Origin of the sequence: Marinobacter sp. bablab_jr008 (assembly GCF_016464145.1) — a bacterium.
Lineage (GTDB): Bacteria > Pseudomonadota > Gammaproteobacteria > Pseudomonadales > Oleiphilaceae > Marinobacter > Marinobacter nauticus.
In genome coordinates, this window is record NZ_JACDWW010000051.1 from 57,672 (window position 1) to 173,014 (window position 115,343).

Genomic DNA, 115,343 nt, shown 5'->3' on the forward strand with positions numbered 1-115,343 from the left:
CGGATCCACCACCCGGAAGTACAGCACCGCATTTACCCGCACGGTAACGTTGTCTTTGGAGATCACGTCCTGGCTGGGGACATCCAGGGTGATCACCCGAAGGTCAACTCGCACAATCTGCTGGATACCGGGAATGACGATGATCAGGCCCGGGCCTTTCACACCCTGGAACCGACCCAGAAAAAAGACCACGCCACGCTCGTATTCCGGCAGGATCTTGATTGCTGACCCCAGGATCAGCAGCAGCACCACCGTCGGTGCAATATAGGGAATAATGTCACCGAGATTCATACGGCCTCCTTGATTTGCCGTTGATGTTTAATCTGTGCGCTCTGCCGGTTCGTCGGTGCCGGGCTCCACCAGCAGGGTCAGGCCGTCCATACCATTTACCCGCACTTGCGATCGGGCGGCAATGGCCTCCTGACTCCGGGCGTTCCAGCGTTCGCCGCTGACCCGTACATGGCCCGCGTAGGCATCATACGTGGGGACAAAATCATCCAGTGCCACACCGTGTTCGTGGACCAGCTGCTCACTACCCGAGACCGGGTGGCGCCGCCGAAGACCGATGAACCGGGTAACGGTCCAAAGAATAAAGCCCCCAGCCACCACCGCCGTGCCACCAATCGTGGGCAGCGAAATGTCCTGATGGCTGCCGTCCATCAGGATGACGGAGCCAGTGACAAACGCCACGATGCCACCGATGCCGAGGATGCCGAAACTGGGCACAAACGCCTCGCCGACAATGAAGGCCAGCCCCAACAGGATCAGCGCCAGGCCCGCGTAATTCACCGACAATACCTGGAAGGCGAACAGGGCCAGAATCAGACTGATTGCGCCAATCACCCCAGGCACTACGGCGCCGGGATTGGCCAGTTCGAAAAGAATGCCGTAAAAACCGATGATCATCAGGAAATAGGCCACATTCGGGTCAGTAATCACCGACAGCAGTTTGGTGCGCCAGTCCGGCTCGGCCCGCACCAATTCCAGTTGCGCGGTTTCCAGTACCCGATCACCGGCGGCCATGCGCACAGTGCGACCATCAATTTCGCTTAACAACGCCCGGAGGTTCGGCACCACCACGTCCACCACGTTACGCTCAAGGGCTTCGGTAGCCCCGAGATTGACCGCCTCCCGAACCGCCTCTTCCGCCCAGTCGGCATTACGGCCATGGCGCTCGGCCAGGCCGCGGATGTAGCTCACGGCATCTTCCAGTACCTTGCGCTCCATAGCAGTGTCGCCACGACGTTTGTCGGCCGATTCGCTCTGGTCGGTGTCCTCCGAAGATTCTTCAGGGGCGGATTCAGAAGGGGACTCAGGTTCTGTGGAGCCGGGCAGGCCACCCATTTGCACGGGTGTGGCTGAGCCAAGGTTGGTGGCCGGAGCCATGGCGGCAATGTGGCTGCCGTAGAGGATATAGGTACCAGCACTGGCCGCCCGGGCACCCTGGGGTGAAACGTAGGTCGCCACCGGCACATCGGAAGCAAGGATGGTCTTGATGATTTCCCGCATGGAATCCATCAAACCGCCCGGGGTGTCCATTTCAATCACCACCAGGCCGGCGCTTTCCCGCTCCGCCCGGCGAATACCCCGGGTCACATAATCCATGGTGGCCGGGCCAATCGCTCCTTCAACCGAAAGCACCAGGGCCTGACGGGGCGATTCCTGTTGCGCAAAGACTTTCAGGGAAAGACTGAACAGGGCCAGCAAGGCTCCGGCTACAAACACCAGCGCCCAGAGCTTTACTCTGGGGGTGAGTGTCGATGTCCTGAAGTGGCTTGCACGCATCTCAACCTCCCACGGGAGTGATCAGAACAGCTTTGCCAGAACCGACTCCGGTAACCGCCTTAGCACAAAACCGATCGGGGCCCAGGGCCAGGCGGGCACAAAATGCTCGGCTTTTCCGGCTTCTATGGCTTTCACCATAGCACGACAGCCGGTTTGTGCGTCGACGATGAACGGTGTGTTTTTCACCTTCTCATTGATTTCAGTGCGAATATAGCCCGGATACAGGGTAGTCACACGGATCGGGGACCGGCGTTTTTTCAACTCGATGCGCAGTCCTTCACAGAGTGCTGCCAACCCGGCCTTGGTGGCGGCATAGGTGGTAACGTTGCCCGGCATACCGCGCACTGCCGTTACCGATGATACGGCCACCAGGTGGCCCCGGTTCTGTTCCCTGAAAATTTCCATCGCCGCTTCAATCTGGGCGAGGGCGGCGACAAAGTTGGTTTCTGCGGTCTGCCGGTTAGCATCAAAGCTCCCGGTTCCGAGTGGCTGGCCCTTACCGATACCCGCATTCACGATAATCCGGTCCAGTGCTCCAAAGTGCGCCTGAAAAGCCCGGAACACCTCCTGCACCTGAACATGATCATTCACATCCAGTGCCATCACCTGAATCCAGATACCCGGGTACTGCTGTTCAAGCTCCGCTTTCAGCACCTCGAGCCGCTCAGTTCTTCGGGCGCAGAGCGCCAGGTTATCTCCGCGGGCGGCAAACTCTCGGGCCATGCCCTCGCCAAGGCCAGAACTGGCGCCGGTGATCAGAATGCTCCTGCTCATTGCGGTGTTCCTTTACCGGGGGGACTAGAAATACAGGGTCTGTTCCGGCTTGCCCTGTTTCTCGGATTCTGCGGGTTCAACCGAGTCCTCGGATGCCATCCGGGTCAGCTTTTCGCCGACCATGGTGGGCAGACCATCGGCCTGATCCACCGCCAGCTCAATGGAACGGCGGCGAAGATCCACATCCGGATGCTGCTGGCGGAAGCTCTCAACTTTTTCAAATACCTGAGCCCACAGGCGCTCCCGGTCGCGGGCCGAATAGTCCTCATGGGGCCGATGCACTTCCAGCCACACCTCACCACCGGACATACCGATCTTGACCGGCTCACGAATCACCTGAACCGGCGTGCCTTTCTCCACCTGATAGACAAACCGTGAAATATCTTCGTTGTACATGCGGAAACAGCCGTGACTGACCGGCATACCGACACCGAACTGTTTGTTGGTGCCGTGAATGAGGTAGCCTTTCTCGCTCAGCATGAGGGCATGGGTACCCAGGGGATTGCCCGGGCCTGGCGGGATCATTTTCGGCAGATAGTCTCCCGACGCCTCATATTCGGCACGAATGCTCGCTGGCGGGTACCAGGCCGGGGACTCCAGTGGCATGGTTACTTTGGCATTGGTCAGCGGCGACGGGTTTTCCTCAGTGCCCACACCAACCGGGTACACCTGCACCCCGCCATCAGGTGTAAAGTAATACAGCCGGTATTCAGCCAGATTAATCACGATGCCCTCGCGCTCAACATCGGGCAACACATACATGCGGGGCAGAGTGATCATGGTGCCTTCGCCCGGCAACCAGGGGTCAATGCCGGGGTTTGCCTTCACCAGTTCCAGGTACCCTAAGGCCAATTTGTTGCCAATACCGGCAAAAGTGTCTTCATACACGGTATTGAACACCTGCAGCTCTCCGGCCAGGTCACCGTCAGGCCGGAACGTAGGAACCCGCGGGGACCGGTCCGGCGCCTGTTCTGATGCTTGCGGCTCGCTTACCTCCCGGGCGGCCTGCACCGCAGAAAACGGCCACAGCAGACTGACACCGAAGACAACAAGCAACCAGCTTTTCCACTGCATAACATTAGGTTTCCGTAACAGCATTTCTCACTCTCAGTGACCGGCGCCCGGCTCAGGAGTTCATTACCGTGGCCCAGACCGTTACCCCGGCCAGGGCCACAAACAGAATACTCGCGCTGATTCGTGCCATGGCCAGAGGCAGGCGTTCCATCAGCCAGCGACCCGCCATGATAACCGGCACATTGGCCAACAGCATACCGACGGTTGTACCGATGATAACCCAGAATGTCTCGGTATACCTTGCCGCCAGAACCACCGTAGCAATCTGGGTTTTGTCGCCAATTTCCGCCAGGAAGAACATGATGGTGGTGGCCATAAAGGCACCCATACCCAGGAATTTCGAGTCCTCCGAATCATCCTTGTCTGGAATCAACAGCCACAGGGCAATGGCGACAAAGCTGACCGCCAGGATCCAGGGCAGCCAGGCTTCCGGAATCCATTGCGCAACCCAGGCGCCCAGCCAGGCAGACAGGGCATGGTTGAGTACGGTAGCAATCAGAATCCCGAGGATGATAGGGGTACGCTTGGCGTATCTGGCAACCAGAAAGAGAGACAACAGCTGGGTTTTATCGCCAATTTCAGCGATGGCAACGGCAAGCGTCGAAGCGAGAAAAGCATCCATTCAGCAGAACCTCAGGGCGGAGACAATTCAGACATGAGACAGCCCACCTTCCGCCCATTGGAGGTGATCTGCCTCAGGTCTTGCCAATTCCTGTTCAGGAACACGATGGCCATGCAGATTGAGCTGCAAGTATGTTGACCACCGTCTGCCCCGGATCACCGGTGCAGAGGCTACTCCCCCGAAGGTGCGGCCATAGTAATGAATAGCGGCAAACAAGGCAACTCCCGGCCTCAGGCCCGCATTTTCCAGATCGGCACCGCCGCCAGCGCCACGCATACCGCAACCAGCCACCAGGCCGAGGCAAAGGCTGAAACGGTTGGCAGCCCGCCTTCGTGTTCGCCGAACTCGATGGTGAGGGCAACGATATTCACTCCGAGCGCACCACCCAGCTGACGGGCGAAATTGATCGTACTGGAACCTGCACCCAGCTGTTCCGGCGCGAGCGGGTTCAGAGCTCCCGTCGACAGCGCCGGCAACATAAAGCCTATACCGATTCGGCCCACAACTGCCCACAATGCCAGCCAGACAAACCCGACCAGCGCCCCGGTAGCGGCAAACAACACCGCCGAACAGGCAAACATGGCAATGCCAAACAACACCAGCCCACGGGCACTGCGTTTGTCGGCAAGCCGGCCGGCGACGGGGAACACCATGCCCAGTACGACGCCTGCGGGTAACATCAGCAAGCCCGCTTCTGTGGCCGAGAAGCCCAGCGAAGTCTGCACAAATAACGGGATCAGATAGGTAGAGCCGAACAGCGCCAGACCCAGTGCCATGGCGCCCAGGGTTGCGTACAGAAACACCGGCTCTCGCAGTAACGCCAATCGGACAAGCGGATGGGCGGCACGACGTTCACGTACGATAAATCCAATAATCAGAATCGCAGCCAACGCGCCCTGCCAGGCAATACGCACAGAGTCTCCGGGCCAGTCCTGCAGACGGTTAAGCGTTTCCAGGGTGACAGCAACCGCGGCCCCCAGCAGAACCATACCGGACAGATCGAACATGTAGGGAGCCGGACGGGACCGTGGTGACGGCAGAAAGCGCAAGGCCATCCACACACCCAGCAGGGTGACCGGAGCCGGGGCAAACATCACCCAGCGCCAGTGGAACTGATCCACCAGAAAACCACCGAGGACCGGGCCCAGAGCCGGCGCGAGAATCACACCCATGCCATAGATGCCCATGGCGCGGCCGCGCTGGTCCGCCGGAAAAATCCGGAACACCAGATACATGCCCATGGGCTGCATCAACCCGGCCATGGCCCCTTGCCCAATCCGGGCGGCAATCAACAATTCTGGCGTGGGCGCCAAGCCACCGGCGAGGGAAATCAGCGTGAACATGGCCATGGCGGCACTGAGGGTCTTGCGGACACCGAAGCGGTCCAGCAGCCACGCCGAAGCCAGCATGGTGGTGGTCATGGCGGCAATGAAACCGGTCGCCAGCCAGTGAACCTGGCCCTGGCGGATACCGAACTCCACCATGATATCGTGCAGGGCAACGTTGACCACCGTGGCACTGAGCACCGTGGCCATGGTGCCGAGCACCACGGTAAGCACCGCCAGCCAGCGCCAGCGGTCACCATATCGGGCCCGCAGGCCCTCTACGGATTGATCAGCCAAGACTCACTTCTGCTTCTCGGCGTTTTCCATGATCTTGTGGAAAACCTTGAGCGATGCCTCAATGTCTTTGTCGGAAATGCCGTCAAGCATCTCCTCTCGGAGCGTGGCCGCGCGCTCGGACAACTCATCCATGAACTCGACACCGGCCTTGGTCAGGTGAAGGCGACGGGCGCGACGATCGTTGGGGCATGGGCGGCGCTCAATCAGCCCCTGTTGCTCAAGACTGTCCAGCAAACGTACCAGGGTCGGGTTTTCAATGGCCATCAGGCTGGCCAGTTCGCGCTGGGTCAGGCCTTCACCACCTTGCTGCAGATACACCATGGTGCTCCAACGCGCCTGGGTAACACCCAGATCTTTCAGGCGTTCATCGAGCATTTTGCGCCAGCGGCGGGTTACCCGGGCAACGGCAAACGGAAACTGATCTCTCATGGTTCATTACTCCTGATGGTGATCCGGCATGGGACAAGCAAACGCCACCCCGAAAACCGACAAAAGACTTACCTTATTGGAAATTCACCAATAGTAAGCTAACCATTGAAATAAAAACAGATGTGAAGACAAAAATATAATTGGGGAAAACCGAAAGCTGCGTCAACCGGCCTGACGCAGCTCCTCCTGCATTTCTTCCACTTCCGGTGATTCGTGAAACTCGGTGTTCCGGGGATCCATCTCGGTCAGCACCGGTGAGGTTTCCGGCATGGCCGGAACGAAATGCTCCTGCTCGTCCACCGGAACATCTTCGGTGTGGCTGATGCGGTAGCTGGTAATCACCGCCAATACCAGCAGGAAACCGGCATTGCCATAGAACAGACCGGCCGGACCCAACAGGCTGATCAGCTTGGCCATGGCAATAGGGCCGATGACACTGCCAATACCATAGCTCAGCAGCAAGGTCGCACTGGCGGAGACTATCCGGTTGCTGTCCATACGGTCGTTGGTGATCGCCACTGCGATTGGATAGATGGTGGCCGAAAGGCCGGTAAACAACCCCACCAACAAGGTCAACAACGCCAGGTTGCTCGCACCGAACACCGCGACACCGCCCGCGGAAGCCGAGGCGGCCATCGCCACCCAGAACATGACCCTGCGCCGGTCAAAGCGGTCGCACAGCCGTCCCAGCGGCCAGGCCAGAAGCATGGCCGCCACAATCGCGCTGGCCATAAAGGTAGAGGTGCGCGCCACATCCAGGCCAACCAGCGTGGCGTAAACCGGCCCAAGGGCATAGAAGCCACCGATCATCACCCCACAGATCAGCGCCCCGGCAACGCCCGAAAACGACTCCCGCGCCAGCTTGAACACCGACATGCGACTGGCCTGTTCAATAACCGGCGCCTCCATCCGGGTCAAAGACAACGGAATCAATGCCAGCGTCAACAACATGGCCGCCAGCGAGAACGGCAGGAAGTTGGCCGGGTCACCGACATTGACGATCAACTGGCCGCCGGCGGCCGAAAGATAGAAGACAATCTGATAGACCGCGAAGAGTGCGCCGCGATTAGCGTTGGTGGCCCGACTGGAAAACCAGCTCTCAATGACCACCAGCACCCCGGCAATACTGAACCCGGACAGCACCCGCAGCACGGCCCAGAACACCATGGAAATAGCCATCGGATACATCAGTGCGGTGACCGCCGCCATGGCTGCGAACACCGCAAAGGCACGGATGTGACCCACCCGGCCAATAATCTTGTGCACATACAAGGTGCCAAGCACAAAACCGATGGAGTAACACACCAGCACCCAGCCGATCACATCTGGCGAAATCTCTTCAATACTCAGGCGAATGCCCAACAGAGTCATCAGAAAGGCGTTGCCACTGACCAGAAGGACAATACTGAGTATCAGCGCTGATAAAGACGCAACCATTCGGGTCATCGGAATTCTGCCTGTCGCGATTACAGTGGGTAACAAAAAGAAAAGATAACAACATTATAGATTGTCTGCTGGCGAGCATTTAACCAACCTCTTTATAGCCGCGCCACTAGGGAGTTGCCGAGACCCCGAGCCCGCACTGGCAGGCCGTTTGACAATGTTTTACATTAATGGGTCGTAACAGACCCGATTGGCGGGAGCAGGTAACATATTTGCCATGCAATCTACTGGACCGTGAGCGCCTGGCTATGAAGAAAACGGACTGGCCCATTCGTTGGGATTTACTGCTTCGCTATCGCCTGATCGAGATTATCGCCCTGTGGGAGGGTCGACTGACCACCAACCATATCTGTCACAGCTTTGGTATCGGTCGACAGCAGGCTTCCAAGGACATCAATACTTATCTTCGTGAACTGGCTCCCGGCAATCTGGTCTACGACCGGCACCTGAAAGGCTATGTCCCCTCTGCCAATTTCAAGCCGGTGGTCACCCGGGGCGCCGTATCCGAGTATCAGGATCTTCTGGCCCGCCAGCAGAATCTGAGTGATACCTTCTCCGATCTTGAACTGGGCCTGCCCGGCAACGCCGTCATCCCGGAGGCGGCCCGGCATATAGACCCGGAAGTTATGCGGGCCGTGGTGACCGCCACCCGTTATCATCGCCAGCTGAAGGCGAGCTACGTATCACTGAGCCGCCCGGAAGCCGCCGAGAGTGTGCTGGAACCCCACGCTCTGGTCAGTGCCGGCAACAGCTGGCACATTCGGGCCTGGTGCAGCGCCAACCGGGAATTCCGGGATTTCGCCCTGAGCCGCTTCCACGGCCGTATTGAGGCCCTGCGCCAGAAAGCCCGGCACAACGCCCAGCAGGATGACGACTGGCAGCGGCAGGTGACACTGGAGATCACCCCGGACCAGCGTCTGACCGAAGCCCAGCAAAAGATCATCGCCCGCGACTACGGCATGACCAATGGCCTGCTGCACATCGAAACCCGAGCCGCCCTGGCGCCCTATGTGCTGTCCCGACTGGGCATCACCTACGAAAACAGCCATCCAGACCCATTGGTTCAGCAGCTCGAACTGGCCAACCCGGACCAGCTCGGTTTTGGCAGCAAACGCGAGCGGGCACTCAAGGCGGTGGCCGGTCTCTGCTAGACTGGCCCCGTGACCAGACCGCTCCAGACCTTTACTGCCCTTCTTTGCCTCGGGCTTGTGTTATCGGCGACGCCACTCCAGGCGCAAGCCGATAACCGCTGTGGAGCTTCCGCCACGCCCATCCATCAGGTACAGGGCACCGGCAACCAATCCCCACTGATCGGCCAAACCGTGACCGTAGAAGGCATCCTTGTACTGGATGCCCGAAAACCTGGCGGCTTTTCCGGCTTCTATCTGCAGCAGGCCGATCACCAGACCGATGACAATCCAGCCACCTCCGAAGCACTGTTTGTCTATACCCGCAAAGCCGGTGGCAGCGTGGGTCAGCGGGTGCGGGTTACCGGCACTGTCAAGGAGTTTCACGGCCTGACCGAACTGGCACCGGTGCACAACCTTTCAGTATGCGGCCAGGCATCCCTGCCAGCGCTGATCAACGTATCGCTACCCTGGTCGCAACCACCCGAAAGCCTGGAAAACATGCGGGTGCGTTTCGATGAGCCCCTGACGGTCATCGATAACTACAACCTGGCCAGGTACGGCGAGCTGGCATTGGCGGCCAGCGATCAGGTGATTGCCACAGAACAGTTAGCGCCAGGTCCGGCTGCCCGCACACTGGAACAGCAAAACCTGGCGCAACGGATAACCCTGGACGATGGCCTGGGCAAGCAAAACCCGACGCCGGTGCCCTGGCTATCAGAACGCGATACCGTTCGGGCCGGCGATATCGTGTCAGAACTGGAGGGCGTACTGGATTACCGCTTTGGCCAGTGGCGGGTTCAACCGGGCGCTGTACCACGTTTCCAGGCCCGTAACCCCAGACCACAAGCGCCGACCAAATCAACGGACAGTATCCGGATCATGACCCTGAACCTGCAGAACTACTTCAATGGCGACGGGCAGGGCAAGGGCTTTCCCACGCCACGGGGCGCATCATCGCTCGAGCAGTTTCAGACCCAGAACCGTAAACTCGCCCGAACCATCCAGGACGCGCACCCCGACATCCTTGCCGTGACCGAACTGGAAAATGACGGCTACGGCCCAGACAGTGCGGCGGCTGGCCTGGCCCGGACGCTCGGCGCTGATTGGGCAGTCGTACAGACGCCGGGCAGGGACGGCAACGATGCCATCCGCACTGCCTTGCTGTATCGGGAATCCCGGGTCCGCCCCACTAGCCCGGCTTACAGGCCCGGACCAGGCGAACTTCCAGGCGCGTCCCGCCCGCCACTCGCCCAGGCATTCCGTGCCCGGGGAAGCGAGCTGACGTTCTGGGTGGTGGTACCACATCTGAAATCAAAATCCTGCCGGCATGCAGCGGCCCGAGAACAGGATCAGGGCGACGGGCAGGGCTGCTACAACCGGCAGCGGACCCTCAGCGCCAACGCTATCGTGATCTGGCTCCAGGCACTGGCCGGAGATCCCGAAACCACACCCGTACTGATCACTGGCGATCTCAATAGCTATGCCCGCGAGGCGCCGGTCGAACAGTTCCAGGAAGCCGGTTTCACCAGCCTGGTACACCAGTATCACCCTTGCTTGCCAATGCAGTGCGAGCACTATACCTACCGGTACCAGGGCCAGAAAGGTACCCTTGATTACGCGCTTGCCAGCCCGGCACTGATGCCTTGGGTTGAGCGGGCGCAAACCTGGAACATCAACGCCGATGAGCCCCGGGCGCTGAGCTACCATCAGACCCCGGATCAGTCGGGCCCGTGGCGATCGTCTGACCACAATCCCGTGCTGACCGATCTGAACCTCAGCCCCACCCGCTGACTTGCTGCACCGCCTCCGGAGTCCGGCAGCCGGGCAATAGCGCACGGCTCGTGCCGCGTTAAACTGACAAGGCATTCACAGTAATGAGGTGTGCCCGTGGCATCGATCCCTGTACCCGATCTCTGGCCCATAGCCCGAACCGGACAACGCTGGCTACTCAGAGCCAAACGCCGGGAAGCCGGTGTGGACGGTCATCGCATGATTTTTCTGGAACGCGGCCGGCCCGGTCCGGGGCGTCCGACCCTGGTGCTTATCCATGGCTTTGCCTCCATGAAGGAGAACTGGGCGCTCTGGATGCAGAAGCTGCCTTCGGACTGGCATCTGCTGATTCCGGACCTGCCGGGGCTGGGCGAAAGCCAGTATCAGCCGGCGGCCAGCTATCGCTACGAACGCCAGGCAGAGCGGCTGAGGGATTGGCTGTCTGAATACCCGGGCGACAACCTGCATCTGGCGGGCAGTTCCATGGGCGGTGCCATTGCCGCAATCCTCGCCCATAAGCTGAACCAGCCACCCCGCTCGGTCACACTGCTCAATAGCGCCGGCATCCCGGAACACCCGGATGTGGATATCAACGCGCCCTTCAAGTCTGATCGCGATGCCATTCTTATTCCTGGCGACTGGGCCGGCGTTTACCGCATGTTCAACAGCGTCGGGAATGGCAAGCCCACGGTACCCGGACTGGCCATGACCGGTCTGCTGGGGCCTGACCTGCTCAAACGGCAAGCGTCGCTGCGGCACATTTTCAACGATATGCTGGCCGATGCCCTGGCGCCCGCGCGATTTCTTGGCCCAGACACTCCACCCCTGCAAGTGCAATGGGGTGATCGCGACGTGATCACACCAACCCGTTGCGTAGACTGGTTTCGTACCGCCACACCCAATGCTGAAGTTCACGTGTTCCCGGGTGTCGGCCACCTGCCCATGCTGGAACGCCCGGGCCAATCCGCCAGGGTGTTGCAGGAGTTTGTTCAACGACAGGCGAGATAAAGCAATTGGCCTCTCTGGCCCATTGACCCGTCAGCGAAGTCATGGGGCTCAACCGTGCAAAGCGCCATAATCGGTTCCAACGAGCTCCCTTACATAACAACAACACACGCTGACGAGGAACATCATGCGCGCCTCTGTTTCCAATTCTCAGGATCTGGGCATGCCGGCCATCTACCTGCATACCCTGGCCGAGCTGCTTCATACCATTGGTGTTGATGAGCGGGACCTGATTCTGAGAGTCGGGCTGGATCCCACCCGGCTCAATTCCACCGAACTTCGGGTCAGCCAGGCCCAGGCCAGCGAGTTTGTGACCCGGGCCATCATTGAAAGTGGTGAGCCGGGGCTTGGCATTCTGCTAGCAAGGGAACTCAAGCTGCCCCTGCACGGTGCACTGGGTACCGCTGTCATGAGCAGCCGCACGCTGGCCGAGGCTCTGGAGCTGATGACCCGTTATCTCACCTTGCGGGCACCGCATCTGAAGGTAGAGAAGCGAGTCGCAGGCAGCAATGTCTGGTACGCGGTCAAATGCGATATCGAGCTGGGCCCATTGCAGGGATTCGTTCTGGATGCTGTGCTGTTCGGCTGCGTTTCCATGGGGGCACAACTCACTGGCAGCCCGGTGCCCGGAACGCAGGTTTTGCGCCGCGGCCCGGAACCCAATCACTTTCACCGGTTCCGACGCTCCATCGGGGTGCCGGTGGACTATGGTGCCAGTGAAGATGCTCTGTTGATTCCTGCCCGCCAGCTCAATCTGCCGGTGCAGTTCAGTAACGATCAGTTGGCGGTCAGTTCGCGGGAACAATGCGAAACGGCACTGAAACAGTTAAAAGAAGATGCCGGGTTTGCCTGCCGTGTTCGACGGGTGATCGAAACCAGCCACCCGTTTCCGCCAAAACTGGCCCGGGTGGCCTCCACCCTGTATGTTTCAGAGCGCACCCTGAAACGCCGGCTGCAGGAAGAAGAAGCCAGCTTCCAGGCCCTGGTGGACCAGGTGCGCCTGGAGCGCGCGCGGGATCTGCTGGCCAGCACCACCATGAATCTGAGCCAGATTGCCGACAGCCTGGGCTATGCCGACGCCGCCAATTTTACCCGGGCGTTCAAACGCTGGACGGGGCTGAGCCCCAGCCACTTTCGCAACCGGGAACTGCAGACCGCGGAAACCGCCTGACTCAGTCGATGCCCAGAATCTTGTGCATCTGCAAGGTTAACCGCCATTGCGGATGCGCCAGGCAGTAGTCCGTGGCTTTGCGGGTATTGCTTTGCTTGATGGCATCCGGCCCACCCTCCGGCACAGACGGTGAGGCCATGGGTGACAGGAAGTAATGCCTCGCCCGGATGTGCAGAAATCGCTCCGGTGGCGCCAGCGGCTGCGGGTAGACCAGCTTCAGCTCATCACACTCGGCAATGACCACCTCGGCATCGGCTTTCGGGCTGACACACAGCCAGTCGATACCTTCGGGCGCAGGCAATGTGCCATTGGTTTCAACCCCAACCTCAAACCCGGCCCGGTGAAAGGCCCTGATCAAAGGCTCATCCAGTTGCAGCAGAGGCTCACCACCGGTACAGACCACATAGGGCCGGCCAGGAGCATCGGGCCACAGTGACCGGATATGGGCGGCCAGGGCCTCCGGGGTGTCGAAGCGGCCGCCATTCTGGCCATCGGTACCGACAAAATCTGTATCGCAGAAATTGCACACCGCATTCGCCCGGTCTTTCTCACGCCCCGTCCAGAGATTGCATTTGCTGAACCGGCAGAACACCGCCGCGCGTCCAGCCTGGGCGCCCTCACCCTGGAGAGTGTAAAAGGCTTCCTTGACGCGGTACATCAGGCAAGACGCTCGTAGGTCAGTGGATCGGTGACGCCGTTGGCGGCAAAGGCCTCCAGCCGCTCGACGCAGGAACCACAACGTCCGCACGCCTTGTCGCGGCCGTTGTAGCAGGTCCAGGTCTGGCTGTAATCGAGGCCCAGCTTGAGCCCTTCAGCCAGGATCTGGCCCTTGTCCATGGCCATAAAGGGTGCCTCAATGCCCACGGGCTCGTAGTTGGCCACCCGGCACACAGCATCCATTTTTTCAACAAACTCCGGCCGGCAATCCGGGTAAATGGCGTGGTCCCCGCCATGGGCTCCATACCAGACCGCGCCCGCCCCGGTAGTCACCGCATACCCGGTCGCCAGCGATAACAGGATCATGTTGCGATTGGGCACAACCGTGGCTTTCATGGTGTCTTCTTCATAATGGCCTTCAGGCACTTCGATGTCGGACGTCAGAGAAGAGCCGGACATCACCTCACTCATAGCACGGATATCAATCACTTTGTGGGGGATACCTTCAGCCCGGCAAACATCGGCGGCCACATCCAGTTCCCGCACGTGGCGCTGGCCATAGTTGAAGGACAGGGCATGTACCTTGAGCCCCCTGGCGCGGGCCAGGTGCAACAGTGTGAAAGAATCCATACCACCGGAATAGATAACGACAACGGAGTCAGTCATGAGGGGTCAGCACCAGTTTTTCAGAAGGGTGTGTCATCGGGCTTTTACAAAGCGTGGCCATATTGTAACAGTGACAAACCGAGTTGGGTTCGCGTCCTGGCAAGATCAGGGGTAAACTCGAAAGAAAACGACAAAGCACCAGCACCGATTCAATGAGCTCAGACTTCAGCCCGGCCTTTATTGACTTTGAGGCGTCCAGCCTCGACCTGATCGCCAGCTACCCGATTGAGGTAGGCATCTGCATGCCCGACGGGGCACTGCACAGCTGGCTGATTCAGCCCCATGTGCTCTGGCAGGACTGGTCTGAAAGCGCGGAGACCATTCACGGTATTTCACGGCAACGGCTGTTGCAGGAAGGCATGGCGGTTAGCGAGGTGGCCCGGCAATTGAACCAGCTGTTGCCGGAGCAGGTATTCTGTGACGCCTGGACCTTCGACAGCTTCTGGCTACATCGGCTGTTTCGGGCCGCCGGCGAGGTGCCGGCGTTTCAACTGGAATCCATTTCCATGCTGCTCGACCCGGGCCAGGTACGCCACTGGTCAGGCATCCGCCAGCAGGTGATTGCCGAACTCGGGCTGCCCGTGCATCGGGCAGCCAACGATGCACTCATCCTGCACAAAACCTGGGAACGGGTTATTTGCCGGGGCGAAGCCGCAGTGCAATAACTTCCAGGCCATCTCGGATGGTATGGAGTGTCCAGTAGGTGGCCAGTGCCATCAGCGCGGCACCAGTAAGCGTAAAGGACAGGTTCTCACCCACCACTTGCCCCTGCGCCATCACCAGATAAACGGCAACCGCTACAATCAGGGCAATCTCGACAATAAAATCAGAACGGAACTTGTTACGGGCAGGTCCGGGTTCTTCGGGCATTTTCTTCGGTTTCAACCTCTGGATATCAATTGGATAACTGGATGTATTGAGTGGTTGAATTATCGCCAAAGCCGCCATAAATGGCTGTACGAAGTAGTGGCTACGAACTTACCGAGATGGCAAAAAAAAACGCAGCCCATCGGGCTGCGTAGAAAGGAGAGATCCATTCGATACCTGCCAGGCAGGTACCGCGGATTGCACAACGTAAAAACACGTGACAGGGAGAAGTATGAGGATTTCCCGCCGGTGCGTCTGTACGGGTTTGCCGAATGAGCTGGGCTATTGCAAACCGTCCAATTGCCTATACACTGATGACTGAACCGAATCCACAGAGCCGATATGACCAGGATGATTTCAAAGCACACCGTATACTCAGCCGCCGGTTGCCAGATTGGGCAGGCCGTGCGTGCCATGGTGAAAGACAGCTAACGGCTTTCGGTCAGTCCCGGGAGCCGTTGCGGCAACCGGGGCAGCTTCTCCGCCAGACCCCGGTTGCCTGTGAGGCTCCGGGGTTTTCTGTTTTTGCAGCCGCAAAACGACAAGGAGAACATCATGAGAAGACATCCGACATCACGTGCAGCGAACCAGCCCATGGCCAATCGTCAGGCTCCGATCAAGCGCCCGGAGAAGCTGCCGCTGCTGGATGCAATCTGCAAGAAACTCAATCAGCGAGTCAACCTGGATGACGAGCAGCGGGTGCTGGGTCTGTACGAGCGGGGCTGGATTTTCAAAGGCGTACTCAGCAATCTGGACGGCGCCGAAGCCCGATATGTCCGGGCTCTTGCGACCCGCTACAACTCCTGGATTGCCCGCCAGGTAGCCTGATCAGGCTTGCCGTCACGACCGCAGGCTGGACCGGTCAATGATGCCGGTTCAGCCCATCCATCATCGACAGATCACCGCCATGGACCATGGCGTAGTTGTTCACCACATCGTAAATCTTTTCCTGGGAATAGGGCTTCACTACATAGCCATTGGCGCCGGCACTGATGGCACGTTGAATACTCTCAATGGAATCGTCTGCCGTGACCAGCACAATATGCTGGTTCTCCCGAACCTGTTTGAAACGGGTCATCAGTTCGTGACCGTTACCATCCGGCAGTCCCAGATCCAGCAGAATGATCTGGAACTCACTGGCCTCGAACGCCGCCCTGGCAGACGCAGCGTCCGCACATTCAGACACGCTGGTAGCACCGGCTTTGTAAAGCATGTCGACCAGACGCTCCCGCATCACCGGCTCATCTTCGACCACCAGTACTCTGAGATCACTCATTACACTCTCCTGTTCTGTGCCCTGGCTCAGTAGGTATCGTTGCCGGTTCGGCGCGGCAAGTCCAGAGGTGCGGGCCCGGGGCGGACATCAACCGGTTCATCACCGGTGGGCCCGCCATGGTCACCGACGGACGGTGGCGCGGTCACCCGGGTGAGAATATTGGCAATGCTGACTGCCGTTGTATAGAGGGAAATGGAGACAATCAGCAGTACCGGCTGCACAAAGGCCACAAAGCCCGGAATCTCCGCGTTCCCGGTCATACTCAGGATCAGGATGATGGCCGGCCCAAGGACCACGAACAGCGTCAGGGCAATAAAAAACACAATCCGCTCTTTGTAGCGCCCCAGATCGCGATTGGTCACCAACCCCAGCACAAATTTGCCGATAGCCAGGCCGGCCAGAATCGCCGCAGCAATACTCAGGTCGGGCCGCATCAGGGACTGGTACAGGTTGCCATCCCAGAGCCGCTGCATGGCAATGACAAGAAACGGAAACAGTACGAACAGTATGTCGGCGTATGTGCCATACATCATGCTCAGGGAATAATGTTCCTGTTTTTGGTTATCGCTCATTGGCCTGTTCCTTTGTGGTTTTCGACGACCTCTGGTGGCCCTCAAGGGCCCGGTCAATCATGGCGTTCAGGGTGGTCAGTTCCTGTCGAATCATCCCCCTCTCTCCGGGGCTTGAGCGTACACATCGCTCAAGTATCCCTGCCTGTTCTGTCATCAACGGATAGCCCATGGCACCGGCGGTGCCCTTGATCTGATGGCTCTCGGACTGCAATTGCTGCAACTGTCCCTGGGCCAGTGCGGCTTCCATGCGCCGCTTTCGCTCAGCCAGGCCATCCAGGAAACGGTTCACCAGCGGACCAATGTCATCGTCAACCGCCTCGCCGACCCATTGTTCCACCGGCAGATAGCGATCCAGCAGGGCCTGCAGGTGGGCATGGTCAATGGGCTTGTTCAGCACCCCGTCGCAACCGGCCTCCAGCAAGGCTTCATTCTCTGCCTGATCACCAGCGGTAAAGGCAATGATCGGCCGCCGGAAGCCCGCCTGGCGCAAAAGCAGGGTGGCCGCAACGCCGTCCATGCCGGGCATGTGGCGATCCATAAGCACCAGTTTCACGGTTTCCGACAGGGCCCGGCGAACCGCCTCTTCCCCATTGGTCACCAGCAAGGGCTCTGCGCCGGTGCGGCGGAGCATCCGCTCCACCAGCCCACGGTTATCATCGTTGTCTTCGGCCACCAGCACCTTACCGCTGTACCGGTGACCCGAACCCACCGCCGTTTCCGCCGACAACGCCAGGTAACGGGCCAATACCTCGTAAAAGCGCTGCTTGTCGATGGGTTTGGCCAGGTGATCATTGCATCCCGCCAGACGATATTCAGCGATATCCTCGGCCATGACATTGGCCGTAAGCGCAACCACCGGGGTGTTAACACCTGCTTCCCGCAACGCCAGGGTGGCATCCCGGCCATTCATCACCGGCATCTGGATGTCCATCAGAATCAGATCGAAGTGCTCGCGGGTGGCGCGCTCCAGGGCTTCCGCGCCATTACTGACATGCACCAGCTCGGCACCGGTGCGCCCCACCAGCAACGACACCAGCCGGCGGTTTACATCGTTATCCTCGGCACAGAGGATGCGGCCCGACAACCGGGGCGCCATGACCATGGCAATGGCCCGGCGCCGCTGGCTGAATTCCGAGGCATCCCGCAGGAAATGAACCTGCGCGAGTTCACCGGTGCTGATGCACACTTCAAATTCACTGCCTTCACCATAGGTGCTGGACACCCGGATATCGCCGCCCAGCAGTTCCGCCAGCCTCCGGGATATACTGAGGCCGAGCCCCGTGCCGCCATACTGGCGGGAAATTGCGGTGCTGCCCTGGGCAAAGGGGTCAAACAGACGGTCCAGCTGTTCAGGCTTCATGCCAATCCCGGTATCCACCACCCGGGCGTAAAGCTTCTCGGCGCCCCGGTCACAGCGAATAATCAGGGAGATAGACCCATTTTCCGTGAACTTCAGGGCATTTCCGCACAAATTAATGATAATTTGTCGGTAACGGGTTGGATCGGTCCGGATCTTCTCGGGCAGGGGATAATCGCAGATGATACTGAAATCCAGGCCCTTTTCCCGGGCCCGGGGGGCGAAGAAGGCGCGGATTTCATCCAGTAACTCCGGCAGATTGACCGGCACCACATCAACATCCAGCTTGTTGGCGTCGATCTTTGAGTGGTCGAGGATATCGTTCACCAGCTCCAGCAGGTGACGCCCGCTGCGAACCACCGTTTCAGCGCTGCTGCGTTTCTCGGTTTCGTTCAGATCCGGGTCCAGCAGGGTTTCGCCATAGCCGATGATAGCCGCCAGCGGGGTCCGGATTTCATGACTCATATTGGCCAGGAACTGGCTCTTGGCCTGAGCGGAATTCCGGGCCAGCTCTTTTTCCAGCCGCTCCTGCTCCCGCTCCCGCTCGATCTGCAGGCGCTGATGGCTCTCGGTGGCGTCAATACAGGTGCCTTCGAGATGCATGGGCAGGCCCTCGGCATCATACACCGTGTGCAGGGAAATGGTGGCCCAGCGTTCCTCGCCCTGACGGGTCAGGTAACGCGCTTCAATACCCTTCACCGTACCCCGGGCCTCCAGTTGCTCGACCACCAGACGCCGCAACCGCTCATCGGCAATGCAGGTTTCCAGCACATCCGGATTACGCGCCAGCAGCTCACGGCTGCTGCTGTAGCCCAGCAACTCGGCCATGGCCGGGTTGGCGGTTACAAACCGCCGTTCCGGTGACATCTGGAACACGCCCTCAATGGCGTTATCAAACAGTGACTGGTAACGCCTCAGGTTCGCCAGAGCGCGCTGGTTCCAGGCCAGGGCCTCGCCCTGAACCTGCTTGATTCGGTCAGCCAGGGCAAAGGAAAACAGGATGATCTGGGCCGTCAGGCCGAACTGTGGCGAATAGCTGGTAAAGGTATTCAGCGGCAGGTAACCCATCACCGTCAGCGCATAGATACCAAACCCGATCAGGGCCAGGGTCCAGGCAAAGAAATAAGAGCGTGCTGCCGGGTTGTAATAGCGCCAGGACAGATAGCTGACCACAATCAGAATGATACTGAGCAGAATCGAGCCGACCACAATCCATTCCATGGCCACCGAATAGGGCATGAAAAACGACAAACCAAAGGTGGTGACGACAGAGGTCAGACATAACCGGAGTACATGATCCAGATCGGGCGAGCGTTGCCGGGTTTCCAGCAGCGAACGGGCCATCAACAGGCCAAAGAACCAGGTCAGGATAATCTGGAAAGGGAGGTATTCCTTGTTGAGCAAGGCTGGCCGGCTATCCAGCAACTGAACCCCGTGCACCTGTTCGGTACCGATGAATACCGCCGCACATACCAGGTAGAGCACGTAGTAGATGTTGCTGCGCTCCCGCACCGATACCGCCACAAACAGGTTGTAAGCCAGGATAGCCAGGATGGCACCCAGCAGCAGCCCGCGCACGGCTTCGTCGATGGAGACCTTTTCTATGTAATTGTCCGGGTGCCAGAGGGTAATCGGCAGGCGGAAGGTGTTGGTGTTGGTAATGCGCAGGAAAACCGTGGTGACGGTGTCTGGCGACAATCTGAGCCGGAAGGTCGGGTTTGGCACGGCCAGATCCCGTTCGTCCCAGCTGTCCAGATACCCGGTCTGGCGTTGTTCCACCAGTTGCCCATCCCGAACCAGATACAGCCGAACGTCGTCCACCAGTGGCAGCGCCAGCTCCAGTATCCAGTCCGACCGCGAGGTTAAACGGCGGGTGCTCAGGTCGAAGCGGGTCCAGTAGGCCGAGCCGGTATAACCGAAGTTAAGCACTCCACCCTGGTGACGGGTCAGCGTGTCCTCGCCTACGGCGCGAACCTCATCAATCGTCAGTGACTGCTCAGGATCTTCCAGGTACCACAGGCACTCGCCCAGATTCGGAATGCTACCGGTGTTGTGATCCAGCATGATCTGCCCATCCCGGCAGGCATTCTGGGCCTTCGCCACAGATGGCAAAACCAGAGCGGCCAGAAACAGGAGCAGAACCACCGTCCGCACCGGGATATGGGCAAACCGTTGCTGCAAAATGTGATCTCCGCGCGGGTAGCTGCGTGCTTTATCGTTTATTGTCAGCACTCGTCACTTTAGCCGTTCACACGCTTTTTCGCACCCCGGGGTCACCTGAAATGAGACATTCCTGCCTTTTTGCCGCTGTTTCACTCACGTTACTGACACTCAGCGGTTGTCGGGTAGACAGTGGCGGCGATTCCTCATCGACGTTGAATCCGGCCAGTAATGTTGATCTCACCTTCAGAACCTTTGACCTCGCGGATACAGACCGTGCCCCGAACACCCTGAGCAAAACCCGGTTTGCTGATTTCTATCCCGGTATCGAGCCGAACGGCGCGGACCAGGCAGAGGACTACCAGGCAACGGCTGCCGAAATCCGTCGCCATATCGACCGGTTTATCGGTGGCGAGCCCACCAGCGACGAAAAAAGCTACCGCAAGGTTCGTAACCCTCTCGATCTGATGAACCAGGTGATCAGCGTAGGGCGCGTCGATAATTTTGATGAAGGGCGGGACTATATCCGCAGGCGCATTGAAGCCGGTGAGTCAGGCACCTATAACTCCCGCTCCAATCAGGCCTCCATCCGATTTACCGATCAGGCTGCGACCCTTGAAAACCGACCTCTGAATGCCCGGGAATGGCGTTATCAGACTCTGGACTGGCGCTATCAGGCTGGCAGCGAAACCGGGCATGTTTATCGCACTATCCAGTATGTTGCCCGCAGCGTCGACGCTGAAAACCGGGATCAACAACCACAATTGCTGAGCGTTCTCGCAGGCTCAAGGTTCAGTGCAGCGTCATTCAGCGCCATTGGCTACAACCAGCCGGAATACGCGACGGCAGACTACGTGTCACGGGACTACGGCGGCATCGAACTGCGCCAGGAGTTCATCGGAACGACCCAGAAAGATACCTTGTATATTAAAAGTCCGGATCAGGCGGTCATTGATTTCAGCCGACACGGCTTCAATATGGAGGACGACAGCCCGGACTGTCTCCGCATTGAACTGGATTACGGCATGAGCAAGGTCCATCTGTTCGTCTCCAACGACGAACCGGCAAGAATTCCGGATCCAGAGGAAGATCCAGCCGATTACGAGAACGCCGATGACATTCCAACCGTCAGCAATCCGGCAAACTGTGCCAATCAGCCGGAAACGGAATTCCTGATGTCCTGGAATGCAGAATCAACACCTGACCGACAGTAGCAATCGTCTCTGCAGAACTGGGCCTGTTACAGGTCCCAGTTCTGCAGAAAGCCCTTTTTTCGGCAGATCATCCGTTCGTAGGTGGAAATCATGATGGCTGCGTGGGGGGCTTTGGTCAGGCGCAGGGTTTCAATACGACGCTCCAGGCGCTGTACCTCATCGCAGATCTGCTGTTGCACGTGGGAACGCACACTGTCGTGCTGATCAAGCTTGACGCTACGCTGCTCAGGCGGGGGAAATTGCGGCTTTTCCATAGTTAACCTCGTCCAATGAGTGTGGAAAACATCCTTATTGATTGATACCAAGTGTGCCGAACTGTCAGACAAAGTGCAATTACAATGAACAAGCTTTCACTTTTTTTGACAGATTCTGGCGTCAGGCCTTGAGCGCCAAGGCCTGACGCCTTAATGAAACGCTCAGGCGGCCACCAGTCTCCGCTGGTTTTCCGGCAACACCGGGAACTGTTTGCAGACAGTGTAGACGAAACGAGCCAGGGCTGGTAAGTGATGACCCACAATCGGAAAACCGGTGTTCAACAGGCTGACGGAAATGTCCCGGGCCGGGTCCGCCCAGCACAGTTTATTGATCAGCCCGACATGGCCAAACGCATAGCGGCTTTGCTGGCCCCAAAGGCCAACAGGATTGCTGCCCAGCATCATGCCGGCACTGAATCGCATGGGCACCAGCATGGTCCTGTCCATCTGCAGTGAGCCAAATTGCTGGATGGCACGGCGAACCGTGAGTTCACTGCAGATGCGCTTGCCATCCCAACTGCCACCATTGAGCATCATCTGAAAGAAGCGCCCCATTTCTTCGGCCGTGCCGCACAGATTTCCGGCGGGGATCACCGCCTCCTGGAAGCGGGGGTCGTTGGTGACTTTCTCCACCGTCCGGATATCACCGCCCAAGGCGCGGTTCACCACCCAGGACACCGGAAACCGGGGTGTCGGCCCGGTCGCATAATTGCTGGCCAGCTCGTGCAGGTGTTCGGGAGCTATGCCATAGGTAAACCATTTCATACCCATGGGGCGGCGCAGGTAACGATCCAGGTAGCTTTCGATAGTGTCGCCGGTTACCTTTTCCAGAACCCGCTGCAACACAAAGCCACCGGTAATGGCATGGTAGGCCACCTTGGCGCCGTCCACTTCGACTGGCTTGGCGGCGCAGAGCAGCCGCCAGATTTCGTCGCGGTCCCAAAGCACGTCGATCGGGGTTTCCCGGGGTATCGCGGGGATACCGCCCCGGTGGGAGAGAATCTGGTGCACGGTAATCGTGCGCTTGCCGTTACGCGCAAATTCCGGGCAATAGTAGGACACCGGGTCCATCAGGTTGACCAGCCCCTGCTCGGACAACATATGCATCAGTAACGCGGTGACTGCTTTGGAGGCGGAAAAGAAACAGATCGGGGTGTCGGTGGTCATGGGAATGCGCGGCAACGAGGCCGGATCGTGGGGACCATTACCCCGGGCGTGCCCGATCGACCGGTGCAATACCTGCTCACCCCGATAACGCAGTGACAACTGAATACCGGGATGCACGCCCGTTCTGTAAAGGGCCTCAACACTGCGCCAGACGGCTTCGGCGGCATTGCTGTCGAGCCCGACCCGATCCGGATGTTCACCGGCGGTGTCGCGAAATGTCACCGGGTTCAGGTCCCGAGGCACATTACAGGTATGCAGGGCACGGCGGGCGAGTGAATGCATGATAAACGCCTTATCAGTCTTGTTATTGGTTGGTGCGCCAGAGGTTTTTCGACCGGGGCCGGAAAACGTGACTATCTGAAACCATTATGGACTGACTGAACCGCCTGTGCCATGGCGATACAGTTCCGACCCTGCTTTTTGGCCCGATACATCGCCTTGTCGGCAGCAGCGCAAAGTGCATCCAGGGTATCGCCATGGTCGGGAAAAACCGCCACGCCAATACTGATGGTCAATCGAATGTTGTGACCGGATTCCAGGGCAACCGGGTGATTACAGACACGCTGGCGCAACCGCTCAGCCGTTTCCTCCGCTTCGGCAACGTCCATTTCTGGCAGAATAAGGACAAACTCCTCGCCCCCGAAACGGCCCAGGGTATCAACGCTGCGAACGCTGTCCTCGAGCAGACTGCTGATGGAACAGAGCACGGAATCCCCTGCAGCGTGGCCCCAGGTATCGTTGATTTCCTTGAAGTGGTCGAAGTCGATCCACAACAACGCGAGGGGACGGTTGTACCGACGCGCCCGCTCCAGCTCTTCGATCAGCACCCGTGAGCACTCCCGGCGGTTGAGCACGCCGGTCAGTGAGTCCCGCGTCGCCAGTGCTTCGAGCTCGTTTTCCAGCTGCTTGCGGTCGGAAATATCCAGAATAATGCCCTCAAGCACCATGGTGCCGTCATCATCCAGCACGCCGCAGCCCCGCTCCCAGACCCATATCTTCCGTCCGTCCTTGCGGGTAATGGCGTACTCGACGGAAAAGGACTCATCTTTGCGGACCGCCGCTTCCACGTCCTGCGCGACCTGTCCGGCGTCTTCCTCATCCATCAGGGCCGCGTAGCTGGTGATTCGATTACGAATCAGCTCCTCAGGTTGATACCCCGTGAGATCGGCACACCCGGCCGATACGAACAACATGGTCCAGTCTTCGTCGGGCAGGCAGCGGTAGGCCATACCGGGCAGGTTATCCATCAGCACCGTCAGCTGTCGTTCACGGCGACGGAGCGCCCGGCGCTGGTCGGCTTGCAGGGACAGCAGCAGGCGATCCTTGTTGAGCTGGCGCAGAATCACCGTGAACAGCACCAGGCCGGTCACCACCACAAACAGGACCCCTTTCCAGGTCTGTACCAACGACAACATGCGGGGATCTGGAAACCAGAGCTCGACGATACGATCCGAGAAAGTAATCCAGATAAACCCGGCCACCAGATACACCAGTGTTGTCCACAGCGCCCGTCTTCGCGGACTGTGGCTTTCCTTCAGTCGGGTCAGCCCCGGATAATCCGGCCGTTCTGGCTGCATGCCAATTTCCTTGTCGCCTCAAGCTTCCTATACAAAAAATAGACAGTTACGGCTCATGAGTCGAGAAGGATTTGCAGTTTCAGTCGGGATCGATGACACTAAACGTGACACATGATCGCGTTATGGATAACAAGAATGAGATTGCACCAGCATCTGCCTCGGGCCATTGTGGCCACCATTACCATCGGCCTGGCTGCCTGTAATGGCGGTCACAGCCCATCCGCTGCCGTTCAGGCCCATGCCGCCAACAGCAGCCCGGCGAGCCCGGAACTGGCCGCGGTTTACCAGCGGTCCTGCCAGGCCTGCCACGCCCGAGGCACCTCGGATGCCCCCTTGACCGGCCACGGCGAGGCCTGGCAGCCAAGGCTGGCCAAAGGCATGGAAACCCTCGTGGATAACGTGGTCTCTGGTATCGGTGGCATGCCACCCTACGGGCTCTGTATGGACTGCAACGCCGAGCAGTTCCGCCAGCTGATTCGCTTTATGGCCACACCCGCCGAAGCGGAGGACCACTGACGATGCAACGGCGCCATTTCCTGCAGTTACTGGTCAGCACTGCCATCGCCAGCCATCTGACCGGTGCCACCGCCAGTGAGAGCGCATTGCCGGCTGCGGGCGAGCCATCACAAAGCCCTTTGCCCTGGCGAAACTGGTCCGGCTCCCAGACCTGCCTGCCCGAAAACCGGATTGCTCCGGCCAACATTGACGAGCTCCGGCATCTGCTGCAGAACTCTGACCATGCGGGGACTACCATACGGCCCGTGGGGTCCGGGCACTCATTCTCAGCCCTGGTACCCACTGACGGTATTCTGGTCTCGCTGGCGCGCATGACCGGTGTTCTCAGCCACGATGATCAGCAGTGCCGGGCTCGCATCGCTGCCGGAACCCTGCTGGGGCAGGTGGGCCGGCCGCTGGAAGACATCAACCAGGCATTGTTCAACATGCCGGACATTGATCAACAGGCCCTGGGTGGACTGTTGGCCACTGCAACCCACGGCACCGGCGCCGGGTTGATGAGCCTGTCCGGCTATGTCGAAGCCCTCACGCTGATGACCGCCGGGGGCGAGCAGCTGGAATGCAGCCGGCGCCAGCACCCGGAGGTTTTCCACGCCGCCCGGGTTGGCCTCGGCTGCCTGGGCATTGTGACCGACGTGACGCTGCAGAACACCCGACCTTACCGGTTGCGCAAGACCACCGAATGGCTACCGCTGGACGACATTCTGGATGCTGCCGATGCGCGCGCCGACCAGCATCGCAACTACGAGTTCTATTACATTCCGTTCTCCGGCATGGGTTTTACCAGCCAGCATGATCTGACCGACGAACCGGTATCGGCCACCGCCCAGCTGGACCAGAACGACGGCGCCCGGGATCTGCAGCGGGCGCGGGACTATCTGGCCTGGTCACCCCGGTTGCGCCGGCTGATCCTGGGCGGCTATATCCGCACCCTGGATAAAGAAGTGAAAGTGGCCGCGTCCTGGCAGAACTACACCAGCGACCGCAATGTCCGTTTCAATGAAATGGAATACCACTTGCCGCGGGAAAACTGGCAGCTGGCCTTCCGGGAGATCGTATCTGTGGTGGAAGCACAGTTTCCCGAGGTGTTCTTTCCCTTCGAGGTTCGCTTTGTGAAGGCAGACGATGCCTGGCTCAGTCCGTTTTACCAGCGCGATTCCGTGTCCATTGCGGTACACCGGTTCTTCGAGGAAGACTATCAACCCATGTTCGCAGCGCTGGAGCCCATTTTGCTGCGGCACGGCGGCCGGCCCCACTGGGGCAAACTCAACACCCTCAAATCCGGCGATTTCCGGGCCCTGTATCCCAGGTGGCAGGATTTTCTGGACGTGCGGCGCAGCCTGGACCCGGGCGGACGGTTTCTCAACCCTTACCTGGCCGGCCTGTTCGAGACGACCGGAGGGAGAGCGTAACCATGGCCCACAGTGATGCCTTTGTTCGACAACGCCGCCGGCTTCTGCTTGGCGCCACCGCCCTGGGTGCCGCCGGCGCCCTGGCCTGGTTGCGACCAGAAGCCCGCCGGGACGGTCATCACCCCTATTTCCGGGCTCTGGACGCCGCCCTTACTGAAGCCGGCCTGGCAACCCCCACACTGGTGCTGGATCAGGCCAGACTGGAGCACAACCTGTCGGCCCTGAACAGCCATCTGAACGGCGAATACCATTACCGCATTGTGGTCAAATCACTGCCGTCACTGCCGCTTCTGCAACGGATCATGGTGGCTACCGGCAGTAACCGGCTGATGGTATTCCACCAACCCTTTCTCAACACCGTGGCCGAGGCCCTGCCTCAGGCGGATGTGCTGATGGGCAAGCCGCTTCCGGTGGCCGCCGTTGACCGTTTCTACCAGCAGCTGACATCCAGCACCAACGGTTTCCGGCCAGAACAGCAACTGCAATGGCTGGTGGATTCCCGGCAGCGGCTTGAAGCCTATGAAGGTTTTGCCCGGTCACAGCAACGCCGGCTGCGTATCAATCTCGAGATCGATATTGGCCTGCATCGGGGCGGATTCACCGATACCGGCGAACTGGCCCGGGCCCTGACCACGATTGACCACTCGCCCTGGCTCAGTTTCAGCGGATTCATGGGCTACGAACCTCATATCATGAAGGCACCGGGGCCAGCAGCATGGCTGCGGGACCGGGCCATGGCTCGGTATCGGGACTATGTGGCCACCGCCGAGCAACATCTGGGGCGTTCCCTGGCAGGCCTCACGTTCAACAGCGGCGGCTCCACCACCTATCAGCTCTATCGCGGCCTGTCCGGAGAGCTGCCCGTGAATGAGCTCTCCGCCGGGTCCGGCCTGGTAATGCCCACGGATTTCGACCTGCCGACGCTGGCCGGTCATCTGCCCGCCGCGTTCATTGCCACACCGGTCCTCAAACTGCTGGAAACCACCCGGATTCCCGGCGCACCCGGGCTGGGCCGGCTGCAGGCGCTGTGGAACCCGAACCGGGCCCGCACGGCCTTCATCTACGGCGGCAACTGGCCGGCAACGCCGGTGTCACCGGCAGGATTAACCGATAATCCGGTCTACGGCCGATCCAGTAATCAGGAAATGCTGAATTTCGCCGATGGGCTCGATCTGGCAGAGGGCGACCGGGTGTTCCTGCGGCCGCACCAGAGCGAATCGGTCTTCCTGCAGTTTGGAGACCTGGCCGTCTTCGATCCGACCCGGGGAGCGATTACCGACCGCTGGCCGGTGTTCCGGGAAGGATGAACTCGTTGGCGGCACATGCTTTAATCGGTGCTACGTTCGATCCAACCAACAGGAACCGTCATGACCCCTGCAATCAACGCCGCCAAACAAGCCCGGGTGAACTACACCATCCACGAGTACGAGCACGATCCGGCTGCGGAAAGTTATGGGGAGGAAGCGGCGGAAAAAATCGGTGCGAACCCGGCCCAGGTGTTCAAGACCCTGGTAGTCAGCCTCGATGGTAAGAATCTGGCGGTGGGCATCGTACCGGTCACCGCCATGCTCGGTTTGAAACAGATTGCCAAGGCTGCCGGCGCCAAGAAAGCCGTCATGGCCGACAAACAGCTGGTGCAGCGCACCACCGGCTACGTCTTGGGTGGGGTCAGTCCCCTGGGCCAGAAAAAACCTCTGAAAACCTTCATCGACCAGTCTGCCGAGGGCTTCGAAACGATCTTTGTCAGTGCCGGCAAACGGGGCCTGGAAATCGAACTGGCACCCGCCGATCTGGCCCGACTGACCCAGGCCCGGTTCGCTCCGCTGCAACAGGAGTAAGGGGGTGAATCACGCCAGCGACCTGATCCTTATCGGTAGCACCCTGCTGCTGGCACTCGCTGCGCACGCCGTGGGCCAGAAGGTACACGTGCCCCGGGTGACCCTGCTGCTGTTGCTGGGCGCCCTGGCTGGACCGGATCTTCTTGACCTGCTGCCGGATAACGCAGACCAGAGCTTCAGCCTGATTACCCAGTTAACCCTGGCGATGGTGGGGTTTCTGCTGGGTGAACGGATGTCGGCACGGGATCTCAGGCAGGGAAAAGAAGCGCTGATTGTCAGCCTGGCCGTCACGTTGCTGACCGCCATGGCCGTCATCCTGGCGGTCTGGGCCGTCACCGGCAACCTGCCGGCAGCTCTGCTGCTGGGCGGCATCGCCACCGCCACGGCACCGGCAGCGACCCTGGATGTCCTGCGCGAAGCGGGCGCCAACGGTCCGCTCACCCGGCTGGTGTTTCAGGTGGTCGCCATCGACGATGCCTGGGGCGCCATACTGTTCAGTGTTCTGTTGGTGGCGGCCGGTCTGTTGCTGGGCAACGGCGACCTGAGCGGCCCCACGGCCATGTTGCACGGGCTCTGGGAAGTGGCAGGCTCGGTGCTGCTGGGTATGGTACTGGGGTTTCCCATGGCCTGGCTGACAGGGCGGCTACGGCCGGGTGAACCCATGCTGCTGGAATCCGCCGGGTTTGTCTTTGTCGCGGCGGGGCTGGCCAGCTGGTTTGGCCTGTCGTACCTGCTGACCTGCATGACTCTGGGCATTGTGGTGGCGAACCGAGCCCGACATCACGTTCGGCCGTTCCGTTCCATCGAAGGCATTTCCGAGCCCTTCCTGGCACTGTTTTTCTTCATGGCCGGCTACCAGCTCGACTGGCTGGCGCTACCCACCCTCGGTGCGCTTGGCCTGGCCTATGTACTGGCCCGCATTGGCGGCCGGCTGGCCGGTGGCTACCTGGGCGGCCTGCTCGCCGGCTCCGCTCCGGAAACCCGGCAACGTATCGGTGCCTGCCTGATGCCCCAGGCCGGCGTTGCCCTTGGCCTCGCCCTGGTGGCCACCGAACGGCTGCCGGAGCTTGGCTACATTCTGCCTCTGGTGATTGGCGCTACGGTGGTATTCGAGTTGATCGGCCCGCCAATGACGCTGCTTCAGCTACGCAAGGCCGGTGAAACCGGACAGGGCTACCAGGAAGAGCCAGACCAATAAAAAACCCGGTGAGCTTCAAGCGCACCGGGTTTCGGGGATTCATGCCGGGCCCATGGCCCGGCTGAAACACTGGCCTTACTTCACGGAATCCCGTGCCTCGGCCAGGATCTTGTTGAAAGTGGCGCTCGGCTGCATAACCTCGCACACCTTCTCCATGGGCGGATGGTAGTAACCACCGATATCGGCCGGATGGCCCTGCACCACGGTCATTTCTTCCAGGATCTTGTCCTTGTTCTCCTCCAACTGGGCAGACAGCTTGGTGAAGAATTCTTTCAATTCCTTGTCTTCATCCTGTTTGGAGAGCTCTTCCGCCCAGTAGCGGGCCAGGTGGAAGTGTGAACCACGGTTATCCAGCTCGCCGGTTACCCGCGACGGAGACTGGTTGTTTTCCAGCAGTCGCTCGGTGGCCTTGTCCATAGTCTGGCCCAGCAGGCGGGCACGCTCGTTGTTCTGCTTCTCGCCCAGCTCGTCCAGAGACACCGCGGTGGCCAGGAACTCACCCAGGGAATCCCAGCGCAGGTGGTTTTCCTGAATCAGCTGCTGTACGTGCTTGGGTGCGGAACCGCCGGCACCGGTCTCATACAGACCACCGCCGTTCAGCAGCGGCACGATGGACAGCATCTTGGCGCTGGTGCCCAGCTCCAGGATCGGGAACAGGTCGGTCAGGTAGTCACGCAGCACGTTGCCGGTGACAGAGATGGTGTCCAGGCCGCGAATCAGACGCTCCATGGTCCAGCGAATGGCGCGAACCGGAGACATGATGCGAATGTCCAGACCTTCGGTGTCCAGTTCAGCCAGGTAGGTTTTGACCTTCTTGATCAGCTGGGCATCGTGGGCACGCTCATCGTCCAGCCAGAATACAGCCGGCATGCCGCTGGAGCGGGAACGGTTAACCGCCAGCTTGACCCAGTCGCGGATCGGCAGATCCTTGGTCTGGCAGGCACGCCAGATATCGCCTTCCTCAACCTTGTGCTCGGTCAGGACAGTGCCGTCTTCGGCCACAACGCGCACGACACCGTCTTCCTTCATTTCGAAGGTCTTGTCGTGAGAGCCGTACTCTTCGGCTTTCTGCGCCATCAGGCCCACGTTCGGAACGGTACCCATGGTGGTGGGATCAAACGCGCCGTGGGTCTTACAGAAGTTGATCACTTCCTGGTAGATGGTGGCGTAGGTGGACTCCGGCATCACCGCCTTGGTGTCCTTCAGCTTGCCATCACGGGCCCACATCTTGCCGGAGTTACGGATCATCGCCGGCATGGAGGCGTCGACAATGACGTCACTCGGCACGTGCAGGTTGGTGATCCCTTTAACAGAATCGACCATGGCGATTTCCGGACGGTGCTCGTAGCACGCGTGCAGGTCTTCCTGAATCTGCTCCTGCTTGGATTCCGGCAATTGCTTGATCTTCTCGATCACGGACGACAGGCCGTTGTTCGGGTTAACACCGATTTCCTGGAACAGCTCACCGTACTTGTCGAACAGTTCCTTGTAGAAAACCTTCACCGCGTGACCGAACACGATCGGGTGGGAGATTTTCATCATGGTGGCTTTCACGTGCAGGGAGAACATCACGCCGGTGTTCTCACAGTCGGCGATGGCGTCCTCAAAGAACTTCACCAGCGCCTTCTTGCTCATGAACATGCCGTCGAGCACTTCGCCTTCCTGCAGCGGCAGGTCGGATTTCAGAACGGTCTGCTCGCCCTTTTTGTTCTCGAACACGATGCGGGCGTTGGTGGCCTTGTCCAGGGTCACGGACTGCTCGCTGGAGTAAAAGTCACCACCGCGCATGTGCGCCACGTGGGTACGCGAAGCCGGGCTCCATTCGCCCATGGTGTGCGGGTACTTACGTGCGAAGGCCTTGACCGCGGCCGGCGCGCGACGATCGGAGTTACCTTCACGCAGTACCGGGTTAACGGCACTGCCCAGCACCTTGCTGTAACGGGCGTGGATTTCTTTCTCTTCGTCGGTCTCCGGGTGCTCCTTGTACTCGGGCACCTTGTAGCCTTGCTCGTTCAGTTCTTTGATGGCGGCACGCAGCTGGGGGATGGAGGCAGAGATGTTCGGCAGTTTGATGATGTTGGCGTCCGGATCCTTGGTGTACTCACCCAATTCAGCCAGGGCATCCGGAACCCGCTGGTCTTCCTCAAGGTAGTCCGGGAAGCCTGCCAGAATACGCGCCGCGAGAGAGATGTCGCTGGTTTCGAAGTCGATGCCAGCCGGCTTGGCGAAGGTTTCCAGGATGGGAAGCAGTGACCGGGTCGCGAGGGCGGGGGCCTCGTCGGTCAACGTGTAGACAATCTTGGCTTTGGATGATGTCATTTTCGTCCTCAGGCTATTGGGTGGGTTCAGGACGGTCATGGCGCGGTCGGGCGTCTTGTGAACGTCCGGTCGGGCCAGTGACTGATTCGGAACTTTTGATAGACCTACTAAGATAGCATTTTTTACAAAATTTTGGTTACGATCTTAGTATAAGAACGGACTTAAAATGCCTGATCTTCCGTGACAGGACGATGAAATGGCGGGAATTTACGAAACTTTCTAACATTTATCAGGTATGGGGTAAGCGTGACAGGGGGAGAGCTTTCCAAAACACGCTGTGAATACCTCCCTGTACGCTCTGCTCCGCCATCCATGGCTCCGCAAGGTTTTGGAAAGCTCTCCCCCTGCCACGCCCAAACGATGTACGGGTAGTCCAATTTCATCGTCGCAGAGTTCGCAAATATGGGCTGTTTTGTCGACAAAACAGCCCATATCGGCACACTTCACATTCCCCTTTATCCAGAATCAGTCGGGCAACAACCCTGCTTGCGCCAAACGTTCCCGAATCCGGTCCAGCGCTTCCGGGTTGCCCAGTGCATCCCGGTTGTCGGCTTTCCTGGAGCCGTTGATCAGCCGGGCCACCGCGAGTTCCACTTTTTTGCCGCTACGGGTGTAGGGAATGTCCGGCACCTCGACAATGTGTTTGGGCACATGTCGGGGGCTCGCGCCTTCGCGGATTCGGGTTTTCAGGGTTTTGACCAGGTCATCGGTGACGTTCTGGCCTTCGGCCGGAACCACGAACAGCACCACTTCCACGTCGCCGTCGATCTGGCGTCCGACCACGAGGCTGTCTTTAACCGCGTCAACGGTTTCCACCTGACGGTAGATTTCGGCGGTGCCGATGCGCACGCCGCCAGGGTTGAGGGTGGCGTCGGAGCGGCCGTAGATAATGGCGCCGCCGTGTTCGGTGAATTCAATGAAGTCGCCGTGGGCCCAAACTCCGGGGAAGCTGTTGAAGTAGGCATCGCGGTAGCGTTCACCGTCCGGGTCCTGCCAGAAGCTGACGGGCATGGAGGGCAACGGCTGGCGGCAGACAAGTTCGCCCCGGCCTTCGCTGACCGGCTGGCCGTCGTCGCCGTAGGCGACCGCGTCCACGCCCAGGAAGCGGCACTGGATTTCACCTCTTCGCACCGGTAACAGTGGTGTTGATCCCACAAAGCAGCCGCAGATGTCGGTACCGCCGGCGATGGAGCCCAGCAATACGTTGGGAGCACCGTCGGTATAGATCCAGTCGTAGTCTTCCGGCAACAGCGGGGAGCCGGTAGAGAACACCACACGCAGGTGGCTCTGGTCCAGGTTTTTCGCCGGTTGCAGTTCAGCTTTGCGGCAGCCGGCGATGAAACGGGCGCTGGTGCCGTAGTGGGTGACCCGTTCTTTCGCTACGGTATCCCACAGGAAATCGAGACTCGGGTAACCCGGGGAGCCGTCGACGGTGATCACGGCGGCGCCGGTCATCAGGGCAGAGGCCTGCCAGTTCCACATCATCCAGCCGCAGGTGGTGAAATAGAGGAAGCGGTCTTCCGGGCCCACGTCGCCATGGAGCATCAACTCCTTGGCGTGGTTGACCAACAAGCCGGCGGTGCCGTGCACGATGCACTTGGGTTTGCCGGTGGTGCCGGAGGAGTAGAGGATGTACACCGGGTGATCCGGATCGACCGGGGTGAACGAGGGCGCCTGGCCTTCACCGGCCTTCAGGGCATCCTCCCAGGTGGTAACCAGTTCGCCGGGGATCGGTGCTTCATCGGGCAGTTGGGCAATGCTGACCACCACCTTCAGGGAGGGCAGGCCAGCGATCAGCTCGGCGAAGTCGGCCTGGCGCGCGAACACTTTGCCGCCATAACCGTAGCCGTTGACCACAACCAGGGCTGAGGGCTCGATCTGGCCGAAACGGTCGTTGATGGCGCCGATGCCGAAGTCCGGTGATGCGGAGCTCCAGATCGCGCCCAGGCTGGTGGCCGCCAGCATACCCACCAGGGCTTCATAGCCATTGGTGACCACACCCGCCACCCGGTCGCCCTTGGTAATGCCCTTGCTGCGCAGGAAGGCTTCCAGAGCACCGGCGTCGGCTTTCAGTTCGGCGTAGGTCTTGCGCAGTGCCGGGCGGGTTTCGCAGTAGGCCACCACCGCTTCTCTATCAGCATGGTCGCCGTCCGCCAGCCGCAGCAGGTTGGCGGCAAAATTCAGTTTCATGCCCGGGAACCATTCCGCACCCGGCATTTCCCGGTTGCCAAGCACCTGTTGGGCCGGTGTCTCGCAGACCAGGCCGCAGTAGTCCCAGACCTTCTGCCAGAAGGTGTCCAGTTCGGTGATCGACCACTGGTGCAGGGCGTGGTAATCATCAAAGGGGCCAAAGCCCTGTTGCTCCAGCCAGGCCTTGAACTGGCCCATGCGGGAACGGGTGAGGGTGTCCTGGTCCGGGGTCCAGACAACCGGTGATTGTTCTGTGTTGCTCATCCGTCTCTCCAGAAAATTACTGCATATGCCAGCCGTGGCTGACCACGATCGACTGGCCGGTCAGGGCAGCGGACGGGAAGGCTGCCAGATGCACCGCCAGTTCTGATACGTCTTCCAGGGTGGTGAACTTCCCGTCCACGGTGTTCTTGAGCATGACCTTGCTGATCACTTCTTCTTCGGAAATGCCCAGCTCTTTGGCCTGCTCCGGTATCTGCTTGTCCACCAGCGGTGTGCGTACAAAGCCGGGGCAGATAATGTTGCTGCGTACCCCATGCTCGGCACCTTCTTTCGCCACCGCCCGGCACAGGCCCAGCATGCCGTGCTTGGCGGCGACGTAGGGCGCTTTCAGGGGCGACGCTTCCACCGAGTGTACCGAGCCCATATAGAGCATAGTACCCCCACCTTGGGCGTACATCTGGCGCAGGGCCGCCCGGGTCACCAGGAAGGCACCGTCCAGGTGCACGTTCATCACCTTGCTCCAGTCGGCGTAGGCCAGCTTGTGCACCGGGTCGATGTGCTGGATACCGGCGTTGGCCAGGGCAACATCAAGCCTGCCCCATTGTTCAACAATGCTGGCCACGCCCTGGTCGACCGCCTGTTCGTCGGTGACATCCATGGCCAGGGCCAGGGCCGTGCCGCCGGCCTGTTCAATGGCAGCCACGGTGTCGGCGGCACTTTCGAGGGTCAGGTCTGCCACCGCCACCCGAGCCCCTTCACGGGCGTAATGTTCAGCAATGGCGCGGCCAATGCCCCGGCCAGCGCCGGTAATCAGGGCAACTTGATTGTGAAGACGCATGGTCACAGTCTCCTTTCAGGATTGGAATTGTTATTGGAATCCGGAGAGAGGGCCGGTCAGCCCCCTCCGTATACCTCGTTGGGCAGCCAGGTGGCCAGCGGCTCGAACCAGAACACCAGGGCCAGCGCCAGCAACTGCAGGGCAATAAACGGAAGCACGCCCAGATAGATATGCCGTGTGGTGATGCCCGGCGGGCACACGCCCTTGATATAGAACAGTGAGAAACCCACCGGTGGCGTCAGGAACGAGGTCTGCAGACAGATGGCGAACATGATGGCAAACCACACCGGCTCCACGCCCATCTTGAACAGCACCGGCGCCACCAGCGGCAGGATGATCAGGGTGATTTCCACCCAGTCCAGGAAGAAACCGAGCAGGAAGGTGATGAACAGCACCGTCAGCAGGACCCCGGTGGTACCGAAAGGCAGCCCGGTAATGGCGCTTTCAATCACCTCGTCACCACCCAGGCCACGCAGCACCGAGGCAAACACCGTGGCACCGATAAAGATGCCGAAGATGAAGGCCGAGGTGCGGCTGGTCTGGTACAGTGATTCTTTCAGGGTGGCCATGTCCAGGCGCTTGCTGACAAAGGCCATCAACATGGCGCCACCAGCACCCACGGCCGAGGCTTCTGTGGTAGTGGCAATGCCGAAGAAAATGGAGCCCAATACGGCAATGATCAGGGCCATCGGTGGCAGCACCGCCTTCAGCACATCCAGCCAGGCCCGAGCATCCAGCGGCTCCCGGTTCTTCGGCGCAGGCGCCAGGTCTTTTTTCAGGAACGACGCTATCAGAATGTACAGGATGTACATGGCCCCGAGCATGATGCCCGGAATCAGCGCCCCCATGAACAGTTTGCCAACCGAGGCATCTGAGGTACCCAGGCGATCCGCCATCAGCACCAGCATGATACTGGGTGGCACCAGGATACCCAGGGTACCCACGGAACAGGCCGTGCCCACGGCCAGGGATTTGTTGTAGTTGGCCTGCATCATCGGCCCCAGGGACAACATGCCCAGCAAGACCACGGAGGCCCCGACAATACCGGTGGAGGCGGCCAGCAGCACGCCGACAATCACCACGGTAATGGCATAACCGCCACGCAGCGGGCCAAGCACCCGCACCAGGCTGTGCATCAGTTTCTCGGCAATGCCGGAGCGGTCCAGCATGATGCCCATGAAAATGAACATCGGCAGCGCCACCATCAATTCATTGGCGACAATGCCGTAGATTCTGGCATCCAGCACCCCCATGGTGCCTTGCCAGGTAAACCAGAGCGGGGAGTCGAAATACTCCACCATCACGTGTCCGACAATGGCGAACACAAGACCAATACCCGCCAGTGACCAGGCTACCGGGAACCCCAGCAGCAGGAGCACCATGAAGCTGGCGAACATGGCGATAACAAGAATCGCTTCTACACCCATGACGTCTGCCTCGTGATTCAGGGATTGGGATGGCCGGTAGACCGGCGATCGTCTTCAGGGGGCGTTACGGCCCGGGGGAACCCGAACAGGAACGTGGCGCAACGCAGGAACCGGGAGAACAGCGCGATCATCACGAAGATCAGTCCCAGCGGCAGCATGCTTTTGAAAATGAACCGGTACGGCAGACCACTCGGGGCCTGGGAACGCTCGCTGTATGTCCAGGCTTTCCAGGCGTAGGGCACCAGCACTTCCACCATCAGGTAGATCACCGGCAGCGCAAGCAGGGCAATGCCCAGCAATTCAATGACGGCCTGGGCCCGGGGCGGGAACTTTTCTTTCAGCACGTCGACCCGCACGTGGTCGTCACGCACCACGGCGTAGCCCAGGGTCAGCATGGTGGCAGTGCCGAACAGGTGCCAGGACAGCTCTTCCAGTGCAATGGAACCCTGAGACAGCACGTATCGTGAAAACACGTTGATAAGCACCACCACCAGTACACCGATCCACAGCCAGGAAGCAAAACGGCCGACCGCCACCACCAGGCGATCCAGGCGCCAGGCCAGGGCGTTGGTGGGCAGAAAATCCTCGCCCGGTGCCGGGGACTGCTCACCCCCGGAGACATTGGTATCAGTCACAACAACCTCGAATAGTCCGGATGCAGAGAGGGAATGCAGGCGGCATCAACGCCGCCTGCCATGATCATCATCCGCTGATCAGTCGTACTGGTAGAAATCCCGGGGCAGGTAGCCCTTGGAGTGCCAGATGGAGTGATGTTCCATGAACTCACGCTGGCTGGTGAGAACGCGCTTGAACATTTCGTCCTTGGCGGCGATTTCGTCCAGCACCTCGTTGGTGACCTTCTGCAGCTCCCGCAGGACAGGCTCCGGCAGGGTCTGGGCGGTTACGCCTTCTTTCTCATAGTCACGCAGGGCGGTTGGCTGGGCCCACTCGCTCTCGGCAAACCCCTTGAGAGTGGCCGACTCACAGCCCATTTCGATGAGGGCACGGGTTTGCGGCTCCAGCTTGTCCCAGGTGTCCTTGTTGACCAGCAGGTGCGAGGTGGTCAGGGTCTGGTGCCAGCCAGGCATGATGTAGTTCTTGATGATCTGATCCAGGCCCAGCATCTTGTCGATGGCCGGCTGGGAGAACTCGGTGGCATCAATGGTCTTGCGCTCCAGGGCCTGGTAGATCTCGCCACCCGGCACCATGGTTACCGATGCGCCCAGCTTCTCCAGGACCTTGCCGCCAATGCCGGCAAAGCGGATCTTCAGGCCGTCAAAGTCGTCCATGCCCTCGATGGGCTGCGCGAACCAGCCAGCGCCTTCCGGGCCGATGATGGAACACAGCATCGGGTGGATGTTGCGCTCCGCGTAGATTTCTTCCAGCAGCTCGCGGCCATCGCCCTCGTAGTACCAGGCCAGATACGCCGGTGGCTCCATGTTGAAGGGTGCGCCGGAATACAGCGGCAACGAAGCAATGGTGCCCTGGTCATAGCCGACCCAGGTGTAACCGGCGGGGTATTTGCCACTGCCAACGGCGTCCATGATTTCGAACGGCGGCACCAGTTCGCCCGGCTCGTAATAACGCAGCTGGATATCGCCACCGGAGATATTCTTGAGATTCTCGGTAAGGTGCTTGACCGGTGTGGTCAGACCCACGAGATGGGATGGAAACGCCAGAGGAACCTGCCAGCGAACCTTCTCTGCGGCCACGGCGTCCGCACTGGCCAGACCACCGGTGATAACCGCGGCGGCGGTAATGCCATAGGTCAGTTTTGAAAGCTTATGCTTGATCGACATGAAATGGATCCTTTTTGTTGTTGTCGTACAGCCACCGGTTCTTGCCGGCGGGCTACGTCTGAAATTGATCAGACAACGCAGGAAACCATAGCTGACTTTGGGTCGGGTCCAACGAGTTTGCGCCAGCTTTGTTTTCTTACGTTGTTCTGACGTCCTGCAAACAGGCTATAGCAGACACCGTGCCACAGCCGATAATGCCTTTTATTTCATGCAGATAGATATTTTAGGCAGTTCTGGAGTCAAGGCAGCTGTCCGGCAATCCGGACACTCATCGACAATGGTCGTAGGTTATTGTACGGATAACGGGACAGCCGTCCGGAAATCAGGACAATCTGGCCAACTTCTCGTAGAGCACGGAACGGGAAATCCCCAGCAGCCGGGCGGCCTTGGTACGGTTGCCACGGCAGGTCACCAGGGCCTCTTCAATGGCCTGGGCTTCGGCCTCAGCTACAATGCGGGCCAGCGGGCGCACAGAGCGGGCGGGAACCGGAGAGACCAGACGCTGGCCAGCACGGGGTAACACTTTGAAGATAGCATCGGCATCCAGCAGTTCACCGTCTTCGCTCATGGTCAGGGCCCGCTCCAGCACGTTGCGCAATTCCCGGATGTTGCCCGGCCAGTCGTAACTACCCAGGGCCGCGACGCCGGCATCGGTAATCTCGCCACGCATGTCCTGGCCCTCGCAGATTTCACCCAGCAGGGCTTCGCACAGCACACCCAGATCTGCCAATCGGTCCCGCAGAGGCGGGATATTGATCTCCAGCACATTCAGCCGGTAGTAAAGATCCGAGCGGAAGCTGCCTTCGGCAATCATGGCCTCCAGGTTGCGACTGGTGGCCGCAATCACTCTCACATCCACCGTCGTCACCGTGTTCGAACCCAGGGCCTCGATCTCGCCCTCCTGCAATGCCCGCAACAGCTTGGCCTGCAGGGGCAGCGGCATATCCCCCACCTCATCCAGAAACAGCGTACCGCCGTTGGCCAGTTGGAACTTGCCCTCCCGGGTACGACGGTCGGCACCGGTGTAGGCACCCGGGGCGACACCGAAGAACTCCGCCTCCAGCAGGTTTTCCGGCACCGCCGCCACGTTCACACCAACAAAGGGCTTATCTGCCCTGGGAGACACCGCATGGATAGCCTGGGCCAGCACCTCTTTGCCAGTGCCGGTCTCCCCCAGCAGCAGCACCGGCATATCCCGGCCTGCCGCCAGTCGCGCCCGGCGCTTCACCTCAAGGGCCGCCGGACTGCCACCGACAAAATCGCCCAGACTGTAGCGGGTGCCCCGGCTTTTCTTCGCCAATGCCTTGCGGGCCGCTGCCAGATCCCGGTGCAGGCGCCGGTATTTGGACACCAGCGGTGTCAGCGGTTGCAGATCATCATAGAGCACGAAGGCCACGGCACCGACAATGCCGCCCTGGTCGTCGTAATACGGCAGGCGTGTGACCACCAGTTGCTGCTTGTTGTGTTCCATGATGTCCAACAGCAGGGGCTTCCCGGTTTCCACCACCTCAGGCATCCGGGTCTGCGGAATCACCTTGCGCACCGGTTTGCCAATGGCGTGGGAAGGGTCCACCAGGCCCAGCAGCTGGGAATAGCTGCTGTTGATCCAGGTGATGTTGGTCTCACGGTCAACAGCGATGGCACCGGCACTGGCCTCCTCAAACATCGGGAACAGGGCTTCGATCAGGTCACGGGTCAGGCCGCTCTTGTTCTTGTTGGTAAACAACTCGCTCATAGTCCGCGTGCTCACGGGTGGGGATGGTTTCATGGGCAATCCTTGGGCGTCCGGATTTCCGGACGCCGTCACGGGAGTATAGGAAGCCCCCGGTGCGGGGGCAAACCTCCAAAGGTGGCATTTCAACCGTCGGTAATCAGTCCGGGATCTGCAACTGGTTACCGGTGAAGACAATCCGGTCCGCTTCCGCCGGTTCGGATTGAATGGGCGGCAGGTTCGCCAGGGTCAGGGGCGTGGTCAGGCTGCCCCGGGGCACCGTGCGCACCACCTGACTAGGCGGCAGCGGCTGCTTCTCGACGAGATGGGCCCACACCAGATCCAGTGCCTGGAAGTAGTAGTGATGCAACGGCACATAGCGGTCACCGATGCCCGGAAAGCCGTTGAGCACGTCCAGGTGATGGGCGTTGAGTATTTCGTAATAGCGCAGGTTGCTGTGGAGGCCTTCCACTGTCTGGTTCAGGCCGACATAGGGCCGGGAGGTGTGGTTGATGGGCAGGATGGCATCGGCCCGCCCGGTGACAAACACCGTCGGCTTGCGCTGCAGGTCTCCGCTGGCCCGCACCGCTGAAATGCCACGGCTAATGGCTTCATGCAGCTCGGCCCGATCGCCCTCGAGGGGCTCGCCGGTCACCACATCCCTGCCTTCGGCAAGACTTCTCAGGCACAGCAGGGCGTCCAGACCGTAATCCACCTGGCTGGAACTGGGCGAAGCGCTAACGGCGAGGTTCGTGGGCTGGCCCTCGGCGTTGTCGTAGACCAGATTCACACCAGCGGAGGGCGGAATGCCGTTACTCGCTGCAAACAGCGCCGCCTCGGCCGCAGGCGCCAGTGGCACTACCGCGCCGGCACTGCCGGTCGCCGCCAGGCTCAGGCCACACACCCGGTCTTCAACACCCGCGCGGCCATAGGCATTGGCGTAGGTCATGGCAATGCTCTGGGCGACCGCCAGGCCAAAATGCACCGGCGCCAGCAGGTTCTGCTCCGGCTGCACGCCGAAGTCCTCGTTCAGGATCCGTTGCGCATCGAGGGCCCAGTCATCCTTGGTTGCGCCAGACACCAGCCCCTTGTTGAACAAGGAGTGGCAGATGTTCTGGCCAGTCACCGGCAGATTGAACACGCCGTTCAGGGGGGCGAGATCGCGGATGCCGGGGGCCTGGTTGGCACAACCCTGGTACACCGCCAGCGCGGTGGTGTAATCCAGCAGGCTGCGGCTGTGTTCCGTCAGTGCAGGGCCATTGCCCTGACGAATGCTGAAACTCCGGTCCACAGCCGGATTCACATTGGGCTCAGACACCGCCACACCATCAATCAGGCCTTTCTCGTCCTGTTCCGCCGCCCGCACCGAGGCTCCGCCGCCGTTGGAAACACTGGAGGCAATCACCAGGGTGTTCCTCGGGTTGATGGTCCGAAGAATTTCACCATTACCCAGTTCCCGGCCATGGAGTGTGTTCAGCACATAGAAGCCGAACTCAATGGATTGCAACACATGCCGGCCCCAGTCTGCCTCCGGGTTCTGTTTGGAATGGGCGTGTTTCCAGGCGAAGCGATCCGGCCACTGGCTATTGAAATCATCCCGGCTCTGAGCGTCCAGATCCGCCCGGAACAAGGCTTCTTCAGGTTCCGTGGTAAGTGTTCCGTTCACGGACTGGGCGGTGTTTGTGGCGAGGTTATGGGCACCGGTACCAGTGCCTTTATCGGTATAAACCACCGCGCAGCCCTTTTTCAGGCCCCACTCCCCGGCGGTGCCAATGGCGCCGTAGATCCCGCGGGAACCCGAGGAGGGCGCGGTTACCATGCACGGAAAATCCGGATCAAAGCTGTCGGGCACCTGGGCCATTACCGTCACCGGCACAGTGGCGCCCGGCACCTGCATCAGCGCGATGAATTCCTGGCCCGGAATCCGGCCACTGGCATTACCCACGGCCGGGCCAAACAGGCTGCCATAGCCTCCGCCGGGTGCAGTATCCACCAGTGCCCGGTAATTGTTGTAGATGGCCAGCCGGCGCAACTCCGCCGGTGTCGGATTCAGGGCATCGACAAACGCCGGTGGAGTGGCATTGGCCAGCCCCTCCGGCCCCAGGCCAGCGGTAAGAAGATCATCGGTATTGCCATCGTAAGCAAACTGCTGGACATCGCTCACCAGGAAATCAGGCAAGGAGTTGAACACCTCGTCCTTCTTGCAGGCAGTAAGCGTTACCGTGGCAGCACCTATCAGGGTGCAGAGCATCATTCGTTTCATGGTCGGTCCTTGTTTGTTGTTGTTGAATCGGCCCCATGGGCGCCACGGCCCATGCGGATCCTGTGCCAACCGGACAAGACCATGAATATATTTAGAAAAATGAAAAATTACTGGCACTTGAGAGGGAGCTATTCCGGAATTCCGGACAGCGGTTGCGCGTGCAATGGCATGGCACGCGCGCAGCATCGCCGCTGGCCGCAGACTGTCCGGCAGACCGAACACTGTCTGAAAAACCAGACAACGGGCAGTGAAACTAGCCTATTCGAACAAAGGGCAGCAAGCTGATTGCCGCAATTGCAGCGATGGCCAGGCAGGCCGCCAGAGTCCGCAGCGGATAGCGTCGAAACATGGAGCCGATACCGCCGATTTCGCCGCGAGCCAGACCCTGTTCGTAGGCCTGGCGCTGGCTCTGAAAACGCTGGCGCTGGTACTCGTCCAACAACGCCTTGGCCCGGGCCGCTTCTTCCGCATCGTGGACCCAGAAGCCGCCCATGCTGATGCCCCATCGGCTGGGCGGGGTCTCGTAGTAGCGCACCCCATGCTCCTCGAACAGAGCCCGGATCTCGTCGGCCTCGTCGTCGGGTACATGGCGCAGATTCATCAGGTGATGGGGCATGGCGCGTCCATTGGCTGGTATCAGGATCGTAATTCCCTATATGCTAACAGCAAAGCACCCACGACCGAACTTGCATCAGGACACTGCATGAGCCCGAACCCCCTTCGTCTGCTGCTGGATTTTGACGACCGCATCCAGCGGGACAGGGATCAGCCCCCAGCCTTCCTCCACCGCCGGGACCGGCGCTTTGCTCTGGACTGCGAGCAGCAGGGAATTACGCCCAGCCCTTCGCGCTGGCTGGCACACATGGATCGACTGTCCGGCCCCGGCGGCACCGTGACGGCTGGCCGTCGGGAACTGAAACTCTGGCGCCGGGTAACCAGCGGCTTCGCAGGTGCCGGCTGCCTGATGGGCATCGTGACCATGCTGGGTCTACTGTTCTATGACGGCGGCCAGCGCATCAACATCACCGTGATTCTGGCCTTTGTGCTGTTCCAGCTGCTGCTGGCACTGGCCACCACGGTACAGGCCATAGTCGGCTGGCAACCCTGGCGCTGGTTGCTGAAACGGCTGCACCTGGACCACGCCAGCCCGACCCGGGCCCGGCTCCAACCACTGCTGATGGCGCGGGCGGCCCACGCCGGCGGCGTTGCCTTTGGTCTTGCCGGTCTGGCCACGCTGCTGATCATGGTGGTGGTCCAGGACCTGGCCTTTGGCTGGAGCACCACTCTGGATACCGCCGCTTCCGGCTACCACCATCTGGTCAGCGCCCTGGCGGCGCCCTGGTCCTGGCTGTGGCCCTCCGCGGTGCCGTCCCTGGAGCTGGTGGAGGCAACCCGATTCTTTCGCGCCGCTCCTGTCACAAAAGGAGTTGAGCCTTCACGCTGGGGCCAGTGGTGGCCCTTCGTGGTTATGTTATGGCTGACCTGGACGGTGATACCGCGTGTGCTGCTGCTGGTTCTCAGCCAAAGCCTGCTACGCCGTCGTGCCACTCGGCTGCTGGCCGGCCATCCCGGCATGAAGGCTCTGTTATACCGGATGGAAACCGCCACCCTGGATACCGGTAGCAGCCACAACGATGCCGCCGACCTGCCAGACACCCGCACCCGGGCCCAGCCAGACCAACTGCCGGACACCCCGCTGATGATCTGCTGGGCCGGTGCCGGCGAACCGGAGTTGCCCCAACGCCTGCAGGCACCGGATTGCCGAATTTTCCGGGCCGGAGGCCGGGCCAGTCTGGCCCAGGATGAAGACGTACTGGCACAAGTAGGCATCCACCTGGCCGGCCAGGAACATCCGACAGTCATTGTCGTCACCCGCAGTTGGGAGCCGCCCACCGGCGAGCTGCACGATTTTCTGGAGACCGCCCGGGAGCGCTGGCCCTCGAATAGCCGGGTAACCCTGCTTCCGCTGGCAAGCGATCCGAACCAGCCACCGCAGGCCCACCTGGTTCAACCCTGGCTTCGGTTTACAGAACGCCTGGCTCCGGGCTTTGCCTCGGTGGCCTTGCCACCTGTCGACGAGCCCAACCCCTATCTGGCCGGGAGCGCGCAGCCATGACCAATGCTCCGGTATTCGCCGTGGTCGGCCACCCGAACAAGGGCAAATCCAGTGTCGTCGCCACCCTTTCCCAGAACGACGCTATCGCCATTGCCCTGGAACCCGGTACCACCCGGGCCAGGCAGGACTATCCACTGACCGTTGACGGCCAGAAACTCTACACCCTGGTGGACACCCCGGGTTTCCAGCGCCCACGGCGGGTGTTGCAGTGGCTGGAAGCCCACAGCATTTCCGCCTCGGATCACCCGGAAACCGTGCGGGCTTTTGTGCTCCAGCACCGGGGCGACGACCGGTTTGTCGATGAATGTGAGTTGCTGGCACCGATCGTGGAAGGCGCCGGGATCATCTACGTGGTGGATGGCTCGGTGCCCTACAGTGCCGAGCACGAGGCGGAGATGACCATTCTGCGCTGGACCGGGCGTCCGAGCCTGGCGCTGATCAACAGTATCGGTGAGGATGATTACAGCGACACCTGGCAGGCTGCACTGGGCCAGTTCTTTCAGGTTGTCCGCAAGTTCGACGCTGTTCGCGCCCCGTTTGAGCAACATCTGAGCCTGTTACGGGCTTTCGGCCAGCTGGAGCCCGACTGGGAGGCGCCGCTGGAACGGGCCACCCGGTTCCTGTCCGAACAGCGCCGCCAGCGTCGGCGCCAGGCGGCAGGCCTGGTTGCCCGAGCCCTGGAAGACCTGATGTCCTACCAGGAACGACGCACACTGACGCTCAACCAGATCGCCGAAACCAGCGATGCCAGCCTCGCCGAGACCCTGCGGGATCGCTGGTACCGGCACCAACGCCAGCGGGAACAGACCCTCAGGATCGACATCGAGCACCTGTACCAGCATCAGCGCATCCGGCGCCAGGAAGCGGAACTGCAATGGCACAGCCAGCACGATCTGTTTTCCGAGGACACCCGCAAACACTGGGCGGTCAGCAAGCGCTATCTGGCCACCGCGGGCTTTGGCGCCGGAGCAGTGAGTGGTGCCGGCATTGATGCCGTAACATTTGGCTCGTCGCTGGGCACTGGCGCCCTGCTCGGGGGGCTGATTGGCGCTGCCGGCAGTTACTTCTATGGCGATCGCCTGGTTTTGCCGGCACTGAGCATCGGGCCCATGAAGGACGGGCTGAAAACCGCCAGCTTCGGGCCTGTACAGGACAGCCAGTTCGGCTATGTTGTGTTAGGGCGGGCGGTGGATCACTGGTGGCATATCAGCCAGCGAAACCACGCCGGGCGGGATTTGCTGGAACTGGAACCGGCCGACCATCACTGGCTGGAACAGCTCGACAAAGCCAGCCGGCGGGAAATCCAGAAAGCCTTCGAACGGTGCCGGAAACAGCGGTCTCTGGCCCATCAGCAGAGGGAACAATTTGCCGCCGCCATCGAGCAGGCCATGGCGGCATACGACGACTGGCGGTTGAATCGAGCCTGAGCCGCATGTTTATACTGTATGGCTATTCCATCACAAAATGAGGAATGCGAATGAAAATCGTACGAGTGCAAGACATTATCGGTACCGAGCGTGAAGTTCACGGCCCGGGCTGGACCAGCCGTCGCATGCTGCTGAAGAAAGATGGCATGGGTTTCTCCTTCCACGAGACCATCATCCCTGCCGGCGCCGAGTTGAATCTCTGGTACAAGCACCATCTGGAAGCGGTCTATTGCGTCGCCGGTAATGGCAAGATTCTGGACAAAGCCACCGGTGAAGTACACGAGATTACCGACGGCACCCTGTATGCACTCGACAAGCACGATCAGCATACGCTCTACGGCGGTACTGAAGACATGCGCCTGATCTGCGCCTTCAACCCGCCCGTAACCGGCCGGGAAGTGCACGACGAAGACGGTGCTTACCTGCCGGATACCAGCGAAGACTGATTCGCTCCGCCGTGGCATTTCAAACCGCCGCGACCACACCGCCACCGCCAGCCAGATTGCTGCCGGTGGCGGTGTTGCTTTGGCTGGCCGGTGTTTACCTGCGCATACCCGTGCTGGTGGCCCCGCCGTTGGCACCCTTCATTGGCGATGAGCTGGCCCTGACCCAGGCACTGACCGGCGCCCTGACCACACTGCCCATCCTGATGCTGGCCATTGGCGCCATGCCTGGTTCGCTGGCCATCTCCCGCATTGGCCCGAGGAACACCCTGGCGCTGGCCATGGTGATCATGGTGATCGGCTCAGCCGGCCGTGGTCTGGTACCGGACACCTTCACCCTGATGATAGCCAGCGCCGTCATGGGCCTGGGTGTGGCGATGATGCAACCAGCCCTGCCAGCCCTGCTGCCGCGCTGGCTGGAACCCCACCACATTGCCATGGGCTCTGCCATCTACATGAACGGCATGCTGATGGGCGAATTCATCGGTGCCGGTATTACCCTGCCGGTTCTCATGCCTTTGCTGGACAACAGCTGGCGCGCCACCATGCTGGCCTGGTCGCTGCCGGCACTGCTGGTGGCCGCCGCCCTGTTTCTGCCCAAACGGGACCTGGCCCGGCCCGCACGCAAAGCCGCCTGGCTGCCCGACTGGAAAAACCCGCTCACCTTGCGCCTGGGCCTGCTGCTGGGGCTTTCCGGCTCCATGTTCTTCGGCCTCAACGCCTACATGGGTAACCTGCTGGAACAACAGGGGCGTATCGGCCTGCTGTCCGAGGCCCTGTTCTGGTACAACATCGCCCAGGTCTTTGCCTCGCTGGTGATGCTGAAAATGGCACGGGCCTGGGTCGGCCGCCGTACCTTCATTGTCGTCATGGCGGTTCTCAGCATTGCCGGCACCGCCGGCACTCTGGTGCTCGAAGGCTGGTGGTTCATTGCCAGCGCCACGCTGATGAGCTTCGTGGCCGGCATTCTGCTGATCCTGTTGGTGGCGCTGCCGCCTTTGCTGGTGAACTCCGCCGAAACCGGACGGCTGTCTGCCGGCACCTTCCTGGTGGGCTATACCATGGCCTTCTCGGTACCCATGCTCGGCGGCCTGCTCGCCGACTGGACTGGCGACACCCGTCATGCCGTGATGGCCATGGTGGCCTACAGCCTGCTGGTATTACCCCTGGCTTTCACTCTGGACCTGAAACGAAAAAAGGATCAGCCCGCAAGCTGATCCTTTCTGAGATACCTCACTGACCTTCGGTCAGATATAGTAATCCTTCAACGGAGGAAAGCCGTTGAATTCAATGGCACTGTAGGTGGTGGTATAGGCCCCGGTCGACAGCCAGTACATCCGGTCTCCGATCGCCAGATTCAGCGGCAGCGGGTACTTGTGATGCTCGTACATGATATCGGCACTGTCACAGGTCGGCCCGGCGATCACACAATCCTCACCTTCACCGCTCTTCTCGGTCCAGATCGGAAACTTGATGGACTCGTCCAGGGTCTCGATCAGCCCGGAAAACTTGCCGACATCGGTAAACACCCAGCGGTGCAGGGCGGTACGGGATTTTCGTGAAATCAGCACCACCTCGCTCACCAACACACCGGCATTGGAAATCAGCGACCGGCCCGGCTCGATGATGATCTCGGGCAGGTCGTCACCAAAGTCCTCGTGCAGGAAACGGGCAATCTCCTCCGCATACACCCCAAGCTCATTGGTCCGGGTAATGTAGTTGGCCGGGAAACCACCGCCCATGTTGATCATCTTCAGCTCGATGCCGTCTTCTTCCTTAAGGCGCTCGAAAATCACCTTTACCTTGTTCAGGGCGGCGTCCCAGGCACCGATTTCGCGCTGCTGGGAACCGACGTGAAACGACACACCGTAAGGCACCAGGCCAAGATCACGAGCCAGGATCAGCAGATCCATGGCCATATCGGTCTGGCAGCCAAACTTGCGGGACAACGGCCAGTCGGCGGTCAGGGTGCCTTCAGTCAGAATACGCACATACACTTTTGAGCCCGGGGCAGCCTTGGCAATGTTGCGCAGGTCTGCCTCGGAATCCGTGGCATACAGGCGCACACCCTTTTCGTAAAAGGTGCGAATGTCTTTCGCCTTCTTGATGGTGTTGCCGTAACTGATGCGGTCGCCGGTCACACCGAGGGCCATCACCTTGTCCAGTTCATACACCGAAGCGATATCAAAATTCGCACCTTTGTCCCGCAGCATGGTCAGAATCTGCGGGGCCGGGTTGGCCTTCACCGCATAATAGACCTTGGCGTAAGGAAACCCTTCCACCAGCTCTTCGTACTGACGGTCAATGGTCTGGGTGTCGATCACCACAAACGGGGTTTCCTTGCCGTCGGCAAAGTCCTTGATCCGCTTGAAAGTCTCGGCACTGTAGTAGTCGGCGATATCGGCGTTAGGCGTCTGGATCATGGGTGGTGTGTCCCTCCACAGGGTAAACGGGCATAAAAAAAGGGTAGCACAGACTGGCTGTATTACCCGTGAATGGCGCGATCATCGGGCCTTTTTCCAATCACCGCAAATGCGCAGTTATACCCATAAATCCGGCGACCGAAACCGGACCTATGGCACAGTATTCTGTGTCACACCGCCACTGGCCACAGCGGCGTTGGCTCGGTGGGACCATCCGGGTCCTGGGGCCGACTCTGGCGCTGCAGATAATCCAAGATGGCGTCTTTCAGATCACTGCCCTGACCCAGGCCCTGATTGCCGAACAGGCGGTTGAATTCCAGCACATAGGGATAGCCTTCCACCAGGGCGATATCAAAGCCGGCATGGTCTACTTCCAGCTCCCGGGCCAGGCGCAGGGCCAGATCGGTAGCCACCGCCGGCACATCACCAGCCACAATCTGGCCGCCTCTGGCGACGTTGTTGTAGAACCCCTGCTCCGCCTGGGTACGCCAGTAGGCGGTCACCACCCGATCACCCACCACAACCACCCGCACATCCCGGTCAATCGGAAGGTATTCCTGCACGTAGAGAACGTCTGTGCGATCACAATACTTCAGCCATTCGGCCCGGGACTCGATCAACCACACACCTTCGCCCATGCTGGCCTTGGGGAGTTTGGCCACGAAAGGCAGGGCCATGGTGTCCCACAGCATGTCACGTTCCTGTGGACCATTGGCTTCAATCAAGGTCCAGGGTGTGTGTTCCGGTGCCACGGTCTGAAAGGCGCGGGTCATTTCCACTTTGTCGTGACCAATGCGATAACTGGCGATACTGGGGAACACCCGGCACTTCAAGCCATGCACCAGGGCGTTGATCTGCCAGTATTCCGGGAACAGCACCCAGTCCGCCTCCTGCAGCAGCGGCTTGTGGCGCAGGAAATGCTCGGGCTTCAGTACAGTGGTGTCGGGAAAGCCAAGGGTACGGAACACGTTGAATGAGACAAGGTGCATGGTGACAGCCGCACAGAGTGAAAATTGGCTGCATTTTATCCAGCTTTGGAACCCTGGCAAGGGTTATTTTATGCGTAAATTGACCGATCTCATGGCGACAGTTAATGATACTGACAATAATTCGCATTAATTATCACTAACGAGGAACCGACCATGACAAAACACCTGATACTGGCCACCGCCACCCTTCTGTTCACCCTGCCGGCCCTCGCCGATGATGAGTACGATCACTACAAAGGCGAGCCCTCAAAAACCCTGGAACAGGCCGTGACCAATTTCTCCGAGTACAACAACCGGCTTGAGCAGGTGTTGGCGGGTGAACTGACACCAGAGGCCATGAACGAAGTTCACCAGCTCACCTACACCCTGGAAAACGCTCTGGGCAAACTGGACCATGAGCTGGAAGACATTGCCGAGCGGCTGGAGAAGGTGCACAAGGCTTCCGAGCACGCGGCCCCGGATACTGTGAAAGAGCAAGGCGCGGTGTATCTGGAAAAGAGCCGGTCCATCATCCGGTAACGGCCACGGGCTGCTAAGCTCCGGTTATTACTCGCTGACTAACCGGAGCCAGCCATGGGCGCGTTAGCCTGCGGAGCGTTTTTTTGTTCCCTGCTGAGCCTGGGCCGTGAGCGGATCTTCCGGCCAGGGATGTTTCGGGTAGCGGCCCCGGAGTTCTTTTCGTACCTGCGGATAGGCGTTCAGCCAGAAGCTGGCGAGGTCTGCGGTGACCGCGAGCGGGCGCTGGGCCGGGGACAGCAGGTGGATCACCACGGGTACCCGGCCGGCCGCCACGGTCGGTGTTTCGGTCCAGCCAAAGAGGGCCTGCAGCTTGGCGGCCAGCACCGGGCCATTGTCGGCGGTGTAATCCAGCGTCACCTTCTGGCCGGTGGGAATGGCCAGGGCTTTCGGAGCCAGTTCATCCAGTTGTTGTTGCTGTGGATAATCGAGCAGACTGTTCAGGGCGGATATCAGATCAAGCCGAGCCAGATCCGACCACCGCTGCATGCCAGCCATAAACGGCGCCAACCAGCTTTCCACACCGGCCAGCAGGGCAGAATCAGTCACATCCGGCCAGTGACCGGGAAACTGTGTCGCCAGTAACAACACCCGGGCCTGCCACTGGCGGGCGGCCTCGTTCCAGGGCAGCCGATCCAGTCCTTTGCGGCACACGGCATCCAGCAAACCCTGCTGGATCAGTTCCGGGGCCACCTGTTGCAACGGCTTTTCCGCCAGTATCAGGGCGCCAAGCTTACGCACGTGACGCGCCACCACTGTGCCCCGCTTGTCGTCCCAGAGGGCCTCTTCCCGTTCTTCTATGTGCGCAGCCAGGTCCTGCTCCAGATCTGCAAGGTCCACCGGCGCCGCCAGATAAATCGTCGCCTCCCGGGCCTTGCCGTCCAGGTCCGCGGCCACCAGCCAGTCCTCCCGGGCCATCGGATCATGCTCCCGCAGGCTCGCCCCCTTGCCATTACTGAGCTGGTAGCGCGGCGCCTCGCCGGAACGGCGGCGGGCAATGCGGTCCGGATATGCCTGGGCTAAAACCCGGCCCACCTCGGTGGCACCGGGCACACTCCGAGACACCGGCTCCCGGCACAACCGTTTCGCCGCCTGCCGCACCGCCTGCAACCGGGTCGTATCCAGACCCATGGGTGGCCGTACTCCCCGAACCATCCGGATCCGTTCGTGCAAATCCGCACCGGAGCCCGGCCCCAGCAAATCACGCTCTTCCAGCAGTGCCGCCAGTTCCGCCGCCAGCTGGCCAAACCCCAGAGCCTGCCCCCGGATAACCATATGGGCCAAACGGGGATGCAACCCCAGATCCCGGGCGGCCTTGCCGTGATCGGTAATAGCACCGTCAGCATCCAGCAAATCCAGCCACTGCAATAAATCCACCGCCTGCTGCCAGTGGGCTTGTGGCGGCGCATCAATCCAGGCCACCTGATCCGGTGAACGAGCCCCCCACTGGGCCAGCTCCAGTACCAGCGGCGCCAGGTCCGCCTCCTGAATCTCCGCTGGCGTGAACTCAGCCAGCCCAAACTGCTCCGACTCGCTCCATAACCGGTAGCACACCCCCGGTTCGACCCGTCCGGCCCGGCCTTTACGCTGCTCGGCAGAGGCTTTGGACACCCGGCCGGTGATCAGGCGGGTCATGCCACTGTTGGGATCAAACACGGCCCGGCGCTGCTGGCCGGCATCAACCACTACCCGAACACCTTCAATGGTGAGGCTGGTCTCAGCAATGGCGGTCGCCAGCACCACCTTGCGAGAACCGTCCGGGGCCGGCGCAATGGCCCGATCCTGTTCTTCAGACTTGAGGTTGCCATACAAGGGTGCCAACACCACGTTTTCCGGTAGTTGCCCCGCCAGCTGTTGCGCCACCCGGCGAATTTCACCGGCCCCGGGCAGGAACACCAGCACCGAGCCAGCCTGGTCTCCCAGGACCTCCAGCACCACCGCCGTTACGTGATCCACCATCCGGGCACTGCGGGACAGGGGCCGATAAAGGACATCCACCGGAAACGCCCGGCCTTCACTGGAAATCACCGGCACGTCCCCCAGCATCTTGGCAATGGGCGCGGTATCCAGTGTCGCGGACATCACCAGAAGGCGCAGGTCTTCTCGCAGGGCCTGCTGGCTCTCACGCACCAGTGCCAGCCCCAGATCGGCCTGCAGGGAACGTTCATGGAATTCGTCAAACAGAACAGCGGCATAGTCTTCCAGCATGGGGTCGGTCTGGATCAGGCGGGTGAGTATACCCTCGGTCACTACTTCGATCCGGGTGGTGCCGGAGACCCTGGTATCCAGTCGGGTGCGATAGCCCACCGTCTGCCCGGGCGCCTCTCCCAGTTGCCGGGCCATATACCGCGCTGCCGACCGGGCCGCCAGTCGGCGGGGTTCGAGCATCAGGATTTTGCGGCCATCGCGCCAGGGCGCATCCAGCAGCGCCAACGGTACCCGGGTGGTTTTACCCGCGCCGGGCGGCGCCTGGAGCAAAGCGGTGGTGGTCTTTGCCAGTGTGCGGGTCAGTTCTGGGAGGATGCCATCAATCGGGAGCATGGTACTGGGTGCTTGCCGGAATGTGGCCGCAGTTTACCATGCCTCAGGAGCGGGCATGCCAGGCTTCAGGCCGGGGCACGAAGAACGCGAATACCAGGCCAAACGCCAGCGCTGCCACCCCGATGCCGAAGGCCGACACCAGGGTGCCGCCGGCATCCAGCCACTGTTTGGTCAGCCAGGGGCCGACCATCTGGGTAAAGCCATACAGTGCCACCATTGCTGCCGACAGGCGCGGGCCCTGATGCGGATGCAGCGCGCGCCCGATGCGCTGGGTCAGCAATACCGTACCCAGGAAGGTGCTGCCGACCAGGGCGGCACATAACACCAAGCCCAAGGCGCCAGGCCAGACCACGGTGGCCAGCACACCGGCCAGTTGAATCAGAAAATTCAGGCGAAGGGCGGGCAAGTCTCCCATCAGGGCCCCCAGTTTGTTCCACAGCCAGGGCGCCGGGATGGTGAACAGGGCGACGATCACCCAGGTGCCGTCCAGCAAGGCGTGGCCCTCAGGCAGTTCCAGTTTTGCCAACAGGGGCAGGAAGGTCATGGGCAGGATGTAACCCAGGCCCGCCCCGGCATAGGACAGAAACAGCGGGATGCTGGCGCGATCCAGCAACGGGGTATTGACCACCGCCTTACCGGCGTCATCATGCTGGCGCACCGGTACCTCCAGTTGCCGTAACTGCATGGCACCCCACCAGGCCAGGGGAATCGACAACAGGGCAGCCGGCCACCAGCGCTCCGCGCCCTCCAGCAGGCTGGCGGTTCCGGTAACCAGGCCGCTGGACACCAGCAGCCCTACACCAACACCGATATAGACCAGACCGCTGAGAGAGGCCCGGTTGCGCAGTACCAGCCATTCCAGAATCAGGGCTGGCGCCTGGACGAATACCACGCCGTTAGCCACACCATTCAGCCAGCGGGTGACAGAAATCACCGTCAGCTGGTCGGTCTGGGTCACGATCAGCGTGGTGACCACATGAACCGCCAGGAAAAGAGGCAACATCAGCCGGATCTGGTCGATTCTGTGCCAACGGATGGCCAGCATTGCCCCCATCAGATAGCCGAGGTAGTTCCAGGTGGCCACCACAGCTCCATCCGGCGCGTTGAACTGGTTATCGGCCACCAGGTAGGGCAACAACGGGGTGTAGATGAATCGGCCAAGGCCGTGGACAACCAGCAAAACCAGGCTACCGGCGAGCAGAACCGTAAACAGTTGCCTGGGGGTGGGGGTGTTTGCAGAAGTCATGGCAGAGGCCCGGTCGTCAGGTTATCAACGGAAACCGGGTAGTGTAGGTGACTAACCAATGCTTGTCAGTGAGACCTTCGCCTCAGCCTGGCTGGCGATTGGCGTTGGCCCACTGGTAGATGCGCTCAAAGGCTTCGGCCAGCTGGTCCGGCTTGTGGGGTGGCTGGATCAGCGCCTGAACGTCGCCGTCCGGATTGAGCAAGGCAAAATGCCCGCTGTGGTCCACCAGCAACTCCCCATTCACCTGTCGGTGCACAAATACTGCGCTCACGCTCTTGGCGACCTGTCTCAGGGTGTCGAGATCGCCGGTCAGGCCGTGGAAATGCTCACCAAAGAAATCGGTATAGGCCTTCAGTTTCGCCGGGGTATCGTGCTCCGGGTCTGCCGAGACCAGCAGATAGTCCGGTTGGGGTAATTCCGGAGACAGCAACTGGTCGGTACGGCGCAGATTGGCCATGGCAGCGGGGCAGATGTCCGGGCAATTGGTGTAGCCCACGAACACGAAGGTCCACCGGCCCCGGAGATCTTCCCGGGTGACCGTCTCACCTTCCTCGTTGGTCAGAGAGAACTCCACCAGGGGCCGTGGCTGGTCGTAGACATAGGCGTTGTACTGGCTGAGATCCGGCGCCGGTGCCGGTTCGCCCCCCACCAGAAAGACCTGCCGTCCCACTGTCAGGCCGAACACCAGCACCACCAGCAACAACAGAACAAACAACGTGATCCGAATCGACCGCCCCATAGGGTCTCCCAACCAGGCTTAACCCCGGCCAGTCAGGCCGGGACAAAGACAAAATGATCCACCAGCAACACCACAAACAACGCCATCAGATAGGTGATGGAATATTTGAAGGTGTTCAGCGCTACCCGCCGGTCGTCGCCGCGCAGCAGGCGAACAGCATATTGCAGGAACCTCAAGCCTAGCGCCAGGGCGCCCACCAGGTAAATACCGCCGGACATGCCTGTGACAAACGGTAGCAGACTGACGGCCAGCAGCATCAGGGTATAGAGCAGAATATGCAGTTCGGTGTAACGATTGCCGTGGGTCACCGGCAGCATGGGAATACCAGCCTTGGCGTATTCCTCCTTGCGGTGGATGGCCAGAGCCCAGAAATGCGGTGGCGTCCAGGCGAAGATGATCAGAACCAGCAACAGCGCGTGGCCTTCCACCTGGCCAGTGACCGCGGTCCAGCCCAGCAGTGGCGGCATGGCACCGGCCAGCCCGCCGATGACAATGTTCTGTGGCGTCGCCCGTTTCAGGAACAGGGTGTAAACACCGGCGTAACCCACGAGGGAGGCCAGCGTCAGCCAAGCGGTCAGCTCGTTCACCTGCCACACCAGCACGACCATACCCAGGGCCGCCAGCACGGTAGCAAACAGCAGGGCGTCCAGCGTCGCAATCCGGCCAGTCGCCACCGGCCGTTTGCGAGTGCGGGCCATCACGGTATCGATCTTCTGATCCACCACGTGGTTCACCACCGCAGCCGCGCCGGCCAGCAGGGCGATACCGAGGTTGCCGAACAGCAGCACGCTCCATCCGGGAACGCCTGGTGCTGCCAGCAGCATGCCGATCACCGAGGTAAGAATCATCAATGCCACTACCCGGGGCTTGGTCAGTTCCAGGTAATCGCGCCAGGAAATAGGGCTCGCATGCGTTGAATTCTGGATCGGCAGCGCCTTCACTTGCTCGCTCATGCCGTAACCTCCCGGTTTATGGTTGTTGTATGAGGTGCGGGGGATAGTGCTGGCAGGGCCAGCTGATGATGCCGCCAGATCAGGTGCACCATCGACAGTAACAGGCCGGCGCCCATTGCGTTATGGGCAACGGCGACGATCAGGGGAATGTGCAGCCAGACGTTGGTCAGCCCCAGACAGAACTGGAGCACCAGGGCACCGCCCACCAGAGCGATGGCCCTGTCGAGACCGCTCTGGGCTCGCTGGCGCCACAGCAGCCCCAGCAATATGGCCAGATAACCCAACACAAGAACCGCGCCCAGGCGATGGCTGACGTGAATAGCAACCCGGCCATCGCTGGTCAACTGGCCGCCCAGATAGTTGGGACCAACATGTTGGGTGATATCAAATCCATGCTGAAAATCCATGCCCTCGGGCCACCACTGACCCTGACAGGTAGGCAGATCGGTACAGGCAACGGCGGCGTAGTTGGCTGCCGTCCAGGCCCCCAGGGCAATCTGGGCAATGACCAGCAGCAAACCGCCGTACAGCCAGGGTCGGAGTCTTGCCAGGGATGCCGCCATCGCCGGTCGCGGCGCCTCACTTTCCCGTGCCCGCCGCCGGAGCCGCAGGGTCAGCAACAACAACAGGCTCAGGGTGGTAAATCCACCCAGCAGATGCAGGGCCACCACCTGGGGCCAGAGCTTGAGGGCAACCGTCCACATGCCGAACGCGGCCTGCAACACGATAAAGCCGGCAATGAACAGCGGCAGTTTGACCGGAAGCCCCGCTCTGCGATTGCGCACCGAGGCAATGGCCAGCCCGAATACCAGTAGTCCCAGGGTACCGGCGGCGTAGCGATGGATCATTTCCGGCCAGCCCTTGGAGACATCCACCGGGGTCTCCGGGAAACGGGCATTGGCGATGGCGATGCGGGTTTCATCCTGGGGTACGGTCAGAAAGCCATAACAGCCAGGCCAGTCCGGGCATCCCAGGCCGGCGTGAACCAGCCGTGTCCAGGCACCGAGCATGATCACCACCACCGCCAGCAAACAGGCCAGGGTGGCCCAGAACGCCAGTTTCTTTGCTGTTGTCCGGGATTGCTCCGGAGACATCGCCGTCATACCGCAGGCCTCCCGTTAGCCAATCTGTGACAGTTTCAGCAGGTGCTTGAGATCTTTCAGCAGCTGTTTGCCGGTATGTTCCCTGCCATAGTGCATCATCACATTGCCAAACGGGTCGACCAGCAGGATTCTCGGTTGCTGCTCCGGGTTGATCCCGGCGGGCCATGCCGGTGTCTTGCCAGCGGCCGGTTGCAGGCGCTCCATCAACTGGTACTCATCGGACCAGCGCCGCTCCAGATCCGCCGGTACCGTGCCCAGATAGGCGGCACGACCAACACGCGGCGCGTTCTTGCCAAGCGCAACGTTAACCTGGCGAGCCAGATACAGCAGCTGCTCGCAGTCTTCCGCGCAACGCTCCGAAGCCACCAGCATCAGCCATTTCGGGTCGGCGACATCAACACCAAAGCGTACCTGCAGGGGGTTCCCCGCAGCGGTTTGCAGATTCAGCTCTGCCACCGGCACCGGCGGTTGCACCAACTGCCCCTGATTGCTCTGACCGGTAGGGTTAAGCCAGCCGGTGTAAAACATGACCGTCGCCACCAGCATGGGGCCGAACCCCACCGCAAAGAGCAACATGGCGGTGCGCCGGCCCCGCCTGACCTGAGCCGGGCTCGGGCCATCAGAATGAGAGAGAGAGTCAGCCGTTGTCGTTGTCATTGTCGGCTCCTGCCTTGGGTCTTTCGCTGTCTTTTTTATAACTCGCCACCAGAGTCAATATAGTCAGTGCTACCGCCAGTGCAAACCATTGGGCGGCGTATCCGTAGTGCGTCTGCGGGCCCATCACATCCGGCGCCCGGTCTGCCTGGTATGCACCCGGCTGCTGGCTGTCGGCCAGGTGAACAATCATCGGGGCCGGCGTATTGCCCAACGCCCGGACACGGCTTTCCGGCAACGCCTGAACCCGTCTTGGCCAGCCGGGTGTATCGGGCTCCGCCTCTCCCAGAACCGGCGGTTCCGGATAAGCCGCCAGCCGGCCCTGCAAGGTAAACAGGGGCTCAGGCGTCTGCACTTCCGGCAGCTGTTCACGACTGCCCGGGGCCGGCACCCAGCCGCGGTTGATCACCACCGAGGGCCCGGAAACCGGCTCAAACAGGGTCAGCACTTCGTAACCGGCGCGACCATTCCGGGTCCGGTTGTCCAGTAACCAGGTCTGCTCCCCGTACCAACCGGTCAGTGTGACCGGCTGACCCTCCTGCCACCCGTCTGCGGCCGCCACGCCCTGCCAGTCCTGCCCGGCGCTGTCTGAATTCCAGGCCTCCAGCAGACTGGTTTTTTCCGCGGCGCGGTTCAGCTGCCAGACGCCCAGACTGATCAACAGGGGCAGAAAGGCACCGGTGAAGACCAGCAAACGCCAATCAAACTGCCAGCGGCGGGAGCTGAAACCCACTTAGCGTCGCTCTGCTATAGTGAAGTAACGGTTCGGGGCATTGTTCCCGGCGCCAGAATGATCACCAGGCTGCAGACCTGAAACAACCGGATTCCTCATGTTAAAACTTGCCATTGTCGTACTGCTGTTCGCCGTCATTATCAGCCTGTTCAGCGGGCTGTTTTTCCTGATTCGGGACGGCGGTAAAACCAACCGTGTGGTGAATTCACTGGCGGTGCGGGTCTCGCTCAGCCTGTTACTGCTGGCTGTGGTGCTGATTGCGCTCTGGACCGGCGATCTCACCCTGAATCCGACACCCTGAATCCCGCCGCCTCAGAGCACATACACGAACACAAACAGGCCCAGCCAGACCACATCCACAAAGTGCCAGTACCAGGCCGCCGCCTCGAAGCCAAAGTGATTGTCGGCGGTGAAATGGCCCTTGATGATCCGGATCAGCATGATGGCGAGCATCAACGTACCCAGCATCACGTGGGCCCCGTGGAAACCCGTTAACATAAAGAACGTGCTGCCATAGATGCCGGACTGCAGGGTCAGGTCCAGGTCCTGATAGGCGTGCATGTACTCGTACCCCTGTACGAACATGAACACCACCGCCAGCGCAATGGTGGCTCCCAGCCACAGCTTCACCTTGGCCCGGTGACCCGCTTTCAGGGCATGGTGGGCAATAGTCACGGTGAACGACGAGGTTACCAGCAGGATGGTATTGATCAGCGGCAGGCCCCAGGGCCCGATCACTTCCTTCGGGCCCGGGTAGGCCTCCGGGTTAGGGTTGTTGACCAGAGGCCAACTGGCCTGAAAGCCTTCCCACAGCATGTTGCTACTGCCTTTATCACCCTCGCCCCCCAGCCAGGGCACCACGAACATCCGAACGTAGAAGAGCGCACCGAAGAAAGCCGCAAAAAACATGACTTCCGAGAAAATGAACCAGCTCATCCCCCAGCGGAAAGATCGGTCCATCTGGTCGCTGTATAGTCCGGCCCGGCTCTCGCGGATAACGCTGCCGAACCAGCCGAACAGCATGTACGCCATGATCAGGGCACCAATCCAGAACATGATCCAGGAACCGGTGGTGCTTTCACCCTGGTTGCCGTTCACCATGATGGCTGCCGCGCCATACAGGGTGACCCCTAGGCCAACGGTGGCGACAATGGGCCACTTGCTCTGTTCGGGAACGTAGTAGGTCTGGTGATCCGCCATAGCTGTCTCCGATGGCTTAGCCGTTATTGTTGGTTGTTTTTGCTGCCCCGGCGGCACCCGATACTTCGGCCTTCTGGCTCTGGTCGTAAAGGGTGTAGGACAGTGTCAGCTTGGTGATGTGTTCCGGCAGTTCCGGATCCACGATAAACACCAGAGGCATTTCTGTGCTTTCGCCGGCTTCCAGGGGCTGCTGGTTGAAACAGAAACACTCGGTCTTGTGGAAGTACAGGGTGCCCTCAGCCGGGGACAGGCTCGGAACTGCCTGCCCGACCATGGCCTGGTCGCTGCCATTTTCGGCGTAGAAATTGACGGTCACCGGCTCACCGGGATGCACCTTGATGCTGCGGGTCACCGGCCGGAATTCCCAGGACATACCCGGACCATTACTGGCCAGGAACTGGACCGTCACGGTGCGGTTGGCATCCACCTGGTTGGTGACCTGCGCTTCGTACCGGCCGCCGGTCTTGCCATTGATACCGGTGATTTCGCAGAACACGTCGTACAGGGGCACCAGGGCGAAGCCGAAGGCGAACATACCGACCACGCCGGCCATGCACCAGGCAATCACCCGACCGTTGCTGCGTTTGCCGTGTTGCGGTTGTGGCTCTGCCATGGCGACCTCCCGGTTATTTCACTTCCGGCGGTGTCGAGAAAGTGTGATACGGCGCTGGTGAGGGCACCGTCCATTCCAGCCCTTCGGCACCATCCCAGGGTTTGGCGGCGGCCTTCTCGCCCCCTCGCACACACTTCACCACGATGAACAGGAACAGCAACTGACTGACGCCGAACATAAAGGCCCCGATGCTCGATACCATGTTGAAGTCAGCAAACTGCAGCGCGTAGTCCGGAATCCGCCGGGGCATGCCCGCCAGCCCCAGGAAGTGCATGGGGAAGAAAGCCAGGTTCATGCCGATGAACGACAGCCAGAAGTGGGTCTTGGCCAGGGTTTCGTCGTACATGTGGCCGGTCCACTTGGGCAGCCAGAAGTAGGCGGAAGCGAAGATGCCGAAGATGGCACCGGGCACCAGCACATAATGGAAATGCGCGACCACAAAGTAGGTATCGTGGTACTGGAAGTCCGCAGGCGCGATGGCCAGCATCAGACCGGAGAAACCACCGATAGTGAACAGAATGATAAAGGCCACGGCGAACAGCATGGGCGCCTCGAAACTCAGGGAGCCCCGGAACATGGTGGTGACCCAGTTGAACACCTTCACCCCGGTGGGCACGGCAATCAGCATGGTGGCGTACATGAAGAACAACTGCCCGGCCAGTGGAATACCCACGGTAAACATATGGTGCGCCCAGACCACGAACGACAACAGGGCAATGGCACCCACCGCATACACCATGGAGGCATAGCCAAACAGCGGTTTGCGGGAGAAGGCCGCAACAATGTGGGAAATGGCCCCGAACGCCGGCAGGATCATGATGTACACCTCCGGATGCCCGAAGAACCAGAACACATGCTGGAACAGCACCGGATCGCCACCACCGGAGGCATCAAAGAAACTGGTACCGAAGTTGATGTCCATCAGCATCATGGTCACCACGCCGGCCAGCACCGGCATGACCGCAATCAACAGGAACGCGGTGATCAGCCAGGTCCAGACAAACAGGGGCATTTTCATCAGGGTCATGCCCGGCGCCCGCATGTTGAGGATGGTGGCAATGACGTTGATGGCGCCCATGATCGAAGACACCCCCATGATATGCACCGCAAAGATAAAGAACGTGGTACTGGGCGGCCCATAGGTGGTGGAAAGCGGCGCGTAGAAGGTCCAGCCGAAGTTGGGGGCGCCGCCCTGCATGAACAGGGTGGAGACCAGAATCAGGAAGGCGCAGGGCAGCAGCCAGAAACTCCAGTTATTCATGCGCGGCAGTGCCATGTCCGGCGCGCCGATCATCAAGGGCAGCATCCAGTTGGCTAACCCGACAAAGGCCGGCATGACCGCCCCGAACACCATGATCAGACCGTGCATGGTGGTCATCTGGTTGAAGAACTCCGGCTGCACAATCTGCAGACCGGGCTGGAACAGTTCGGCCCGGATGACCATGGCCATGCTGCCGCCGAGCAGGAACATGGCAAAACTGAACATCAGGTACATGGACCCGATGTCCTTATGGTTTGTGGTCAGCAGCCAGCGGCTGATGCCTTTGGCCGGGCCGTGGTGATGTTCCTGGCTGTGGGTATCTGCAACCGCACTCATGAAAACCCCCGTTACCGCCTTCTGATGTGGCTGGTGATTGTTGTTATCTGGCGTTGATTACTGCTGGTTCTTGTAATCAAAAATTTCCTTGGGCGTGACCATATCGCCGGTGTTGTTACCCCAGGCATTACGCTCATAGGTAATCACCGCGGCCAGGTCCACTTCGCTCAGCTGGTTGCCGAACGCCTGCATCGCCGTCCCGGACTTGCCGTTCACCACAATGTCGATGTGAGCCGTCATATCTCCGGTCGCAATCGGGCTACCCTTGAGCGCGGGGAACGCCGGGGGGGCCCCGCTGCCATCCGCCTGGTGGCAGGCCGCACAGGCTGTGGCATAAGCCTTCTCACCACGCGCCATCAATTCTTCCAGAGTCCAGTCTTTCTGGGTCAGCTGGCGTTCTTTCTCGGCTGCCTCGCGCTGCTCCGCCACCCAGGCGTTGTATTCCTCTTCCGGCACCGCCTCGACCACCACCGGCATGAAGCCGTGGTCCTTGCCACACAGCTCGGTGCACTGGCCACGGTAAATGCCCGGCTCATCCACCCGGGTCCAGGTTTCATTGATAAAACCGGGGATGGCATCTTTCTTCACGCCAAACTCCGGCACCCACCAGGAGTGGATTACATCATTGGCGGTCAACAGAAAACGCACTTTCTTGCCGACTGGAATCACCAGCGGGTTGTCCACTTCCAGGAGGTAGTTTTCACCCTTGGCCTGGCGGTTCTCGATCTGGTCCCGGGGTGTAGACAGGCTGGAGAAGTAACCAAAATCTTCATTGATATACTCATACTGCCAGCGCCACTGATAGCCGGTAACCTTGATATCCACTTCGGATTCGGTGGTGTCGTACATCTCCACCAGCGTTGCCGTGGCGGGAATGGCCATGGCCACGAGAATGGCGAACGGAATGATGGTCCAGAGAATTTCGACCACCGTGTTCTCGTGGAAATTGGCCGGTTTCGCGCCCTGGGATTTGCGATGGGCGAAAATGGACCAGAACATGACCCCGAACACCACCACACCGATGGCGACGCAGATCCAGAGAATGGTCATGTGAAGGCTGAAAATCTGGTTACTGGTGCCGGTTACACCGGGCGTCATGTTCATGGTCCAGTCGGCCACGACGACAGCCGGTGACAACAGACCAGCGGCTAGGGCTACTGCCCGCTTGGCATGCACGCGCATACTGTGTCTCCACAGAGTGTTATTCTTGTCGGATTTTGCGTCATCCCTCCGAAATTTACCGATGGCACTCGCAACCGTCGGAAATCCCCGAGTGAAAGCCTGCTTATGGATACATCAAAATTGAGTATAGACACAGATCAAAAAAAGACTAAAAAATCCTTAAATCCAAATAAGATAAGTGCAGAGTTTTGAGAAGCATAAAGAATAAACAGCGTGCGCCCGGCATCATTGACCGACGCCTGTGGGCACTGGCCTGGCCACTGATGCTGACCAATCTCACCGTGCCCCTGCTGGGCCTGGTGGACACCGCCGTGCTCGGCCATCTGCACAGTCCGGAATACCTGGGCGCGGTCGCCGTGGGCGCCAACCTGTTCAGCATTCTGTACTGGACCTTCGGTTTCATGCGCATGGGCACCACCGGTCTGGCGGCCCAGGCCTGGGGCAAACGGGATGCCTTTGCCCAGGTCGCGCTACTATTGCGCTCAATCCTGCTGGCCATCGGTATCGGGCTGTTACTGATCCTGTTCCACCAACCGTTGATCCGGATCGGTCTGGAGCTGATGAATCCCAGCCCTGAGGTGGCGGCTCTGGCCGCAGAATACGCAGCCATCCGTATCTGGAGTGCGCCCGCGGTGCTGTGCCAGTACACCCTGGTGGGCTGGCTGATCGGCACCCAGTTCCCCCGCGGCCCCATGGTGATGCTGATCATCGCCAACGGCATCAACATTGTGCTGGACGTGTTCTTCGTTACGGTACTGGGCTGGAACAGCCGGGGCGTGGCCATGGCCACCGTGATGGCGGAATACGGTGCTGCCCTGATCGGGTTTGCCATCGTGCTCCGGAGGATGCCCGAAGGCCAGCGACTGACCCGCGCGCTGTTCGGGCAGCTGGCAGACTACCTGACCATTCTGCGGGTGAACCGTTACATCATGGTTCGCACCATTGCCCTGCTGCTGGTACTGGCGTTTTTCACCGCTCAGGGTGCCCGGCAGGGCGATGTCATCCTGGCCGCCAACGCCGTGCTGATCACCTTTTTGCTGGTGATTTCCAATGCCCTGGACGGTTTCGCCAATGCTGCCGAAGCTTTGGTGGGTGAGGCCATTGGCCAGAACAGCAGGCGCCGGTTCCGCATGGTCTTCCTGAGCGCCCTGCGCTGGTCAATCTGGGGCGCGTTGTTGCTGACCGTTGCGTTCGTGCTCGGCGGCCGCTGGCTGATCAGCCTGCTGACCGGTCTGGAGGAGGTGCGAACTACCGCCTGGCAATACCTGCCCTGGCTCTGGCTACTGCCATTTGCCTCGGTCTGGGGTTTTCTGCTCGATGGTGTGTTTATCGGCGCCACCCGCACCCGGGAAATGCAGAACACCATGCTGTTTTCAGCACTGGCTGTCTTCCTGCCTGTCTGGTGGCTGACCACCGGGTGGGGCAACCACGGGCTCTGGTTTGCGCTCATCACACTGATGCTGGCGCGGGCAGGGAGCATGGGCTGGCTGTGCTGGCGCTACACCCGCGAGGGCCGCTGGTTTGATACTCACTGACGTTTCCCACTCACACCGTAACCGTTAAATTTGCCAGTGCGGGCAGCAAGGCGACAAATCTTGGCTACACTAGTCAGAAACGGCAGGCATGTTGCGGTAGCCAGCCCCTGCTTTCCTGCCTCCGGTTACTCCTTGATAGAACGGGAGGCGCCTTGCGACCTCAAATTGTTCAGACTTCGGCATCTCCTGAAATGACACCACAGGCCGTCCTTGAAATCATCGATCAGGCAAGGCGCCAGGAAGCACGCTCCGGCGCCTTTTTACGCCAGATGAAAGAGAAAGCCGCCCGGCTGCCGGGTTCGGTGGTGGTGGATGGCTATCAACCGGCAACCTCCCTGTTCCAGTTCGCGGTGGAGTACATCGAGATGGCGCCCAGGCTGATCGAATGCGTGGATGCCTGCGCCCGGGAAGCCGGCAAAACCGAGCTGTTCCAGCCCTTTATTGATGCCGCCATCCGCTATTTCACCCAGCCCTCGGTGCTGCTGGTACGCTACGATGGCCTGGACGGGCTGCTTATTCGCGCCTACCTGTGCCACCGGTTAATGGAGGAAATGCACGACAACAACCGCTCGATCCGCGCCAGTGAATTGATCGACCTGGAAGCCACCCGGGCCAACCTGTTGGTGCACGAACTGATCGGCGAACCCTTCGCCAATGAGCTGGACGATGCCATCACCGTCACCGTGCTGCAGATTGCCGGCACCCCGGATTACTACAACCTGGACCTCGATCCCTTTGTTGACCAGGTCAACAACCAGGCCTGGGACTGGATGCGACAGTACTGGGAAAACCTGCTGGAGCGGAACCACATCCGCTTCGCCCTCGGGCCGTCGTGCTGAGTTTAATAACAACACGTCACTGAATTGCCTCCGGAAAACCAGTATTCTTGCCCTCCCGAACAACACTGAGGAGGCCAAACGTGCTGGATAATGCCGATCTTGGAAAACTGATTGTACGGCTGACACTGGGCGGGTTACTGCTGTTCCACGGCATCGCCAAACTGCTCAATGGCATTGGCTTTATCGAAGGCCAGCTGGCCAGCCATGGCCTGCCCACGATCCTGGCCTACGGCGTCTATATCGGGGAAGTCATTGCACCGCTGATGGTGATTCTCGGATACCAGACCCGCATTGGCGCCCTGATCATTGTCTTCAACATGATCGTTGCCATCGCCCTGGTGCATGGCCATCAGCTGTTGACTCTGAGCAGCAATGGCGGCTGGGCGCTGGAACTTCAGGGCTTCTTCCTGTTCACCGCACTGGCGCTGATTTTCCTGGGGCCGGGCCGGTACAAGCTCAAGAACTGAGGTCAGCCGGTGGTGGGCGCAACCGCTTTCGGGTGCCAGACCACCACCCGGTTACGCCCATCAGCCTTGGCGGCGTAGAGCGCCTCATCGGCGCGGCGAATCAGTTCCTGACAATCGGATTGCCGGTTGGGGGTGAGTGTCGCCACACCGAGACTGATGGTCAGGCTGACCGGCGACATATGCTCGCCACTGTTGACCGGCGTTCGGGCGACCGACAGCCGCATCCGTTCCGCCACTTGCTGCGCGCCGGCCACATCGGTAGCGGGCAGCAGAATGGCGAACTCCTCACCGCCGTAACGCGCCACCAGGTCCCCAGAGCGCTGGACTTCATCGGACAGAATCGAGGCCAGCGCCACCAGGCAATCGTCCCCCACCAGATGACCGAAGCGGTCGTTCACCTGCTTGAAGTGGTCAATATCCAGCAGAATCAGGCTCAGTTCATGCTCGTGACGCAACGCCCGATTCCACTCGGTTTCCAGTTTCTCATCAAACCGGCGCCGGTTGGCGACGTGAGTCAGGCCATCGGTCAGACTGATGGCCCGCAACTGCTCGTTTGCCTGCTCCAGCTCCTCGGTGCGTTCCCGAACCCGGGATTCCAGGGTCAGGTTGGCCTGGCGCTGTATGTCCAGGGCATGCTCCTGGGCCTGTTGCCGGCGCCGGCGCTCCATGTTGATCCGGTAGGCCAGGGCAAACGACAGCAGAATCACCTCAACCGCCACCCCGGCCTGGGGCGCCAACTCGGTAAACGGACTGCGCGGAATCCATCCCAGCTTGCTGACCGCGAGCACCAGATGCCCCAGCAGCAAGGGCGTCCAGGCAAGTACATAAAAGCCGCCCAGGATCTGGCCCCTGCGCCAGACATTGATACCAATCAGCCAGGCCACCGGGGTCGCGAACGCGGCCAGGCTGCTTATCCAGATAATACCTACCTGGTAAGAGCCAACGAAACCGTAGATCAGGCCCAACAGATTGACCGCCAGTAGTGTCTGGAGGACCCGATAACCCCAGCGAGAGTAACTCTTGACCAACAGGAATTTCATGGTGAAAACGATGGCCGCAATCAGCGCGGCACTGACCACGGGCACAGTGAAGTAACGGTTGATCCACGGCACGTCTGGCCAGAACCACTGGAACAGCAGGCCATTGAAGTTGAGCTGCACGGCACCGGAACAGACAACCGTCAGCACATACCAGAGGTAGGTCTGGTGGCGGACAATCAGGAACAGAAACAGGTTATACAGGGCCAGGGCGACCACGATTCCCAGGAACATGGTCTGCCAGCCATAGGAAATCTGCTCGTTGGCAAGAAATTCGGCGGACGGTGTGACCGCGACGGGAACCTGAACCGAGCCCTGGGTCTGCACACGAATCCAGGCGGTGACCGGCTCGGTATTGGACGGCACCAGAAAGACGAAATTGCGGTGCACAATTGGCCGGCTGTCGAACGGCCGGGTATCCCCGGTGTGATGGGATTCGATAATCCGGCCATCCAGTTCCCAATACACCGACACTTCATCGAGCAGGGGATAACCCACTTCCAGAACCCGGTTAGCGGGTTCCGCCGGCACCGGTACCTGCAACCAGAATTCATCGTCACTGAACCCCTGGTTCAGGGTCTGGCCAGCCGGAACCGTCTGCCACTGGTCAGGCCCGATGGCACGGACTGCCTCGACATCCCTGGCCCCCTGAGGTACTGACAACCATTGAAAGGACACGGGCTCGGCGTGGGCAGCAGTGAAGGCCAAGCACAGCAGCAAGGTAACGAATATGCCTGTTATGCGGGAAATGCGCCCGTTCATTCTTGTCTGTAATTTCCGGCCCGAGGTGCTTGAACTACACTGTTGTGTTCTGATGGGGAACACCATAACCCTAGTGCTTCACAAACAGTGTAGACGGATATCCCGCTCAAGTCCGGCAAAATTAAGGGGTAAGGCCCCGCTACCACCAGAGAGGAAGACATGCCCGAACGCAGACACACGGTTCAGCCCGGCCGCTACCGGCATTACAAGGGGAAGGACTACGAAGTGATCGGCGTGGCCCGCCACAGCGAAACCGAAGAGCCGCTGGTGGTCTATCGTTGCCTGTATGGCGACTATAGTTTGTGGGTTCGCCCCCTCCCCATGTTCCAGGAAACCGTCGACGTCGCCGGCGAACAGGTTCCCCGTTTCATGCGGGTTGAGGACGAGTAACGGTTACACAACCGTTTTGACTGCGGCGGCCATTTCCTGCACATTAGCGCACTTTTCGTGCTGCCGGCGCCCAAAAGGTGCCGGTATACCCTCGATTCCTATCCGGAGTTTGCCATGAATGCCGTAGTTGCCGCGGTACTGATCATGCTCGTACTGAGCCTGTGCCGCATTCACGTTGTTGTTGCCCTGATCATCGGCGCCATTTCCGGTGGCCTGGTGGCGGGCATGTCCCTTGAAGAGACCATCAATGCCTTCAATACCGGCCTGGGCGGTGGTGCCACCGTGGCCTTGTCCTATGCCACCCTGGGCGCGTTTGCCGTCGCAATCGGAAAATCGGGGCTGGCCCACGCCCTGGCCGACAAGGCCCTGGCCATGGTGGGCCGGCAGGATGAAGGGGGCGCTGCCACCGGCATCCGGTTCATGATCATCGGTCTGCTGCTGGCCATTGCCGTATCGTCCCAGAACATCCTGCCGATTCACATCGCCTTCATTCCGCTGGTCGTGCCGCCACTGCTGTACGTGATGGCGAAGTTGAACATGGACCGCCGGCTGGTGGCCTGCGTGCTGACCTTCGGCCTGATCACGCCTTACATGTTCCTGCCGGTAGGCTTCGGCGGTATCTATCTGAACGAGATCCTGCTGGCCAATGTGGCCGACAACGGCGTTGATGCCAGCAACCTGAACGTCATGTCTGCCATGGCGCTGCCGGCCCTGGGCATGCTCCTGGGCCTGCTGGTTGCGGTCTTCTTCAGCTACCGGGGCGGTCGCGGCTATGACCTCAAGCGTATCGAACAGACCGAGCGTGTGGATGTGAAATACAGCCCCAGAACGCTGGTGATGGCGCTGGTCGCCATTGCTGTGGCGTTCGTGGTGCAACTCTGGCTGGGCTCCATGATCCTGGGCGCCCTGGCCGGCTTCGTGCTGTTCAATGTCTCTGGCGTGGTGAAATGGAAAGAAGCCGACGACCTGTTCACCGAAGGCATGAAAATGCTGGCCATGATCGGCTTCATCATGATTGCCGCCAACGGCTTTGCGGAAGTGATGCGGGAAACCGGCGAAATCGCCACTCTGGTGGAAGGTTCGGTCGCCGCCATAGGCGAGAACAAGGCGCTGGCAGCATTGCTGATGCTGGTGGTGGGCCTGTTGATCACCATGGGCATCGGGTCATCGTTCTCGACCATCCCCATTATCGCCGCCCTGTATGTGCCACTGGCGCTGCAACTGGGCTTCAGCCCCCTGGCCATCGTGGCCCTGGTGGGTACGGCGGGTGCTCTGGGTGATGCCGGCTCTCCGGCATCAGACTCCACTCTTGGCCCCACCGCCGGCCTGAATGTGGATGGCCAGCACAACCATATCTGGGACACCGTGGTGCCCACGTTCCTGCACTACAACCTGCCACTGCTGGCCTTCGGCTGGCTGGCCGCCATGGTGCTCTGAGGCACCGGCAACACCCTCGGTTTGCCACCGGCCAAAGACGGCCAGGCAAGCCGGGGGATCAGTCTTCTGAACCGGACTTGAAGAACACCACCTGTTTTACCGTGTGATCATCCTTGTTGTCGCGCTTGTTCACCCGGGTCTCGATCTCCGGTGCCGCCGGCTGCTCCTGATCGGACATGGCATCGGTAAAACCGCATGCCACGCATTCGCGCACCTGCTCACCGTCGTCATCGGTAAACATCATGATCTTGTCCATCTCCGCACAACGGGGACAGACAGCACCGGCGATAAAGCGTTTCGGACTCGTCATAACTCAACTCCAGATAAGTCACCCGATGGCCAGTACGACCACCGGGCGTGATTGTATCAGGCCGCTTCGTCCGTAATGCCGGTCTGCTTCAGCAAGGCATCCACCTCGGGCTCCCGGCCCCGGAACGCCTTGAACAGCTCCATGGGCTCCTGCGAACCGCCTTTCTCCAGAATGTTGTGCAGGAAGGCCTTGCCGGTTTCCGGATCAAAAATACCATTCTCCTCAAACAGCGAGAACGCATCGGCCGCCAGCACTTCCGCCCACTTGTAGCTGTAATAGCCCGCCGCGTAGCCCCCGGCGAAAATGTGGGAGAAAGCATTCGGAAAACGATTGAACTCCGGCGCCTGAACCACGGCAATCTCTTCCCGCACTGTCCGGTGCATGTCGAGCGGATTGGTCGGCGCCTGCTCGCTGAATTCCGCATGCAACCGGAAATCGAACAGCGAGAACTCCAGCTGCCGCACCATGGCCATCCCGGACTGGAAGTTCTTGGCCGCCAACAGTTTCTGCAGCAGATCTTCCGGCAGCGGTTCTCCGGTTTCATGGTGACTGGCAATCAGTGCCAGCGACTCCGGATTCCAGCACCAGTTCTCCAGGAACTGGCTGGGCAACTCCACCGCATCCCAGGCCACACCGTTAATGCCCGACACATCCATCACCTCCACCTGGGTCAGCATGTGATGCAGGCCATGGCCAAACTCGTGGAACAGGGTGGTGACTTCGTCGTGGGTCAGCAGCGACGGCTTGCCGTCCACCGGCGGCGTGAAGTTGCAGGTCAGGAACGCTACTGGCAACTGCAACCGGCCGCGCAGATCGCGCCAGCGCACCCGGCAGTCCGCCATCCAGGCACCACCACGTTTGCCCTGGCGGGCATAGAGGTCCAGGTAGAACCAGGCAATCGGCTCGCCGTGGCGACTGATGCAGTAGGCCTGGGCATCTGCGTGCCAGGTTTCCACCTCCGGATGGGCTTCGATCTGAACATCAAACAGCTTCTCTGCCACCCGGAACAGGCCCGGCACCACCTTGTCCACCGGGAACCAGGGGCGCAGGGTTTCCGGAGAAATGTCATAACGCTTCTGGCGCAGCTTCTCGCTGTAATAGCCGACATCCCAGGCCTGAAGATCCTCGACGCCGTATTCGTCTTTCACAAACGCCTTCAGCTCGGCGAACTCCTTCTCCGCCTGGGGCTTGGATTTCGCCGCCAACTGATTCAGGAATTCCATCACCTCATCGACACTGCGGGCCATCTTGGTGGCCAGCGAACGCTCGGCGTAGTTGTCGAATCCGAGCAACTGGGCGAGGGCATGGCGACGCTTGAGAATCTCAGCCATCACCGGGGTATTGTCCCACTTCGCGGCATCCGGGCCCTGATCTGACGCCCGGGTAACAAACGCCTCGTACACTTCCCGGCGCAGGCTGCGGTTGTCACCGTAGGTCATCACCGGATAGAAACTCGGGAAATCCAGGGTAATCACATAGCCGTCCAGCTCCTTCTGCCGGGCCGCCTGCCTGGCGCCTTCAATGGCCGTTTCCGGCAGACCGGACAGCTCGTCCACATCGGTGATGTGCTTGTACCAGTGCTGAGTGGCGTCCAGCACGTTATCGCTGAACTTGTTGGACAGTTCCGCCAGCTCCCGGGACAGTTCCGCGTAACGCTTTTTCTTGTCCTCAGGCAGATCCACACCACCGAGCCGGAAATCCCGCAGGATGTTCTCGATGGACTTGCGCTGGGATTCGCTCAGATTGTGGAAATCATCGCGGGCGGCCAGTTTTTTATAGGCCTCACACAAGGCACTGTTCTGGCTGACTTCCGTGCTGTATTCGGTCAGTTTTTCCAGGCAGTTCTTGTACACTTTGCGCAGGTCATCGTTGTTCATGACACCGTTCAGGTGGGAGATCACCGACCAGGCATTGCTTAGCTTGTTTTCCAGCTCCTGCATGGGCTGAGCCAGAGTTTCCCAACTGGGATCCTCCTGCTGGGCCAGCGTCTGGATCTTCATCCGGTTCTCGCTGAGAATCTGGTCTATGGCCGTTTCCATGTGCTCGGTACGGATATGACCGAACTTCGGCAACAGATCGTCAGTCAGTAGCGGGTTATTCATAGGTCCCCTTCTCAGCTGTTCGTTTATGAGATAGCTTGCACCAACTTACGGGGTGCCGGTGGGGGATGGCTTTCAGAAACTGTGTGGAGCCAGGGATGGCGGAACTCAAGCGTCACAGGGATGTGCCGAAGGAGCGTGTTTCTGAAAGCCATCCCCCACCGGCACCTTGCACCGCACTTGGACAGCATTGAGGTATATGTAATGGCGAATGTACGAACTCACAAGGGTATCACACCACAATTTGGCGAACGCACCTGGGTAGACGACAGCGCCGTGGTCATCGGAGATGTACAAATGGGGGAGGATTGCTCGGTCTGGCCCATGACCGTAATCCGAGGCGACATGCACAAGATCCGCATCGGCGACCGTTGCAGCATCCAGGACGGCTCGGTGCTGCACATCACCCACGCCAGCGACTACAACCCCGGCGGCTGGCCGCTGATCCTGGGCGACGACGTGACCGTTGGCCACAAAGCCCTGCTGCATGGCTGCACCATTGGCAGCCGGGTTCTGGTCGGCATGGGCTGTACCGTAATGGACGGCGCCGTGGTGGAAGACGAAGTCATTATCGGCGCCGGCACCCTGGTACCGCCAGGCAAACGCCTGGAATCCGGCTACCTGTACGTGGGCTCCCCGTGCAAGCAGGCCCGGGCCCTGAGCGACAAGGAAAAAACGTTCTTCAAATACACTGCCGCCAACTACGTCAAACTGAAAGACGAATACCTGAATCCCTCAGAATAAAAAGCAGCGGCAAGGCAGCCTTGCCGGGAATCAATTCCCGGCCGCTGCCTTTTTTTGTGCGCCGGCGTTTTCCAGGACGCGGGCATACTCTGCACTACGCCGGTGAAGAGCAACCCGATCCAGAATGGTTGCTCCGTGTTCGTCTTCAGCATTCAGGTCACGACCGGCTTCAACAAAAAAGCTGATAAAGCGCTCGAAGTCTTCGGCCCGCATAGATTCATAAGCCCGACTCAGCACGAAATAATCGGCATTGATGCTTCGGTCCCAGGGGGTCAGGTCGAGATAGCTCTTTACCCGCTCGTCACTCCATTCCTCACCAATGACTTTCGGTTTGTCCGGTCCGCTCATGCTGGCATCTCCTGCTGTGTGCAATTCAGGGCGCACAGTATAAGGCTTTGAATGGGCAGAGGTTATATGAATCCACTATGAGTATCTGCGCTGCGAGCATAAGGAGAGCGGAGATACCGGCGGCTCAGGGCAGGATTTCCACCGGCAGGTCTGCGGTGGGCACTTCATCACTGCATTCGGGGTTACGGATGGCGATTTCCACCCGGCGATTGATAGCGCGGTTTTCCGGGCTGGTGTTGGGGGCCAGTGGCCGGGTCTCGGCACGGCCCGCGGCAACGACCCGCTCGGCGGGGATATCCCGGTTGAGTACCAGTTCATGCACCACCGAGACCGCCCGGGCAGCAGACAGGTCCCAGTTTGAGCGGTACTGACTGCTGGAAATCGGTCGATCGTCGGAATGCCCGGAAACCACCACATCCCCGCTACAGGCGGACAGGACGCTCACCACACGCTCGATGATCGGGATCATTTCCGGCTTGATGGTGGCGTCGCCAGAGCGGAAGGTCGCTTCCTCCGAGAACCGGATAACCACCTGATCCTCGTCGTAGTTCACATGCAGGGCTTCGGAAGCCACTTCCTCTTCCAGTTCCCGAACCAGACGCCCGGCCAGGTCCAGCACACCGCCGGGTATCTGCCGGGTTTCCGAGCGCTCGGTACGCTCATCAATAAACTCAGGTTGTTGTTGCAACGACTCCGACGGTTCGGGCAGCGAGACGGTATCCGATTCAACCAGGGTAATAGGGGAGCCACCCACGTCCTCCGCCACCACGTTGCTGGAGCCAAAGGCCAGCGACATGGAGTTGGCCATGGCCCGGTACTTTTCCACATCCATTTCGGCGAAGGACAGCAGCAGAATAAAAAACGTCAGCAGCAATGTGGCCAGATCGGCAAACGTCACGATCCAGTCCGGGGTGCCTTTCTTGCCCCGGTTCTTTTTCAGTGGCCGTGCCGGTTGCAAACCTCAGGCCTCCCGCTCGGGTTCGAGGTTGGTGCGGTGTTCCGGAGACACGTAGGAAGACAGCAGTTCGGTCATAACCCTGGGGTTTTCACCGCGCATGATGCTCTTGATGGAGGTAATGATCAGCATCTGGTTACGGGCATCGTCTTCCGCCTTCAGCTGCAACTTGTCGGCCAGGGGTAACGCCATCAGCTGGGCAATGAATGCGCCGTACAGGGTGGTCAGCAGGGCAATGGCCATGGCCGGACCAATAGAGGAAGGATCATCAAGGGTATTGAGCATTTGCACCAGCCCCACCAGGGTACCGAGCATGCCGATGGCCGGTGCCGATTCGCCAATACCGCGGAACACCCGTTCCGCCACTTCGTAGCGTTCGGCGGTCTGCTGGCTATCCTGCAACAGGGCCTCTTCCACCAGTTCCGGCGGGTGGCCATCGACACAGAGGTTGATGGCTTTCTGCAGGAACTCGTCCTTGGTGTCATGGTTCTCCAGACCCAGAATGCCCTCCTTGCGAACCACCCGGGCCAGCACGCCCACTTCCCGAATCAGTTCCGCCGGGCGCGCCAACCGGTCCGTAAAGGCTGCGCGGAAAGCCAGTCGGAAAGCACTCAGCACGGAGGGCATCCGGAATTTGATCAGGGTTACGGCAAACGTACCCCCGAGTACGATGGCCAGGCCTGGCAGGTTCAGAAAGGTAAGCACGGTTGCATTCGCCAACATGGCGAGCAACACAATCAGGGTTCCGGCTAGCAACCCGACAAGCGTAAGAATATCCATAACTGACCCTTATCGACGGCTCGGCTGCATCGCCTGCCTCAGTCTGTTCTCAGTTCCTCGATGACGGCCGAGGTTTCCGGGCGTACGCCCCGCCACACGAAAAAAGCTTCGGCAGCCTGTTCCACCAACATACCCAGACCGTCAAACACGTGTACGGCGCCATGATCCAGGGCCCACTGGTTAAACGTGGTGGTCTGCAGAGAATACATCATGTCGTAGACCACGGTATCTGCGCCGATCACATCTGCCGTAATGGCTGGCAAATCGCCCTTCAGGCTGGCGCTGGTGCCGTTGATCACCAGATCAAACGGTCCTTCGACCTGCTCAAAACCACAGGCCGAGAGTTCAATGCCACTGTGTTCCCGGCCGAACAGCCGGGCCAGCGCTTCGGCCCTGGCGACAGTACGATTGGCCACAACCACACTGGCGGGCTGCTCGTCCAGCAGAGGCCCGAGCACACCGCGCACCGCACCACCAGCGCCCAGCACCAGCACACGCGCGCCCTTCAGAGGCACGCCATGGTTGTCCCGGAGGTCGCGAACAATACCCACACCATCTGTGTTATCGGCCACCAGCTGGTCTTCTTGATCCAGATAGAGAGTATTGGCGGCACCTGCCAGCTCGGCCCGGTGAGTCCGGTGCTCAGCCAGGGTCCAGGCCTGTTCCTTGAACGGCACCGTAATGTTCAGACCCTTGCCGCCGTGGTCAAAGAAGTGATGAACGGTGCCGGCGAAATCCTCCAGCGGCGCCTGAATCGCGGTGTATTCCACAGCCTCACCGGTCTGTTGGGCAAACAGGCTGTGGATACGGGGTGATTTGCTGTGGCTGATGGGGTTGCCCACCACGGCGTACAGATCGCTAGTCATTACGTTCCTCCAACCAGTCACGGCCGGTCAGAAAATACTCGGTCAGCCGGGCTTCCTCAGTGCCTGGCTCCGGACGGCGGTCGTAATCCCAGCGCACCAACGGGGGCAGGGACATCAGGATAGACTCGGTCCGGCCGCCCGACTGCAGTCCAAACAGCGTGCCCCGGTCGTACACCAGGTTAAACTCGACATAGCGGCCCCGGCGGTAGAGCTGGAATTCCCGCTCCCGTTCCCCCCAGGGCTGATCCATACGCCGGCGCACAATCGGCTCGTAGGCCTCAATGTAACTGTCGCCCACGGCCTGCATAAAGGCAAAGTCACGGTCGAAATCGCCGGTGTTGTAGTCATCGAAGAACAGCCCGCCAACGCCCCGTGGCTCCTGCCGGTGTTTGAGGTAGAAATAGTCGTCGCACCAGCGCTTGTAGTCCGCGTAGACGGAGTCACCGAATGGCTGGCAGGCTGCCTTTGCGGTGCGGTGCCAGTGCACGCAGTCTTCCTCAAATCCGTAATAGGGCGTGAGGTCATAGCCACCACCGAACCAGTACACCGGAGCGCTGTCCTCCGGCGTAGCGATGAAAAAGCGCACGTTGGCATGAGAGGTGGGCACGTATGGATTGTTCGGATGAATCACCAGCGACACCCCCATGGCCTGCCAGGGTGCGCCCGCCAGGTGAGGGCGGTGAGCCGTGGCAGACGCTGGCATGGTCTCGCCCATCACGTGGGAAAAGTTAACGCCGCCCTTCTCGATAACACCACCGTCGGCCAGTACGCGGCTGATACCGCCACCGCCTTCCGGCCGCTGCCAACTGTCACGGATAAACGATGCCTGGCCATCGACCGCTTCCAGCCGCTGACAAATGCGCTCCTGAAGACCGATGAGGTAGTCCTTGACGGCCTGGATATCCGGCTGCTGTGACATGAATTCTCCTAGCGAAACTGTTGACCGGTAACAATATCAATAATGCGACTGGGCTTGCGATTGCCGCCCAGCGCACCGGGGACAATACGATCTATGCGGTCGCCGAAATAGCGCCGCACCTGCCAGATGGCACGGGCCGGCTGACGCCCCGCCGGATTGCATGAGGTACTGACCAGCGGCATACCCGTCGCCTCACACAGGGCCCGCACCACCGGATGATCACTGACTCGAACGGCGATGGAACTGTGTTTGCCGCGGACCCACTCCGGCACCTGCTGGTTTACGTCCGGCAACAGACAGGTGACCGGCCCTGGCCAGTGGCGCAGAGCCTCGCTCTGAACGGCGTCGGGCAACGGATCCAGCAGGAAACGCACCTGTTCAACCGAGGCTGCCACCAGTATCACGCCCTTCTCCATGGGCCGCTGCTTGAGCTCAAGGATGTATTCGACCGCCTCCCGGTTCCAGGGATCGCACCCCAGTCCCCACACCGCTTCCGTGGGATAGGCGATTACCCCGCCTGCCAGTACCGTCTGGCGGGCAAGAGCCAGTTGAAGAAAACTCGGAGAAGATGTATTCGCCATCAGATATCGGCGCCCTCATGCAGAACAATGAACAAGGTCCCGACCGGTGCGCTGATAACCACCCGGGCAGGCATGGGCGAGGCCCTCAAGCTCCAGGATCAGTAGTGACTGCAGCAACTGATCCGCGGGCAAACCCGTGGCAAGGCTCAGTGCATCGGTAGACTGCGGATCATACCCCAAAGCCTCGAATACCGCGATTTCCCGGCTGTCCAGAAACGACAGGTCTGACGAATTCTCCGTTGCTTCCGGTTCTGCGGGCTGCGCCTGCATGGACCACCAGGTACCCAGTTCTTCCATCACGTCGTTGGCGGTCTCCACCAGCCGGGCGCCCTGGCGAATCAGTTGGTGACAGCCCCGGGCCACCGGGCTGTGCACCGAACCGGGAATGGCAAACACCTCCCGCCCCTGCTCGAGGGCGGTTCGAGCGGTAATCAGTGAACCGCTCCGGAGGCTGGCCTCCACCACCAGCACGCCCCGGGCGAGGCCACTGATAATGCGGTTACGCTGGGGGAAATAGGCGGCCCGAGCCTGGGTGCCCGGCGGGTACTCAGAAACAATCAAGCCGTTCTCAATGATGCGGTGAGCCAGGTTACGATGTTGGGCCGGATACAACCGGTCGAGACCACAACCCACCACCGCCAGTGTCGGATAGCCAGCATCCAGGGCGCCGGCGTGGGCTGCACCATCTATTCCCAGGGCCAGACCACTGGTGATCAGCAGCCCCCGCCGGCTGAGTTCGGCAGAAAACTGGCGGGCATGGTCCAGCCCCGCCCGGGTGGCGTTGCGACTGCCGACCACGCCCAGTTGGTCCCGTTGCAATAACTCAACGTTACCCAGTGTGTAGAGCACCAGAGGGGCATTGTGGATATGGCGCAGGCATTCCGGGTAGGGCGACTGGCCCTGTCCGAGCACGCCAATACCCCGTTCCCGACATTGGCGATAGATATCCAGTGCCCGGGCAATGACGCCCTGGCTGAGCTCCCCCGCCTGCCAGGCGACAATCGCCTCCACGGCATCGCCGCCAAGCCCCATGGCGCGAAGCGTGGCTGCATTCAGGGGCAGGATGTCGGTGAGCGTATCAACAGAACCCAGAATCCGCTCCCTGAGGGGGATTCCGAACCGGGGCAGCAGTGACAGCAGCAGCCACTGGCCTGCCGGTGTTTGCAGAAATTCCTGGTCTGACATTTTCTCTTCCTTGAAAACAACAATGGCCGGGCATTCCGGCCCGGCCATGTCTTATTCCATCAACTCATCAAACGCGCGGCCTCAGGGATTGGTGACCTTGTCACCTACCGAGAGGGGCCGCGTTGCCTGCAGCACCAGACCGTAGCTCATTTTCTCATAGGCCTGGAACACCATCAGCAGGCCAGCCCGCTCAGACGGCAATTCAATGGTTTCGCCAGTGACCGGATCACGAACCATGTTGCCCGCCTTCAGCACCGCCAGCACATTACCGGGCGCCAGGCCTTCGCGCTCACCACGGTTAATGGCGACCACATCGTACTGACCGATCTGGCTGACACCGCCATCGACAGAAATCATCTTGCCTTCGATCTCACTATCCGGCGAGCTGGGCACGAAGCTGGTGGTCAGCCGGCGATCTTCATTCACCAGCAACCGGTCGCCAATACGCACTTCTTCACTGGACTTGGTAATGCCTACGGTCAGCACATCACCATTTTCGGCATTAACGTTGCCGCGAGCAATGCTCCGGGCTTCCAGGCCAAGGAACTCGCCGGTGTCCGGATCCACAAATTCCTTGCTGCGACGGAAAATACCCACGCGATCGGCCGGCTTCTCGCCGCGAGCGTAAATACGGTCACCGGCACCGGTGATGATGCGTCCGTCCTCACCTTCAAGCACATAGGGCGCACCGTTAATTTCTTCCGGGCTGACAATACGGGTTTCGGTCAGGAAACTGGCGATGGCATCCAGGGGGATGGCCGGTATTGGTGTGTCGATGGCCTCGGAACGAACCTGAGGCGAGAGCTTCACCACATCGCTGGTCGCGACCTTGGTAATCCGGGGCTTGCCATCGATGTACACCAGTGCCAGGCGGTCACCGGGATAGATCAGGTGTGGGTTGGCAACCTGCGGGTTCACGTGCCAGATTTCCGGCCAGTACCACGGGTTGTTCAGGAATCGCGCTGAAATGTCCCAGAGGGTGTCCCCTTTGACGACAGTGTAACGCTCAGGATGATCAGACCTCAGCTCCGGCTGTGCCTGGGCCCAGGAGGTAAACAGCAGCGCAGAGGCTGCCAGAGCGTACAACAGTTTCCTCATTGTTTATGTCCTTGATCGCGTGCCTTGAATCTTTGCGTTCGGTAATGTCGCCGCAGAATCCCCGCAGCATATTACGTTGTTATTCCCGTTACTATAGAAGAAGTCCCGGAATTTGTGATGTTATCTTTTGTTCTTCGAGTGATTTCTGCAGCCATCGAAGCGCATTCGTGAAAGATTTTAACTATTAACTGATCAGTTTGTACTCAATCGGCGAATTATTGGATAATAGGCACCGTCAGGCGGACGTTATTACCTTGAACCCGGGAACTCTGCCAGCATTAACGGTTCATACTGTCGGAATCTCTGGATTCATCATAGGCAGACCAAGAAAATTTGCGCAGTACGCTGTCGCATTTCGGCAATCGGTTTCACAGCGTTACAAATGGTAAAATTCTGCGCTGGGCAGCCCGTCAAACAGGCTGACATTAGAGATTGCCCGATACACACAGGCCAGAAGCAAGAGCATTATGATTCGAGAAATTCTTGAGTATCCGGACCCACGACTTCGCACCATCGCCAAGCCGGTGGAGGAAGTGACCGATGACATCCGTACGCTGATCGACGACATGTTCGAGACCATGTACGATGCCCGCGGCATTGGCCTGGCCGCGACCCAGGTGGATGTGCACAAGCAGATCATCGTAATGGATCTGTCCGAAGATAAAACCGAGCCGCGGGTGTTCATCAACCCGAAAGTGGAAGTGCTGGATGGCGAGCTCGAAGCCATGCAGGAAGGCTGCCTGTCGGTACCGGGGTTCTATGAAGATGTGAAGCGCATCGAGCACTGCCGGATTACCGCCAAGGATCGCGACGGCAAGGAGTTTGTCCTGGAGGCTGAAGGCCTGCTGGCAGTTTGCATCCAGCATGAAATGGACCACCTGAATGGCAAGCTGTTTGTCGATTACCTGAGCCAGCTCAAACGTAATCGCATTCGCAAGAAGCTGGAAAAGCTGCACAAGCAGAGCGCCTGAGGCGCTGCCAGCATAGACCGAATTCAGGACCGGGTTACGACCCGGTTTTTTCGTATCAACGACACAGAGAAGCAACCAACGTGCGCATTGTGTTTGCCGGCACGCCGGATTTCGCCGCCACCGCCCTGAAAACCCTGCTGAATGCCGGTTACGACATCGTCGGCGTTTACACCCAGCCTGATCGCCCCGCCGGCCGCGGCCGCAAACTGATGCCCAGCCCGGTTAAACAGGTGGCACTGGATACTGGTATTCCCGTGTATCAACCGGTCAGTCTGAAGCCAGAAGAGGCCCAACAGGAACTGGCGTCACTGCAACCGGATGTGATGATCGTGGCTGCCTATGGCCTGATTCTGCCCAAGGCAGTGCTGAACATACCAACCCATGGCTGCCTGAACATTCACGCCTCCCTGCTGCCGCGATGGCGTGGCGCCGCCCCTATCCAGCGGGCGATTGCCGCCGGCGATGCCGAAACCGGAATCACCATCATGCAGATGGACGAGGGCCTGGATACCGGCGACATGTTGCTGAAACTGGACACCCCCATCAGCGCCGACGATACCGGCGGCAGCCTGCATGACCGGCTGGCCGAGATGGGCGGCAAGGCTATTGTGCAGGCCATGGAGCGGCTGGCCAAGGGCGATCTGACCGGCGAAGTCCAGAATGAGGCAGAGGCCAACTACGCCCATAAGCTGTCGAAGGAAGAGGGCCACATCGACTGGAGCCGAAGCGCGCAGGAAATCGAACGACTGATTCGCGCGTTCAACCCCTGGCCCGGTACCTTTACCGATCTTGGCGAGCAACGTATCCGTATTCATCAGGCCAGCGCCCTGAAGCAGGGCAGCGACAAGGGTCCCGGTACCGTGATTGCCCGGGAGCGGGACGGTGTAGACGTTGCCTGCGGCACCGGCACGCTCAGAATCACTTCCGCGCAGTTACCAGGCAGCAAGGCCCAGAGCATCAACGATCTGATCAACGGTGGTAAGCAGGTATTGCTGCCCGGCCAGGAGCTGAACTGACCATGGCCTACCAGCCCCTGCCATTCCGCGCCATTGCCGCCAACGTATTGCTGGCGGTGGAACAGGGCCAGTCGTTATCCCAATGCCTGCCCCCCGCCCTGAACCAGTTACCACCGGAACAACGGCCACAGCTGCAAGCTATCTGTTATGGCACCTGCCGCTGGTTTCACCGACTTGAGAGCGAGCTGAACCAGCGCCTGAAAAAGCCCCTGCGCAAGCCGGACCGGATCATTCACCACCTGATGCTGGTGGCCCTGTTCCAGTTGCGTTACAGCGAACAGGCCACCTACGCGGTACTGAACGAAACCGTGGAGGCTTGCCGGGCACTGGACAAGCCCCACCTGACCGGTCTGGTCAACGGAGTGCTGCGGGCCGCCGAAAGGGAAGGGGCGCCAGCGCCGAAAGACGATAGTGGCCGCTTCAGTCATCCGGTGTGGATGGTGGAGAAGCTTCGCCACAACTGGCCGGACGATTGGCAGGCCATCCTTGAAGCCAACAACCAGCAGGCACCCATGACCCTGCGGGTCAATGCCCTGCGCTTCAAACGCGACGAGTACCTGAACCTGTTGTCGGAAGCCGGCATCGAGGCCCACGCCACGCGCTTTGCCCCCAGCGGCATCCAGCTCCAACGGCCGGTGCCGGTGGACCGACTGCCCTGGTTCGAGGACGGCGCGGTCAGTGTTCAGGATGAAGCCGCCCAATTGTGTACGACTCTAATGGATCTGCAGCCAGGCCAGCGGGTACTGGATGCCTGCGCCGCGCCCGGAGGCAAGAGCTGCGCCATCCTTGAAGCCTGTGGCGAACTGGACGAAGTGGTGGCCATCGACGAATCCGCCGAGCGCCTGCCCCGGGTCCAGGAAAACCTGGACCGGCTCGACCTGCACGCCACCCTGACCCAGGCCGATGCCGCCGATATCGACAGCTGGTGGGACGGCACGCCCTTCGACCGCATCCTGCTGGACGTTCCCTGCAGCGCTACCGGCGTGATCCGCCGGCACCCGGACATCAAACTGTTGCGCCGGGAGTCCGACATCGTGCCTCTGGCCAGTATCCAGCTTGGCCTGCTGGAGGCCATGTGGTCTATCCTGAAGCCCGGTGGGCGACTGGTGTATGCCACCTGTTCGGTGTTTCCACAGGAGAACCACCGTATAATCCAGCGGTTCCTGAAGCAGCAGAATCAGGCAACGCTGAAGACCATCGACGCAGACTGGGGCCGGGACATGAACACCGGGCGTCAGCTGTTCCCAGACCCGGACAGCCATGACGGCTTTTTCTACGCCGTGCTGGAGAAACCTGAACCATGAAAATCCTGATTCTCGGCGCCGGCCAGGTCGGCGGCACCCTGGCGGAAAACCTGGCAAACGAAGCCAACGACATCACCGTGGTGGACAACGACAGCGCCCGCCTTCGCGAACTGCAGGACCGGCTCGACATCCGCACCATGCATGGCCGCGCCTCCTATCCCACGGTATTGCGACAGGCCGGTGCCGAAGATGCCGACATGATCATCGCGGTAACCAACAGCGATGAAACCAACATGGTGGCGTGCCAGGTCTCCAAGCTGCTGTACAAGACCCCCACTACCATCTGCCGTGTGCGTGCCGGCGCCTATCTGGCCAAGCCGGAACTGTTCTACAACCGGGATACGGTCAAGGACCTGGACAGCCTGAGAGGCTTCCCCCTGGACGTTCTGATCAGTCCCGAACATCTGGTAACCCAGCACATTACCCGGCTGATTGAATACCCCGGTGCCCTGCAGGTACTGGAGTTCTCCAAGGGCCTGACCCGACTGGTCGCCATTCGCGCCACCGAGGGCGGCCCACTGGTGGGGCACGAACTGTCCTACCTTCGCACCCACATGCCCAAGATCGATACCCGGGTGGCGGCGATTTTCCGCAAGGACCGGGCGATCATGCCCCAGGGCGATACCGTAATTGAAGACGGCGACGAGGTGTTCTTTATCGCCGCCGCCGACCATATCCGCTCGGTGATGAGCGAACTGCAACCGCTGGAGAAGCCCTACAAACGCATCTTCATCTGCGGCGGTGGCAACATCGGCTACCGGCTGGCCAACACCCTGGAAGACCGCTATCAGGTGAAACTCCTGGAACGGGACCATGAACGCTGCGTGATGCTGTCCGAGCGCCTGCGCAAGACCGTGGTACTGGAAGGTAATGCAGCCAACAAGGACATCCTGCTGGAAGAGAACATCGAGAATACCGATGTGTTCTGCGCCGTCACCAACGACGACGAAGCCAACATCATGGCCTCGTTGCTGGCCAAGCGACTGGGTGCCCGCAAGGTCCTGACCCTGATCAACAACCCCGATTACGTGGACCTGATCCAGGGCGGCGATATCGACGTGGCCATCTCACCCCAGCAGACCACCATCGGCAGCCTGCTTACCCACGTGCGCCGTGGTGATGTGGTGAACGTGCACGCCCTGCGCCGGGGCGCGGCCGAAGCCATTGAGGCCATCGCCCACGGCGACCACCGTTCCTCCAAGGTGGTTGGCAAACGCCTGGACGAAATCAATCTGCCATCCGGAACGACCATTGGTGCCATTGTCCGGCACAACGAAGTGCTCATCGCCCACGACCACCTTCGGGTGCAACCAGACGACCACGTGATCCTGTTCCTGGTGGACAAGTCGCGCATACGGGACGTCGAGAAACTGTTCCAGGTGGGCCTCACGTTCTTCTGATTGATCTCAGGCAAAACAACACCCTGGCTGGCACTTAGAAATGCGGCGCCGGCCAGCGTATAATGCGCGTTTTCAAATTTTCGGAGTGCCCCGGAACCGGGGCCCACACACAGACTGACCAGCAGGCAAACGTCGTGACAGACAAGGCAACCAACAACTCCGCGCCGGACATCAAGACCTTCCAGGGTCTGATCCTGGCATTGCAGAATTTCTGGGCGCAGCACGGCTGCGTGGTTCTCCAGCCCCTGGATATGGAAGTGGGCGCCGGTACCTTCCACCCGGCCACCTTCCTGCGATCCATCGGTCCGGAAACCTGGAACTCCGCCTACGTCCAGCCCAGCCGCCGCCCCACCGACGGCCGTTACGGCGAGAACCCCAACCGCCTGCAGCACTACTACCAGTTCCAGGTGGTTCTGAAGCCGTCTCCGGACAACATTCAGGAGCTGTACCTGGATTCTCTGCGCGCCCTGGGCCTGGACCCGTTGGTGCACGACATCCGCTTTGTCGAAGACAACTGGGAATCGCCGACCCTGGGCGCCTGGGGCCTGGGCTGGGAAATCTGGCTGAACGGTATGGAAGTGACCCAGTTCACTTACTTCCAGCAGGTAGGCGGCCTGGAATGCTATCCGGTCACCGGCGAGCTGACCTACGGCCTTGAGCGTATCGCCATGTACCTGCAGGGTGTGGACAGCGTGTATGACCTGGTCTGGACCAATGGCCCGGATGGCGTGGTTACCTACGGCGACGTGTTCCATCAGCAAGAGGTGGAAATGTCCACCTACAACTTCGAACATGCCGACACCGAGTTCCTGTTCCACAGCTTCGATGTCTATGAGCGGGAAAGCGCCCGCCTGATCGACGCAGGTCTGCCACTGCCGGCCTATGAGCAGGTGCTCAAGGCCTCCCACACATTCAACCTGCTGGACGCCCGTCACGCCATCTCCGTGACCGAGCGCCAGCGTTTCATCCTGCGTGTACGTACCCTGGCTCGCTCCGTGGCCCAGGCCTACTTCGAGAGCCGTCGCAAGCTGGGCTTCCCGCTGGCCCCGGAACACCTCCGCAAGGAAGTGCTGGCCGCCGCTGAAGCCGCCGATGCCAAGGCCAGTAAAAAGGGCAAGAAAGCCAACAAGGCACCGCAGGAACAGGGGAACGCATAATCATGGCAACTCAGGATTTTCTGGTCGAACTGGGCACCGAGGAGCTGCCTCCGAAAGCTCTCAAGCCCCTCTCTGACGCTTTCACCCAGGGCATTGTCAAAGGCCTGGAAGAAGCCGGCGTAGCCTTTGGTGCGGTGGAAAGCTTCGCAGCACCCCGTCGTCTGGCGGTACGTATCCGGGACCTGGCCGATGCCCAGCCGGACAAATCGGTCGAGAAGCGCGGCCCGGCCGTGAAAGCAGCGTTTGATGATTCCGGTAACCCCACCCGGGCGTTGACCGGCTTCGCCACCTCCCTGGGGATTACCCCGGATCAGCTCGACACCATGGAGACCGACAAGGGTGCCTGGCTGGTGTACCGTACCGTTGAGAAGGGCAAGCCCACCGTAGAACTGATGCCGGATCTGGTGGACAAATCCCTGGCCGCCCTGCCCATTCCCAAACGCATGCGCTGGGGTGCCTGGAAGACGGAATTCGTGCGCCCGGTACACTGGCTGATTCTGTTGTACGGCAACAAGGTGATTGAAGCACCGGTGATGAACCTCAAGCCCGGCAACAAGACCCGTGGCCACCGGTTCCACTGCCCGAAAGAGCTGATTGTGCCCACCCCGGCCGACTACGAAGTGGTGCTCAAGCAGGAAGGCTACGTACTGGCAGACTTCGCCGAGCGTCGTGAGCAGATCCGCGCCGGCGTGGCCGCGCTGGCGGAGAAAGAAGCCGGCGGCAAGGCCGTAATCGACGAAGACCTGCTGGACGAAGTGACTGCCCTGAACGAATGGCCGGTACCATTGATGGGGCGCTTCGAGGAGCGCTTCCTGGATGTACCGGCCGAAGCCCTGATTTCCTCCATGAAGGAGCATCAGAAGTACTTCCACGTAGTGGATGCCGGCGGGAAGATGCTGCCGCTGTTTATCACCGTGGCCAACCTGGAGAGTAAAGACCCGGCCCAGGTGATTTCCGGTAACGAGAAAGTGATTCGCCCGCGCTTGTCCGACGCCGCCTTCTTCTACGACACCGACCGCAAGACCAGGCTGGAAGACCGCATCGAGGCACTCAAGCCCATCGTGTTCCAGGACAAGCTGGGCAGCATCTACGACAAATCTGTACGGGTAGCAGCCCTGGCCAAAAAGATTGCCGAAGCCATCAACAGCGACCCGGCCCTGGCCGAGCGTGCTGCCATGCTGGCCAAGACCGATCTGGTCACCGAAATGGTGCTGGAGTTCACCGACCTGCAGGGCATTATGGGCCAGTACTACGCCGCCAACGACGGCGAACATGCCGATGTCGCCAAGGCCCTGAACGAGCAGTACATGCCGCGCTTTGCCGGCGACGACCTGCCCACCACCCTGACCGGTTGTGCGGTGGCCATTGCTGACCGCATCGATTCCCTGGTCGGCCTGTTCGGCATCAACCAGCCGCCGTCCGGTACCCGGGACCCGTTCGCTCTGCGCCGTGCTTCTCTCGGTGTGCTGCGCATCATCATCGAACGTGAACTGCCACTCGACCTGCAGACGGTCTGCGAGTGGGCGGAAGAAAACTTCTCCGTGCTGACCGAGAAGAACACCGCCAGCACCGTGGTGGACTACATGCTGGAGCGTTTCCGTGCCCACTATGATGAGCAGGGCATCGGCGCCGAAGTGTACCTGGCGGTGCACGCCCGCCGCCCGACCCGCCCGCTGGACTTCGACCGCCGGGTAAAAGCCGTGGAAGCCTTCCGCCAGCTGCCAGAGGCCCAGGCCCTGGCCGGCGCCAACAAGCGGGTTTCCAACATCCTCACCAAACAGGGTGGTGACCGCATCGGCGAGACCGTAGACACCGCGCTGTTGCAGGATGCTGCCGAGAAAACTCTGGCGGCGAAGGTGGAAGAGCAGGCACAGCAAGTACTGCCGATGTTCGAGCAGGGTGACTACGCCAGTGCGCTGACATCGCTGGCCAGCCTGCGTGAGCCGGTAGACACCTTCTTTGATGAAGTGATGGTGATGGCCGACGACGAAGCCGTGCGCAACAATCGTCTGGCACTGTTGAACCGCCTGCGCAACCTGTTCCTGCGGGTTGCCGACATCTCCCTGCTGCCCACAGCAGGCTGAGGCACACAGGCCGCTGGTTCACAATAAACCAGCGGCCTGCCTATCCTGCTTTTCCACTCAGCTGCGCCAGAAGTCCGGCGACAACATCACAAACACACTCAACAGCTCCAACCGGCCCAGAATCATGGCGCCCATCAGAACCCATTTGGCCGCATCCGGCAAGGTCTGGAAATTGCCTGCCGGGCCGATGGTATCGCCCAGTCCTGGCCCGACATTCGTCAAAGCCGTAGCGGCTCCGGAAAGACTGGTCACCAGATCCAGCCCCAGCGCCCCCAGAATCGCCGTCACCAGCGCCAGCGTCGCCAGAAAAATGAAAGAGAAGGCGACACTGGAGGCCACGATATCGTCACCAATCACCCGCCCGTTGTAGTTGCGGGCAAACACCGCGTGAGGGTGCAGCAAACGACGTACCTGCTCCCTGAGCAATAGCATGGACAGCTGGAACCGGAAGATTTTCATGCCGCCAGACGTGGACCCGGAACACCCGCCGACAAAGGTAATGAACAGGAATACCACCACCGCAAACGGGCCCCACAAAGAGTAATCCGTGGAGGCGAAGCCGGTTGTGGTTACCACAGACGTGACATTGAACAGCGCTGAAACAAAGGTCTCAAACGGATCTACCGGCTCCCTCAGAACCCGGTAAATGGTCAGCAACGCAGCGACAATCACCAGGAACCGGAGAAAGAAACGAACCTGCTGATCCCGCAACAGTGGCTGTCGCTGTCCGTGAATAAACCGTACAAACAGAAAGAACGGCATGGCGCCCATGGCCATGAAAACCGTCGACGCCAGTAGAATGGACGGCGAATCAAACTGCCCCATGGAGCTGTCCGAGGTGGAATAGCCCCCGGTCGATACTGTAGTCAACGCGTGATTCAGCGCCTGAAAGAAACTCATCCCCAGCAGCCAGTAGGTGAGCACGCAACCGAGCGTCAAGCCCAGATAGATGAGTACCAGGCTGCGGGCCAGGTGGCTGGTGCGGGGCACCGCTTTCTCGTTCCATTCGGACGATTCGGTCGCAAACAGCCGCATACCGCCAATCCGGAGAAACGGCAGGATGGCAACCGCCATACCGATGATCCCGATACCGCCCATCCATTGCATGATCGAACGCCAGAGCAGAATGTCGTCCGGCAGATGATCCAGGCCGGTAAGAACGGTGGAACCCGTAGTGGTCACGCCGGAAATGCTCTCAAAGAAAGCATCGGTCATGCTCAGCTTCATGTCACTCAGCAGCAGCGGCAAACTGGAGAATAACGGAATCACAACCCACGCCGACACCGTCAGCATGAACATCTGCTGCTGGCGTAGCGCGTGTTTCCGCCGCCCCGCCAAAGCCAGAGCCGCGGCACCAATGCTGAAACAGACCACCGAGGATTTCACGAACGCCAGCCAATCCGGCGTATCACCGAATACCAGCAGGTTAACCGGAAGGGTCATGAGGAAACTGAGCAGGATGAGCAGAAAACCGAGGATCTGAACAATGGGGATAATGTTCACAGGGCAGGGGGCTCCGATGTCCGGACACAGGCCAGTCGCAACGCCTTACAAGGCAAGGCGGCATCCACGCCGCTGTTATACGCCCATTCAACCGGGTTTACCACTGCCAGGGCGAGGCTTCTGCTTGCCACCGATCCGGACAATCCACGACAGAATTTTTGAATTCCAGCCCGGGGAAGGGGTAGCAAAACCGCCGCCAATGCGTATAATACCGGCCGTTGATCGGCGTGTGGCGCAGCTTGGTAGCGCACTTCGTTCGGGACGAAGGGGTCGCAGGTTCGAATCCTGCCACGCCGACCACTTTCCCTTCTTGATTTATCTTTCCCTATTTCAGTTTTCCAATAATATTTCATTCTGGGTTGTTACACCCCAGCCCAATGAATTTCTGTATCCTTAGTCAATCTGCTCATGATTAAAGGGGTGTTTTGATGAATGAGGCGATCGCCCGGCTGCGTCAATTCCGGGATGACAGAGACTGGAAGCAGTTCCACAACCCGAAAGATCTATCGCTGGCCCTGAGTATCGAGGCTTCGGAACTGCTGGAGTTATTTCTATGGAAATCTCCCGAACAGGCCGATGTCAGCAAAGTAAAAGAAGAACTCGCCGATGTGATTGCCTATGCGTTACTGCTGGCAGACAGCTATGAGCTGGATGTGGAGCAGATTGTGCTCGACAAGATTGCCCTGAACGAAAAGAAATACCCGGTCAGCAAAGCCAGGGGAACCGCGAAGAAGTACACCGAGCTATGAGCCAATCGCCGATGGCTGAGATTCAGCGCTACCCCTTCAGCAAGGACGCCCTGAACGATTTGCGCGACAATGCCTTTGCTGCGGGTAACTGGCCCTTGGTCTACGTACTCAGTGACGAAAAGCACGGGCGTGCCTACATCGGCGAAACCACCGACACGCTCACCCGCATGAGCACCCACCTCAAACACGACGAAAAGCAGCTGCTGACCGCGGTTCACCTGATCACCAGCGAGTATTTCAACAAATCCGCAACGCTGGATGTGGAATCCCTGCTGATCAAGTACATGGCCGCCGATGGCAAGTACACCCTGCTCAACGGCAACCTGGGGCTGGCCGACCACAACTATTACCAGCGCAGCGCCTTGTATGAAGAAGTCTTCCGGGAAGTCTGGAACCGGTTAATAGCCAAGGGCGTTGTGTCCCGCACCCTGGACCACCTTGATAACTCCGATGTCTTCAAATACTCGCCCTACAAATCCCTGTCCTTCGATCAGCGTCAGGGACTTCTCACCATACTGCATGAACTGACCAACCCCGGTGTCCAGAATATTGTGGTGGAAGGGGGAGCCGGAACCGGCAAGTCGGTCCTGGCCATTTTTCTGTTCAAACTACTAACCTCCGAAGATCACCAGATCAGCCTGCGGGAATTTTCCGACGAGGAGGCTGAGATCCACGCTCTGCTAAAACCCCTCAGAGAAACACTGCCCAAACCCAAAATGGCGCTGGTGGTGCCCATGACCTCCTTCCGAACCACCCTGAAGAATGCGTTCAAGCACGTTGCCGGGCTTAGCTCCGACATGGTGATCAGCCCGTCCGAGCTGACCAAACAGCGCTACGATATTGTTCTGGTTGACGAATCCCACCGTCTGCGCAAGCGCAAGAATCTGGGTGCCTATTTCGGCAGTTTCGACAAAGCCTGTCAGGCTCTGGATATGGACAAGCATACCTGCAGCGAAGTGGACTGGGTGTGCCAGCAAGCCAACAAGGCGATTTTCTTCTACGACGAAGGCCAGTCCATCAAACCCTCCGACGCCGATGTCGAAGTGTTCCAGCTCCTTAAAGCTGCCAAGGGCTCGGTGACCCACCGGTTACTCTCCCAGTTCCGGGTCAAGGCCGGGCAACCCTATGTGGAGTTTGTGGATAAGTTACTGAAAGGCGGTGTTGATGACGGCGTGGTGTTCACCGCCAAAAACTACGAATTTGAAGTATTTGATTCGCTCAGTGACATGGTCAGTACAATTCACGAGAAAGAGCAGCAGGTCGGACTGTCCAGACTGATCGCCGGCTACTCCTGGCCCTGGGCCTCGAAGAAGGATTGTGAGGCCTACGACATCGTGATCGATGACGTTCAGCTCCGCTGGAACAGCACCAATACCGACTGGATCAACAAGGCAGGATCGCACCGGGAAGTCGGCTGCATTCACACCACCCAGGGTTACGACCTGAACTACGCCGGCATTATCTTCGGCGAGGAGATCCGGTACGACCCGGAAAGCCAAGTCATTGTCATAGAGAAAGGCAACTACCACGACCGCACCGGCGGCCAGGGCATCAAAGACCCAGAAGAACTGAAGCAGTACATCATCAACATCTACCGTACCATCATGCTCCGAGGTATTCGCGGCACTTTTGTCTACGCATGTGATGATGCGCTAAGGGATTACCTGAAACAGCACATTCCCGTTCATAGTTCTGGCCAACCAGAGCCTGAAAACACCAACGTGGTGGAGCTTGAACCTTACGTAAACGCTGTGCCGCTGTTCGATCTGCAAGCGGCTGCGGGAGGGTTCGGAGAACTTAGTGAGGTTAGCGAGCTTGACCCCAATAGGCACTTAGACTGGGTTGCTGTGCCCGAAGGAGTCCGGGTGCGCAAAGACATGTTTGCCTGCCGGGTGTTCGGCGAATCCATGAACCGGGTTATTCCGAATGGTGCCGTGTGCCTGTTCCGAACCGACCGTGGTGGTTCCAGAAACGGGAAGACCGTACTGGTTGAATGTATCGACAGTGTTGATGCCGAGTCAGGTTCACGCTACACCGTGAAAGTCTATGAAAGCTATAAGGTTGATGACGAACAAGGCTGGCGTCATACCCGTATTCAACTGAGCCCCAACTCTTACGATGACAATTTTCAGCCCCTTGAGCTGACAGATGAAGAAGCACTTAAATATCGGGTGGTTGGGGAATTTGTTGGCGTCATTGATGATTAGCATTCAACTCGATGGTGTTTGACAACCCAACTCCGCCATATCAGACTTCAAATCACATCCGCCCCTTGGCAGTAAGCCTCCCTCAACTATCCCGAGGGTGTGCCGAGCCCTTGGGGCTTTTTCTTTTTTTGAGTATTCCGGAACGCCACAATGACCACGGCAAACATCAACACAGACATGTTGACCTGGGCGCGGGAGCGCTCTGGTATCTCTGTGCCTGATTTTGCCCGGCGCTGCGGTATTTCTGAGGAGCGACTTCGGGAATGGGAGTCCGGCGAACGAAAACTGACGTTCAACCAGGCAATGCGATTCGCTGAAAAAGCGCATGTGCCGTTTGGCTATCTGTTCTTGGCAAAGCCACCTGAGGAAGTCTTACCCATTCCGGACCTGCGCACCCTCGAAGGCCAAGGTGTACAGCGCCCGAGCGCAGAATTGCTAGACCTGGTCAAACTGATGATGCAACGCCAGGAATGGTACCGGGAGTACCTTCAACAGCATTTTGCCGAGGCCAACCCCTATGTCGGCCGCGCTTCCTATTCTGACTCCGTGGAGTCCATTGTCGAAGACATCCGCGCGTGCCTGGGTGTTGAGCCCCACCCAACCAGAGGTAAATGGGATGATTACTATCGGGATTTAGTCCAGCGTATTGAATCCTTGGGGATTCTCGTTATGCGTCAGGGTAATCTTGGGCACCATAGCCGTCCGCTCAACGTTGATGAATTCCGTGGGTTCGCGATTGTTGATGAGTATGCTCCGATCATTTTTGTGAATCACAGCGACGCGCTGGGTGCGCGCCTTTTCACACTGATTCATGAACTTTGCCATATCTGGATTGGCCAATCCGGGATCTCTGACGGCAACACCAACACCCATCGTCAGGAAGAGGTTCTGTGTAACGCTGTTGCTGCAGAATTTCTGGTGCCTGCCCAGGAGTTCAGGGCACTCTGGCAACACGATTCTGAAAGCTGGGAAGACAACCTGCCGCCGCTTGAGGCTCATTTCCACGTAAGTACCTGGGCGCTAGCCAGGCGTGCTTTAACGCTCAATTTTATATCCCAGCAAGAGTATGGCCGCTACATTTTTGAGCAGAAAATGCGCCACGAACAGCGGAAAGGAAGCGGTGGCCCGACTTACTACCAAACCAAAAAGGCACAGATTAGTCGCCAATTCTCCCAGGCCGTTGTCGGTGAAGCCTTGAGTGGCCAACTGTTGCTGCGGGAAGCAGGTGAACTTCTGGGTGGAATCAAACCGGGGAAAATTGAGACGTTCGCTAGGGAGTTAGGCGTTTGAGATATTTGCTGGATGCGAATACCTACATACAAGCCAAGAATCAATACTACGGCATGGATATCTGCCCCGCGTACTGGGACTGGCTGGACTTACAGTTCGAGCAAGGCCTGATCGGCAGTGTGGATATGATCGGCCGGGAGCTGCGGGACGGCAACGATGACCTGGCAGACTGGGTGCGAGAAAGACCTGGGCATTTCATCAGCAATGACGACGAAGCAACCCAAAGTGCCTTTGCCGCCATTGTGCAATCCGTCATGGAAGGTGATTACAACGCCGGTAATCGTGATAGTTTTCTGGCAAAAGCCGATCCCTGGATTATTGCTAAAGCACAATGCCTCGGGGCAACTGTCGTCACTCATGAATCGGTAGTTGCACCAAACGCCCGGAAGGTAAAAGTTCCAAATATATGTCAGCAGTTTGACGTTACCTGCATCAATACGTTTCAGTTCCTTCGAGAGTTAAATGCCCGATTTGTGCTGGGGACATAAGCAACTCAAACGGTTTCAGGCTTTGCCAGGCAGCCACCACGGTTAGCGCGACTGCTCCACCACAATCAACTCCCCAAGCTCAAACCCCTCCGCCTCGGCCCGGGCCTTGAACGCCTCCAGCACCTCGTCGCTCACCTCCGGCGTGCGCGACATCAGCCACAGGTAATCCCGGTTGTAGCTGGTCAGGTAAGCCGTGGTGTAGTCGTCATCCAGCCCGAACACCACGTAAGAGCCATAGAAAGGCCCGAAGAAGGACACTTTCAGGTGGCCCACATCACTGTCACCGACAAACTTTGCCCGGCCTTCGGCCTCTTCCCATTCGCCTTTTTCTTCGTTATAGCCCCTGTTGATAACTTTGACGCTACCGTCGTCGTTCAGGGTGTATTCGGCGGTAACCTGGCTCAGGCCCTCTTCGAACGAGTGATCCAACCGGGCGATCTCGTACCAGGTGCCCAGGTAGCGCCGCTGGTCAAAACCGGTCACCGGCTCAATGCCTTTGGGCACACCGGTGCAGCCCGTCATCAGAAACAGTAACACGATTACAGCCAATCCAGTCTTCATGACAAACTCCCAAAGAACAGTCGTGAACCAACGCAAAGCCACAGGCAAAGATCGTCAAACAGGTGTTAAGCTCTGAAACACCCTGGCGCTCGTATACCCAGCGCTAACCAACCAAGGAGTCGAATATGATCGGATACGTCACACTCGGAGTCAGCGATATGGGCCGGGCCAAGCAGTTCTACACGGATCTGCTGGCAGATCTGGGCGCCAAGGTGCTGATGGACATGGACCGAATTGCGTTTATTGGCAAGAGCATGGGAGCCCCCATGCTGGCCGTCTGCACCCCGTTCAACGGTGAACCTAACCATCCCGGCAACGGCAATATGGTGGCCATTCCGGCGGGCTCCAAAGAAGCCGTGGATAAGTTGTACCACAAGGCCATTGAACTGGGCGCCACCTGCGATGGCGAACCGGGGCAGCGTATTCCGGAGATGTTCTACGGCGCCTATGTGCGCGACCCGGATGGCAACAAGCTGGCGTTCTTCGAATTCGGCTAAGCGTCGACCGCCACCACCCCGGTTGGGTGGTGGCTTACTGACTTACACCGAGAGATGGCGACGGAAGAGCAACAACGCCGCCGTGAAGAACACCCCGCCAATGGCCATCAGAGCCAGCATCTGTGGCCACACCACCTCCAGCCCCGCACCGCGGTACAGAATGGCCTGGGCCATGCTGACAAAGTGGGTGGTGGGCGACGCCAGCATCAGATCCTGCACCAGCTCGGGCATGCTTTCCCGGGGCGTGATTCCGCCCGACAGCAACTGCAAGGGCAGAATGGTGAGAATCAGCAGCAGGCCAAACTGGGGCATGGTTCGGGCCACGGTGCCGATCAGAATGCCGATGGCGGTGGTGGAAAACAGGTGAATCAGGGCGCCGAGCAGAAACAGCAACACTGACCCTGCCACCGGCACCTGTAGCCAGCCCTGGATCACCAGCGTTACCGACAGCGCCGCGGCCAGTAACACCACCAGACCATTGGCCCACACCTTGGACGCCATGATTTCGAAAGGCCGCAACGGCATCACCATCAGATGCTCCACAGTCCCGTGCTCCCGCTCCCGGATCAGTGCTGCCCCGGTAAGAATGATGCTGATCAGGGTCACCTGGGTGATCAGCTCCATGACACCGCCAAACCAGGTTCCGTCCAGATTGGGGTTGTAACTCACCCGGGTGACCAGCTCGATCGGTAGCCCGGTGCTGGCAGAGCTACCCGGTTGCAGAAACTCCGCCACTTCTGCCATCGCAAAGCGCTGAATGTAATTGGTGCCAATAAAGGCCTGGCTCATGCGGGTGGCGTCGATGTTCAGCTGCAACGCCACCGGGTTGCCCTGCCGGACATCCCGCTCAAAGCCCTCGGGAATCACCAGGGCAAAGGTATGGCTGCCCTTGTCCAGCAGGTCGTCGATGTCGCCGTAGGCCACCAGATCCGGCTTCAGGAACCATGGCTGCTGGAGCGAATTGATGATGCGGCCAGACAACACCGTCTGATCTTCGTCCACCACGGCGATCGGTGCGTTGTGAAGCTCCATGGAGCCGGCGGAACCTGCGGTGTAGATCATCACCGTAAACGCCACCAGCACAAACACCATCAATGCCTTGTCCTGCCACAGACTGCGCAGTTCCTTGATGCCGAGGTGCCAGATGTTGCGTAAGGAATTCATGTCAGCGCCCCTGTTTTCTGAGCAACGCCACCGCCATTACGGTCAGCACCGGAACGAACGCCGCCAGGGCCAGGAACGCGCCCTGCATATCCGCCAGCGACAGGCCTTTGGTAAACACGCCACGGCTGATCTGCAGGAACCAGGTCGCCGGCCAGACGGGACCGATCAATGCGCCGGCACCGCTCAGGGACGACACCGGTTCGGTCAGGCCGGAGAACTGCACGGTCGGCAGGATGGTGAGAATCGCAGTGGCCGCCAGGGCGGCAATCTGGGTCGAGGCAAAGGTCGACATTACCTGACCCAGGGCCGTGGTGGCCGTCACAAAGAGCAGGGCGCCGAAGGTGAGCGTCAGCAGGCTGCCTTTGATCGCGACATCAAACACGTACACCGCCAGCAAGACCAGGCTCACGTAGCTGATCATGCTGAACGCGATGTAGGGCAGCTGTTTGCCCAGCAAGAACTCCACACGGGTAACCGGAGTGACGTACAGGTTGGTGATGGAGCCCAGTTCCTTTTCCCGAACAATGCCCAGGGCCATCAGAATGGCCGGAATAAAGATCAGCAGAATGGGGATAACCGCGGGCACCATCGCATCCAGGCTCCGGAAGTCCTGGTTGTAGCGATACCGGTCCTCCAGCGTGACCAGTGTCAGTGTGGGTACCACGCCCAGAGTGCGCTGGGCCAGCTCCGTCAGGTAACTGATGTGCATGCCTTCAACGTAACCCAGGATGGTCTCGCCCCGGAAAGGCATGGCACCATCCACCCAGACCGCCATTTCAGTCGGTCGCCCCCGTTTCAGGTCTTTGCCGAAGCCCGGCGGAATCTCAATAGCCAGGCTTAGCTCGCCGGAGCGCATGCGTTGTTCCAGCTCCTGGATATTCTGCAACTCCGGTTGTTGCAGGAAATACCGGGAGCCGGACACCGCCGCAATGTAATCCCGGCTCTGGGGTGTCTGGTCCCGATCCAGCACGGCGAACGACAGGTCTTCGACATCCAGGGTAATGCCGTAACCCAGGATCAGCATCAACAACGCGGAACCGATAAAGGCGAAGGCCATTCGAATGGGGTCCCGCAACAGTTCCCTCGCTTCCCGGGTGGCGTAAGCGAGCAAGCGCCGGGGACTGAACACGGTCGGCCGGTCACCATGACTGGCGGGCTCCAGAGCCAGTTGGTCGGCGCCGGTCTCCGGCTCTTTATCCACCGCTTCCAGGGTTTTCATGAACGCGCCTTCCAGGCTGTCGGTGCCAGAGGCTTCAACCAGTCGATCGGGCGTATCGCAAGCCAATACTTCGCCCGCGTGCATGAGCGAAATCCGGTCGCAGCGCTCACCCTCGTTCATGAAATGAGTGGAGATAAAAATGGTCACGCCATCTTCCCGCGACAGGCGCATCAACAATTGCCAGAACCGGTTGCGGGCCCCCGGGTCGACGCCTGAGGTAGGTTCATCCAGGATCAGCAATTCGGGCTCGTGCACCACAGCCACGGCCAGGGACAGCCGCTGGCGAACCCCAAGTGGCAGGGCGCCTGCTCGCTGGTCCAGTACATCTTCAAGACCGAACTCCCGAACCAGCACCGAAATACGCTCCGGGATTCTGGTGTCCGGCAGGTGAAACAGCCGGGCATGCAGATCCAGGTTCTGGCGCACGGTGAGCTCGCCATAGAGCGAGAAGGCCTGGGACATGTAGCCCACCTTCTGCCGGGTGGCCAGGTCTTTGGCATCCAGTGGTTCACCGAACAGCCGGACTTCGCCTTCCGTTGGAGTCAGCAATCCGGTGAGCATTTTCATGGTGGTGGTCTTGCCACAACCGTTGGATCCCAGAAAACCGAAGATTTCGCCTTTCGGGATGGAAAAGCTGACGTTACGAACCGCCGTAAAGCTGCCAAACCGCAGGGTCAGATGCTCAGCCTCAATGGCCGGCGTCTGGTTTTCCCCGGTTGGCTCTCGCTGCGCAGCAATAGCCGTATCGCCGCTTTCCTGCACCTGCCGGTTTTCGGGTAACAGCGCGATGAAGGCATCGTCCAGCGTCTCGGTATTGGTCTGCTCACGGAGTTCGGCCGGTGAGCCTGTGGCCAGTACCTTGCCCTCGTCCATGGCCACCAGCCAGTCGTAACGTTCGGCTTCTTCCATGTAGGCCGTGGCCACCAACACGCTCATACCGCTGCGTTGTCGGCGAATGGTATCGATCAGATCCCAGAAACGCTTGCGGGAGAGCGGGTCCACGCCGGTGGTGGGTTCATCCAGAATCAGCAGATCGGGGCTGTGGATAAGGGCACAGCACAGCCCCAGCTTCTGTTTCATACCGCCGGACAGCTTGCCGGCGGGACGGTCCCGGAAAGACAACAACCCGGTAGCTTCAAGCAACCGGTCAATCTGATCCTTCCTGGAGGGGCCTCGCAAACCAAACAGATCGGCGAAGAAGGCGATGTTCTCGTCCACCGTCAGCGTATGGTAGAGATTACCGCCCAGTCCCTGGGGCATATAGGCAATGCGGGGGGCGACCCGGTTACGAAACCTCTGGCTGCGCATATCGCCGCCAAGCACCTGCAACTCGCCGGTCTGCAACTCACGGGCACCGGCAAGCAGGCCCAACAGTGTGGATTTGCCCACCCCGTCCGGGCCGATCAGCCCAACCATGCAGCCAGACGGAAACGTCAGGGATAGTTCAGACAGCGCATCGGTTTCCCCGTAGCGATGGCTGACTCCTTCCAGCCGGGCCACGGTCTCAGTCATTGGGCAAAGCCACTTTCAGGCTCTCGGGCCAGGGCTGGCCCTCATCCAGTCTTACGTAGGCTTCGCCCGGTACGCCGGTTTTCACCCGGTCCCGATAGGCTTTGAGCAACTCCGGATCAATCCGGATACGAACCCGGAACATCAGCTTCTCCCGCTCGCTGCGGGTTTCCACAGACTTCGGCGTGAACTGGGCTTCGGCGGCGACGAAGCTGACTTCCGCTGGCACCACATAGTCCGGCAGGGCATCAAGAACGATCCGGGCTTCAGAGCCAACCCGGACTTTGCCCGCCTGGGCTGTGGGCAGGAAGATGGTCATGTACACATCGGTGACATCCAGTACCGTGGCTACTTTGCCACCGGCGGCCAGCACCTCGCCCGGCTCCGCCAGCCGATACAGAACCCGGCCACCCACCGGCGTGGTCAACTGACTGTCATCAATATTGGTTTGGATACGGCGGGCACTGGCTTTGGCAGCTTCGATACTGGCATCGGCAGACGCCACTTGTACTCTGGCGGCCTGCAATGCCGCCTCGGCGGTTTCCGCCGCGGTACGGGCGCGGTCCAACTGCTCCTGAGAGGCATGGCCCCGATCGGCCAGCGATTCAATACGGGCCAGTTCGGCTTGGGCATACCGACGCTCGCTTTCCCGTTGGGCCACCACGGCCTCGGCCAGTCGCCGGCTCTGCTCGGCCTGGTGCAAACTGGCTTGCGCCGCTGCCAGGCTGGCCTCAAGTTCGTCGGTATCCATCACAGCCAGCAACATGCCGGCTTCAACCATGTCGCCCTCGCGGACTTCGAAGGATTCCAGGCGTCCGGGTATTCGGGTGGCAATATCGACTTCGGTGGCTTCAATACGACCGTTACCAGAGCCAATATGCTCCGGCACCTGATCGCCTTTCGGCATCAGGTACCAGGCTGCAACGGCAATCAGGGCCACGATCAGCACAACGAGAAAAAGTTTGGGAGCGGTGTTGGTGCTTTTCTGGGCCATGTGTCGTCCTTGAGGGGAAGAATAGGTATGACAGGGTAAGTATAGAGCAGAAGTGTAACGTTCAGGCTGACGGGAATCAAAATAGCTTCCAATCTATCCCGCCCGTCAGCTTGCCACGAACTCAGTAAGCGCCGCGGATCAGGTCGATACCGGGCTTGAGCACGCTACGCCACGCCTCTCGGAGTTCGGGCGTGTATTCTGGATCGTGAGCGCGAACCGTTTTCAGCAATGCCTCCTGCCAGAGGTCGTACCACTCAGGCTGAATATTGTAATTGTGGCGATTATGGCTTTCTCCCAGATCCCGCAATTTGCGGTCGGACATACCCCGGGCAACCAGGATGATCTGCATCACACCGTTACGCAGTAGATGGCGCTGAGCAGACATATCCGTGTTCAGAAACCGGTTGCGGATGGCATCGGAGCTGGACATAAAGAAGTCGTAGAAATCCACGAAGAATTCATCTTTGCGGCAACATCGGCCATAACTCTGAAAAACCAGGTCCGTATTGTCCATTTGCAATGGGTGTCCTTGAAACAGGCGGAATGATGTGATGATGGCGCGCATTCTAAGCTTGCGACCGAAAATAGCCATAGCGGCATCCCGCTACTACCAATGGCTGCGACAAAATGCCGCCACATCAGAGGGCCCAGGGCAGGCAATCAGTGGCTGTCGGAAAACCACCAGCGGGGCAGCAAACGATTAACGCCGGGTTGCAGGAAGCGGTCGTCAATCAACCAGATTACACCCCGGTCGTCCGGGGTGCGGATCACCCGGCCAGCGGCCTGGGCCACTTTCTGCAGGCCGGGGATCAGGTAGGTGTAGTTATAGCCTTCGCCAAATCGTTGTTGCAGACGGTCTTTGAGGATTTCATGCCAGGCATCAAACGGTGGCAGGCCAAGGGTGGCCACAAAGGCGCCAATCAGCTGGTCACCAGGCAGGTCGATGCCTTCGCTGAACACGCCGCCGAGCACCGCAAAAGCGATGCTGCCTTCAGGCTTCCGAAAGTCCGCCAGGAACTGCCGACGCTGCTCCGCGCTCATCCCCGGTTGTTGTGAACGCTGGGGAATATCAGGTGCCTGGTTTGCCAACGCATCGCTCACCTCTTTGGCGTATTTAAAGCTGCTGAAGAACGCCAGGTAGTGGCCCGGCCGTTCCCGGTACTGTTTGGCGATGAGTTCGGCGATGGGCTGCAGGCTGGCTTCACGATGCACCTGCCGGGTGCTGATGCCGGGCGTGAACTCAACCTTCAGTTGTCCGGCGCTGAACGGGCTGGGCAGGGACGTGAAGCGGGCGTCTTCCGGCAAACCAAGCAAGTCCCGGTAATACACGCCGGGGCTGAGGGTTGCGGAGAACAGCAGCACCGAGTGAGCGGCTTTGAAGCGCTCAATGAGGAAATCCGCCGGGATCAGGTTCTGGATGGTCAGGCTGGCCCGGCCACGGCCGCTGCGCTGGAATTCGCACAGGGAATGATCGCCAAAGCTGTCCGCCAGTTTCATGAAGGCCACACTTTCGAACATCACTTCTTGCAGGGCCAGGTCCGGGGGGTTGTCAGCCAGGTAGTCGGTGATCACCGAGACCATGGCCTGCAGGGCACCCAGCAATTGCGACGGCAGAATCGGGAGGAACACCGGCTGGGCCTGTTCGCCGTGATCCCGGATCAGCGCCTGCCAGGCCCGAGCGGTGCGATCCAGGGCGGCTTTCACCGGTTTCGGGGCGGTCTTTTTCAGCTTCAGCAAGCGCTGTTGCTCCAACTGCACCGAATACATGCCCCGGGCCCGGTCTACCAGATTGTGGGCTTCGTCCACCAGCACGCTGGCCTGCCAGTGGTTCTGGCGGATCAGGCCGTGCAGCAGGGCCGACTGATCGAACAGCCGGTTCACATCGCCAATCACCAGGTCACTCCAGCGGGCCATTTCCTGGGCCAGGAAGTAGGGGCAAATATCATGACCGGCGGCGATGTTCGCCAATGTCTCTTGAGTTAACGGCTCCTTGCTCTGTACCGCCTCGGCCCGGGCATCGGGCAGTCGGTCGAAAAAGCCCTTTGCCAGCGGGCAGGAGTCGCCGTGGCAGGCTTTATCCGGGTGTTCGCAGGCGTCGTCCTTCGACACCAGTTCCAGGGTTCGCAGTGGCCAGGGCTGCAGTTCATCCTGCGCGTGCCGCAGCTTATCCACAGCATCCAACGCCAGCTGCCGGGCGGTGTTGCGGCAGGTGAGGTAGAACAGCCGGTCCTGCCTGGCGGCAGGCATTGCCATCAGGGCCGGGAACAGGGTACCCAGGGTCTTGCCCAGGCCGGTAGGCGCTTCCAGTAGCAGGGTGCCGGCTCTGACCGAATTCTTGTACACGGTTTCCGCCAGCTGCCGTTGCCGGGGACGAAAATCCGGGAAGGGGAAGCGCAGGTTGGCCAGGAGGGCGTCTCGTTGCTCCCGATGGTGTTCTTCCTGTTCGGCCCAGGCTTTGTACAGACCACACAGGGTTTCCAGTTCGTGCCAGAGCTCGTCGGCTTTGGCGGTTTCGGTGAGCAACGTCTCCTTGTCCCGGCCGATGTCGTAGTAGACCAGCGCCAGTTCCACGCTCTTGCGGTTTTCCTGCCGGCACAGCAGGGCGCCATAGGCCCGTAACTGGGCCCGGTGCAGGGCCCGCTGGTGAGGGCGAATACGGGACACATCACCCCGGTGGGTCTTGATTTCTTCCAGCCGGTTCTTGTGCGGGTGGTAACCGTCAGCCCGGCCGGAAAGCTCCAGATCCAAGCAGTTACCGGTAAGTGAATACTCGCTTTTATAGCCGTAGCCCCGCTTTGACTGGATTGCCTGATGGCCGGCAATGCCCTCTTCGCTGGTGGGTGCGGGGGTGTAGCGGAAGTCCAGGTCGCCGTGGCGGGCGGCGAACTCACACAGGGTGCGGACAGCAACTTTCACACGCGGGCCTCATCATCCTGCCAGCGCACATAGCACACGCTGGCCGGGATGCCTTGCCGGGCGAAGAACTGCAACCAGCGCACCTGATGGTCCTGCAAGCGGTCGCCGGGGCCTTTCACCTCGATCATTTCGTAGCGTTGTTCCGGCTGGTCTGCTTCCGGCACCAGCCGGATCAGATCCGGGAAGCCGCTGCGGTGTTCCTTGATGTTGTTGAGCAGGCGGCGGAACAGGGCCTCCAGGTGGCGCGAGGGAATGCAGTGCAGGGCCAGCTCCAACAGGGCTTCATCGAGTACCGGCCAGAACACAAAAGGATTGGCGATGCCCTGCTTGTTTTTAAAGGTGTCGAGAATTTCCCGGCGATAGGCGCCGGTGTCCAGCAGACGGAAACGTTGCTCGAACGCCTGCTGGCGACGGGCGACAAAGTCTTCCCGGGTCAGGTCTGCCGGACCAATATGGAACGGATGGAAGAAGGCGCCGGGCAGCGGCAGGAAGAGCACCGGCCAGCACAGCAGACCGAACAGGGCGTTGATCAGGGTGTTTTCCACATAGAACACCGGGGCGTCATCCGTGGCCAGATGTTGCAGCGCTGCCCACTCCACCTTACCAGTGTCCGGCTTCGGCAATGTGAGGGTGAATTCCTGCAGTGGGGGGTTATCCACAGGCTCGGGCTGGTCGGCCCCTACCTTCGGCGCCAGCCGCTTCAGCAACCGGGCCAGGCCCTGGGCTTCGGCGTCGCTCAGGTCACTGGTTCGCCACTGACAGGCAATGCCCCAGGCCTCCTGAAAACACTTCATCCTTTCCAGTAAACGAAGCTGTTTCAGCCGCGCTTCCCGGTGTCCGCTGTTTTCCCAGACCTCAAGTGCCAGTTCCCGTTCGCCCTGTCGCTCCGCCTGCCGGCCCAGTTCCAGCAACAACCGGTCCCGGCGGCTGGTAAGCCAGGGGTTATCCACAGGCCCGGGGACATCGGGCCAGACGTCCACCGCCGGCTCGCCGGTGTCGAGCCGTTCCCGGCACTGGTGCATCTGCAGGTAACAATCCACTTCCGAGCGATGCTGAAAGGCGCGGGATTCCGGGGTAAAGGGCACAGACTCGAACTGCTGTACGCCCAGTTCCACCAGCACAAAGTCAGTCCAGCTCTGGCGCAGATTGCCGAAGAACATCAGGCGGATGCGATCAAACAGGGCCATGTCCTGCAGCTGGACCACAGTCGAAGCCTCACCGCCACCAGGCAGCCAAGCCCCCAGGGCTCTTGGTGCATTGAACGGTTCCGCCAGCAGCTCCCGCATCCGGGCCTTGCCCAGGGTTTTCGGGTGACCCTGCTGTTGCAGCCAATCGGCGAACACCGGCCGTAATTCGGCCAGGGTAAACAGCCGGAACAGGTCGTCCAGGCATAGCTCCGGCGCAGGATCCAGCCAGCCCGCCTGTATCAGCATCCTGAGTGCTTCCGATTCCGGCACCGGCAGTTCGGGATAACGCAGCTTGTCGGCCCGGAACAGCTCTCCGGTACGCATTACCATGCGGGTCAGCAGCGCCCGGGGCCCGGTGGCCAGGCCGCTGAAGGCCGCCAGCCGGTTTCGCTCCTGTTCCGTTAACAGGTCCGCGTGGTGGTTCGCTACCCAGGCCACCAGAATATCCATGTTCTCCAGATAATAGAGCGGATCATCCAGGCTGGCGGGAACCGGTCGGTGCTTGATCATAGGAATGCAGACGTTGGATTGGCAGAGAGGCACAAACTTTACGCCGGAAGGCGGGCAGGCTCAAACCTGTTCCATGCACAAAAATTAATCATCACGAGCCTTGCCAATTTATTTAATGATAACTATTATCATTTGCATCAAGACAAGGAGGACGCCATGAAATTTCTCTGCCCACGCCACCGCCGGATGTTTGCCAGTCTTTCCCTGAACGAGAAAAATGATCTATGGCTGCTCTGGATGGAATATGCCTTTACCTTCAGCGAAAACCAGGATTCCGACAAGCTGGTGGCCGCCACCGGCAGTGCTTTCGATCTGGCGTGCCTGGCCCGCAAACATCACCCGGACTGCATGCAGGTAGAGCTGACCCTGGCGGCGATACTGGTATGCCGGGCGCTGCGCGACCGTGGCGACATCAGCGCCGCCGAGCATGTGCTTTTCCGGGCTCTGGACAGCCTGCAATCCAGCGAGCCCTGCCCGGGTATAACCGGTCGATGCAGCACCGATGAGTGTCTGGAGGTATTGCTGGATCATCGTCGCCATTCGGCATTCTTTGCCGAGTACCTGAACTGGCCCTCGTTCCCGTTCACAACGCCGACAACACGTCCGGCGATGGCCATGCACTGACAGGTTTACGGAGGAGCTATGGGTATGCCCTTCACACGCCCGAACCCGGTTCAGGCGCACAAGATTGAAGATCTGAGCTGGCTGGAGAGCCGGCATCATGATCGGGTTTGCATCAGCATTGATGCCAAAAGTCTGGCCAGGCTGATGCAAAACAGGCAGTTGCACGCCGAGGATTTTTCTTGTCTGGATGCGTCCTCCCAGAGTCTGGTTCGTCATCTGCTTCTGGCTTGTCTGCGGCATTCCTGACCCGGCCGACATCCGGATTCGCAACCTCTGTCTTTTGAACAATCACGACTGCCCGTGTCGCTCCGTCAGGTTACGATGGAGTACGCCTGACGGTCCGTATTCTCGGCCAACTGCGGTAAGCTGTGGCCCGAGGATTGAATTGTTCATCAGACAAGGAAAACCATGGCCGACTCCACAGCCATTGAACCCGGCTTTCACGCCATCCACGCCAACCACCTGGAAGACCTGCGCCGCGCCGTGGTCTATATCTGCCGGCAGAATCCCATGCCGCCGCTGCAGAGCGAAACCTTTCTGGTGCAGAGTAACGGCATTGCCCAGTGGCTGAAGCTGGCGCTGGCGGAGAAGCGTACCGAGGATGGCGTGGAAGGCGGCCTCGGCATTGCCGCCGGCATGGATTTCCTGTTTCCCGCCCGGTTTATCTGGCAGGCCTACCGGGCGGTGCTGCCCGATGGCGAAGTACCGGAGCAGTCCCCCTTCGACAAGCGCCGTCTGGTCTGGCGGCTGTACCGATTGTTGCCGGAGCTGGTGGGGCAGGATGAGGCGTTCACACCACTGGCGCGATTCCTGGATGGCCGCGATACCGACCTGCGCAACTTCCAGCTGGCCGAGAAAGTGGCCGACCTGTTCGACCAGTACCAGGTGTTCCGCGCCGACTGGCTGGCGGTCTGGGAGCAGGGCAAGGATGTGGTGATCACAGCCCGGGGCGAAGAAAAGCCCCTGGATGTGGAAACCCTCTGGCAGCCGTTACTCTGGCGCCAGCTGGTAGAAGACGTGGGCTGCGAAGCCCACACCAGCCGCTCGCAGATTCACACCCGCTTTATGGAGCAGGGCCAGCGCATCAGCGAGCCGGCCAATCCGGGGCGCCTGCCCAAACGCATTGTGGTGTTCGGGGTGTCGTCATTGCCCCGGCAGGCGCTGGAAGCTTTGTACGTATTGAGCCGCTTTAGCCAGGTGGTGTTGTGCGTGCACAACCCCTGCCAGTTCTACTGGGCCGACATCATCAGCGACCGGGAGCTGCTGAAAGCCGAACGCAAGCGGGGCGCCGCACACCCGGTGCTGTCACAGATTGACGATCCGGACCAGCTTCACCAGCATGCCAACCCTCTGTTAGCGGCCTGGGGCAAGCAGGGCCGGGACTACATCCGCCTGCTGGATGAGTTCGACAATCCGGACGACTACCGCGCCAGCTTCCAGACCCCCGGCCAGAAGATCGACATCTTCACCGACCATGGCGATGTGGATAACCCCTGCCTGCTGCACCAGCTGCAGAACGATATCCACAACCTGACCCCATTGCAGGAAATCCGCCAGCAGCACCGCACGGTGGATCTGGCCCGGGACCATTCCGTGGTGTTCCACGACGCCCATGGCCCCCAGCGGGAGGTGGAAATCCTGCACGACCAGCTGCTGGCCGCGTTCAATGCCAACCCCACGCTGCGGCCCCGGGATGTGATTGTGATGGTGCCTGATATTAATGTGTATGCGCCGCACATCCAGGCCGTATTTGGCCGCTATTCGCCGGGCCGCAAACGCCACATTCCGTTCACCATTTCCGACCAGGGCCAGCGCCACCACGAACCGGTGCTGATAGCCCTGGAAACCCTGATGTCGCTGCCCCGCAGCCGCTTTGGCGTGAGCGAAATTATCAGCCTGCTGGAAGTGCCCGGCATTCGCGACCGCTTTGATATCAGTGAAGACGAGATTCCCCTGGCCCGGCGCTGGGTGGAAGGCGCCAACATTCGCTGGGGCCTACATGGCGAGCACCGGCACAGCCTGGACCTGCCGGCGGAGCTGGATCGCAACACCTGGCAGTCTGGCCTTCGGTCCATGCTGCTCGGCTACGGCATGGGCGATGACGAACCCTGGGGCGGGGTAGAGCCCTATGGCGAAATCGGCGGCCTGCAAGCCAGCCTGGCCGGGCGCCTGGGCGAGTTCGTACACCAGCTGGAAACCCTGTGGCAGGCCCTGCAAGCCACCCGCACGCCCGGTGAATGGGAAGCCCTGTTCTCCGCCATGCTGGAGCAGTTTTTCCACAAGGTGGAAGGCCAGGACCTGCTGTTGCTGAACCGCTTCCGCCGCCAGTTGGAGCAATGGCTGGAAGATGCCCTCGCCGCAGGCCTTGATCACCAGCCGCTGCCTCTGAACATCGTCAAGGATGTGCTGCTGCAGGGCCTGGACGAAGGTGGCCTGAACCAGCGCTTCCTGGCTGGCAAGGTGAACTTCGCCACCCTGATGCCCATGCGAGCCATTCCGTTCCGCAAAGTGTGCCTGCTGGGTATGAACGACGGCGATTACCCCCGCTCCCGGCCGCCGGTGGATTTCGACCTGATGGCCCAGGATTACCGGCCGGGGGACCGCTCCCGCCGGGAAGACGACCGCTACCTGTTTCTGGAAGCCTTGTTGTCCGCCCGGGAACAGCTGTACATCAGCTGGGTGGGGCGCAGTATCAGGGACGACTCTGAACGGCCTCCCTCGGTGCTCATCGGCCAATTACAGGACCATCTGAACAGTCTGTGGACCGTGGCGGGGCAACCGGATCGTTCTGTTACCAAGGCTCTGACCACCCAGCATCCGCTGCAGCCGTTCAGCCGGGACTATTTCCCCAGAACCAACAGCGTGGGCGAGGGTGAAGAGACCCAACCCAAACCGCTGGCCGAGGTGCTGCAGGCCCGTGGCCTGTTCACCTACGAACGAGAATGGCGCAGCGCTCATGCAGTGGATAACCCGGAGCAGAGCCGGGAAGCCCTGCCGTACCAAGCACCGGAAGAACCCATCAGCCTGAGCGAGCTGGCGAACTTCCTGAAAAAGCCCATCGACACCTTCTACCAGCGCCGGCTGCAGGTGCGCTTTGAAGACGTGGAAGACGAGGATACCGACAACGAAAACTTTGACCTGAACGGCCTGGACCGCTGGCGCCTGGATAACGAGCTGATCCAGGACAGCGTGCTGAAAGCCGCCAGCGAGGAAGAACTGTACAAGCGTCTCGAAACGACACTCGACCGCATGGCCCGGCGCGGCGACCTGGGCATGGGGGTCACCGAACTCCGCCTGCGCACGGAACTGGCCGGCCGGCTGCCGGACCTGTTCGAACGCTATCGCGGTGCCCTGGCGGAATGGCCGGAAGTGGTGGCGGAGCCTTTACCCTTCGAGTTTCGCTATACGGGTGACCTCGGTTCGGCAGAAGTGGCGGACCTGATCGACAACCTGCGCTGCAATCCACAAGGGCAAGTGTGCCGGCTGGTGATCGCCAACTCCGGCCTGCTCACCGGCTCCGGTTACTCGAAAAAAGTACGCTACGCCAACCTGCTGCGGGACTGGCTGATTCACCTGGCCGGCCAACTCAGCGGCCAGCCGTTTGAAACCCTGATCCTCGGTAAGGAAGAAGGCCGTAAATTCCACTTCCCGCTCATGGCCCCGGAGCAGGCACAAAAGCACTTCGAAGCCATTCTGGGCCGCTGGATGGAAGCCACCACCCGGACCCTGCCCATTCACTGCGAAGCCGGCTTTGCCTGGATCACCAGTTTCTATGGCGGCAAGAAACACGTGGGCGACCACGAGCGGGCCATCAGTGAGGCAGAGCAGGCCTACACCACGGCACTGGAGCGAGACGCCGGCTACCTGCGCGGCGCCTTTGAAAGCCCCGAGATACTGATGGCCAGTGGCGAGTTCGAAGCCTTGCTGCACCAGCTTTACGTGCCTTTATGGGAAGCGGAGCAGGGCAAATCAGCCGCCGAGCAGGTGGGTTACCAGGAGGAGCAGGCATGAATCAGACAACCCCTAACCGTAACCCGAATCTGGACCCACTGGCGCTGCCCCTGAACGGCAGTGCCCTGATCGAAGCCAGCGCCGGCACCGGCAAAACCTTCACCATCGCCATCCTGTATGTGCGCTTGGTGCTGGGCCATGGCCAGGCAGAAGACAGTCCGCTGCAGAACCTGCTGCCGCCGAACCTGCTGGTGGTGACCTTTACCGACGCCGCCACCAAGGAGCTGCGGGACCGCATCCGCACCCGGCTGACCCAAGCTGCCGAGGTGTTTTCCGAGGCCGCCGACAGCCTGGAACCCACCCCGGAAACCGCACTTATCCACAAGCTGCGGGATGACAGCTATCCGGACCCGGCCAGCTGGCCCGACTGCCGGAAGAAACTGCTGCTGGCCGCCGAGTGGATGGACGAAGCGGCGGTGTCCACCATCCACGGCTGGTGTAACCGCATGCTCAGCGAACACGCCTTTGACAGCGGCAGCCTGTTCAAACTCACCCTGGCCACCGACCAGAGCGAACTGCTGGACGACGTGGCCCGGGATTACTGGCGCACCTTTGTGTACCCGCTGCCACCGGCCCTGATGGACGAAGCCCTCAGCCACTGGAAAACCCCCACCGACCTGCGCAAAGCGGTGCGTAACCTGATCGACGATCCGGACGCCCTGGGCAAACCGCCAGAGAACGTACACCAGGCCATCAACCAGGTGGTCAGCGAACGGCAGGCACGGGCCAATGAACTGAAAGCCCACCCCTGGGCCCAGTGGCAGCAGGAAGTCACCGACCTGTTGAACGACCTGCACAAAGCCAAGCGCCTGCACGGCGGCAGCAAGAACGCCATGCTCAAGGTCTGGGACAACCTGCTGGCCTGGGCCGAATCCGACGAACTGCTGCCGGAGAAACTGGACAGCGCCGCCGGTTACAAGAACCAGACCCCCGAAGGCCTGGATAACATCCTGAAAGGGGACGAGCCCGGCCCCCATCACCCGGCCTTCGACGCCATCGAAGCCCTGATGGCATTCGGCCAGAACCAGCCCAGCGCCAAGTCTGACATCCTGCGCCACGCCAGCCACTGGATTGCCAACCGGCTGGAAGCGGAGAAACAGCAGCGCTCGGAGATGGGCTTTGATGACCTGCTCACCCGCCTCGACGACGCCCTGCACGGCGCCCGGGGTGACCAGTTGGCCGCCACCATCCGCCGGCAGTTCCCGGTGGCGCTGATTGACGAATTCCAGGACACCGACCCGGTGCAGTACCGCATTTTCAACCGGGTCTATAACGTGGAAGCGAACAGCCCGGACACCTGCCTGCTGATGATCGGTGATCCGAAACAGGCCATTTACGGCTTCCGGGGCGCCGATATCTACACCTACCTGCAGGCACGGCTGGGTGTGCAGGCCCGCACTTACACCCTGGGCAAGAACTTCCGCTCCGCCGAAACCATGGTGCGCGCCGTCAACCGGGTGTTTGAACACAGCGACCAGCACAGCGCCAAAGGCGCCTTCCTGTTCGGCAAGGGCGACAGCACGCCGCTGCCATTCCAGGGCGTGGATGCCAACGGCACCAAACGCCTGTGGGCGGTGCAGGGTGAATTCCAGCCCAGCCTGGTGTTCTGGACCCACGAATCCGCTGAAACCGACAAGGAAGGCAACCCGAAGGGGCTGGCCAAGGGCACCGCCACCACCGAGGTGGCCGAAACCTGCGCCAGTGAAATTGCCCGGCTGCTGACTCTGAGCCAGGCGGGGCAGGCAGGCTTCGCCCTGCCGGATAACCCGGCGGACCTGGAGCCGGTGGCCCCCAAAGACATCGCCGTGCTGGTGAACAATCGCAACGAGGCGGCCGCGGTGCGGGATGCCCTCGGGCGCCGGCGCATCAAGAGCGTGTACCTGTCGGACCGGGATTCGGTACTCACCTCCCAGGAAGCCAGGGAAGTGTTGTGCTGGCTGCGCGCCTTCGCCGAACCCCGGCAACTGGCCTTTATCCGCACCGCCCTGGCCACACCGACCCTGGGCCAGAGCTGGCAGGCACTGGATCGGCTGCTCACCGATGAGCTGATACTGGAACGGGAAATCGAGCGCTTCCAGCGCTACCAGCAACAGTGGCAGAGCCAGGGCGTATTGCCCATGCTGCGGAGCTTTCTGATGGACTTCGAGGTTCCCGGCCGCCTGCTGCAACGCCCTGACGGTGAGCGAAGACTGACTGACATCCTGCACATCGCCGAACTGCTGCAGCAGGACAGCCTGCAACTGGACGGCGAACATGCCCTGGTGCACCACTTCACCCAGATCCTGCGGGCGGCAGACGAAGAAGACGAACACCGCACCCTGCGCCTGGAAAGCGATGCAGGTCTGGTAAAGGTAATCACCGTGCACAAATCCAAGGGCCTGGAATACCCACTGGTATTCCTGCCCTTCGGAACCGCCTTCCGGGCAGAGAACCCGAAGCAGGCGTATGTTCGCTACCACGACGACACCGGCAAGCTGGTGACCGTGTTCGATCCGACTCCGGAAGACATTGAAAGGGCCGACCAGGAACGCCTGGGCGAGGACATCCGTAAACTCTATGTGGCCCTGACGCGGGCCCGGTTTGCCACCTGGGTGGGCGCGGCGGCTGTGGATAACTGGTATCAGAGCGGCCTGGGCTATGCGATTGCCGGAACACCGGAGCAGTCCATCAGCCAGGCTCTGGCCTCACTGGCCCAGGGCCGCCCGGAAATCCGGATTTCCCCGCTGCCGGAAGCCGGAAACACAATATTCACCGAAATGGCCCCGGACGCCCTGGGCCCGGCGCTGATCTCCACGCGGGAAGCGAAGGAAGACTGGTGGATCGCCAGCTACTCCACCATCGAATACACCGGCATGGCCGGCACCGGTATTACCTTCACCGGCGAGGTGGAAGACGCCCAGACCCAGAACCTGCTGGAAGAGAGTGCCCAGGACGACACTGATGAAGCGCCCCCCGTGCCCGCGGTGCGCAACCATCACTATTTCCCCAAGGGCGCCGGCCCCGGCACCTTCCTGCACGAATTACTGGAATGGTGCACGGCGCAGGGCTTCCAGCGGGTTGTGGATAACCCCGAGCTGCTGCACGAACAGCTGAGCCGCCGCTGCGGCACCCGGGGCTGGAGCGACTGGGTGGACCCCCTGCAACACTGGCTGCTGGAACTGATCCGCAAACCACTGCGACTGGATCGCAATGGCCAGGATACCGCCAGCCTGGCGCAGTTGGGCAGTCTGCGCCCGGAGCTGGAGTTCTGGTTTGAAAGCCGCAACGTCAGCATCCGACAACTGGATGCGCTGGTCACCCGTCACACCCTGAACGGCGCGGACCGGCCCCGGGCCGAAACCTACCGCTTCAACGGCATGCTCAAGGGCTTTATCGACCTGGTGTTCGAACACAAGGGGCAGTATTACGTGCTGGACTACAAATCCAATACCCTGGGTGAGGACGACGACGCCTACACCGACCAGGCCATGGGCCAGGCGATTCTGGACAAACGCTACGACCTGCAATACATCCTCTACCTGCTGGCCCTGCACCGGCTGCTGAAGGCCCGTTTACCGGGATACGACTACGACCAGCACATTGGCGGCGCGGTGTACCTGTTCCTGCGAGGGGTGAACTCCGCCAGCGGCGGCGCCTTTACCGACAAGCCCCCCAGGGTGCTGATCGAACAGCTGGATGCCCAGTTCGATGGCGAGCCGGTTTCCGGGGAGGTGGCCGCATGAGCCGTACCCGCCACACCGAAAACCAGTTTGCCCTGGACCTGGGTGACGACACGCCAGTGAACCGGGCGGCCACAGAATCACCGGAGGCTGTGGATAACTCCCAGCTGCTGGCCCATCCTGACGACACCGAGGCGCTGTTAGGGCAATGGCAACAGGCCGGCTGGATTCGCCCGCTGGATACCGGCTTTGCCCGGCTGATCAGGGAACTCAGCGAAGAGCAGGGCGAAGGCCCGCAACCACTGGTGCTGCTGTTGGCGGCACTGACCTCGCACCAGGTGGGCCGGGGGCATGTGTGCATTGACCTGGCCACGCTACTCGACGATGCCGGCCAGACCCTGGCGCTGCCGCCGGAAGAACCGGCCAATACCGGCCTGTCTGAGAGCGAGGTGGCCAACCTGCAAGGGCGTTATCCACAGGAACTGCTGTCACGGGTACAACTAACCGATTGCCTCACAGCCCTGCAGGGTTCTCTGGCCGTGAGCGATGGCTCCGTGCCGGCACCGCTGGTACTGAACGGCACCCGACTGTACCTGCGCCGGTTCTGGCGTTACGAACAACGCATTGCCGAGGGCATACAGCAACGACTGGCCTTGCCATCGCCGCTGGCCGACCCGCAATCGGCGGCCTCGCAAACCTTATCCACAACGCTCAGCAAACTGTTCCGGTCCACAGAGCCGGTGGATTACCAGAAACTGGCCTGCGCCCTGGCCGCCCGTAACCGCTTTGCCGTGATCACCGGTGGCCCGGGTACCGGCAAGACCACCACCGTGGTGAATCTTCTGGCAGCCCTGCAGGCCGTGGCCGGGGAAAGCCCGGAACGGGCAGGGCGCAAGTACCGTATCCGCCTGGCCGCACCCACCGGTAAGGCCGCCGCCCGGCTGAACGAATCCATTGGCGGTGCGGTCAGCAAGCTGCCACTGGCCGACCTACCCGGCTCCGTGAAACTGGAGGACATTCCCACCAAGGTCACCACCCTGCACCGGCTACTCGGTAGCCGGCCAGACACCCGCCAGTTCCGACATCACCGAGACAATCCGTTGCTGGTGGATATCCTGGTCATCGATGAGGCCTCCATGGTGGATGTCGACCTGATGGCCTCGGTATTCGATGCCCTGCCCGCCAGCGCTCAGCTGATCCTGCTGGGCGACAAGGACCAGCTGGCCTCAGTGGACGCCGGCGCGGTGCTGGGCGAGCTGTGCCAGCGGGCCTTCGACGCCCACTACACCCCGGACACCGCCAACTGGCTGGCCGCCATCACCGGTGCCCAGATACCGGCCAGCCTTGTGGATAACTCAGGCCAGCCTCTGGACCAGGCCGTAGCCATGCTGCGCAAGAGCTATCGTTTCGGGCAGGACAGCGGTATCCGACAGTTAGCAGAAGCCGTCAACACCAGCGCGCTCACCAGCCAAGTACTGGGGCAGATCCGAGATGCCGAGTTTGAGGATGTGATCTGGCTGAATGGCGGCACGCCGAAACCAGATCCGGAACAGACCCAGGAGTTGATTTGCCACCACACCATCACTGGCACTCAGGAGAGTTTCCGCAATGCCGGACAGGGGCGGGTGGTGAATGGAAAGGTACTGCCTCCGCCGGTGGGCTATCGCCACTACCTGGAAGTTATCCACAACTCTGGCTTAACCGCCGACAGTCCCCGAGAAGCCTGGGATGCCCACGCCGCTGAGGTGCTGGAAGCCTTCAACGATTTCCAGGTGCTGTGTGCGTTACGCAAAGGCCCCTGGGGCGTGGAGGGCTTGAACCAGCGTATCGCCCAGAAGCTGCTGGCTGAAAAACTGATCGACAAAACCGACGGCTGGTACGCCGGCCGGCCGGTGCTGGTCACCGGCAACGACTACAACCTCGGCCTGATGAACGGGGATATCGGCCTCACCTTCAGTGTACCCTGGGATAAGACCGAAACCGGCGAGCCAAAAGCGACCCTTCGGGTAGCCTTCCCGAGCGGTGACAGCACCAGCGGCATTCGCTGGATTTCCCCCAGCCGTTTGCAACAGCTGGAAACGGTATACGCCATGACGGTGCATAAGTCCCAGGGCTCGGAGTTCAACCACACCTGCCTGGTGCTACCCGATAGACTCAGCCCGGTACTCACCAAGGAACTGGTCTATACCGGCATCACCCGGGCCAAGAACTGGTTCAGCCTGATTACCGGCGATGCGCAGGTGTTCAAAGACAGCGTATTCCAACAGGTGGTGCGGGCTTCAGGACTGGCGCTTCGGCTCGGGGAGCAATAGCCCCGGGCATCAGTTATCCTCACTCCGATGTTGCTGTTCCCAAAGACGGGCGTAATGACCATCGCGGGCCAGCAACTCGTGATGGCTGCCACTTTCGACAATCCGGCCCCCGTCCATCACCAGAATGCTATTGGCATCGCGAACTGTGGATAACCTGTGGGCAATCACCAGGGTAGTACGCTGGTGGCTGACCTCTTTCAGGGCACCGAGGATGGCCTGTTCGGACAAGGAGTCCAGGGAGGAGGTTGCCTCGTCCAGAATCAGTATTGGCGGGTTTTTCAGGATAACCCGGGCAATGGCCACCCGCTGTTTTTCGCCGCCAGACAACTTGAGGCCGCGCTCGCCGACTTTCGTTTCGTAGCCTTCTGGAAGGCTGTGGATAAAATCTTCCAGGTGGGCCATGCGCGCGGCCCGGTAGACTTCTTCCTCGGTCGCTTCGGGGCGGCCATACGCCAGGTTACGGTAAAGGGTATCGTTGAACAGTACGGTGTCCTGCGGTACCACCCCGATGGCAGAACGCAGACTGTCTTGGGTGACCGATCGAATATCCTGGCCATCAATCCGGATAGCGCCGTTATCGACCTCGTAGAAGCGGAACAGCAGCCGGGCTAGGGTAGACTTGCCGGCACCGCTGGCGCCCACCACCGCCACGGTATGGCCGGCAGGGATAGTGAAGCTAACGTCTTGCAGGATCAACCGGTCCGGGCGGTAGGCAAAGTGGATATGTTCGAAGCGTACCTCTCCGTTATCCACAACCAGGGGCCTGGCATCCGGCGCGTCCTGGACTGCCGGTTGGTCACCCAGTAGTTTGAACAGACGCTCCACATTCACCAGGGCCTGGCGGATTTCCCGGTAGACA

At 60.2% G+C, this 115,343-nt stretch carries 99 protein-coding genes and 1 tRNA gene (2 of these 100 cut by a window edge); 41 read left to right on the forward strand and 59 right to left on the reverse strand.

Annotated features, from left to right (window positions below):
* The 8 genes from JIF53_RS05710 to JIF53_RS05745 all read right to left on the reverse strand — a co-directional run.
* Window positions 1-291: the beginning of a slipin family protein gene (locus JIF53_RS05710; protein WP_153739735.1), read on the reverse strand. 498 nt of this gene lie to the left of the window's left edge; only the first 291 of its 789 coding nucleotides appear in the window; it begins with the start codon at window positions 289-291; the stop codon falls past the left edge of the window.
* Window positions 292-318: 27 nt separating this feature from the next.
* A complete protein-coding gene (locus JIF53_RS05715; RefSeq protein ID WP_199452036.1) occupies window positions 319-1,785 on the reverse strand; it encodes an NfeD family protein in 1,467 nt (488 codons plus the stop codon).
* 21 nt (window positions 1,786-1,806) lie between these two features.
* Window positions 1,807-2,559 carry an SDR family oxidoreductase gene (locus JIF53_RS05720; RefSeq protein WP_199452037.1) on the reverse strand — a complete coding sequence of 251 codons (753 nt, stop codon included), beginning with the start codon at window positions 2,557-2,559 and terminating at the stop codon, window positions 1,807-1,809.
* Window positions 2,560-2,583: 24 nt separating this feature from the next.
* Entirely contained in the window at window positions 2,584-3,633 is a 1,050-nt protein-coding gene (locus JIF53_RS05725; protein WP_199452038.1) for a L,D-transpeptidase family protein, read from the reverse strand.
* A 52-nt stretch (window positions 3,634-3,685) separates the two neighbouring features.
* On the reverse strand, window positions 3,686-4,255 hold the full coding sequence (locus tag JIF53_RS05730) for a TMEM165/GDT1 family protein (protein WP_199452039.1): 570 nt from the start codon (window positions 4,253-4,255) through the stop codon (window positions 3,686-3,688).
* A 230-nt stretch (window positions 4,256-4,485) separates the two neighbouring features.
* Window positions 4,486-5,877: a DHA2 family efflux MFS transporter permease subunit gene (locus JIF53_RS05735; RefSeq protein WP_023008080.1), complete on the reverse strand. Its 1,392-nt coding sequence runs from the start codon at window positions 5,875-5,877 to the stop codon at window positions 4,486-4,488.
* A gap of 3 nt (window positions 5,878-5,880) precedes the next feature.
* On the reverse strand, window positions 5,881-6,306 hold the full coding sequence (locus tag JIF53_RS05740) for a MarR family transcriptional regulator (RefSeq protein ID WP_011783693.1): 426 nt from the start codon (window positions 6,304-6,306) through the stop codon (window positions 5,881-5,883).
* A gap of 162 nt (window positions 6,307-6,468) precedes the next feature.
* Window positions 6,469-7,752 (reverse strand): MFS transporter, encoded by a 1,284-nt coding sequence (locus JIF53_RS05745; protein ID WP_023008081.1) that lies wholly within the window; start codon window positions 7,750-7,752, stop codon window positions 6,469-6,471.
* Window positions 7,753-7,997: 245 nt separating this feature from the next.
* On the opposite strand from JIF53_RS05745, the gene JIF53_RS05750 reads away from it, so the two are divergent.
* The 4 genes from JIF53_RS05750 to JIF53_RS05765 all read left to right on the forward strand — a co-directional run bounded on the left by JIF53_RS05750 (window position 7,998) and on the right by JIF53_RS05765 (window position 12,825).
* Window positions 7,998-8,900 (forward strand): helix-turn-helix transcriptional regulator, encoded by a 903-nt coding sequence (locus JIF53_RS05750; RefSeq protein WP_153739873.1) that lies wholly within the window; start codon window positions 7,998-8,000, stop codon window positions 8,898-8,900.
* A 9-nt stretch (window positions 8,901-8,909) separates the two neighbouring features.
* Window positions 8,910-10,670, forward strand: coding sequence for an ExeM/NucH family extracellular endonuclease (locus JIF53_RS05755; RefSeq protein ID WP_023008083.1), 1,761 nt, complete (start codon window positions 8,910-8,912; stop codon window positions 10,668-10,670).
* A 96-nt stretch (window positions 10,671-10,766) separates the two neighbouring features.
* Complete coding sequence (locus tag JIF53_RS05760) at window positions 10,767-11,657, forward strand: alpha/beta fold hydrolase (protein ID WP_199452040.1); 891 nt, start codon at window positions 10,767-10,769, stop codon at window positions 11,655-11,657.
* Window positions 11,658-11,781: 124 nt separating this feature from the next.
* Complete coding sequence (locus JIF53_RS05765) at window positions 11,782-12,825, forward strand: AraC family transcriptional regulator (RefSeq protein ID WP_199452041.1); 1,044 nt, start codon at window positions 11,782-11,784, stop codon at window positions 12,823-12,825.
* A 1-nt stretch (window position 12,826) separates the two neighbouring features.
* Here the strand turns inward: JIF53_RS05765 and queE are convergent, their stop codons facing one another.
* A complete protein-coding gene (queE, locus tag JIF53_RS05770) occupies window positions 12,827-13,483 on the reverse strand; it encodes a 7-carboxy-7-deazaguanine synthase (RefSeq protein ID WP_011783687.1) in 657 nt (218 codons plus the stop codon).
* A complete protein-coding gene (queC, locus tag JIF53_RS05775; protein ID WP_022991829.1) occupies window positions 13,483-14,148 on the reverse strand; it encodes a 7-cyano-7-deazaguanine synthase QueC in 666 nt (221 codons plus the stop codon). The genes queE and queC overlap by 1 nt, the downstream gene beginning before the upstream one ends.
* 152 nt (window positions 14,149-14,300) lie before the next feature.
* Between queC and JIF53_RS05780 the strand changes: the two genes are divergently transcribed.
* Window positions 14,301-14,813, forward strand: a complete 513-nt coding sequence (locus tag JIF53_RS05780) for a hypothetical protein (protein WP_199452042.1) — start codon at window positions 14,301-14,303, stop codon at window positions 14,811-14,813.
* Here JIF53_RS05780 and JIF53_RS05785 read toward each other — a convergent pair.
* Window positions 14,782-15,018: a hypothetical protein gene (locus JIF53_RS05785; protein ID WP_153739730.1), complete on the reverse strand. Its 237-nt coding sequence runs from the start codon at window positions 15,016-15,018 to the stop codon at window positions 14,782-14,784. The genes JIF53_RS05780 and JIF53_RS05785 overlap by 32 nt on opposite strands.
* Before the next feature lie 552 nt (window positions 15,019-15,570).
* Here JIF53_RS05785 and JIF53_RS05790 point away from each other — a divergent pair.
* The gene (locus tag JIF53_RS05790) at window positions 15,571-15,843 is read left to right on the forward strand and encodes a hypothetical protein (RefSeq protein ID WP_031209774.1); all 273 of its coding nucleotides are present in this window, start codon (window positions 15,571-15,573) and stop codon (window positions 15,841-15,843) included.
* A gap of 34 nt (window positions 15,844-15,877) precedes the next feature.
* Here the strand turns inward: JIF53_RS05790 and JIF53_RS05795 are convergent, their stop codons facing one another.
* Genes JIF53_RS05795 through JIF53_RS05805 form a run of 3 tightly spaced genes read right to left on the reverse strand, consistent with a single transcriptional unit; the run spans window position 15,878 to window position 20,401 of the window.
* Entirely contained in the window at window positions 15,878-16,291 is a 414-nt protein-coding gene (locus JIF53_RS05795; protein WP_011783682.1) for a response regulator, read from the reverse strand.
* Between the two features lie 26 nt (window positions 16,292-16,317).
* Window positions 16,318-16,863, reverse strand: coding sequence for a hypothetical protein (locus JIF53_RS05800; RefSeq protein WP_011783681.1), 546 nt, complete (start codon window positions 16,861-16,863; stop codon window positions 16,318-16,320).
* Window positions 16,853-20,401, reverse strand: a complete 3,549-nt coding sequence (locus tag JIF53_RS05805) for a 7TM diverse intracellular signaling domain-containing protein (RefSeq protein ID WP_199452043.1) — start codon at window positions 20,399-20,401, stop codon at window positions 16,853-16,855. Before JIF53_RS05805 ends, JIF53_RS05800 begins: the two co-directional genes overlap by 11 nt.
* A gap of 101 nt (window positions 20,402-20,502) precedes the next feature.
* On the opposite strand from JIF53_RS05805, the gene JIF53_RS05810 reads away from it, so the two are divergent.
* Window positions 20,503-21,594, forward strand: coding sequence for a hypothetical protein (locus JIF53_RS05810; protein ID WP_199452044.1), 1,092 nt, complete (start codon window positions 20,503-20,505; stop codon window positions 21,592-21,594).
* Between the two features lie 26 nt (window positions 21,595-21,620).
* Here JIF53_RS05810 and JIF53_RS05815 read toward each other — a convergent pair whose 3' ends face one another.
* The 3 genes from JIF53_RS05815 to JIF53_RS05825 form a co-directional block, all read right to left on the reverse strand.
* Entirely contained in the window at window positions 21,621-21,848 is a 228-nt protein-coding gene (locus tag JIF53_RS05815) for a hypothetical protein (protein WP_022991822.1), read from the reverse strand.
* A 162-nt stretch (window positions 21,849-22,010) separates the two neighbouring features.
* Window positions 22,011-23,297: an EstA family serine hydrolase gene (locus JIF53_RS05820; protein WP_014420075.1), complete on the reverse strand. Its 1,287-nt coding sequence runs from the start codon at window positions 23,295-23,297 to the stop codon at window positions 22,011-22,013.
* A 71-nt stretch (window positions 23,298-23,368) separates the two neighbouring features.
* Entirely contained in the window at window positions 23,369-24,592 is a 1,224-nt protein-coding gene (locus JIF53_RS05825; RefSeq protein ID WP_014420074.1) for a sensor domain-containing diguanylate cyclase, read from the reverse strand.
* 135 nt (window positions 24,593-24,727) lie between these two features.
* Between JIF53_RS05825 and JIF53_RS05830 the strand changes: the two genes are divergently transcribed.
* The 5 genes from JIF53_RS05830 to JIF53_RS05850 are packed head-to-tail and all read left to right on the forward strand — an operon-like array spanning window position 24,728 to window position 29,556.
* Complete coding sequence (locus tag JIF53_RS05830) at window positions 24,728-25,108, forward strand: c-type cytochrome (protein ID WP_041654417.1); 381 nt, start codon at window positions 24,728-24,730, stop codon at window positions 25,106-25,108.
* Window positions 25,109-25,110: 2 nt separating this feature from the next.
* Window positions 25,111-26,520 (forward strand): D-arabinono-1,4-lactone oxidase, encoded by a 1,410-nt coding sequence (locus tag JIF53_RS05835; RefSeq protein ID WP_199452045.1) that lies wholly within the window; start codon window positions 25,111-25,113, stop codon window positions 26,518-26,520.
* 2 nt (window positions 26,521-26,522) lie between these two features.
* Complete coding sequence (locus tag JIF53_RS05840; protein ID WP_199452046.1) at window positions 26,523-27,827, forward strand: DSD1 family PLP-dependent enzyme; 1,305 nt, start codon at window positions 26,523-26,525, stop codon at window positions 27,825-27,827.
* A gap of 60 nt (window positions 27,828-27,887) precedes the next feature.
* Window positions 27,888-28,358 (forward strand): Cys-tRNA(Pro) deacylase, encoded by a 471-nt coding sequence (ybaK, locus tag JIF53_RS05845; RefSeq protein WP_199452047.1) that lies wholly within the window; start codon window positions 27,888-27,890, stop codon window positions 28,356-28,358.
* A gap of 4 nt (window positions 28,359-28,362) precedes the next feature.
* Window positions 28,363-29,556 (forward strand): cation:proton antiporter, encoded by a 1,194-nt coding sequence (locus JIF53_RS05850; RefSeq protein ID WP_121208062.1) that lies wholly within the window; start codon window positions 28,363-28,365, stop codon window positions 29,554-29,556.
* 75 nt (window positions 29,557-29,631) lie between these two features.
* Here JIF53_RS05850 and JIF53_RS05855 read toward each other — a convergent pair whose 3' ends face one another.
* The 9 genes from JIF53_RS05855 to JIF53_RS05895 form a co-directional block, all read right to left on the reverse strand.
* Window positions 29,632-31,875, reverse strand: a complete 2,244-nt coding sequence (locus tag JIF53_RS05855; protein WP_011783670.1) for an NADP-dependent isocitrate dehydrogenase — start codon at window positions 31,873-31,875, stop codon at window positions 29,632-29,634.
* 465 nt (window positions 31,876-32,340) lie between these two features.
* Complete coding sequence (locus tag JIF53_RS05860; RefSeq protein WP_199452048.1) at window positions 32,341-34,329, reverse strand: acetoacetate--CoA ligase; 1,989 nt, start codon at window positions 34,327-34,329, stop codon at window positions 32,341-32,343.
* A gap of 16 nt (window positions 34,330-34,345) precedes the next feature.
* A complete protein-coding gene (locus JIF53_RS05865) occupies window positions 34,346-35,125 on the reverse strand; it encodes a 3-hydroxybutyrate dehydrogenase (protein WP_199452049.1) in 780 nt (259 codons plus the stop codon).
* A 56-nt stretch (window positions 35,126-35,181) separates the two neighbouring features.
* Window positions 35,182-36,552: a TRAP transporter large permease gene (locus JIF53_RS05870; RefSeq protein ID WP_022991812.1), complete on the reverse strand. Its 1,371-nt coding sequence runs from the start codon at window positions 36,550-36,552 to the stop codon at window positions 35,182-35,184.
* A 17-nt stretch (window positions 36,553-36,569) separates the two neighbouring features.
* Window positions 36,570-37,187: a TRAP transporter small permease subunit gene (locus tag JIF53_RS05875; RefSeq protein ID WP_014420064.1), complete on the reverse strand. Its 618-nt coding sequence runs from the start codon at window positions 37,185-37,187 to the stop codon at window positions 36,570-36,572.
* A 78-nt stretch (window positions 37,188-37,265) separates the two neighbouring features.
* Window positions 37,266-38,351, reverse strand: a complete 1,086-nt coding sequence (locus tag JIF53_RS05880) for a TRAP transporter substrate-binding protein (protein WP_014420063.1) — start codon at window positions 38,349-38,351, stop codon at window positions 37,266-37,268.
* Window positions 38,352-38,673: 322 nt separating this feature from the next.
* Window positions 38,674-40,119 carry a sigma-54 interaction domain-containing protein gene (locus JIF53_RS05885; RefSeq protein ID WP_416234182.1) on the reverse strand — a complete coding sequence of 482 codons (1,446 nt, stop codon included), beginning with the start codon at window positions 40,117-40,119 and terminating at the stop codon, window positions 38,674-38,676.
* 103 nt (window positions 40,120-40,222) lie between these two features.
* Window positions 40,223-42,325: a D-(-)-3-hydroxybutyrate oligomer hydrolase gene (locus tag JIF53_RS05890; protein ID WP_199452050.1), complete on the reverse strand. Its 2,103-nt coding sequence runs from the start codon at window positions 42,323-42,325 to the stop codon at window positions 40,223-40,225.
* Between the two features lie 253 nt (window positions 42,326-42,578).
* Complete coding sequence (locus JIF53_RS05895; protein WP_199452051.1) at window positions 42,579-42,941, reverse strand: DUF6164 family protein; 363 nt, start codon at window positions 42,939-42,941, stop codon at window positions 42,579-42,581.
* Between the two features lie 87 nt (window positions 42,942-43,028).
* Here JIF53_RS05895 and JIF53_RS05900 point away from each other — a divergent pair, with 87 nt between their 5' ends.
* Genes JIF53_RS05900 through JIF53_RS05915 form a run of 4 tightly spaced genes read left to right on the forward strand, consistent with a single transcriptional unit; the run spans window position 43,029 to window position 47,528 of the window.
* Window positions 43,029-44,441, forward strand: a complete 1,413-nt coding sequence (locus JIF53_RS05900; protein ID WP_199452052.1) for a DUF2868 domain-containing protein — start codon at window positions 43,029-43,031, stop codon at window positions 44,439-44,441.
* Window positions 44,438-45,868 (forward strand): GTPase/DUF3482 domain-containing protein, encoded by a 1,431-nt coding sequence (locus JIF53_RS05905; RefSeq protein ID WP_199452053.1) that lies wholly within the window; start codon window positions 44,438-44,440, stop codon window positions 45,866-45,868. Before JIF53_RS05900 ends, JIF53_RS05905 begins: the two co-directional genes overlap by 4 nt.
* Window positions 45,869-45,918: 50 nt before the next feature.
* Entirely contained in the window at window positions 45,919-46,314 is a 396-nt protein-coding gene (locus JIF53_RS05910; RefSeq protein WP_114434665.1) for an ectoine synthase, read from the forward strand.
* 11 nt (window positions 46,315-46,325) lie between these two features.
* Window positions 46,326-47,528: a CynX/NimT family MFS transporter gene (locus JIF53_RS05915; protein ID WP_199452054.1), complete on the forward strand. Its 1,203-nt coding sequence runs from the start codon at window positions 46,326-46,328 to the stop codon at window positions 47,526-47,528.
* A gap of 30 nt (window positions 47,529-47,558) precedes the next feature.
* On the opposite strand, the gene JIF53_RS05920 is transcribed toward JIF53_RS05915, so the two are convergent.
* Window positions 47,559-48,734: a type III PLP-dependent enzyme gene (locus tag JIF53_RS05920; protein ID WP_023008100.1), complete on the reverse strand. Its 1,176-nt coding sequence runs from the start codon at window positions 48,732-48,734 to the stop codon at window positions 47,559-47,561.
* 170 nt (window positions 48,735-48,904) lie between these two features.
* Complete coding sequence (locus tag JIF53_RS05925; RefSeq protein ID WP_199452055.1) at window positions 48,905-49,723, reverse strand: ATP-grasp domain-containing protein; 819 nt, start codon at window positions 49,721-49,723, stop codon at window positions 48,905-48,907.
* 153 nt (window positions 49,724-49,876) lie between these two features.
* Between JIF53_RS05925 and JIF53_RS05930 the strand changes: the two genes are divergently transcribed.
* Window positions 49,877-50,242 (forward strand): DUF6746 family protein, encoded by a 366-nt coding sequence (locus JIF53_RS05930; protein WP_199452056.1) that lies wholly within the window; start codon window positions 49,877-49,879, stop codon window positions 50,240-50,242.
* 63 nt (window positions 50,243-50,305) lie between these two features.
* On the opposite strand, the gene hrpB is transcribed toward JIF53_RS05930, so the two are convergent.
* The 7 genes from hrpB to JIF53_RS05965 all read right to left on the reverse strand — a co-directional run bounded on the left by hrpB (window position 50,306) and on the right by JIF53_RS05965 (window position 58,208).
* Window positions 50,306-52,780, reverse strand: a complete 2,475-nt coding sequence (hrpB, locus tag JIF53_RS05935; RefSeq protein ID WP_199452057.1) for an ATP-dependent helicase HrpB — start codon at window positions 52,778-52,780, stop codon at window positions 50,306-50,308.
* Between the two features lie 43 nt (window positions 52,781-52,823).
* Window positions 52,824-54,026: a YbfB/YjiJ family MFS transporter gene (locus JIF53_RS05940; RefSeq protein ID WP_199452058.1), complete on the reverse strand. Its 1,203-nt coding sequence runs from the start codon at window positions 54,024-54,026 to the stop codon at window positions 52,824-52,826.
* Between the two features lie 82 nt (window positions 54,027-54,108).
* Window positions 54,109-54,765 carry an SCO family protein gene (locus tag JIF53_RS05945; RefSeq protein WP_141066722.1) on the reverse strand — a complete coding sequence of 219 codons (657 nt, stop codon included), beginning with the start codon at window positions 54,763-54,765 and terminating at the stop codon, window positions 54,109-54,111.
* Between the two features lie 32 nt (window positions 54,766-54,797).
* Window positions 54,798-55,718, reverse strand: coding sequence for a heme o synthase (cyoE, locus tag JIF53_RS05950; protein ID WP_199452059.1), 921 nt, complete (start codon window positions 55,716-55,718; stop codon window positions 54,798-54,800).
* The gene (locus tag JIF53_RS05955) at window positions 55,715-56,821 is read right to left on the reverse strand and encodes a COX15/CtaA family protein (protein ID WP_199452060.1); all 1,107 of its coding nucleotides are present in this window, start codon (window positions 56,819-56,821) and stop codon (window positions 55,715-55,717) included. Before JIF53_RS05955 ends, cyoE begins: the two co-directional genes overlap by 4 nt.
* Before the next feature lie 15 nt (window positions 56,822-56,836).
* Window positions 56,837-57,478 carry a hypothetical protein gene (locus JIF53_RS05960; protein WP_199452061.1) on the reverse strand — a complete coding sequence of 214 codons (642 nt, stop codon included), beginning with the start codon at window positions 57,476-57,478 and terminating at the stop codon, window positions 56,837-56,839.
* A complete protein-coding gene (locus JIF53_RS05965; protein WP_323127152.1) occupies window positions 57,459-58,208 on the reverse strand; it encodes an SURF1 family protein in 750 nt (249 codons plus the stop codon). Before JIF53_RS05965 ends, JIF53_RS05960 begins: the two co-directional genes overlap by 20 nt.
* Before the next feature lie 97 nt (window positions 58,209-58,305).
* Between JIF53_RS05965 and JIF53_RS05970 the strand changes: the two genes are divergently transcribed.
* The gene (locus JIF53_RS05970) at window positions 58,306-58,509 is read left to right on the forward strand and encodes a twin transmembrane helix small protein (RefSeq protein WP_199452062.1); all 204 of its coding nucleotides are present in this window, start codon (window positions 58,306-58,308) and stop codon (window positions 58,507-58,509) included.
* An 11-nt stretch (window positions 58,510-58,520) separates the two neighbouring features.
* Here JIF53_RS05970 and JIF53_RS05975 read toward each other — a convergent pair whose 3' ends face one another.
* Genes JIF53_RS05975 through coxB form a run of 4 tightly spaced genes read right to left on the reverse strand, consistent with a single transcriptional unit; the run spans window position 58,521 to window position 62,800 of the window.
* Complete coding sequence (locus tag JIF53_RS05975) at window positions 58,521-59,408, reverse strand: cytochrome c oxidase subunit 3 (protein ID WP_199452063.1); 888 nt, start codon at window positions 59,406-59,408, stop codon at window positions 58,521-58,523.
* A 16-nt stretch (window positions 59,409-59,424) separates the two neighbouring features.
* Window positions 59,425-60,021 carry a cytochrome c oxidase assembly protein gene (locus tag JIF53_RS05980; protein ID WP_199452064.1) on the reverse strand — a complete coding sequence of 199 codons (597 nt, stop codon included), beginning with the start codon at window positions 60,019-60,021 and terminating at the stop codon, window positions 59,425-59,427.
* Between the two features lie 13 nt (window positions 60,022-60,034).
* The gene (gene ctaD, locus JIF53_RS05985) at window positions 60,035-61,618 is read right to left on the reverse strand and encodes a cytochrome c oxidase subunit I (RefSeq protein WP_011783643.1); all 1,584 of its coding nucleotides are present in this window, start codon (window positions 61,616-61,618) and stop codon (window positions 60,035-60,037) included.
* 57 nt (window positions 61,619-61,675) lie between these two features.
* Entirely contained in the window at window positions 61,676-62,800 is a 1,125-nt protein-coding gene (gene coxB, locus JIF53_RS05990) for a cytochrome c oxidase subunit II (protein ID WP_011783642.1), read from the reverse strand.
* Between the two features lie 188 nt (window positions 62,801-62,988).
* Here coxB and JIF53_RS05995 point away from each other — a divergent pair, with 188 nt between their 5' ends.
* From JIF53_RS05995 to JIF53_RS06005, 3 genes are all read left to right on the forward strand, one after another.
* Window positions 62,989-64,335, forward strand: coding sequence for an MATE family efflux transporter (locus tag JIF53_RS05995; protein ID WP_199452065.1), 1,347 nt, complete (start codon window positions 62,989-62,991; stop codon window positions 64,333-64,335).
* 191 nt (window positions 64,336-64,526) lie between these two features.
* Window positions 64,527-65,174 carry a hypothetical protein gene (locus JIF53_RS06000; protein WP_031209780.1) on the forward strand — a complete coding sequence of 216 codons (648 nt, stop codon included), beginning with the start codon at window positions 64,527-64,529 and terminating at the stop codon, window positions 65,172-65,174.
* 80 nt (window positions 65,175-65,254) lie between these two features.
* Window positions 65,255-65,641: a DoxX family protein gene (locus tag JIF53_RS06005; RefSeq protein WP_014420036.1), complete on the forward strand. Its 387-nt coding sequence runs from the start codon at window positions 65,255-65,257 to the stop codon at window positions 65,639-65,641.
* Window positions 65,642-65,643: 2 nt separating this feature from the next.
* Here the strand turns inward: JIF53_RS06005 and JIF53_RS06010 are convergent, their stop codons facing one another.
* Window positions 65,644-67,440 (reverse strand): diguanylate cyclase, encoded by a 1,797-nt coding sequence (locus JIF53_RS06010; RefSeq protein WP_228285480.1) that lies wholly within the window; start codon window positions 67,438-67,440, stop codon window positions 65,644-65,646.
* 159 nt (window positions 67,441-67,599) lie between these two features.
* Between JIF53_RS06010 and JIF53_RS06015 the strand changes: the two genes are divergently transcribed.
* A complete protein-coding gene (locus JIF53_RS06015; RefSeq protein ID WP_153739718.1) occupies window positions 67,600-67,830 on the forward strand; it encodes a DUF1653 domain-containing protein in 231 nt (76 codons plus the stop codon).
* A gap of 114 nt (window positions 67,831-67,944) precedes the next feature.
* Window positions 67,945-69,267: a Na+/H+ antiporter family protein gene (locus tag JIF53_RS06020; protein WP_153739717.1), complete on the forward strand. Its 1,323-nt coding sequence runs from the start codon at window positions 67,945-67,947 to the stop codon at window positions 69,265-69,267.
* Between the two features lie 58 nt (window positions 69,268-69,325).
* On the opposite strand, the gene JIF53_RS06025 is transcribed toward JIF53_RS06020, so the two are convergent.
* Complete coding sequence (locus JIF53_RS06025; protein WP_153739716.1) at window positions 69,326-69,577, reverse strand: YheV family putative zinc ribbon protein; 252 nt, start codon at window positions 69,575-69,577, stop codon at window positions 69,326-69,328.
* Between the two features lie 56 nt (window positions 69,578-69,633).
* A complete protein-coding gene (gene prlC / locus JIF53_RS06030; RefSeq protein WP_153739715.1) occupies window positions 69,634-71,679 on the reverse strand; it encodes an oligopeptidase A in 2,046 nt (681 codons plus the stop codon).
* Window positions 71,680-71,880: 201 nt separating this feature from the next.
* On the opposite strand from prlC, the gene JIF53_RS06035 reads away from it, so the two are divergent.
* A complete protein-coding gene (locus tag JIF53_RS06035; RefSeq protein WP_014420031.1) occupies window positions 71,881-72,420 on the forward strand; it encodes a gamma carbonic anhydrase family protein in 540 nt (179 codons plus the stop codon).
* A gap of 30 nt (window positions 72,421-72,450) precedes the next feature.
* Here the strand turns inward: JIF53_RS06035 and JIF53_RS06040 are convergent, their stop codons facing one another.
* The 8 genes from JIF53_RS06040 to JIF53_RS06075 all read right to left on the reverse strand — a co-directional run bounded on the left by JIF53_RS06040 (window position 72,451) and on the right by JIF53_RS06075 (window position 79,152).
* On the reverse strand, window positions 72,451-72,768 hold the full coding sequence (locus JIF53_RS06040; RefSeq protein ID WP_011783631.1) for a PA4642 family protein: 318 nt from the start codon (window positions 72,766-72,768) through the stop codon (window positions 72,451-72,453).
* 124 nt (window positions 72,769-72,892) lie between these two features.
* Complete coding sequence (locus JIF53_RS06045) at window positions 72,893-73,726, reverse strand: flagellar motor protein MotB (RefSeq protein ID WP_153739714.1); 834 nt, start codon at window positions 73,724-73,726, stop codon at window positions 72,893-72,895.
* 3 nt (window positions 73,727-73,729) lie between these two features.
* Entirely contained in the window at window positions 73,730-74,503 is a 774-nt protein-coding gene (locus tag JIF53_RS06050; RefSeq protein ID WP_014420028.1) for a motility protein A, read from the reverse strand.
* A gap of 38 nt (window positions 74,504-74,541) precedes the next feature.
* A complete protein-coding gene (gene aroE / locus JIF53_RS06055; protein ID WP_153739713.1) occupies window positions 74,542-75,369 on the reverse strand; it encodes a shikimate dehydrogenase in 828 nt (275 codons plus the stop codon).
* The gene (gene hemF / locus JIF53_RS06060) at window positions 75,362-76,288 is read right to left on the reverse strand and encodes an oxygen-dependent coproporphyrinogen oxidase (RefSeq protein ID WP_011783627.1); all 927 of its coding nucleotides are present in this window, start codon (window positions 76,286-76,288) and stop codon (window positions 75,362-75,364) included. Before hemF ends, aroE begins: the two co-directional genes overlap by 8 nt.
* Before the next feature lie 8 nt (window positions 76,289-76,296).
* A complete protein-coding gene (locus tag JIF53_RS06065) occupies window positions 76,297-76,869 on the reverse strand; it encodes an L-threonylcarbamoyladenylate synthase (protein WP_114434652.1) in 573 nt (190 codons plus the stop codon).
* A gap of 15 nt (window positions 76,870-76,884) precedes the next feature.
* Entirely contained in the window at window positions 76,885-78,102 is a 1,218-nt protein-coding gene (dprA, locus tag JIF53_RS06070; RefSeq protein WP_141066716.1) for a DNA-processing protein DprA, read from the reverse strand.
* A gap of 33 nt (window positions 78,103-78,135) precedes the next feature.
* On the reverse strand, window positions 78,136-79,152 hold the full coding sequence (locus tag JIF53_RS06075; RefSeq protein WP_011783624.1) for a LysM peptidoglycan-binding domain-containing protein: 1,017 nt from the start codon (window positions 79,150-79,152) through the stop codon (window positions 78,136-78,138).
* A gap of 464 nt (window positions 79,153-79,616) precedes the next feature.
* Here JIF53_RS06075 and def point away from each other — a divergent pair, with 464 nt between their 5' ends.
* From def to glyS, 6 genes are all read left to right on the forward strand, one after another.
* Window positions 79,617-80,123, forward strand: coding sequence for a peptide deformylase (gene def / locus JIF53_RS06080; protein WP_198324811.1), 507 nt, complete (start codon window positions 79,617-79,619; stop codon window positions 80,121-80,123).
* A gap of 80 nt (window positions 80,124-80,203) precedes the next feature.
* Entirely contained in the window at window positions 80,204-81,139 is a 936-nt protein-coding gene (gene fmt / locus JIF53_RS06085; RefSeq protein ID WP_011783622.1) for a methionyl-tRNA formyltransferase, read from the forward strand.
* 2 nt (window positions 81,140-81,141) lie between these two features.
* Window positions 81,142-82,443 carry a 16S rRNA (cytosine(967)-C(5))-methyltransferase RsmB gene (rsmB, locus tag JIF53_RS06090; protein WP_141066715.1) on the forward strand — a complete coding sequence of 434 codons (1,302 nt, stop codon included), beginning with the start codon at window positions 81,142-81,144 and terminating at the stop codon, window positions 82,441-82,443.
* Complete coding sequence (trkA, locus tag JIF53_RS06095) at window positions 82,440-83,843, forward strand: Trk system potassium transporter TrkA (protein WP_014420019.1); 1,404 nt, start codon at window positions 82,440-82,442, stop codon at window positions 83,841-83,843. Before rsmB ends, trkA begins: the two co-directional genes overlap by 4 nt.
* A 134-nt stretch (window positions 83,844-83,977) precedes the next feature.
* Window positions 83,978-85,000 (forward strand): glycine--tRNA ligase subunit alpha, encoded by a 1,023-nt coding sequence (glyQ, locus tag JIF53_RS06100; RefSeq protein WP_036149746.1) that lies wholly within the window; start codon window positions 83,978-83,980, stop codon window positions 84,998-85,000.
* Window positions 85,001-85,002: 2 nt separating this feature from the next.
* Window positions 85,003-87,084, forward strand: coding sequence for a glycine--tRNA ligase subunit beta (gene glyS, locus JIF53_RS06105; RefSeq protein ID WP_141066714.1), 2,082 nt, complete (start codon window positions 85,003-85,005; stop codon window positions 87,082-87,084).
* Between the two features lie 57 nt (window positions 87,085-87,141).
* Here glyS and JIF53_RS06110 read toward each other — a convergent pair whose 3' ends face one another.
* Window positions 87,142-88,587 (reverse strand): TrkH family potassium uptake protein, encoded by a 1,446-nt coding sequence (locus JIF53_RS06110; protein ID WP_189383312.1) that lies wholly within the window; start codon window positions 88,585-88,587, stop codon window positions 87,142-87,144.
* 223 nt (window positions 88,588-88,810) lie between these two features.
* Between JIF53_RS06110 and JIF53_RS06115 the strand changes: the two genes are divergently transcribed.
* The 5 genes from JIF53_RS06115 to JIF53_RS06135 all read left to right on the forward strand — a co-directional run bounded on the left by JIF53_RS06115 (window position 88,811) and on the right by JIF53_RS06135 (window position 93,321).
* Window positions 88,811-88,887 (forward strand) — tRNA-Pro (locus JIF53_RS06115).
* 128 nt (window positions 88,888-89,015) lie between these two features.
* On the forward strand, window positions 89,016-89,336 hold the full coding sequence (locus JIF53_RS06120) for a nucleotide pyrophosphohydrolase (protein ID WP_141066713.1): 321 nt from the start codon (window positions 89,016-89,018) through the stop codon (window positions 89,334-89,336).
* Window positions 89,333-91,543 (forward strand): DNA/RNA helicase domain-containing protein, encoded by a 2,211-nt coding sequence (locus JIF53_RS06125; RefSeq protein WP_141066712.1) that lies wholly within the window; start codon window positions 89,333-89,335, stop codon window positions 91,541-91,543. Before JIF53_RS06120 ends, JIF53_RS06125 begins: the two co-directional genes overlap by 4 nt.
* Window positions 91,544-91,693: 150 nt before the next feature.
* Window positions 91,694-92,833: a helix-turn-helix domain-containing protein gene (locus tag JIF53_RS06130; RefSeq protein ID WP_141066711.1), complete on the forward strand. Its 1,140-nt coding sequence runs from the start codon at window positions 91,694-91,696 to the stop codon at window positions 92,831-92,833.
* On the forward strand, window positions 92,830-93,321 hold the full coding sequence (locus JIF53_RS06135) for a DUF4411 family protein (protein ID WP_141066710.1): 492 nt from the start codon (window positions 92,830-92,832) through the stop codon (window positions 93,319-93,321). The genes JIF53_RS06130 and JIF53_RS06135 overlap by 4 nt, the downstream gene beginning before the upstream one ends.
* 42 nt (window positions 93,322-93,363) lie before the next feature.
* On the opposite strand, the gene JIF53_RS06140 is transcribed toward JIF53_RS06135, so the two are convergent.
* Window positions 93,364-93,882, reverse strand: coding sequence for a lipocalin family protein (locus JIF53_RS06140; RefSeq protein ID WP_141066709.1), 519 nt, complete (start codon window positions 93,880-93,882; stop codon window positions 93,364-93,366).
* A gap of 125 nt (window positions 93,883-94,007) precedes the next feature.
* Here JIF53_RS06140 and JIF53_RS06145 point away from each other — a divergent pair, with 125 nt between their 5' ends.
* Window positions 94,008-94,379 carry a VOC family protein gene (locus JIF53_RS06145; protein ID WP_141066708.1) on the forward strand — a complete coding sequence of 124 codons (372 nt, stop codon included), beginning with the start codon at window positions 94,008-94,010 and terminating at the stop codon, window positions 94,377-94,379.
* Window positions 94,380-94,421: 42 nt separating this feature from the next.
* Here the strand turns inward: JIF53_RS06145 and JIF53_RS06150 are convergent, their stop codons facing one another.
* The 6 genes from JIF53_RS06150 to JIF53_RS06175 all read right to left on the reverse strand — a co-directional run bounded on the left by JIF53_RS06150 (window position 94,422) and on the right by JIF53_RS06175 (window position 103,878).
* Window positions 94,422-95,543, reverse strand: coding sequence for an ABC transporter permease (locus JIF53_RS06150; RefSeq protein WP_141066707.1), 1,122 nt, complete (start codon window positions 95,541-95,543; stop codon window positions 94,422-94,424).
* 1 nt (window position 95,544) lies between these two features.
* Window positions 95,545-98,274 (reverse strand): ribosome-associated ATPase/putative transporter RbbA, encoded by a 2,730-nt coding sequence (gene rbbA / locus JIF53_RS06155; RefSeq protein ID WP_141066706.1) that lies wholly within the window; start codon window positions 98,272-98,274, stop codon window positions 95,545-95,547.
* Window positions 98,267-99,265, reverse strand: coding sequence for an HlyD family secretion protein (locus JIF53_RS06160; RefSeq protein ID WP_022992636.1), 999 nt, complete (start codon window positions 99,263-99,265; stop codon window positions 98,267-98,269). The genes rbbA and JIF53_RS06160 overlap by 8 nt, the downstream gene beginning before the upstream one ends.
* A gap of 121 nt (window positions 99,266-99,386) precedes the next feature.
* Window positions 99,387-99,779 carry a globin domain-containing protein gene (locus tag JIF53_RS06165; protein WP_199452066.1) on the reverse strand — a complete coding sequence of 131 codons (393 nt, stop codon included), beginning with the start codon at window positions 99,777-99,779 and terminating at the stop codon, window positions 99,387-99,389.
* Between the two features lie 146 nt (window positions 99,780-99,925).
* Window positions 99,926-102,181 (reverse strand): ATP-dependent DNA helicase, encoded by a 2,256-nt coding sequence (locus JIF53_RS06170; RefSeq protein ID WP_199452067.1) that lies wholly within the window; start codon window positions 102,179-102,181, stop codon window positions 99,926-99,928.
* Window positions 102,178-103,878, reverse strand: coding sequence for a VRR-NUC domain-containing protein (locus tag JIF53_RS06175; protein ID WP_199452068.1), 1,701 nt, complete (start codon window positions 103,876-103,878; stop codon window positions 102,178-102,180). Before JIF53_RS06175 ends, JIF53_RS06170 begins: the two co-directional genes overlap by 4 nt.
* A gap of 156 nt (window positions 103,879-104,034) precedes the next feature.
* Between JIF53_RS06175 and JIF53_RS06180 the strand changes: the two genes are divergently transcribed.
* From JIF53_RS06180 to recD, 5 genes are all read left to right on the forward strand, one after another.
* A complete protein-coding gene (locus tag JIF53_RS06180; protein WP_023011924.1) occupies window positions 104,035-104,502 on the forward strand; it encodes a hypothetical protein in 468 nt (155 codons plus the stop codon).
* A 24-nt stretch (window positions 104,503-104,526) separates the two neighbouring features.
* Window positions 104,527-104,748, forward strand: coding sequence for a hypothetical protein (locus JIF53_RS06185; RefSeq protein ID WP_147271083.1), 222 nt, complete (start codon window positions 104,527-104,529; stop codon window positions 104,746-104,748).
* A 162-nt stretch (window positions 104,749-104,910) separates the two neighbouring features.
* The gene (recC, locus tag JIF53_RS06190; RefSeq protein WP_199452069.1) at window positions 104,911-108,513 is read left to right on the forward strand and encodes an exodeoxyribonuclease V subunit gamma; all 3,603 of its coding nucleotides are present in this window, start codon (window positions 104,911-104,913) and stop codon (window positions 108,511-108,513) included.
* Window positions 108,510-112,235 (forward strand): exodeoxyribonuclease V subunit beta, encoded by a 3,726-nt coding sequence (recB, locus tag JIF53_RS06195; RefSeq protein WP_199452070.1) that lies wholly within the window; start codon window positions 108,510-108,512, stop codon window positions 112,233-112,235. Before recC ends, recB begins: the two co-directional genes overlap by 4 nt.
* Window positions 112,232-114,484: an exodeoxyribonuclease V subunit alpha gene (gene recD / locus JIF53_RS06200; protein WP_199452071.1), complete on the forward strand. Its 2,253-nt coding sequence runs from the start codon at window positions 112,232-112,234 to the stop codon at window positions 114,482-114,484. The genes recB and recD overlap by 4 nt, the downstream gene beginning before the upstream one ends.
* Before the next feature lie 9 nt (window positions 114,485-114,493).
* On the opposite strand, the gene JIF53_RS06205 is transcribed toward recD, so the two are convergent.
* Window positions 114,494-115,343 carry the 3' portion of an ABCB family ABC transporter ATP-binding protein/permease gene (locus JIF53_RS06205; RefSeq protein WP_228285481.1) on the reverse strand. The gene runs 833 nt beyond the window's last position, so the window shows 850 of its 1,683 coding nt (coding positions 834-1,683); its start codon lies off the right edge, out of view; the stop codon is at window positions 114,494-114,496.

Bases quoted from the DNA above. Each gene is read 5' to 3' on its own strand.
- JIF53_RS06025 (WP_153739716.1), bottom strand. From the start codon at position 69,577: ATGACGAGTCCGAAACGCTTTATCGCCGGTGCTGTCTGTCCCCGTTGT.
- JIF53_RS06020 (WP_153739717.1), top strand. From the start codon at position 67,945: ATGAATGCCGTAGTTGCCGCGGTACTGATCATGCTCGTACTGAGCCTG.
- JIF53_RS05820 (WP_014420075.1), bottom strand. From the start codon at position 23,297: ATGCATTCACTCGCCCGCCGTGCCCTGCATACCTGTAATGTGCCTCGG.
- JIF53_RS06040 (WP_011783631.1), bottom strand. From the start codon at position 72,768: ATGAGCGGACCGGACAAACCGAAAGTCATTGGTGAGGAATGGAGTGAC.
- JIF53_RS05975 (WP_199452063.1), bottom strand. From the start codon at position 59,408: ATGGCGGATCACCAGACCTACTACGTTCCCGAACAGAGCAAGTGGCCC.
- ctaD (WP_011783643.1), bottom strand. From the start codon at position 61,618: ATGAGTGCGGTTGCAGATACCCACAGCCAGGAACATCACCACGGCCCG.
- JIF53_RS05955 (WP_199452060.1), bottom strand. From the start codon at position 56,821: ATGACGGCGATGTCTCCGGAGCAATCCCGGACAACAGCAAAGAAACTG.
- JIF53_RS05815 (WP_022991822.1), bottom strand. From the start codon at position 21,848: ATGGAAAAGCCGCAATTTCCCCCGCCTGAGCAGCGTAGCGTCAAGCTT.
- JIF53_RS05785 (WP_153739730.1), bottom strand. From the start codon at position 15,018: ATGCCCGAAGAACCCGGACCTGCCCGTAACAAGTTCCGTTCTGATTTT.
- JIF53_RS05860 (WP_199452048.1), bottom strand. From the start codon at position 34,329: ATGAGCAACACAGAACAATCACCGGTTGTCTGGACCCCGGACCAGGAC.
- JIF53_RS06145 (WP_141066708.1), top strand. From the start codon at position 94,008: ATGATCGGATACGTCACACTCGGAGTCAGCGATATGGGCCGGGCCAAG.
- JIF53_RS06150 (WP_141066707.1), bottom strand. From the start codon at position 95,543: ATGAATTCCTTACGCAACATCTGGCACCTCGGCATCAAGGAACTGCGC.
- JIF53_RS05910 (WP_114434665.1), top strand. From the start codon at position 45,919: ATGAAAATCGTACGAGTGCAAGACATTATCGGTACCGAGCGTGAAGTT.
- hemF (WP_011783627.1), bottom strand. From the start codon at position 76,288: ATGTCACAGCAGCCGGATATCCAGGCCGTCAAGGACTACCTCATCGGT.
- JIF53_RS05970 (WP_199452062.1), top strand. From the start codon at position 58,306: ATGTTAAAACTTGCCATTGTCGTACTGCTGTTCGCCGTCATTATCAGC.
- JIF53_RS06140 (WP_141066709.1), bottom strand. From the start codon at position 93,882: ATGAAGACTGGATTGGCTGTAATCGTGTTACTGTTTCTGATGACGGGC.
- recC (WP_199452069.1), top strand. From the start codon at position 104,911: ATGGCCGACTCCACAGCCATTGAACCCGGCTTTCACGCCATCCACGCC.
- JIF53_RS06035 (WP_014420031.1), top strand. From the start codon at position 71,881: ATGGCGAATGTACGAACTCACAAGGGTATCACACCACAATTTGGCGAA.
- JIF53_RS06000 (WP_031209780.1), top strand. From the start codon at position 64,527: ATGACACCACAGGCCGTCCTTGAAATCATCGATCAGGCAAGGCGCCAG.
- JIF53_RS05810 (WP_199452044.1), top strand. From the start codon at position 20,503: ATGAGACATTCCTGCCTTTTTGCCGCTGTTTCACTCACGTTACTGACA.
- JIF53_RS05780 (WP_199452042.1), top strand. From the start codon at position 14,301: ATGAGCTCAGACTTCAGCCCGGCCTTTATTGACTTTGAGGCGTCCAGC.
- JIF53_RS06065 (WP_114434652.1), bottom strand. From the start codon at position 76,869: ATGGCGAATACATCTTCTCCGAGTTTTCTTCAACTGGCTCTTGCCCGC.
- JIF53_RS05745 (WP_023008081.1), bottom strand. From the start codon at position 7,752: ATGACCCGAATGGTTGCGTCTTTATCAGCGCTGATACTCAGTATTGTC.
- JIF53_RS05895 (WP_199452051.1), bottom strand. From the start codon at position 42,941: ATGCCCCATCACCTGATGAATCTGCGCCATGTACCCGACGACGAGGCC.
- rbbA (WP_141066706.1), bottom strand. From the start codon at position 98,274: ATGACTGAGACCGTGGCCCGGCTGGAAGGAGTCAGCCATCGCTACGGG.
- JIF53_RS05840 (WP_199452046.1), top strand. From the start codon at position 26,523: ATGGCCCACAGTGATGCCTTTGTTCGACAACGCCGCCGGCTTCTGCTT.
- JIF53_RS06015 (WP_153739718.1), top strand. From the start codon at position 67,600: ATGCCCGAACGCAGACACACGGTTCAGCCCGGCCGCTACCGGCATTAC.
- JIF53_RS06050 (WP_014420028.1), bottom strand. From the start codon at position 74,503: ATGGATATTCTTACGCTTGTCGGGTTGCTAGCCGGAACCCTGATTGTG.
- JIF53_RS05930 (WP_199452056.1), top strand. From the start codon at position 49,877: ATGACAAAACACCTGATACTGGCCACCGCCACCCTTCTGTTCACCCTG.
- trkA (WP_014420019.1), top strand. From the start codon at position 82,440: ATGAAAATCCTGATTCTCGGCGCCGGCCAGGTCGGCGGCACCCTGGCG.
- glyS (WP_141066714.1), top strand. From the start codon at position 85,003: ATGGCAACTCAGGATTTTCTGGTCGAACTGGGCACCGAGGAGCTGCCT.
- JIF53_RS05885 (WP_416234182.1), bottom strand. From the start codon at position 40,119: ATGAAACCATCCCCACCCGTGAGCACGCGGACTATGAGCGAGTTGTTT.
- JIF53_RS05865 (WP_199452049.1), bottom strand. From the start codon at position 35,125: ATGCGTCTTCACAATCAAGTTGCCCTGATTACCGGCGCTGGCCGGGGC.
- ybaK (WP_199452047.1), top strand. From the start codon at position 27,888: ATGACCCCTGCAATCAACGCCGCCAAACAAGCCCGGGTGAACTACACC.
- JIF53_RS05835 (WP_199452045.1), top strand. From the start codon at position 25,111: ATGCAACGGCGCCATTTCCTGCAGTTACTGGTCAGCACTGCCATCGCC.
- JIF53_RS05825 (WP_014420074.1), bottom strand. From the start codon at position 24,592: ATGCAGCCAGAACGGCCGGATTATCCGGGGCTGACCCGACTGAAGGAA.
- JIF53_RS05830 (WP_041654417.1), top strand. From the start codon at position 24,728: ATGAGATTGCACCAGCATCTGCCTCGGGCCATTGTGGCCACCATTACC.
- aroE (WP_153739713.1), bottom strand. From the start codon at position 75,369: ATGACTAGCGATCTGTACGCCGTGGTGGGCAACCCCATCAGCCACAGC.
- JIF53_RS05960 (WP_199452061.1), bottom strand. From the start codon at position 57,478: ATGACAACGACAACGGCTGACTCTCTCTCTCATTCTGATGGCCCGAGC.
- recB (WP_199452070.1), top strand. From the start codon at position 108,510: ATGAATCAGACAACCCCTAACCGTAACCCGAATCTGGACCCACTGGCG.
- JIF53_RS06180 (WP_023011924.1), top strand. From the start codon at position 104,035: ATGAAATTTCTCTGCCCACGCCACCGCCGGATGTTTGCCAGTCTTTCC.
- rsmB (WP_141066715.1), top strand. From the start codon at position 81,142: ATGGCCTACCAGCCCCTGCCATTCCGCGCCATTGCCGCCAACGTATTG.
- JIF53_RS05855 (WP_011783670.1), bottom strand. From the start codon at position 31,875: ATGACATCATCCAAAGCCAAGATTGTCTACACGTTGACCGACGAGGCC.
- recD (WP_199452071.1), top strand. From the start codon at position 112,232: ATGAGCCGTACCCGCCACACCGAAAACCAGTTTGCCCTGGACCTGGGT.
- queC (WP_022991829.1), bottom strand. From the start codon at position 14,148: ATGACTGACTCCGTTGTCGTTATCTATTCCGGTGGTATGGATTCTTTC.
- JIF53_RS05750 (WP_153739873.1), top strand. From the start codon at position 7,998: ATGAAGAAAACGGACTGGCCCATTCGTTGGGATTTACTGCTTCGCTAT.
- JIF53_RS06125 (WP_141066712.1), top strand. From the start codon at position 89,333: ATGAGCCAATCGCCGATGGCTGAGATTCAGCGCTACCCCTTCAGCAAG.
- hrpB (WP_199452057.1), bottom strand. From the start codon at position 52,780: ATGCTCCCGATTGATGGCATCCTCCCAGAACTGACCCGCACACTGGCA.
- JIF53_RS05720 (WP_199452037.1), bottom strand. From the start codon at position 2,559: ATGAGCAGGAGCATTCTGATCACCGGCGCCAGTTCTGGCCTTGGCGAG.
- coxB (WP_011783642.1), bottom strand. From the start codon at position 62,800: ATGCGCGTGCATGCCAAGCGGGCAGTAGCCCTAGCCGCTGGTCTGTTG.
- JIF53_RS05940 (WP_199452058.1), bottom strand. From the start codon at position 54,026: ATGACTTCTGCAAACACCCCCACCCCCAGGCAACTGTTTACGGTTCTG.
- JIF53_RS06010 (WP_228285480.1), bottom strand. From the start codon at position 67,440: ATGAACGGGCGCATTTCCCGCATAACAGGCATATTCGTTACCTTGCTG.
- JIF53_RS05900 (WP_199452052.1), top strand. From the start codon at position 43,029: ATGAGCCCGAACCCCCTTCGTCTGCTGCTGGATTTTGACGACCGCATC.
- dprA (WP_141066716.1), bottom strand. From the start codon at position 78,102: ATGGCCGGGCCGGAATGCCCGGCCATTGTTGTTTTCAAGGAAGAGAAA.
- JIF53_RS05800 (WP_011783681.1), bottom strand. From the start codon at position 16,863: ATGAGCGATAACCAAAAACAGGAACATTATTCCCTGAGCATGATGTAT.
- JIF53_RS05925 (WP_199452055.1), bottom strand. From the start codon at position 49,723: ATGCACCTTGTCTCATTCAACGTGTTCCGTACCCTTGGCTTTCCCGAC.
- JIF53_RS05730 (WP_199452039.1), bottom strand. From the start codon at position 4,255: ATGGATGCTTTTCTCGCTTCGACGCTTGCCGTTGCCATCGCTGAAATT.
- prlC (WP_153739715.1), bottom strand. From the start codon at position 71,679: ATGAATAACCCGCTACTGACTGACGATCTGTTGCCGAAGTTCGGTCAT.
- JIF53_RS05905 (WP_199452053.1), top strand. From the start codon at position 44,438: ATGACCAATGCTCCGGTATTCGCCGTGGTCGGCCACCCGAACAAGGGC.
- JIF53_RS06120 (WP_141066713.1), top strand. From the start codon at position 89,016: ATGAATGAGGCGATCGCCCGGCTGCGTCAATTCCGGGATGACAGAGAC.
- JIF53_RS06185 (WP_147271083.1), top strand. From the start codon at position 104,527: ATGCCCTTCACACGCCCGAACCCGGTTCAGGCGCACAAGATTGAAGAT.
- JIF53_RS05945 (WP_141066722.1), bottom strand. From the start codon at position 54,765: ATGGGGCGGTCGATTCGGATCACGTTGTTTGTTCTGTTGTTGCTGGTG.
- JIF53_RS06165 (WP_199452066.1), bottom strand. From the start codon at position 99,779: ATGGACAATACGGACCTGGTTTTTCAGAGTTATGGCCGATGTTGCCGC.
- JIF53_RS05790 (WP_031209774.1), top strand. From the start codon at position 15,571: ATGAGAAGACATCCGACATCACGTGCAGCGAACCAGCCCATGGCCAAT.
- JIF53_RS05740 (WP_011783693.1), bottom strand. From the start codon at position 6,306: ATGAGAGATCAGTTTCCGTTTGCCGTTGCCCGGGTAACCCGCCGCTGG.
- cyoE (WP_199452059.1), bottom strand. From the start codon at position 55,718: ATGAGCGAGCAAGTGAAGGCGCTGCCGATCCAGAATTCAACGCATGCG.
- JIF53_RS06075 (WP_011783624.1), bottom strand. From the start codon at position 79,152: ATGAGGAAACTGTTGTACGCTCTGGCAGCCTCTGCGCTGCTGTTTACC.
- JIF53_RS05920 (WP_023008100.1), bottom strand. From the start codon at position 48,734: ATGATCCAGACGCCTAACGCCGATATCGCCGACTACTACAGTGCCGAG.
- JIF53_RS05880 (WP_014420063.1), bottom strand. From the start codon at position 38,351: ATGTCGATCAAGCATAAGCTTTCAAAACTGACCTATGGCATTACCGCC.
- JIF53_RS05890 (WP_199452050.1), bottom strand. From the start codon at position 42,325: ATGAAACGAATGATGCTCTGCACCCTGATAGGTGCTGCCACGGTAACG.
- JIF53_RS05765 (WP_199452041.1), top strand. From the start codon at position 11,782: ATGCGCGCCTCTGTTTCCAATTCTCAGGATCTGGGCATGCCGGCCATC.
- queE (WP_011783687.1), bottom strand. From the start codon at position 13,483: ATGTACCGCGTCAAGGAAGCCTTTTACACTCTCCAGGGTGAGGGCGCC.
- JIF53_RS05870 (WP_022991812.1), bottom strand. From the start codon at position 36,552: ATGGGTGTAGAAGCGATTCTTGTTATCGCCATGTTCGCCAGCTTCATG.
- JIF53_RS05795 (WP_011783682.1), bottom strand. From the start codon at position 16,291: ATGAGTGATCTCAGAGTACTGGTGGTCGAAGATGAGCCGGTGATGCGG.
- JIF53_RS06160 (WP_022992636.1), bottom strand. From the start codon at position 99,265: ATGGCCCAGAAAAGCACCAACACCGCTCCCAAACTTTTTCTCGTTGTG.
- JIF53_RS05715 (WP_199452036.1), bottom strand. From the start codon at position 1,785: ATGCGTGCAAGCCACTTCAGGACATCGACACTCACCCCCAGAGTAAAG.
- JIF53_RS05980 (WP_199452064.1), bottom strand. From the start codon at position 60,021: ATGGCAGAGCCACAACCGCAACACGGCAAACGCAGCAACGGTCGGGTG.
- JIF53_RS06175 (WP_199452068.1), bottom strand. From the start codon at position 103,878: ATGATCAAGCACCGACCGGTTCCCGCCAGCCTGGATGATCCGCTCTAT.
- JIF53_RS06130 (WP_141066711.1), top strand. From the start codon at position 91,694: ATGACCACGGCAAACATCAACACAGACATGTTGACCTGGGCGCGGGAG.
- JIF53_RS05725 (WP_199452038.1), bottom strand. From the start codon at position 3,633: ATGCAGTGGAAAAGCTGGTTGCTTGTTGTCTTCGGTGTCAGTCTGCTG.